The following is an 88,437-nucleotide window of genomic DNA, read 5'->3' on the forward strand; positions in this document are numbered from 1 at the left end:
TTGTTCCACTTTAGATATTTGTTTAAGATGAGATGTAACTCATTGAAATGTGTCATCATATTCGTCGTCAGAAAACAAGTATTATGCCATTATTTCAATGAGTTATCTTTTTTTGTCGTGTACAAAGTTAATTTTCACAAGATATTCATGATAGTGAGTTTTTAAAATATTAAGATCTATCTCTTTATCGAATTTTGATAATTCAGTTATAAAAAATGAACTTATGTCATCAAAAACTTGTAACCCCGATGTTTCAACACTTTGATGATCTTTGACTTTTATGGCATTTAACAAATCATTTTTATAATAAACTAATGAATAAAATCTAGAATCGAAATTAGATTTTTTTAACTCTTCCATCTGTTCTTTATGATTTGATTGAATCATCTCTAACTGTTGAATTAAAGAGAATTCACTCTATTCTAATTGCTTTCTAGTCAAATCTTTTGATTCTTTATTTGCTTTACGCTGCAAATAAGCTGAATACATAACAATAAGCAATGTAACTGACGTGAAAAGTGTATTTAAACTTCCATATATATCTCCTAAAGCTCCAAAATCCTTTAATTCAGTTTCTTTAGCCCCGATTTCCCCCATAACCCACTTGAAAAACAAAGGAAAAATACACCAGGCAATAATTAATACGACAAGAGCAACAATAATAAATACAATTTTCTGAATACCGTTCAACCCCATAATATATCCTAAAGAATAGTTTTTAATTTAAGTTATAAAAAGAATACCAATAGATATTTCTAAAAATATATTATATTAATTTTTATTAATCATCAGGCAATAAAAAACCCCAAGACTTAATATGCTTGGGGTTCTTCAAAATCTTGGTCCCGAGGGTCGGACTCGAACCGACACGTCATCTCTGACAGCGGATTTTGAGTCCGCCGCGTCTACCAATTTCACCACCTCGGGAAAGGTGCTGCAAGCTGATCAGCTTGTGGTGGCTATATTACTCTCAAACTTGGAATTGTCAATTATATAGCTTAACCGATCGCTCAATTTTAAATCAAAATCAAAAACTTTGTTTTAAAAAACATCAGATAGCATCTGTTTTGTGCATTTCCAGCCTATAATGCGGATGTTTTTCTTATTTCAATACATCGAAGATGCAACTTTCTGACTTTAACTTTGATCTCCCTGACGAGCTGATCGCCCGTTATCCACTTGAAACCCGTAGTGCTTCACGCCTTTTGCATCTTGATGCTCAAGGTCAATATCATGACCATCAATTTACAGATATTCTAAATTTACTGAATGAAGGTGATTTGCTGGTTTTAAATGATACCAAGGTCATGAAAGCACGTCTGAAAGGTAAACGTGCCACTGGGGGTGCGGTTGAAGTTTTGGTGGAACGCATGTTGGACAAGTTCATTGCGCATTGCCATATTAAAGCCAGTAACTCGCCAAAAGAAGGCGCAGAACTGTTCATTGGTCCAGATGAAGTAAAAGTCACAGTCAAAGGTCGTCATGAAAACCTGTTCATTGTCGAGTTTTCTCAGCCCATTTTAAATGTTCTAGATTTATATGGTGCTTTGCCTATTCCGCCTTATTTCAACCGTGAAGCAGAATCAATTGATACCGAGCGTTATCAAACCGTCTTTAATGATCCAAGCAAACTGGCCAGTGTCGCGGCTCCTACTGCTAGCCTGCATTTTGACGAAGCTTTGTTGAAAAAACTTGAAGAAAAAGGCATCCAGAAAACCTTTGTGACCTTACATGTCGGTGCAGGAACCTTCCTTCCGGTACGAACCATCGATATTGAAAACCATATCATGCACAGTGAATGGTGTGATGTGTCTGATGAATCTATGGCGCTGATCAAAGCCACCAAAGCGCGTGGCAATAAAGTCATTGCTGTCGGTACAACTGCAACCCGTGCCACTGAAAGCGCTGCACAGGCCAATGGCGGTGAATTAAAAGGCTGGACGGGCGATACCCAAATCTTCATTTACCCGGGTTACCAGTTTAAAGTGGTTGATCGTCTGATTACCAACTTCCATCTTCCTGAATCAACGTTATTAATGCTGGTTTCGGCATTGTCGAATCGTGATAATATTTTAGCTGCCTATCATCATGCTGTAGAAGCCAAATACCGTTTCTTCAGTTATGGCGATGCCATGCTGGTTGATAAAATTACACCTTAATTATTGTTGATAATAAGAAGTACGCTATGCCGCTCGATGCTGTTAAACATTCGATTCATATTCGACGTAAAAAAAATGAACGGGTTTTTAATAATATTGTGCGGCTTTGGGAGATTGCCCGCCAGGCTCAGACGCATCAGGATATTTTAGATGCCCTGCATCCCTGGAATGCCCCGATCGTGCTCAAGTTTGAAAATGTCCTCCCGCTACTTCTGGCAGCAGCAGGACTGTTTTTTATCCTGCTGATTTTTATCCATCCCGGTAATATCTGGATTCAGATCAGTCTGATCAGCGGTTTTTTTATGATTTTCTGGGCTTATATTAGTTATGAAGAAAGCAAGCCCGTTGATGAAGTCATCGAATATCTGGAACAGCAAAGCATTGCCAAAAAATATAATCTTGCCTTCCAGCAACAGCCACAACATTTTTCTGTTCCCCTGCAACCGGTTTTATTTATTGCCCATTTAAAGCGTTTATTTCCGGTCTTTAATCAGGGCAGCATTTCCAATGACTTTCCTTATTACGCCAGCACCCAATGGACTGATGATGAAGGCAAACAGCATCAGGTGATGGTATTTCAATATCATTATGTCAATGAAATCCGGATTCGTAATAAAGACGGCAATGAAGTACAGGTGAGTGAAGTACACAAAGATTTATGGGGTGTATTTGTTTTTGATGTGGAAGTACACGGTGTGGCAGTCACTACGGCCAACAAGGAGTTTTATTATCCTTACAGTTTTCCGTGGCATACCAGTGATATTCAAGTCAACCAGAAACTGAATATTTTTGGTAGCGATGAAATGCAGATGGCAAAACTGCTCACGCCTGCATTTGTGTTGAGGCTCGATGAATTTTTTGCCCAGCGTCAAGGCGATTTAATTTTCCATCCTGATAGCCATATCTTATGTTTTTTAGGACCGGCCGATTTATTTCATATTTCAAGCCGGGCAAAAAATATTCACGATATTTCTGCATTACGTGGACACTTGCGTACTTTTAAACTACCGTATCTGGAAAGTTTACAGCGTGATTTAACGCAGTTTTTAAAATAACAATCTTGTAAATATTTGGGGACAAATAAATGGGGTTATTGATTTTTTTATTGTTGATTATTGCCGTGATTGTAGCCTGTATCATGATTCGCAATAATATTGTGCGTCATCACAATGCTTCTATTCGTTCTTGGTCAGATGTGGCAACTTATGAGCGTCAGAAGATTAAAGTTCTGGATGGCTTGCAACCTTTGGTTGAACAATATTCCAATTTTGAACAAGGCACTTTGGAAAAAGTGACCGAACTGCGGCAGAATATTTTAAATCTCAATTTAAACAATGCCGATGTTGCCCAGTTGCAACGCGTTGAAAGCCTGAATAAGGAATTAATGCAGAGTCTCAATGTCGTGGTAGAGAACTATCCTGAGCTGAAAGCCAATGAAATTTATCTAAAAATGATGAATGAAATTGAAGAACAGAATGAAAATGTCGGGGCAGCGATTACCATTTTTAACCGCAATGTTGAACTGTTTAATAACAATATTCAGATTTTTCCCAATAACATCGTCAATACCCTGTCACTCGGTAAAAAAGCCATTCGCCCCTTCCGCGATCTGGCAGCTACACAGAGTTTTGACTATCGACCGAATTTTTAAGTCGTTAATATTAGAATAAATGAAAACATCGGCATGCAGAAAAGCATCATTTCTACATGCCCATCCGCAAGGCAAGCACAGCCTCACTTGTAGCTTATTTTCTTCAGCAAAAAAGAATCGCGTTAAAATTCGACAACACTGGCGTTTATGTGCGTAATCAAGGAAAATAGCGAACTTTTGGCGGCGAACTGTTTTTTCGCTCTTGCACTGCAACCAAAGCAGTGCTTTGCTCTCGTCCAGGATATTTTATGAAGTTTGAAAAATTAGGTCAGTCGGGCCGTGCCCGTCGTGGTCGTTTAACGCTGGAACACGGCGTGGTGGAAACCCCAGTGTTTATGCCTGTCGGTACCTACGGTACAGTCAAAGGCATGCTCCCACGTGATGTAGAAGATATTAAAGCCCAGATTATTTTAGGTAACACCTTCCATCTCTATTTACGTCCCGGCCTGGACGTGATTCGTGAACATGGCGGTTTGCACGAGTTCATGAAATGGAACAAACCGATTTTAACCGATTCAGGCGGCTTCCAGGTGTTCAGCCTGGGTGCGATGCGTAAGATTAAAGAAGAAGGTGTAACCTTCCGTTCACCAATTGATGGTTCAAAAGTCTTTTTATCACCTGAAATTTCAATGGATATTCAACATACCTTGAATTCAGACATCGTGATGATTTTTGACGAATGTACGCCTTATCCGGCGACGCGTGAAGAAGCACAAAAGTCGTTGCAGCTTTCACTGCGCTGGGCAAAACGCTGTAAAACCCATCACCATGATGTGTTAAAAAATAAAAATGCCCTGTTCGGTATTATTCAGGGCGGTATGTATGAAGACCTGCGTGATGAATCGCTGGCAGGCTTAAAAGAAATCGACTTTGATGGCTTTGCTATTGGCGGTCTTTCTGTCGGTGAACCGAAAGAAGAAATGATAAAGATTCTGGATCATCTTCCACCGAAAATGCCGGAAGACAAGCCACGTTACCTGATGGGTGTCGGCAAGCCTGAAGATATCGTGGAAGGCATCCGCCGTGGTGTGGATATGTTTGACTGTGTCATGCCAACCCGTAATGCACGTAATGGTCATTATTTTGTGACAGACGGTCTGGTGCGGATTCGTAATGCCAAATATCGTCATGACCAAAGTCCACTCGATCCAGACTGTGACTGCTATACCTGCCAAAACTTCACCCGTGCTTATCTGTTCCATCTAGAAAAATGCGGTGAAATGCTGGGTTCCATGCTGGGTACTATTCATAACCTGCGTTATTACCAAAGGTTTACACAAGACATCCGTGATGCATTAGATAATGGTACTTTTGATGAATATGTACAGGATTTTTATGCGCGTCGTGGTCTAGAAGTCCCACCTTGTCCTGAAGATTAATCTTTCAGTATTTGCGCTGAAGAAAAAGACAAGGTAAATTGCTGAACAAGTTATCTTATTTATCATCATATTGTTGATATACATTTTTTAGTTTAGGAAATTGAAATGAGCCTTTTTATTTCTACTGCTCACGCAGCAGGTGAAGCTGCACAACAACCAAGTTTGGTAACCAACCTTTTGATGATTGCGGTATTTGTCGCAATTTTCTATTTCCTGATCTGGCGTCCTCAAGCGAAACGCGCGAAAGAACACCGTACCCTGGTTGAAAGTCTGGGTGTAGGTAGCGAAGTAGTTTTTGCAGGCGGCCTGATGGGCAAAATCACTAAAATTGAGGGCGATTTTGCAGTGGTTGAACTCAGCCGTGGCGTAGAAGTAAAAATTCAGCGCGCAAGTGTGATTTCAGTTCTTCCTGAAGGCACATTAAATAATCTCTAATCAAAATTAGTCGTGCCCTAGCACGACTTTTTCATTTTAAGAAGAAAACAGATGCGTTACCCAGCATGGAAATATCTGCTGATCCTTGTGGTTTTGGTGATCAGCACATTATACGCGCTGCCTAGTTTGTACCCCGATGAACCTGCTGTTCAAATTTCCGGTGCCAAAGCCGGCACCCAAATTGACCAGAGCATCGTACAAAAAGCAGAGCAATTATTACAAAGTGAAAAAATTTCAAGCCATGACAACAGCTTTAGCAATAATGCTGCCCTTTTACGCCTCGACTCCTCTGAAGCACAGTTAAAAGCCAAAGAAGTATTGCGTCGCGGATTGGGTGATAATTATGTTGTTGCCTTGAACCTTGCCCCAACCACACCTGAATGGCTGCAAAAAATTGGTGCCAAGCCAATGAAACTGGGTCTGGATTTACGTGGTGGTGTGCACTTCCTGCTTGAAGTGGATATGGACAAGGCCATCAGTCAGCGTATGGAAACATCGGCGACTGATCTGCGTCGTCAATTGCGTGACAACAAGCTGAAATTCAACAGCCTGTCACTAAATAACAATACCATTACCGTTCAGTTTGCCAATAACGGTGACCGTGAAGCCGTGATGGATTTCTTGCGTCGTAATGGCAATGAATTCAACCAGCAGGCAATTGCCTCTGAGTCCGGTTCAACTTTACGTCTGAACTATACCGACGTGCGCAAGCAGGAAATTCAGTCTTATGCCGTTAACCAGAACTTAACCACTTTACGTAACCGTATTAACGAGTTAGGTGTAGCGGAAGCATTGGTTCAAACTCAAGGCAGCAACCGTATTGTGGTTGAACTTCCGGGTGTTCAGGATACTGCTGAAGCGAAACGCGTCTTGGGCCGTACAGCCAACCTGGAATTCCGTCTTGTTTCCGATTTGAATGACCAGTACATCGATCCGTATACCGGCAAGTCTACAGCTCAGGCCCTACCTCCGGGTACTGAAGCTTTTGCTTATGAATCGTTGGATAGCGGTCGTGAATTATTACTGAACCGTAACCGCATTCTGACCGGTGAACGTGTACAAAATGCATCAAGTGGCTTTAGCCAAGATACTGGCGGTGCTGAAGTAAACATTACTTTGGACAGCGCTGGCGGTAAGCTGATGGCAGATGCCACCCGTAATGCGGTTGGTAAACGCATGGCGGTATTGTTCATCGAGAACAAGCAGAAGATCAGCTATGTGCCTGATCCGGTGACGGGTGCGCAAACCGAAGTTCGTACCCCTTATGCTGAATCTGTGATTATCAATGCTGCAACCATTCAGGCGGTATTGGGTTCCCAGTTCCGTATTACCGGTCTGGATTCACCACAGGAAGCGGCTGAACTTGCCTTGATGCTTCGTGCCGGTGCACTGGCTGCGCCGATGTATTTCGTTGAAGAACGTGTGGTTGGTCCGAGCCTGGGGCAGGAAAATATTGACAAAGGTGTGTTATCGACTCAAATCGGCTTCCTTCTGGTTGCGATCTGGATGGTGGTGTTCTTCCGTCTGTTCGGTGTGATTGCCAACTTTGCACTGGTATTTAACCTGGCTATGATCCTGACCGTCATGTCATGGATTGGTGCTTCCCTCACCCTTCCGGGTATTGCCGGTATCGTAATCACCATTGGTATGGCGGTCGATGCCAACGTACTGATCTGTGAGCGAATACGGGAAGAAATGAAATGGGGGGCCTCGCCCAAACAGGCGATTGTCGCCGGTTATGATCGGGCCTATAACACCATTTTTGACTCGAACTTAACTACCTTCCTGGTTGCGTTCATTCTGTTTGCCATCGGTACAGGTCCGATCAAGGGCTTCGCTGTGACATTAATGATCGGTATTGTCTGCTCGATGTTTACAGCCATTACTGTAACACGTGCCATCGTACAGCTTATTTATGGCAAAAAACGTAACTTGAAAAAGTTGAGCATTTAGGAGATCGAAGATGACTGATATGACTCAACCGAAAAAGAAATACGGTCGCCCGGATGATGAGCGCATCATTGACTTTATGAAGATTGCCAAACCTGCGGCAATCATCTCTATTCTTTTAACTTTGGCCAGTATTTTCTTTATTGCCACCAAAGGTCTAAACCTCGGTCTGGACTTTACTGGCGGTGTTTCTGCCGAGCTGAACTATAAACAACCGGCCAATCAGGTCGAAGTTATTCAGGCTTTGAACCAGGCAGGCTTTAAGGATGCGGTGGTACAAACTCTCGGCAGTAACAAAGACCTCTTGGTTCGTATGCCTGTTCAGAACATTGAAGTAGAAGATCTGAATAACGCCATCACCAAAGCAGCACAATTACCGAATAACCCTGCTGAGGTCCACAAAGTGGATTCTGTCGGTGGACAGGTCGGTAACGAGCTGTATATTCGTTCGGCAGGTGCTGTAGCCTTGGCATTACTGCTCATGCTGGTTTACGTGACCATTCGTTTTGAATTCAAGCTGGCGGTAGGTGCGGTGCTTTCGTTATTCCATGACATCATTGTCACCATTGGTATTTTTGCCATGATGCAATGGCCGTTTGATTTAACCGTACTGGCAGCTATTCTTGCGCTGTTAGGTTTCTCGTTAAACGATAACATTGTGGTATCCGACCGTATCCGTGAAAATTTCCGCAAGATTCGCGGTGCCTCGCCAGTTGAAATCGTCAATATCGCGTTGACTGAAACCTTACGTCGGACCATCCACACCTCCATGACCTTATTGCTGGTCGTTGTCGCAATGATGTTCCTGGGCGGTGAAGGTCTGCACTGGTTCTCGATTGCAATGTTTATTGGTGTATTTGTCGGTACCTATTCTTCAATTTATATTGGTACTGCATTTGCCTTATGGCGTGGCCTGAACCGTCAGGACTTTATTGTACAGGTGAAACCTGAATTTGATGAAGAACAGGAAATTCCAAAGTAATTTCTGTGCTTTCTTTAAATTCGATAAAAAAGCCCATCATCTGATGGGCTTTTTTATGCAGGTCAAAAATATAAAATGCTGTACAAGATCTGAAATTTTATCCGTGTGAATGTACAAGCTTATAGTTTTGCAAGATCCCCTTTTAAGGCTACACCGGCAACCGCAGTTCCTTTGGCACATTGGTAAGTGGTGGTACTGCGGGTTTCGTTTGCTTTATAGTAGCTCACAATATTGGTCACAGCATTGGCACCCTTTGCCTTGGCAGTGTTCTGGAACTGGATTAAAGCAGAACGTAAAACATGATCGCATGAGCTTTCAGCAGACTTGGCAAAGCCATTGGTTTTTTTATTGCTCACCAAACCTTTTTGAATGACTTTTCCACCCGCACGTGTACCCGCCAAGTAAAACTTAACCGAACCGTCCAGTGTACCGTCAGCAACTGCGCGACTCACCGCTTCCTGGAAGTTGAAGTCATGCATTTGATCTGCAGCTTGAGCTGAAACGATTCCACCCAAACACAATGCAGCTGTAAGTGTTAATTTCTTCATCAACATAATGTACCCTCTAGTTGTTGTTAGACACGTTTAAAAATCAGGGAGGTATTAATTCCTCCAAAAGCAAAATTGTTAGTCATAACTATGTCGGCATGCATATTTCTTGACTGTTTGACAATGTAATCCAGATCGCCACAGGCCGCATCAATTTCATCCAGATTTAATGTTGGTATAAACTGGCTACGCTGCATCATCTCGATACTGAGCCATGCTTCAATTGCCCCACATGCGCCCAGCGTATGCCCGAAATAGCTTTTTAAAGAGCTGATTGGCTTTTTGCCCAGTACGCGAGCAGTGGCTTTCGTTTCGGCAATATCACCCTGATCGGTGGAGGTTCCATGTGCATTGACATAGTCTACCTGGTCTGCTGCAATTTGCGCATCTGACAGAGCCAGCTGGATACAGCGTCCCATCATTTCAGCATCTGGACGGGTGACATGCTGACCATCGGTGTTGCTACCGTAACCGATGATTTCTGCATAAATTTTGGCACCACGTGCTTGAGCATGTTCATATTCTTCCAGAATTAAACAGCCAGCGCCTTCCCCCACCACCAGACCATCACGCTTGCTATCGAATGGACGCGGCGTTTTTTCCGGATGTTCATTTTGGCTACTGGTGGCCATCAGCACATCAAACACCGCGGAACCTGCGGCACTGAGTTCCTCGGCACCCCCTGCTAGCATTACAGTCTGCTTGCCATATTTAATGGCTTCATAGGCCTGACCAATCGCCATGGAACCTGAGGTACAGGCACTGGATGTCGGTAAAGTTAAACCTTTCAAGCCAAAATAAACAGTCATGTTGACGGCACTGGTATGCGACATCATGCGGATATACGTGGTGGCATTCAGCTTGTTCATGTTGTTATCAATCAACATGCTGCCAAACTCGCCAATTGCATCGACACTGCCAGCAGATGAACCGAAGGCCACACCAGTTTGACCACTGCTTAAAATCGGGTTATTTAACAGACCTGAATCTTCCAAGGCTTTTTCAGCACAGACCGTTGACATCAGGGCCACCCGCCCCATGCCGCGTGTCACTTTACGGTTAAAATGCTTGGGAATGGTATAGGATTCGACCGGACCACCCAGTTTGCTGCGCAAGTCGGTATACACTTCCCAGTCCGGCATATAGCGAATACCGCTTTTGCCCTGTTCAAATTGACTAAAAATCTGATCTGCCGTTTCACCTAAAGAGGTGATTCCGGCCATGCCCGTCACTACCACACGTTTCATCAAATCAAACCCCCATTGACCGAAATCACCTGTCGGGTGATATAGCTGGCATCATCACTGCATAAAAATTTCACCACTTTGGCGACTTCATCAACCTGCCCCATACGTTGTAAGGGAATCATTTTCAGGGCATGTTCTTTCACTTCTTCAGTGACCATTTCGGTTTCAATCAAGCCCGGTGCTACACAGTTCACGGTAATTTTGCGTTTTGCCAGTTCCAGTGCCAAAGCTTTGGTGGCACCAATCAGTCCCGCTTTTGCTGCACTGTAATTGACCTGTCCCCGATTGCCCATCAAACCTGAAACCGAAGATAAAGTCACAATGCGGCCGCCTTGTTTCAAACGAATCATCGGCATCACCAGAGGTTTGAGTACATTGTAGAAACCATCCAGTGAGGTCGAAACCACCTCATCCCAGTCACTGTCGGTTAAGGCCGGAAATGCCGCGTCACGGGTTAAACCGGCGTTGAGAACAACACCATAGAATGCGCCATGCTCGGCAACATCCTGCTCCAGCAATTGCAGTACTTTTTCACGTTCATTTACATCAAATAACAGTGCATGGCTGGCTTGGCCTAAAGCACGGATTTCTTCAACCACCTGTTCGGCTTCTTGTTGTCTGGAGCGCGCATGGACGGTGACATCAAATCCAGCCTGTGCCAGTTGCAAGGCAATGGCTTTACCAATTCCACGGCTTGAGCCTGTTACTAAAATTCGTCTACTCACACTGTATCCTTAAGTTTTTCTTTCATTTCTGGCGGCTCAAATACACTCAACATGGCACTAAAGCGATGTTCCCGGTATTCAATTTCACATTGAAACTGCCCCAGCCCCTCATGTAAATAACCTTGTTCCACTTTAATCCGTACGGTTTCCCCTAAAGCAAAATAAGGCACAGGCAATTGCATTTTACGCGTGCCCAATAAAAAACCAATTTTAGGCGGCAAACCTGACATTTTCCCTTTATGTCCTGCATAAGCACTAATGGTCTGTGCCATCAGTTCAATACTGCTCCAGGTCGGCAAGCCTTCCGCTTCACAAAACATCAATTCGGGACGAATCACCAGTTCGGCAATGGCAAAATTGTCACTGGCTTCAATCAGATGATCGATAAACACCATCGGCTGTTCATGCGGGATAAACTGTACTGCATCCATCATTTCAGTTTTGTTCCAAAAATTAGGCTGATATTGCTGCCGCCAAAGGCAAAAGAATTACTCATGACATATTCTATCGGTTGTTGCAACTGCGCATTCAGCACATAGTTGGCTTCATCCAGTTCCGGATCAATACTGCCTGAATGATGCAAAGGCAGCCAGGACTGATCGGCTAACACCTGCTGGCAAATTACGGCTTCAATGGCTCCAGCGGCTCCCAAACAATGCCCGGTTTTATGTTTGCTGCTGCTGATCGGTACTTCATATTGCTGGAATACCGTCTGCACGGCTTTGATTTCCATGGCATCATTTTGCGGCGTTGCCGTTCCGTGCATATTTAAATAGCCAATCTCACTAGCGCTAATACCCGCCATATCCAGCGCCTTTTGCATGGCTTCGGCAGCCCCTTTGCCTTCCGGATGTGGTGCAGAAATATGCCAGGCATCCATCGACTCACCGGCGGACATCAGCATGACAGGGGCAGTTTCTTTGGACAATAAAAATAGTCCCGCCGCTTCGCCAATATTGATACCATCGCGCTGTGCACCACAGGGCTGACACAGATCATTGGACAGGCTTTCCAGACTATAAAAACCATTTAAGGTCAAACGGCACAAAGTATCAATACCACCGACCAGTACCGCATCCACCAGACCAGCATTAATCAATCGCTGTCCTGCCGCCATCGCTTTGGCACTGGAAGAACAAGCCGTGGAAATGGTGTATGCCGGACCTTCCCAGCCCAGATACATCCGTAGGCCTTTGGCCAGACTACCCATTTCCTGTTTATAGTGATTAATTTCAATTTTGCTGTGATGGTTAAAATACTGTTTCAGCAATATTTCATTGTCAGCAATGCCGGAGGTCGATGTGCCCAGAATAATTGCCAGACGTTTGCGATCAAACTGCGCAGTATAATCTCGGATTTCGCTTTCAATCGAACTTAACGCAGTTAAGGCAAAACGTAGATTATGCGAATCGACATCCTGCAGAAATGCGGGCACAGTTTCGATTAAAGGCTGCTGATAGGCGCCTACCCAGACCTGTTTTTCCGGAATAAATCCTGAACGAAGGCTCAAGGTATTTTGCTGCGTGGTCAGCGCCTGTCTGATCTGTTCAGCGGTATTTCCGAGTGCAGATAGACCGGCACTCAACTGAATGCCGACTGCAGGATATTGTGTGATTTTATCGCCCATGCTCATCCCCCCTTATTCAGTGCTTTGCACATCCGGGTTTTCCCCCTCTGTGCTGGTCAGGCCTTCGCTGATAGGACTGATGACCATCTGGTACGGCACCTGCAGATTGTTCAGCTCAATGGCCCCATCCTGCTGTTGAATATTCAGCACATGCTGCTGATTGATCCATACTTTTTGGGTCTGAGCCGAAGTTTCAATGTGGACATTCTGCTGCAAGCGGGCAAAATCCGGATAGGTGGCATAAAGAATATCGCGCACCACAAATTCAAATGGCAACAGCTTCATTGGTGCAATGCGCTGTTCGACATCAACCTTGCGGCCATCAAAACTGAGCTTGAATAACTGCTGCCCGGTCAGGGTCAAAGCCAACATTTCCAGCTTTTGACCTTTTTGTTGCTGATACAGTAAAAAGCTGAAACTGTGCGCTTTCCATTGAATTTCTAACTGATCCTGACGCTGGTAGTTTTGTGCAGTCCAGGCAGCCGTTGCCAGACCTGGTGCTTGAGGCAGCATGGACTGGCAGCCACTGCATAGCAGGACTGCAGCGAGCAAAATCCCCGTCCATTTCAGTTTCATTCTAGGCACCGTTCATCTCGATGTGTTGTAACTGCGGATCACGGCAATATTCCGCCAGCGTGCTTAAACGCTTTTTGGCATTTTTATAAATTGGATTGCTGCTGTCCCAGGCATAGCCGGCCAGTAAGGAAGAGACCATGCGGCGGATTTTGTCATCCTGATTTTTCGAGAACACCACATCCTGAAATTCACCGCTATACCACGACTCGACATAGGCACGGAACACCTGAATACCGGCACGTAGCGGTTTTTCATATTGCTCCGTCCAGTCGACCGGCTGTCCTTGCAGCTGCTGATCAACCAGTGGAATGGCCAGACTGGCAGATTTCAGGGCAATGGTCACACCAGAAGAAAATACCGGGTCGAGGAATTCACCGGCATTACCCAATAAAGCATAGTTACGCTGGGCCAGATGTTTGACATCGGCAGAGTAGCCCACCAGGGTACGCACCGGCGTATCAAATTTGACCTTGCGCAGCACATGCGATAGGCTTTCTTCATCTGCCAGAATTCGCTTCAACAAGTCATCCAAATTATAGTCAGCACTGCCATCAAAGCCATAGCGTTCAAAGAAATCCTGCTCGGCCACGACCCCGAAAGAGGAACGGCCATCGGCAAAGGGAATCAGCCAGTACCAGGCACGTGGGTCTTTGGCATGCACCGTAATCAGGATTTTTTCCCGGTCAAATTCCGGGTCATCCAAAATCCCATCTTCAATATGGGTAAACACGGCACGGCGTACCGGAAAATCGGATGGGCTTTCCAGATTCAGAAATTTCGGCAGGATGCGGCCAAAACCGCTGGCATCCAGTAAAAATTTGCCCTGAATCTGATACACATTTTGCTGTTCATCTTTGACCGTTAAAATCGGATGTTCGGGCTGAACATCAACATCAATCACTTCATGGCCAAAGCGAATTTCGGCACCATACTTTTCTGCCTGTTGTGCCAATAAATGGTCAAAGTTGGCACGGCGCACCTGCCAGGTGGTGCCCGGACCATCGCTAAATTTTTCGCGGAAATCATAGAAACTGCGCTGCTTGCCCTTTAAAAAGGCAGCGCCATTTTTAAACTGGAAAGCAAATTCTTCTACATGCTCTCGCACGGTGTCCAACAAGCCAGCTTCTTCCAAAAACACCATCGACTGTGGCAGTAATGATTCACCAATGGAAAAGCGTGGAAAATATTGTTTTTCGATGATCGTGACCTGATAGCCTTTCTGGCGCAGTAATGCTGCTGCCGAACTCCCCGATGGCCCTGCGCCGATAATCAATACATCTGTGTGTTGCATGGTGCTCATTGCACTGTACCTTATTCTTTCAGCTCTTTGGCTGATACTGTTGAAGCACAACATGTTTGGCATCGGATGATGTAAACAATGTTGCATAAATAAATGAAAAAATAACCCCAAGTAAAACCGTCAGACCAAAACAGTGAATGGCATAAGTCTGGCTAAAGGATAATAACCCGAAACCCAGCAAGGTCGACATCATACATAGGAATAAGGCCATCCCGACCACTTGCGGATGATCATGTCCGTGACGATAGAAAATGGCATAGTCCACGCCAATCCCGATAATCAGGAAAGTACCCATGATGCTGAATAAATTTATTTCCACACCGAGCCAGGCCTGAATCGCGAAGGTGGTCATTAAAGCCAGACTGACCGGTAGTACCAAAGGCAAAATAGAATTCAGACCATAAATGATGCCTAAGCCAATCATCAAGCAGATTAAAGCCGAAACCAGTAACCACTGTGCCTGTATACGATGCTGCTGGAATAATTCGGACAGTTGATTGACCGGACGTAATAGCTGTGCCTGCGAAGTATTGAACTGTTGCAAGGCAGCCACATCATGCACATTTTGCAGCAGCACCAGACGCTCGGTTGGGCTCATTTGTAAAAAAGCCAAAGGATGTTGGCTCATTTCAGCAGGACTGAGTAGAGGCTGCTGGGCCAGTTGCTTTTGCCAAGCCAACACCTCTGCCGGATTGAGCTGCAATGCGGCGGCATAGTCCTGTAAGGCACTGGCTGGAATGGCTTGCAGTAACTGAATATTGTGTTGTTGCTGCGCTTTGGATGGCAGCCATTGACCGAGAGCCTGAAAACTATCCAGTTTGTTTTGTGTCTGCAAAACTTGCAGTTTTTCTAACAGTTTCTGTTCATTTTGTTCCAGTTCCTGCGCCGTGTTGCCATGCACCACAAAGTATTCACTGCTTTGCTGCTGCATAAAACGTTCACGTACGTACTGATCTTCCTGCTTTAATTTTTGATCCATACTTTGCAAGTTACGGATATCATCATTGCTTTGCAGAAACATCAAACTGCTGCCGGCGACCACAGCAATTAAGGCGATCAGGCCATAACGCAGACGGTTTCTCGACTGTACAAAACCTCGTGCTTTGCCAATAAAGCTTAAATGGCGAATGGCCGGTTCAGCATTTAAAGGTGGCAATCTCGGCAACAATAAAACGCTGGTGATCCATGCCGCAGCCAACCCGACCATTGAAAAGACTGCAATCTGCTTAAAGCCCGGGAATGGGGTAAAGCTTAAGAAAATATAAGCGACCAAGGTGGTCATCAGGCCCATAAACAGGCTGGGCAATAATGGCTTTAATACCGCAAAACCGTCAATATGCCGATGCTGTGATTGCATGGCCATAAAGTAAAAAGAAAAATCGACACAGACTCCGACCAGACTGGCACCAAACACCAAAGTCATCAGGTGAATTTCCCCAAACACCGCATGGGTGATGGCAAAGGCCACCAGACAGCCGGTACCTACGGCAATCATTTCGGTCAGCATCGGACGAACCGAACGGAAACCAAACAGTACGAGCAGGAAAATACCTAGGGTCGAACCCAGGCCAATGGTGGAAATTTCTTTTTCCGCCGAGGTGGTGCCGAACTGGGCAAACAGCAAGGTGCCGGTCCAGTGCGGCTCAACCTGCATCTGTTTCAGTTTTAAATTTAACTGCGCAATCCATGCGGCAGTTTTTTCCTGATAATCAATATTGTAAGGGCTATTTTTGAGCTGCAAAACGATAAGGCGGGAAATGCCCTGCTCATCACGAATGGTGGCAAAACCATCTTCCAGGGTAATATCCGGGTTCGCCTGTAAACCGGATAAGCTGACAGCATAACGTGGAAATAATAAGAGCGGATCTTGTTGTAACAGCTCTGCTGTGACCGGCATACCCGGGCTCATGATCTGCAACAGGCCCTGTTCGTTCAGCGCGGTATAATCCTGTTGCTCCAGCAGCTTTTGATCTGTGGATGACAGCAAACCGGCACGATGCTGATACAACACTTGGGCAAACTTGTCACTGTCCAGCTGTGCATGTAACGGTTGCCATAAATCCGTTGCCGCCACGCTTTGTTTAAAAGTCGCTGTGGCTTTGTCTAAAGAGGCATCATCTTTAGCATTCAGCACAACAAAGACTTTGTCATTCAGCTGCTGACTGACATATTGCTGCGCCCGTTCCAGCCGCGGGTCATGGTGGGCTTCCGGCAATAAGGCAAAGATATTGGTTTGAATATGAATGTCTTTTTTCAGCCATGCGCTACCCAGCGCGATGGCAATCACGCTGAGTACAAGCAGCCACAGTGCGGTAAATTTATTTTGCCAGTTGGAAAAGTGCATTTTCCTCAGCCGTTAAGGTTTGGGGTTGGGTTGTTTGCTGGCTAAAGCGAATGCTGGTGCTGTTATTGGCTTTCTCGCGAATCACAATACGGTCCACATAACGCTGCCCTTGCGCATCGACCCTGACAAACAGTTTTTTAAATAAACTGCTTTTCGGGGTTAAGGCCACAGTCCACTGTGCCGGACTATAACTGGCCGAAACAATATTGAAGTTTTTGGCCAAAGCCGCTTCATTCCCCGACATCAGCTGCAAGAACATAGTCGCGACCGAACCATAAGGAGATTTATCAATTTCAATCTGGCTATAGGTCCGCTGGGTTTTTTGCACCAGTTTACGTGGGGTCACAATCAGGTCAGCCTTGACTGGATTTTGGATTTTCCAGATCACCCCTTGTGACTTGGAAAATAACACTGTGCCTTTGGAGATGAAAGTTTTGTTCATGCTCGCCAGTTTTTTTTGCTGTTCAAAATTGGCCCGCACGGTTGGTGTTTCGGAAAGTTGAGCAAAGATCTGTCTAAGCTGCGGATTTTGCGCATGTACTGCTTGTGACAGCAACGTGATCAGCGACAGCAGTCCAGCCAGGAATAATCCTACTGCTCGTGGTAGATTGAAAGATGTCATCTTGCTTTACTCCGGCTTAAATTCAGACCAGGCGTTTAAACGCTGCAATAAAACTTGCGGCGACTGGAAACACATTTCCCGACTGGCAATATCTACCGCCACTTGCGTGGTATAACCTTTAGTCAGCCTTTTACCGCTTTGGGCATCAAAAATCTGGTATTCAATTTTCAGGCGGTTTTCCCATTCTTTTAAAATGGCGCGCACCCGAATTTTCTGCTCAAACAGAATGCCATGCGCATAACGCACATGACTTTCAATCACCGGCCATGCATAGCCAGAAGCGCGCATCTGCTTATAGTTATAATCAAACTGATCCAGCAACTTGCAGCGGGCAATTTCAAAATACTTTAAATAATGCCCATGCCAGACCACGTCCATGGTATCCACATCATGAAAGGGCACTTCTATAATCACATCGGCATGCATCGTCTGTTTCCCATCACGTTTAGCGAACAAGTCCACTGTTCAATAATTGCAGATTTTCCAGTCGATCCACCAATTGCTGCAACTCATGCTGCAATGGCCGATCTTCCACCACATAGTCAAAAGTCTGCAAGACCCAAGCCTTAAATGTGGCGAGGACTTCAGACAATTTTCCATCCAGAGTTTTTAAATGAATGGCTTGCACACTGGCACAGCACAGGGCCGCAATCACCTGTTCGGTCAGTACAATCACACGGCTGGCATCGCGTGCGGCAATGGTACCCATGCTGACCTTGTCCTGGTTATGACATTCAGTCGAGCGCGAGAAAATCGAAGCAGAAAGGGTTTGTTTCAAGGCTTCCGCGGTCCATGCCGACACGCCAATCTGCACCGCCTTAAAGCCATGATTCAACGGTAAGCGCTCGTCGGTTGCCCCAGTCAGATTACGCGGTAAACCATTATTCATTTTATAGTCCACCAGTTGCGCCAATTGACGGTCCATTAAATCGGCAATATTGGCAATCATGATTTTCAGACTGTCCATGGCCTGGGCAATATGGCCACCATAGAAATGCCCGCCGTGCAATACGCGTAAATTCACCGGATCAATCAATGGATTGTCATTACTGGAATTTAATTCATTTTCAATAAACTGGCGCAGCCATACTTTAGAATCTTCAAATACGCCAATAATATGCGGGGCGCAGCGTAGCGAATAACGGTCCTGCAGGCGTGAACTTTGATGTTCAGTCTGTACTTCACTGTTCAGCCAGTCACGCAGCTGTGCGGCAATATGTTGCTGGCCCGGATGCGGTTTTTGCGCAAAAAGCACTTCATCAAAATGGCTCGGATTACCTTCTAAAGCCAATACATTCAGCGCGGTAATACAGGTACTGGCCAAGCTGATCTGTTCGGCTTTTTTATAGTTCAGGCAGGCAATTGCGGTCATCACTGCTGTACCGTTCATCAGCGCCAAGCCTTCTTTGGGACGCATCACTAGGGGTTCTAGGCCTTTTTCTGCATAGACCTGACTGACCGGAACAATCTGTCCCTGATCATACACATCGCGCTCACCGACCAATGCGCCGGCAATATAAGATAATGGCGTTAAATCGCCACTGGCCCCCACCGAACCTTCAGAGGGAATCACCGGAATCACGTTTTCATTTAACATCCACACCAGACGTTCCAGCAGTGCATGCGAAACCCCGGAATAACCGCGTGCCAGCGAACATAGACGTGTCACCACCACTGCACGTGCGCTAATTAAATCCAGATTTTGTCCCAGACCACAGCCATGGAAACGCGATAAATGCAAAGGCAGTTCATTGACCTGATGCGCAGGAATTTCCACCAGACAGGAATCGCCATAACCGGTGGTCACGCCATAAATCACGCCTTCATCCTGCAATAGTTGATCCAGAAAATCGGCACCGCGCTGAATCAAATTGTGCCACTCATTCGAGTCCGGTAAAGCCACGCGTTTTTCCTGACGCGCGACTGCCACCACATCTTCAATTGAAAGTGGATGTTCCCCAATAACTAAAACTTGCATTAATCTTTGTTCCAAAAATTATAAAAATTAAACCATTGATACGGCGCACGAATACAGTGCTGCTCAAGGAGTGATACATATTCACGGATGGTCGTTTGCATGGCTTGCAGACGGTTGTTACGCGGAAAATTCAGTTGTTCCGCAATCGAATGGATATGTACTTCAAAATGAGTACCGACCCGATAACAGAACACGGCCAGCACTGGCACTTTCAGCAAACTGGCCAAAATCCAGGCCCCTTGCGGCCAGTTCGCCTGTTCAGCTAAAAATGAAACGGATTGAACCCGGTCTGACTGCACCGGTACGCGGTCTGCTGCCACAATCACCCATTCGCCCTGATCAAGTTTTTCCTGCAAAATCAGGGCAGTTTCAATACCCAGTTCATCCACCGAGATCAAATTGACATCGGCATGATGATTGAGTTTTTTCAGGAACTGGTTAAATTTGGTGGCATGTTTTTGATAGACCAGCACATTAATTTTTTGTGGATATTCCGACTTGATCGCTCGCAGCAACTCGATATTGCCAAAATGCGACACCACAATGACAGCCCCCTTTTGATAGCGGGCACGAAAATGCTCATGACCATGCAACTGTAATTGCTGCTCGGGAATATTGCCCAGCCAGCCTTCAATTTTATCCAGAATACATTCACCAAACTGCATAAAATGCTGATAGCTATGGGTCAGACTCGGCGTATGCGGAAATGGAGAATTTTTACCTGCAAAATGGTGCAATCGGGTCAAATATTGCAGTGAAGCCTGACGTGCTGCGATCGCAAACAGCCAATACCACAAAATAATAAAATACAGCAATATACGACACAGCCATCGCCCGCCTACGCGATAGAAAGCCAACATCAAAGTCAACGGTAACATACCGCCACGTTCTTTGATGTCATTCCATTGGGTCGGGTTCAGATCAGCCACAGCATCAACCTTGCATTTTTTGTCGCAATAATTGCGGCAAACGAATCAGCATCCCACCCAGCAATTTGGCATGGGTCTGACTCATTCCCCAGTTGTCACGCCAGGCGTTGAAATGGGAAATGCCATCTTCCGGATAAATGACTTTGGTCGGCACATTGATAAAAAATACATTGGCCCACTTTAAGCGCACCAGAATCTCGCTATCAAAGCCCATACGCGGCTGAAACTTTGCCGAATCCAGCACCTGAATGGTAGGTGCTAAGGGATAGACCCGGAAACCGCACATGCTGTCCTTGATCTCCAAGGACAGGCTGTTAATCCAGACCCAGATATGCGTGGCATAACGGCCATAAAGGCGTTTTTTCGGCACTGATGCATCAAAAACCGGCTGACCGATAACCATCGCTTCCGGGTGTTGCTGGGAAATTTGCAGGAATTTTGCCACATCCTGCCAGTCATGCTGACCGTCAGAATCGAGCTGCAAAGCATGACTGAAACCGAGCTTGTGGGCATGGCGCAAACCAGTGATGACAGCCTGGCCTTTGCCCTGATTATGCGTGTGTTCAACCAGATCCACCCGGGGATGTTTCAGCGCAATATCATGTAAAAGCTGGGTACATGCGGCATTACTACCATCATTGACCAGAATGATCGGCATTTGAAACTGGTCCAGATGGGCGACCAAAGCTTCAATATAATGAGGATGGTTATACACCGGAATGACAAAACAATGCTGCATAAATCGTCCTTTTTAAGCCGGTTCGGTAGGTATATGAAACAGCAATCGACCAGAGGCCAAGGTCTGCTCTGCATGGCAAAGCTCAAAACTGACTTTGTGCAATTTTCTGCTCAGTTTCAGTTGCAACACCATATACGGTTGAATCAGGTCCTGAAATTTTAATTGCTCAAAACCGTTACACCATTCCAGCTCTGCCCAGCTCTGACGAGCAAAATGCTGGATGAAACCGATTTGTCCTACTCCCGGGAAAATAGGTTTGCCCGGGAAATGCCCTTTAAAGCATTCCAGCTCAGGTGAAAACTCCAAACGATAGCTGACCTGCTCTGACTCATGCTGCTGTTCCAGTACTATAGGCAACAACATCGGCTGAAATAAGGATTTCATGTAGTGTTTATTCAGCTTGGATTGGGCATTTTGCGGTAATTGTGTCAAAAAACGCCACTGTCTGGGAATGGCAATGCCTTCCAGCTTGGACTTTAACTGGTTTTTTAAGGCTGCCACGCATTGTGCCTTAGTACCTTGCTTTAACTGTAGTCTGGCTGAATCGGACAATACTGCCACACAGGCTAAAATCTGACGATGTTCCCGTTCCAGAATCAGCACATGACACTGTACGATGTCATCCAGCTCGATAATTTTCTGCTCGATGGCATCCAGACTTAAACGTTTTTCTTCCAGTTTGACAATCCGGTCCAAACGCCCCAACACATGAAATGGACTTTTCAAATTGCCCGGCTCAATAACTTCGACCTTATCGCCAGTGAAAATCCAGTCTGCACTAAAAGCATGATTGGTTCTAACTTGTAGTTCCTGCTGTTCACTGGCCTGAATATCCACATTGGCAAAAGGTGTCCACAAGGCATCATCCTGCTGGCGATGGGCAATGCCACCAGTTTCCGAACTGCCAAACACTTCGGTAATCGGCCGGTTCAGATATGGCCGTATTCCTGACTCTAATTTCCCACCGGATGAATAAACGGTGATGCAATCTTGTAACAGCACATCACGAGTCCAGCGCTTTAACAGGGCCGGACTGGAAATCACATAATTATCAATCTTGAAAGTACTGAGTTTTTTCTGGATGTCGGCCACATCTTCCGGAAAGGCCAACTGTGCCTGATAAAAACAGCGACCGCTTGCCAGTGGCCAGAGCAACTTAAACAGCAGGCCATAAATATGCTGATGGCTCACTGTGGCAATCGCAATCGCCTGCTCAGGCAACTGAAAACTGGCATCCAGCCCCTGTACTTCATTGAGCAACTGGCGCAAGCTGCGTGGAATTTTCTTCGGCTGCCCGGTGGAGCCTGAAGTGTAAAAATAGATTTGCGCCTGATTTAAAAAGGCATCATCCAGATTGAGTTGAATCGGCTGGTTGTGGGAAACAGCTACAGGCTGACGCTGTAAAAAATAAATGTTCTGTTCAGCCAGTTCTTTTTCTAAGTCACTGACCCGGTGCGGAGGTAGTAATACCTGTTTTTTGGCCAGCAGTGCCGCAAACAGCAGTACTAAAAACTGGTAACTGTCAGGTTCCCAAAGCGCCCAGCTGTCCTGTACAAGTGACTCAATGGCCTGGCTTTGTTGTATCACATCCTGCCAGAAATCCTGAAAGCGGATTTGGCTTAAATCAGGCTGAATGCACAGTGCTTTCTGTGAATGAAGATGACTTTGAAAATGACACAACATAATATTCTATTTTTATTCCTGAATTTGATTTAAGCGCTGTTGCCGCTTACGCAAGATAAATTCGCCCAGTAATAGTAGCCCCATCAACACATAGGAAATAAAGCCGTTATATAGCACCCAAGTCTGCATGGAAGCAAACAAGACTGTCGCCAAGGCAATCAAGGCATTCAATACAAAAAAACCGCACCACATCATGGTGACTTTACGGGTCCAGATCACACCTGCTTCGGGTAAATCCGGTTCTGCCAACCGGGCAAAACGCTCAATCATGGAAGGTGGTCGAATTAACGTCGAGGCAAAAATCATACATGCCCCGACACTCATTAACACCGGATACAGTTTCAGCCAGGCATGATCTTTTAAAATCAGGCTCAAGCTACCACACAAAATGGCAAAGCCGGTTAAAGGCCACAGCAAGGCATTGCCCTTACTGAACAGGCGCAAGAGTCCCAAAACAATCAGCAGGCTGCTGACCCAGACATATTGTCCATGGGCCAGGCTATAACCCACTAAAAAGGGATAAAGAAGCAAGCCAATTGCCACTATCCCTTTCAAGAGCCATTTCATGCAGCAGACATGTTCTGAATTACGGTTACCACATCCTGCACCGTACGGACATTTTTAAAATCTTCAGGATTGACCTGCTTGCCGGTCAGTTCCTTGATTTTGACCACCAGATCAATTGCATCAATACTGTCGACATCCAGATCATTCGCCAAATTGGCATCCAGCTGCACATCTTCAGGGCTAATTTCAAACAGATCTTCCATCCATTCTCTAAGTTTTTCCAGTACTTGTTCCTGAGTTAGCATGACTACCTCTTATACCTGTTGCTGTGCTTCAACCAAAGCAACCAGACTTTGAATTGATTTAAAATGTTGTTTGGTTTCTGCCGATTCAGCATTCAAATGAATGTTGTAACGCTTTTTCAAAGCCAGGCCAAGTTCCAGGGCATCAATAGAATCCAGACCCAAACCATCGCCAAATAAAGGGGCATCGGTGTCAATATCTTCTATGCTGATGTCCTCAAGGGCTAGAACATCAATAATCATTTGCTTTAATTCATCAGCAAGATTGCTCATTTTTTAGATAACTCTTGGTTAAAAAATTGGTGTAATTGATGATTGAGCTGACGCACATTTTTTGGATTTACGCTGGCATCTTCCAAAAGATCATCGACTTGAATGGCATCCAGTACCTTCACCTGAATATGAAAGGGCTGTGAAGGAATGTGATACCACTTTTCATTCTTGGTTAAGGTTGAAGGGGTACAGCTAATCAGCACCGGACGAATCGGCACATTGGCGCGAATGGCAATATTGGCCGCCCCACGCTGAAACTCATTCAGCAACTCCCCTTTGGCGGTCCGTGTTCCTTCCGGAAAAATCAGCAGCGATGCCGCCTGGTCCTGCCGGAGCTTTTCCACGCAGTCATGAATAAATTGCTCAGAACCGGCATTTAAAATATAACCGGCACTCTGTACCGGACCTTTGGTAAAGGGATTCGACCACAGTGCTTGCTTGACCACACAGTTGGCCTGCTCCATCAGCCCGATCAGCACCACCACATCCACCAGTGTCGGATGATTGGCAATCACCAGTTCCTGCTGACTGTGCTGTAATTTTTCCAGCCCCTCGATGTCATAGGTCATAATTCCCAGCTTGACCATCATTTCGGTAAAGCCCTTGAAACTATGCTTAATCACCTTTTGCGCACGCTGCTGACGCAAGTCCGGATTGCGGGTCGATAAATTTACCAAAGGGGCAACCAGTCCGCCAATGGCCACACCGCCAATACCAAAACTGGCAAAACTAAACCCGGTTGCGCCCACACGCCACAGGTAGTTGGCTTTTTGTTTAAGTTGATCTGGTTTTAACATGTTTGCCACGCCTGAATATGCAGGGGAACTTGATTCTGTGCAGATTGCTGCCAGAAATCATGAAAATTGTGTGCATCTTTATATTTATGGCAATGATTGCCTAGTGCTTGCATATCCAGTTGCAGGTTGGGTACGTCAAGGCCAACAATTGCCGACATGGCAAAGGCTGTAAAAGGCTCAGCTTCCTGATAAAGTGCCGGTAATGCCTCGTCATAATACACCACCAGAACGCGTGGATTTGGTTGCGTTGTGGTTTTTAACCAGGCATAGGCTTCAATCAGCGCTTCACTCCACGAAGCCGCCAGACTGGTCGACGGGGTCGCATCCTGACACAAAATCGAATACAACCCGGCAATCGCATTATGCACCGAAGTGGAAAACTGGGTGGGTGATGGCGTCTGATCTTGCAGCACATCGGCCAGAATGTTTAAAGTTTTATGTTCATCGCCATATTGCGAAGCCCAAACAATATAATCTGCCCGTTCAGCATTCAGCGATTGAATGGCACTGCTTAAAGCGAGTTTGGCAATCCCTGACAAACGTCTGCGCTGCATGGCTGGAATTTGTTCTAAGGCGGCAACGGTTTCATCGGCACGACTTATGCACAGTTGTGACACATTGATTTGAAGCATTGCCCTAATTTTCCATACCCAAAAATATTTTAGCTCGAGGCTATTTTAATTGGCGGGATTATAGCATTTGTAATAAAAATTACACAAAACGTATCTTGTATAAGATCAATTATTTAAATTTATATTTTTGATTTCATTGTTTATTTTATTTGAAAACCCTTAAAAAATTGATCAAACATAAAAAAACCAGCAACAGGTGTTGCTGGTTTTTATTGCATCAGTGCAATGTTGAATTAATTTCCTTGTACCAAACGGCGCGCACTGATAATGCCTGGCTGTTGTTCCAAACGTGCCAAAAGACGTGATAACTGGGCCAAACCTTTAACCTCAATCAACAGTTTCATATTGGCAATACCATCCGCTTCAGAAATGGTATTTACCTGACGAATATTGATCTGATCCGAGAAAATCACTTGAGTCAGATCCTTGAGCAGACCGCGACGGTCATAGGCTTCCACCACAATCTGTACACTCTGGCCACGGGTCGGCTGCATTTCCCAATCCGCTTCGACGGCACGTTCAGGTTCCTGAGAAATCATGCGTACATAATCCGGACAGGCCACCTTGTGAATACTGACGCCACGATTCAGGGTAATATAACCGCCAATCGATTCGCCATGCACCGGCTGACAACATTGGGCAATATGCAGTTCCACATTGTCCAAACCATCAATTAAAATGCCGTGTGCCGACAAGGTATGACTGGCACGCGGATTCAAGGTCGGTTTGAGTACCAGTTCAGGCTCGTCCTGACCGATATGCATATGACGGTTAACCTGATTGATCAAGGAATGCAGGCTGATATCGCCATTCACCAGACCAATCAGAATGTCTTCACCCAACTTAACATTGAAGTGATTGCAATAGTCACTTAAATCAATACTTTTCGGGTGAATCGCCAGACGTGAAAGCTCTTTATTGAGAATTTCACGGCCTACTTCCAGATTTTTACTGCGGTCTTGCTGCCTGAACCAGTGACGTAACTTATCCCGTGCCCGGGCGGTTTTAATGTAGCCTAGTGAATTGACCAACCAGTCCCGATTCGGCTCGCGATCTTTTTTGGTTAAGATTTCAACCTGCTCACCGGTTTTCAGAGTATAGGTCAGCGGCACATAGCGCTGGTTCACCCGTGCGGCATAACATTTGTTACCCACTTCGGTATGCACGTGATAGGCAAAATCCAAAACAGTCGAACCACGCGGTAACTCTTTAATATCGCCATCACGGCTAAACACATAAATTTTTTCAAAGCCTTCAAAATCTTGAATTTGTTCAAAATTTTCCGGTTCATCCTCTACTTTATGTGCACTGGCATCATTACGTTCCTGATAATGTTCCAGTACGGCACGCAATGAATGTAAACGATGATTGAAGGAATGGTCGGTATTTTTAGCACCTTCTTTATAGTTGAAGTGCGAACATACCCCAAGCTCGGCTTCTTCATGCATATCCTTGGTCCGGATTTGCACTTCAAGCGACTTATTCTCGGCAATCACAGCAGTATGCAATGAACGGTAGCCATTAGCCTTCGGGTTGGTAATGTAGTCATCAAACTGATGCGGAATATGACGCCAGATTTGATGCACAATACCCAAGGAGTGATAACACTCAGGTACAGTTTTAACCAAAACCCGCACTGCACGAATATCATAGAGCTGGTCAAAGCTTAAGTTTTTGCTTTTCATTTTTCGATAAATCGAATAAATGTGCTTCACCCGACCGCTAATCTCGGCTTCAATGCCATGGCTGGCCAGTTCAGTTTTCAGTTTATCAATCACAAACTGAATGTACTGCTCACGCTCTAGGCGCTTCTCATTCAGCAATGAGGCAATTTCTTTATAGCGCTCTGGGGCCAGATAACGGAAAGCAAGATCTTCCAGCTCCCATTTAAGCTGGGCAATTCCCAGACGGTGTGCCAAAGGCGAGTAAATGGTCAGAATTTCACGTGCCACCCGCTCCTGACGTTCTCGAGAAGCTTGAGTCAGTTCACGCAAGGCATAGGTACGTTCGGCCAGCTTGATCAGCACCACACGAACATCTTCGGTCACGGCAATCAGCATTTTATAAATGCCGCTTAAATGTTCGCGCTGGTTGTTATTAAAATGATCTTCCAGACGCTTGTTCTTTTCAATCAGCTCGGACAGCTTACCCATCGCCAGTGTCCCTTGCACCAGACTATAGACTTGCTCACCAAAATGTTGCTGTACTTCTTCCAGCGTCATCACGCCTTCACGAACGCTACGATACAGCATTGCGGCAGACAAGGTCGCTTCATCGACATGCAGATGCGCCAGAATATCAGCCATTTCAATGCCGGTATAAAAGGTATTGGAACGATGGTTGACCGTACTTTGCAGTTCTTTCTGCAAGGTTAAATGCGCTACATCTTCGAGTTGTTTTAGCGCCGTATCATCTAATATGCCACGAACCCGATTTAACCATTCAGCCAAATCTTGTCGAGCTTGTTCGGCATGTTCTACAGTCGCTTCCTCCGACAACTCATTGAGACGTCCAGGAAGCTGCTCACGTACTGTGACCATACCCTACTCCTACTTTTTTACACTTCATATTATAAATCGTTTATTTCGTTGTATTTTTCGAATAAGGCAATAGATTCAACATGTCCCGTATGGGTAAACATATCCATTACCCCAGCCTTTCTTAATCGATAACCATGTTTCACCAGCACACCCGCGTCTCGCGCCAATGTGGCAGGATTACATGATACATAAACGATTCTTTTCGCACCAAATTTGGGCACATAATACATTATTTCCTCCGCCCCTGAGCGTGGAGGATCAATCAATAATGCATCAAATCCCTGATTTGCCCAAGAATGATGCGAAAAATCTTTTGTTAAATCTTGTGAATAAAATTTTACGTGATGCATACCGTTTTTCTTGGCATTTTCTGCACCGCGTCGAACCATTTCTTCACTTCCCTCCACAGCAACCACTTTTCCGGTTTCACCGACACAACGAGCCAAGGGTAAGGAAAAGTTTCCTAAACCACAAAACAGGTCGAGTACGCGTTCACCTTGCTGTAATTGAAGCAAATCACATGCCAGCTTCACCATCTGAGGATTAATGGTGGAGTTAACCTGAGTAAAATCAAGCGGATTAAAGCCAAATTTCACCTCAAATTCATCTAAAGCATAATGCAAACGCATGTCAGCTGTCGGATCATCGACACGATGCAAACTGTCGCCACCAGCAGGCTGTAAATACAGTTGCCACTGTCTGTTTAACGCAAACTGTTTTAATCGGTTGACATCATCGGATGACAATTTTTCAGTATGGCGAACCAACAGTGCAATATCCTCATCACCCATGGCCAATTCTACATGACCAATCGCTGCTTTGCCCTTTAGACTTTCGAGTAACTCTCTCAAAACCTGAATAGAACCGAACTCACGATCTAACACTATGCAATGCTCAATCGGCGTCAGTTTATTGCTCTGACGTTCACGGAAACCCACCACCAACTGATCTTTAGCTGGAATATAACGCACGCCGATACGTGCTTTACGACGGTAGTCTTCACGTTGTGAACGTAACGGCGTGAGCCATTGCTCAGGCTGGATGCCGGCAAAATGTTCCAGATGCGACTTCAACACGTCCTGTTTAAGCCGGATCTGCTCATCTTCTTGGATGTGCTGCATATTACAACCACCACAGACACCAAAATGCGGGCATTGCGGCTGAACACGCAAATGCGAAGGCTCACTCAGAACCTCCACACAATCGGCTTCTTCTAAACGTTTCACCACATGGGTAATTTGCGCTCTAACCGTCTCCCCCGGCAAGGCATAGGCAATAAAAACTTTTTTACCGCACTTGTCACTCGGATGATCGGGATGCGATCCATAGTGCGCGATTCCCCGTCCTTCATGTGAAAGAGACTCAACCTGAAACGTGTAAATCGGATGCTGAGCTGGACGTGGCTTGGTTCTATGTTTCATGAATACCTAGGGTGTGGGAGAGATAAAATCTGTGGCGGTAAATTCGGTATGTTGTGAAGTTTCACGCCATACCTGAAGAAAATCTGCATGTTGCGGTTGATGCTGTAAATACTGGATAGTGCTTTGAACCCAATAACGGTGATCGTCACTAAGTAACTGCCCCTTGAGCAATAACCAGCGCAAGTAGATCAGCCAGGTATTCAGCACATCACCTTCACAGTAGCTGGTCAATTTTAACCACTGCTGCTCACGGACATATTCTGGAACATGGTAAGCACCATCACCGCGCTTGCCCGGGAAACCAAGTAAGTGGGCCACATCATCCAGTTTCTGGAAATGACGGCCATTGAACATGGCCATGACATCCATCAAATCGACATGGCGCTGATGGTAACGGTTCTGGTAATTATTATAACGCTTTTGCTGGTCAATTTCGCCCTGATCAAACAAACTCGGTGCCGACAGACCGTGATACATGGCACGGAACAGGATCACCGGCAAATCAAATTGTGAACCATTCCAGCTCACCAGGGTCGGATGGCGCTTGTCAAAAATGGACAGGAATTTTTTTAAAATCTCTGCTTCGCCGTATTGCTCACGGCTAAATGAAAACAGTTTCATCGCCCCATTTTCATCAATCCACAGTCCGGAAATACAGACAATTTCATGCAGCGGCAAACGCTGGAAATCCGTACCTGATTCCTGCCGGCGCAATTTCATTAACGCCTGCTCAAGATCCGCTTCGGGCAAATCCAGATGATATAAATGCGCACCTGACTTTAAATCGGTCAGGGTTTCGATATCAAAAATCAAGACAGGTAAGCGCATTTCATCTCACAGTTTTTAATTATTCAGGGTCGACTACAGAGAATAAACCTGTAGACAGGTAGCGGTCACCACGGTCACAAACGATGCAGACAATTACAGCGCCCGGATTTTCTTCCGCCAGTTTAATGGAAGCCCACACGGCACCGCCTGATGATGTTCCGGCACTGATGCCTTCTTTGCGCGCCAGTTGACGTGCAGTTTTTTCCGCTTCAATTTGCGGAATATCGATAATGCGGTCAACACGTTTCGGATCAAAAATGGTAGGCAGATATTCTTGTGGCCAGCGACGGATACCGGCAATATTGGAACCTTCCGAAGGTTGCAAACCGACAATCTGAATATCCGGATTCTGTTCTTTTAAGTATTTTGAAATCCCCATAATCGTACCTGTGGTTCCCATGGAACTGACGAAATGGGTAATTTTACCGCCGGTTTGTTGCCAAATTTCCGGACCAGTCGTCCGGTAATGGGCATCCACATTGTCCGGGTTGCCAAACTGGTTCAACACCAGTCCTTTCCCCTCTTTTTGCATTTGCAGTGCCATATCACGCGCCTGTTCCATATTCTCAGACTCGATCAGCTCGGCGCCATAAGCACGCATCGCATCTTTGCGTTCCTGACTTGAACCTGCAGGCATAATGAGTTTCATTTTATAGCCACGCATGGCAGCCACCATGGCCAAGGCAATTCCCGTATTTCCACTGGTCGCTTCAATCAATGTATCGCCTGGCTTGATTTGACCACGTTTTTCAGCTTGCATAATCATATTATACGCTGGGCGATCTTTTACCGAACCTGCAGGATTGTTTCCTTCAAGTTTAGCCAATACTGTTGCTTGAGTATGACTTGCCAAACGTTGTAAACGCACCAGAGGAGTTTTTCCTACATAGTGGTCCAGTAAAAATTCGTCAGCTTGGAAATCAGGGGTAGTATTACTCATTATTTGCACCTATATCGAGGTGCGCCTATTGTATGAAAAAATGCTTCCTCCTGCACCCATTTAGCAGGCTTTTTATTGAAAGTGATTAAAGCACAGCCAGTTTTAAATAAAGCGTGCTAATATGCAAAACATAGGGAATCAACTGCTTTAACCATGTCAAATATCAATAAAAAGTTATTTAAGCGTCTACACTTAAATCATGCTTATGGACAACTCATCGCCATGATTTTTGTCCCCATTATGGTTTTGGCATGTGTGGGGGCATTGCTGGTTTTATCCGAAACATCCAATGCCTCACGGGCGCAGCAACGTCAGATGGCCATTGCGATTGTGACCCGCTATCAGCTGACCGCCGAAGCTGCATTCGATCTACTCAACCGCTATCCCTGGCAATATGATCAGGCTCGTAATACCCTGCAAGTGATGCTGGATGAAAAACATCTCATTCGTGCCGCAATTATCGATCCCCAAGGCAGAAACCGTTTAAGTATTGGTTTTCAGGATCAGGAAGCTTGGCCCAAGATTGACGCTAAAGCCGATTTTGTCGGGCCTATCCTGCATAATCACAATCATATCTATGCCTTAAAAATTAATGAACATACCGATAACCCGGCCACACTGGTGATTGAGCTGGATAACCAGCCCCTGGAAATTGCCCATTACCGGGTCATGATTGTACTGATTGCCACCGGCCTGCTGACTTTATTGCTACTGTTACTGTGCCTGAATTTCTATTCACGGCGCTGGATTGCGCCGATGTACGAAATCCGGATGCAGTTACAGCGCCTGAATGCCGACACCCTTGATCAGCACATGGTGATTAACAGTACCGGTGAATTGCGCTTGTTGCAGCGTGATATTGCCAATGTGGTCAAGCGGCTGCACTTCAGCTTTCTGGAACTCAAAGAACATACCGAACAGACTGAAGATGATTTGCGTCGCACCCTGGATACCCTGGAAGTGCAAAACATTACTTACCGTCAGGCGCGTGACCAGGCCATTTCAGCCAACCAGTCCAAGTCGGTATTTCTGGCCAATATCAGTCATGAACTGCGTACTCCCTTGAACAGTATTGATGGTTTTATTCATTTATTGCTACGCCAAGGCAACCTAAGCAACGAGCAGAACCTGTATCTGCAAACCATTCGTAAATCATCTGCCCATCTGCTGGCACTGATTAATGATGTACTGGATTTCTCCAAGATTGATGCCGGCAAACTGGAACTGGAAACAGCCCCCTTTGATCTGGAAGAAGCCATTTTTGACGTGATGGATATGCTCTCGCCATTGGCAGCACAGAAGCATATCGATATGGCCTTTTATTATGCCGATAATGTGCCTACGCAAGTGATTGGCGATGCCTTACGCTTCAAGCAGATTCTGACCAACCTGATCTCCAATGCCATCAAGTTCACTCCCGATGGCGAAATTATTGTCCGTGCCCGCATGGAACATGATGATATCGGGCAATGTTTATTACACTTTAGCGTGCAGGACAGCGGCATTGGTCTGAGCGGTACGGACCGGAAAAAACTGTTTGAATCCTTCTCGCAAGGCGATGCTTCAGTGACCCGTCAATTTGGCGGCACAGGACTTGGTCTGGCCATTTCCAAACAGCTGGTACATTTGATGCAGGGGCAAATTGGCTTTGAAGACAACCAGGAACGCGCGCCGACTGAAAAAGGCTCAACCTTCTGGTTTACCGCCATGTTTGTGGTGGATGAAGAGATTGAAATTGTGCATCCGCACTTTGAACAGATGCAGGTGGTTTCCTATTTGGCCCATCCTGCAACAGCCAACATTCTGCGCCATTATCTGGAAAATTATGGGGTGCATCATGTCGAAACCAGCTCGATTCTGGACCTGTTCAGCCAGCTGAATAAATTCTCAAATAACGATGAAAATACCTGGCTGATTGTCGACCATAGCGGCGATGGCGAAGCCCTGCTGAAAGAAATCCGTCAACGCTACCATGGCAATATTGCCGTGTATGGCTATCAGATGGCACTCGATCCAAGCATGCTGAATGAATACAGGGCCCGTCCACTATATCAACCACTCAGTCGTAGTGCCTTGATTCAACTGCTCAGCAATCAGCCTGTTTTCGAACAGGATGTACATGAAGAATTTAATGGACAAGGTCTGCATGTCCTGGCTGTGGATGACCATTTACCGAACCTGATTGTTCTGGAAGCACTACTTGCAGAATTAAATGTCACCACCACCAAAGCCTTAAGCGGCCAGGAAGCCATTGAAATTATTCAGCAGCGCATTGAACAGGAATTACCTGCATTTGATGTGGTGTTTATGGATATCCAAATGCCGGTGATGTCCGGGATTGATACCACCCGTGCCATTCGCTCGCTAGAGTCGACCTTGGAAAATCATAAACGTCTGCCGATTATTGCCCTGACCGCACATGCCCTTGCTGATGAAAAACAAAAACTGTTGCAGGTCGGTATGGATGATTACGTGACCAAACCGATTCAGATGGAACAGATTATTCAGATTCTGACCCACTGGACTTCGGAAAGCTTTAAAAAGGCTAAAAGTATAGAGAAGTCTATTCTGATTGAAGCGCTGGATCCCAATATTCTGGATTGGCAACAAAGCCTGCAACTGGCAGCCAATAAAGAAGATCTGGCCATCGATTTACTGAAAATGCTCATCGACAGTTTCCCGACAGAACTGGATGAAATGCAACAGTTGATTGAAATGGAAGATTTCCCGCAACTGGAACATGTGCTGCACCGCTTATATGGGGCAACCCGTTATGTGGGTGTTCCTCGCCTTCAGGAAGTCACCGGTGGATTCGAACAGTTTGTTTCTGCTTTACGTAAAGAACGCCGCAAGGCGGATGAAGCCTTTATTCAGGAAACCCTGAAACGCTTTGATGAATTACAGTCGGTCATTCAGCAGGTTGAACAGGCCTCCCAGCAAATTTTAAACAGACCAGGGATCTGATCAGGAGTTATCTGAATGTTGAAAGTCACGTCTATCTTTAGATGTGACTGTGCTGTCATGTATCGCGGCATGTATCAGAGAAATACCCATGTTATGCTCAAAACAATAGAAAAATACAGGTCTCTACAATGGCGTTACTTCGCATAGAAAAAAATAATGGCATCGCAACCGTTTGCTTAAACCGTCCAGAAAAGCGTAATGCCATGAGCTTTGCTTTATTACGCGAACTGGTCAATGCTGCCAAACAAATTAAAAAAGACCGCTCCATCCGCTGTGTCATTTTAACCGGTGAAGCACATGTATTTAGTGCCGGCATTGATCTGGCCGATTTAAACGCGCCGAAAAATACCGCTTACGCCGCTTGGGAACTGCTAAAACCGGGACAAAGCCTGTTTCAGAAAGCATTTCTGATCTGGCAGGAACTGCCTGTTCCTGTTATTGCTGCGATTGAAGGCTATTGTCTGGGTGCCGGTATGCAACTGGCTTTGGCTGCGGATATTCGTATTGCCCATCCGGACACCAAAATGTCGATTATGGAAAGTCGCTGGGGATTGGTGCCGGACATGGGACTCACCCGTTCCCTTAAAGGCATTATCGGTCTTGATCTGGCCAAAGAACTGACCTTAACAGGACGTATTTTTGATGCCAATTATGCCAAAGGGATTGGTCTGGTGACGCATCTGGATGAATCACCCATCAGCAAAGCCCAAGCGATTGCAGAGGAAATGTTGCAACGTTCACCCGATGCACTTGCTGCTGCCAAACATGTACTGGATGCCATGGAACATGAACCGAAGAAATCGTTACGTCTGGAGAAAATCTGGCAATTAAAATTACTGTTAGGCAAAAACAGTAAATTGGCGCGTAAAAAAGACAAGAACCCGGAAGTTCAGTTTTTACCGCGCCAATATAAGTAAAATAGTGAAATAACAGCATTGTCCAGAGAAAAACACATGGGTTTTGACCGTAATACAAAAATTGCATTCTTAGGCATGGGTCTGATGGGCAGCCGCATGGCGACCCGGCTGATTCAAGCCGGTTTTGAAGTGGCTGTATGGAACAGAACGGCATCCGCCTGTGACGTGCTGATTGATATGGGTGCTACTGGCCTAGACTTGCAAGAGATTGGGCAATATCCGGTGATTCTGACCTGTCTGGCCGATGATGCTGCCGTACAGGCAGTATTTGATCAAATCCAGAATCAACTCACTGCTGGTCAAGTGATTGTGGATTTTTCCAGTTTATCTGTGGATAAAACCAAAGCGCTGGCACAGCAGGCACAAAACCAACAAGTGCAATGGATTGACTCGCCTGTTTCGGGTGGCACGGCAGGTGCCGAACAGGGCACCTTAGTGATTTTCGCCGGTGGCGATATCAACACCATTCAAAATTTATCGCTGATTTATAATGTGCTTTCACAACGCGTGACGCGTATGGGCGAAACAGGTACCGGACAAGCGACCAAAATTTGCAACCAACTTATTGTGGCCGCCAACAGCACCTTGATTGCCGAAGCAGTGGCCTTAGCTGGACAAGCCGGTGTAGATACCACCTTGCTTGCTCCTGCTCTTGCCGGTGGTTTTGCTGACTCGAAACCTTTCCAGATTTTAGCTCCGCGTATGGCGACGCATACTTTTGAGCCGGTGCAATGGAAAGTGCAAACCCTGTCCAAAGACTTAAATAATGCCGTGCAGCTGGCCAAGCAGTTCAATTTAGATATTCCTGTGGCAAAACAGGCGCTTTCGCAATTGAAAACCCATCAAGATAAAGGCTATGCTGAAGCAGATCTGGCAACTGTCATTCAACTGGTTGAACATTGAGCAGGCCATTTCCTTTAACGAGCAAGGAGTAAAGGCATGATTAAGCTGGCGGTCAATTTATCCATGATTTTTACTGAAGTGCCTCTGATTGAGCGCTTTGCTCTGGCGCAGGCTCATGGTTTTCAGCATGTAGAAATCCAGTTTCCCTATGAACTCAGCATCGAACAGATTCAGACCCAACTGACCCTGCATGATCTGAGCCTGTGTCTGATTAATGTCCCTGCAGGTGACCTGATGCAAGGCGGAAATGGTCTGACTGGCGTACCGGGTCAAGAAATTGAGTTTTATCGTGCCCTGGAACAGGCAATTCAATACGCCACTGCGCTCAATGTACCCAGTGTGAATATCTTGGCTGGCAAGCAGCCGCTCGATTCAGACTTATTGCCCTGCTTAAATACACTGGCCAAAAATCTGAAACTGGCCTGTTCAATGTTTGCTGTACACAACATCCAGCCAGTGTTTGAAATGATTAATGGCACCGACATGCCACGCTTTCTGGTGCAGAATATTGCCCAGGCCCAGGAAATGCTGGAAGCAGTACAACACCCTGCGCTGAAAATGCAATATGACTGCTATCACATGGCGATGATGGGTGAAGATGTACTACAGGGCTTAAAGGAAAATATTCAGGATATTGGACACATTCAGTTTGCAGACTGTCCGGGACGTCATCAGCCTGATACTGCACAAATTCCCTATGCAGAAATTTTTCAGTGGTTAAACCAAAGTACCTATACAGGTTTCACTGCAGCAGAATACAAGCCACAAGCGCATTCCAGCCATTCTTTTGCCTGGAAAGATAAATATTTTGCAAAACATCCACAAAGTTAAATTATGAACAGATTTGAAATTCAGCCCCAAAACCGCTATATTACACAGTGAGATATTGTCCGGAAATTAAACCTTTTATGAATTTAGAACCATCGCCCAGCGCTTCTAATTCTCTCGAACACGCAATGAATGCTCATGCTAAAGATGTACAAGCTTGCTTGAAAGTTGTACATGAAGCCCTATTAGATGTAAAAGCAAAAGATATTCTAGAACTTGATGTCAGCTCAATCAGCAATGTGGCAGATGCCATGGTCATTGCCAGCGGTACATCAACCCGTCACATTAAAGCCCTTGCAGACAATGTTGCTGAAGAAGCACGTAAAGCGGGTTTCCGCCCTCTCGGCGTTGAAGGTGAACGTGATGCCGAATGGATCCTGATCGATCTTGGGTTTGTTGTAGTTCACGTCATGCTTCCAACAGCACGTAAATTTTACGATCTGGAAAGCTTATGGCGCGCAACTCCAGAATCAGTAGCCTAAATAAACTAAAAAAGCGACCTTCAGGTCGCTTTTTTAGTGCTGCTGTTTTTAGGATGCCCAGCCTGAACTTAAGACTGAACATGCATTCAATCAAGATTGCTGCCAATTATAATAAATGATGTAAATCCACGGACGGATATTTGCTCTTGATGTCCATTTTCACCCGTGCATAGACCTGATCGGCTTTACTTGGGCCATAAAATTCGCAATAGCATTCATATGATGCAGTAATCACCTGAGCATAACTGGTGAGCGGTAAACATTCTGCAAAAGCAGCATCATTCAGATTTGCAGATTTCTCAATCGCAATGCCCAGGGCTTGGACGTGATTTTTAACTTCCGCATTAAAATCATTCAGATCAGCTCTGGCTACTGTCTGTAGCACACCATTAATCAAATCAAAAAAAGCATCGGCAAAATCGGCTGAAATTGGCACCTCCGTTTGCACTTTCGGCTGGGTATCCAGTAGTACCTGTTTTTCAACCGCCGACATCTCACATAACACCTGTTTCAACATTTCTTTGCGATGAACACGCAATTCATCAGTATTGCAAATGTCATTCATAAAACGATTGAGTACAAATGAAGGTTTGTCGCCATACTCCTGTTCCCAGTAACTCAATACCCGTTCCAGTACAGTTCCTTGCAAATAATGACTTAAACCGCGTTCAATCGCCTGTTTCTTTTGCATCACAGTGAGTAATTCATTTGGCATAGCTACCCCCCTTCTTGGTTTAGTGGCGTTTGGTAATATCATCTGTTTCAAAAGTCACATCACGCTGAAATTCAGGATAAGACAGCTCGGCATGTTCGGTATAATCCAAACCACGTTGTTCATGTTGCGTGCTGACACGTAAACCACCCAATATTTTCTCCAGCAGCTTAAAAGTAATCAGCGCGATTCCGAATCCCCAGGCAAATGCTGCCAGCACACCTAAAATCTGAATAGACACAATTTGTGAGTTAAACATATCGGCCTCAAAAAACAGGCCTGCAGCCACGGTTCCCCACGCCCCACAAAAACCATGAACAGTAACTGCATCCACCACATCATCCAGTTTTAATTTTTCCATGACGCTTGGCATGACGCTGACAATGAGCCCGGCAATGAGTCCAGTAATCACGGCAAATAAAGGCGACATGGTGGCACAACCCGCCGTAATCCCCACTAAACCGCCCAATGAAGCATTAATTGTGGTCTGCATTAGAATTGCCTTACCACGAATTAAGGCATACAGCATATAAGCCACTGCAGCAGCACAGGCCGCCAGATGGGTATTTAAAGCAATACGACCGATACTGACACTGGCATTCACGGTTGATGCAGCATTAAAACCAAACCATGCCAGCCAGAGAATAAAACCACCCAAAGCCACCAAAGGCAGGTTATGCCCTGCCAGATGGTGAGTTTGTCCATTACGCCCGAAACGTCCCAAGCGCGGACCTAATACAATAATACCGGCCAGAGCGACCCAACCACCGATTGAATGCACCACGGTTGAACCGGCAAAGTCAATAAAACCCATTGCTTTTAACCAGCCTGAACCCTCAAAAATACTGCCCCACGCCCAACTTCCAAAGACAGGATAAATAAGGCCACTGACCACAGCAGCCCCTACAATATAAGCAACAAAGTGAATACGCTCTGCCATGGCACCACTGGCAATTGTGGTTGCAGTAGCGGCAAACATCATTTGAAAGAACAACAGATTCCAATGCCAGTCATCCAAGTCATTGGGCGCAAAATGACTGGTGCCCATCCAACCTGAAGCGTTGACCCCAAACATTAAACCAAAACCGACTAACCAGAAGACCAATCCCCCCAGACAAGCATCCATATAATTTTTCATGAGTACATTGACGGTATTTTTACTACGTACAGAGCCACTTTCCACCAGTGCAAACCCGGCCTGCATAAAGAACACCAATATACCGCCCATCACCACCCAGACACTGTCGAGCGATAAACGTATTTCCTGAATATTCGCTGTGTTTGTCGCAGCTTCACTTGCAAATGCAGGTAGTGAACATACACATAACAGCAATGCTAGATACTTTATTATTTTCATGAACAGTCCCCCTAAAACTGAATCACAAAAATGCAAAAGAAATGCCAGATTATCGAAATTTATCTTTTTATTTAAAAAGACAGGCAAATGCCAGTTTTAACACAACTTAATTTCTAAAAATATCCCTCATCGGCAATACCTATTTAGAAATAAACAGTTAATTGCCATTTTATAAAGCATTTTTGCAATATCGCTTGATCAGGCAGCACCAAATAAAACAAGAAACCATAGCCTGATAAAAGTGTGCTCTGCACTATTCTTCAATTTAATTGTTGAAAAGTCATATATTCTAGAATTAAAAAACCACCAGAAGGTGGTTTTAATCTCCCTAAATCCCTCTTTATGAAAGAGGGACTTTTGAAGCGTGGATTTAGTGACCGCCGCCGTTAATAGCTTTAGTCATGTCTTCTACGACTTTCTTGGCATCGCCGAAAATCATCATGGTTTTTTCATTATAGAACAAGTCGTTGTCCAGACCCGCATAACCGGTTGCCATAGAACGCTTGATCACCATAATAGTACGTGCTTTATGCGCTTCCAGAATCGGCATGCCGTAAATTGGTGAACTTGGATCATCTTTCGCTGCCGGGTTAACGACATCGTTTGCACCAATGACTAACACAACATCAGTTGCCGGGAAGTCCGAGTTGATTTCATCCATTTCCAGAATGTCTTCATACGCCACGTCTGCTTCAGCAAGTAATACGTTCATGTGACCTGGCATACGACCTGCTACCGGGTGAATCGCAAAACGTACTTTTACGCCCTGCTCTTTCAAAATCTCACACAATTCTTTTACCGCATTCTGTGCACGACCTTGCGCCATACCATAACCCGGTACAATCACCACGCTATCCGCATTTGACATCAGGAAGCCTGCGTCATCTGCTGAACCAGAACGGTGGTTACGTTGAACTTGCTCACCTTTATCTGCTGATGCAACTGCTGCACCGCCCATCGCACCACCAAACAAGACGTTGATGATTGAACGGTTCATGGCTTTACACATGATGTAAGACAGAATTGCACCTGAAGAACCCACCAGTGAACCCGCAACAATCAACATATTGTTTTCTAAAGTGAAACCAATACCTGCCGCAGCCCAGCCAGAGAATGAGTTCAACAGCGATACCACCACTGGCATATCGCCGCCACCGACCGGTGCAATCCATACCCAACCGAAGGCAAGTGCCAGAGCTGTCATCGCCCAGAAAGCCTGCATATTGCCAGTTGAGAAGAACACAAAACCACAACCAAGCATCGCCAGGAAAATAATCGCCTGTAGCGGTTTAACCCAGCCACCCGAAATGGTTTTCGCCCATTTTTTCGCAGCCAACTTACCGTAAGCAAATACTGAAGCGGTAAAGGTAATCGCACCAACGAAACAACCCACAAATAATTCAAAAAGATGAACTTTGCTCATGTGGGCATGTTCAACACCCGCAGCTGTTAATGCCGCTTCATTTTGTGCAAATAGTGCCGTTAACTGGTTGTTATGCAGAATCGCAGCAATCGCAATCAGCACTGCAGCCAAACCCACTAATGAGTGCATCAATGCAACGGTTTCCGGCATTTGCGTCATCGGAACGGTACGTGCACGGGCAATACCTACGATCGCACCTAACACCATTGCGCCGCCAATCATCCAGACCACAGGATGATCAGCAACAAAGAAGGTGGTGATCACGGCAATGGCCATTGCAATCATACCGTAACGGTTACCGGCAATTGCTGTTTTAGGACCAGACAAACCACGTAAAGTTAAGATAAAAAGAACGGCACCCACCAGGTAGAACCAATCCGCATAGTCTCGAATGAATTCCATGTTTTAGCCCTCTTTTTTCTTTTGCTTTGGCTTGAACATTTCAAGCATACGTGCAGTTACGGCGAAGCCACCAAAAATGTTGATACTTGCCAGAAATACTGCCACTGCACCCAAAATACTGACCACGTTGATGCTCTGGAATTGCACATTGGCTTCAACCAAACCCGGAATGCCAACCGTCTGCAACATCGCACCCACCACAATAATCGATGACAAGGCGTTGGTTACCGCCATCAATGGCGTATGTAATGCAGGTGTCACGCCCCAAACCACGTAGTAACCTACGAAAATGGCAAGGACGAAAATTGTAATCGTTTCAACCATGATGACTCTCCTTAACCACGCTTCAGCAGCACTTGACCGCCATGAGTTACTAGCAGGGCTTTTTGAATTTCTTCTTCCGGATTGATGGCAAATTTTTTCTCTGCATCAAAAAGGGTATCGAGGAAATTAAAGACATTACGTGCATACAGTGCTGAGGCTTCGGTCGCAACTGTAGATGGGATATTCGGAATACCCAAAATGGTCACGCCATTATCCGTCACGACATTTTCACCGCACTTGGAACCTTCCACGTTACCGCCTGATTCAACCGCCATATCCAGAATGATTGAACCCGGTTTCATTTTGGCCACCGTTTCAGCACGAATTAAACGCGGTGCATCACGGCCGGGTAACAGTGCAGTGGTAATCACGATATCGGCATTAGAAACAGCTTTATCGACAATGGCCGCCTGGTCTTTGATATATTGCTCACCTGGCATCCAGCCATAACCATTTTTAGCAGCGTCCGCAGCTTTTTGCTTTTCTTCATCCGACATTGGTACGTCTAGCCATTTACCGCCAAGTGATTCGACCTGATCACGTGCAGTTGGACGTAAATCGGTGGCTTCAACCACAGCACCTAAACGTTTAGCAGTCGCAATGGCTTGCAGGCCGGCAACCCCAACCCCCATGATGACCACACGGGCCGGTTTTACCGTACCCGCAGCCGTCATGAGCATTGGGAACATGCGTTGATATTCTGCTGCCGCCAAAAGTACCGATTTATAACCGGCCAAGTTGGCTTGAGAAGACAGCACGTCCATGTTTTGTGCACGGGACAACGTACGTGGTAAAAGTTCCAGTGCAAATGCAGAAACCTGCTTTGCTGCAAACTGATCAAGTTCAGTGTTGCGATACGGGTCAAACATTGCAATCACTGCGGTGTTTGCTGCAAGTTTTTGAATTTCATCACCTTGAGGGGCACGAACTTTCAAAATAATCTGACTGCCGGTATAGGCATCATCGGTAATTTTGGCGCCGACCTGTTCATAGGCACTGTCAATATAAGCAGCTTTTACCCCTGCTCTACGTTCAATGACTACAGTATGACCAGCACTGATCAACTTCTTTACTGTTTCTGGCGTTGCAGCCACACGATTTTCACCGACCACAGTTTCGGTTGGGATTCCAATCTGCATGAGCGTTCCTCAAGCTAATTTTTCTTCAGTAAACATCGCGGTGAGCAATGTTTCCCCCAGGATGCGTTTTTGTTGAATTTTTGGATTCTAATTGAACTTTTTTAAATTACTACCCAATATTTATTTAATAAATACCCATATTTTGAACTGATGATTCATAAAAATAATAGTTTCATATAGGATTCGTCGGTTTTACTTTAATTTTAGCTCGTCTTCATGACTTTAAATGCCAGCCTGAAAAAGCTATAAATCCTTATCTTGACCTTTCCGTTCACCATTTCCAGCCGGCTTGTCCCACAAAATTGATCTTTCTGACATTCTTCCTTTAATCAGAATTTAAATAAATACCTAGAAAGTTGCTTGATTTAGTTATCGACTGAGTAAATTTAAATAATTTTCTCCCCCTTTATTGGCCAGAATGACATCTTGAATGGACTTGTTCCCTTAAAAAATAAGCGATTGCCTATCTGGTTTTGCCTAAATCAAGTCTGGAGCTGCATATCAGAAAAAATGCTGATTTTGCTTATTTTTATGTTTTTTTGTTATTTAATGCTTATTCGCCCTAAGTCTAAGGTAATTCAAAAAATTAATTAAAAAAAATTTTACAGCCATTTCGCTTGATGATGTTTTACACTGTATTTGTCTCAATTCAACATTTTATGCACAAATTTAGTGCAAAAATTTATTTTTGATACTCATCTTCTTGTTTTTATTACTTTTAAAAGAGTAGGCATAGCGATATAACGCTTCTAAACAAACGTGCTTGAATAAAATTCAGACAAAAACAAAACTCACTTTCCAGAGAAGCCAAGCCAGTTGTCAGTAACCTCTAGAAAATGGCTCTAAGCATCAATCATTCCTAATTGGAATTATAATTCGCATCTTTTTGCATTTAACCTCGAGGCTTAAAAACTTTATAATTCAACTTTGTCTCGATCTTCTTCGGATCAGAAGCCCTAATCAAGCAGGTAAAATGAAACCGACTCTAAGCCAAACACAATTAGGTTCATTATTTGCGATTGGTGCTGCTTTCCTGTTTAGTACCAAAGCCATTTTTATCAAGCAAACCTATGCCTTGTCGCCTTTGGTCGATGGCACGGTACTGATGGCTTTGCGTATGGCAAGTGCCTTACCGTTTTTTTTGCTGCTGTGCTGGTTTAACCGTCATCATAATAAAGAACTGGCAGCGAAAGACTGGGGTTTGTTGATTGTTGCAGGGCTCATGGGTTACTACTTTTCAAGCTGGCTGGATTTTGTTGGTCTGATGTATATCAGTGCCTCACTGGAACGGATTATTTTATTTCTCTATCCCACCCTGACGGTTCTGGCTTCCAGTGCCATTTATAAGCAGAAACTTAGCCTAAAAAGTATGCTGGCCATCGCCTTAAGTTACGGCGGTACGGTCATTGTGATGTTGCAGGAACAAAGCAACGTCGCACATGAAGGTCATTTCTGGCTTGGAAGCAGTCTGGTCTTTGCCAGTGCGGTATGTTTTGCCGGGTACTTATTGCTTACTCCACGACTGATTCAACGTTTTGGTTCATGGAATTTTACCGGTTTGGCACTGAGTATTCCCTAACCCATTACATGATTGCCACGCCGCAGCCTTTGCATTTATTCACCCAGCTACCTGTCAGTGTAATTGGGTACGGTATTGCCTTAGGCCTGCTGGTCACAGTTTTACCGACGGTACTGATGGCACAGAGTATTGTCCGCTTAGGTGCTGCACAGTCTGCCATGATTGCTTCAATTGGCCCGATTCTGACCATTATCTTGGCCACTATTTTTTTAGGTGAACATTTAAATGCCATTCAATGGCTAGGCTGTATGCTCAATATCATTGGCGTCATGATGATTACTCTGGCTAAAAAGAAATTCTCACATTAATTTTTGTCTGGTCTAATCAAAGTCTGCCGCAAGCTAAAAAATACGGCTTTTAAAATAGTCACAGAACACCGAATAGAGATTGCTTTTCCCCTATATTGGTAAGTCCAGACTGATAGGGCTGCTATACTCTACATGTACATACAATACCGGCAAACTTTGCCTACCTGAAACAAAACAAGGATGGTTATGAAAACTTCTCTCGACATCAGCCAGGATAAATCTTTACTCTGGCTCATGGCCATAGCCTGTGGTCTGTGTGCGGGAGCCAACTATTATTGCCAGCCTTTAATCCATTCCATCCAGCAATATTTTCATGTTCCTGAATCACAAGTCGCCTTAACCGTGACATTTGCCCAGGTATCATATGCACTGGGCCTGTTGTTTATTGTTCCAATGGGTGACATTGTCAATAAAACCAAATTTATTCCTTTACTGATGGTCATGACTGCCATCGGTTTATTTCTATGTGCTTTTGCCGTCAACTTACCCATGCTTTGGCTGGGAACCATAATTACAGGGCTATTTTCGGTCGCAGCACAGGTCCTGATTCCTCTAGCCACCATGGCCTTCAAACCTGAAAAAACTGGTGAAGTGGTCGGCTTCCTGATGAGTGGACTTCTGGTCGGACTACTGCTATCCACCAGTCTTGCGGGTTTAATGTCCAACCTGTTCAACTGGAAACTGATCTATATGCTCAGTGCCATATTGATGCTGATGTTAGCCTTTCTACTCAAAACCAAACTGCCCCACATCACCATACTAAAAATGAGCTATACACAAATTTTTAAATCCATGGCGATTTTACTGAAACAGGAACCGCGTTTAGGATTTCGTTCATTGATTGGTGGTTTTGTATTTGCTTCCATGAGTACCCTGTTTTCGACCATTGCCATTTTACTGACCTCATCCCCGTTTCATCTTTCCGATGTATTGGTGGGTGTTGTAACGCTGGCGGGAGTGTTTGGTGCATTGTCTACAACGAAAATTGGCAAAATTGCCGATCAGGGCCATACCCAGTCACTGACCTGGATCGGCCTGTTAACGCTGATTGTGAGCTGGTTTTTTCTTTATTTCGGTGGGCAGTCTTTGCTGAGTTATATGATTGGCTACGGCATAATCAGTCTGGGCCTGACCATTGTGCACACCAGTAATCAAAATATTATTTTCCGTCTACGTCCAGATGCCAAATCGCGGATTAATTCTATTTATATGACTTCTTACTTTATTGGTGGAGCCTGTGGTTCTGCACTCGGAGTCTATGCATGGCATCATGGCGGCTGGAAGATGACCTGTATTGCAGGAGTGAGTTTGGTACTCTGCGCTGCTTTTTTTGCATTTCTGGATATGCGTTATCACGCTCGCAGCATGCCTCTTTCAAAATAAAATTGCAAATGAAACAGTTTTTGATCTTGCTGTCTATTTCAAATCATTCACCTCAGGATACTTGCACCACGGGATAAAATGGCTGATTGAACTCTATATTTTCGACATTTTCCAATAAAATTTGGATAAAGCTCGGTACCAATACAGATAAAATACTCCAAGCATTGGCTAATTGTTTCCGGTTAATAGCACTATTGTAGGTCGCTCCGCCTCGACTTAACTGTTGATATAAAGTCGTCAAGCGACTAAACAGGGATACCAACAGGCTGACTGAATCATGGTTTTGCAAGATGTGCTGGAGCTGTTGTTGTTCTGTGGCAAAAGCTGAGCGCCATGTTGCCTCACTGATTTTCTGATTACGCCAGTCCCAAAAGCTCTGATACAGATATGGATTACTCAGGAGTAATCGAATGGTTGACTGTTGTTTTTCCCAGAGGATGTGAAATATTTTTTGATTAACATCTTTATGGCACATCGAGCTGAGGAAATGTCTTAAGGTGTACTGCTCCTGATCAGCAGCTTGCTCCTGTGCATACAATGCATTAAATGCCACCCATACCGTAATAAACTGTAGATCAAGATCATCATGAAGTATCAGGGCTTTTTTAAACCAGCTTAAACTGCGCTGGATACGTAAATTAAAAGGCGTAGAATATTCATTTTTTTTACTCCTATACATTTCTTCTAGAACCAACATGTTATTTTCCCTGTTGTGGTCATATCTCCAACATACTAAAAAGTTAAATTACATACAAATTCTAAGCTGACTGCACAGTTGATTTTAAGACTTTAATAAAGGCAATGATCGCTGCAAGCAACTGTCGATTTTTCATCAAACCCCGTATAATCCGCGCTTCGGTTTTTCATTATTTCAGGTTTATGCCATGACTGCTCTGCAATCTTTACAGCCTCGCATTTCGGTTGCCCCGATGATGGATTGGACGAATAATTTTTAATTATATATATTTATCAAAAACTTAAATTAACAGTAAAAATAGAATGGCGTAAATTTGGAGTAATTTATAATTTTTTAAGTAACAGTAAGCAAGAATCTTAAAGCTCTGCTATTTCTTTTGATCATAGTTCATTGGTTGATGCACCTTATCTCCTATATAGTAAAGAGTAATGCAGAGAATGAAAAACATCTGAAATACGAATATAAAATATAAAAAACTTAATATTAAATAAGCATATTTGTAAATTTCTGAACCAAAATTCAATACTTTTGCGCTATAACAATAATTTATAAAAATCGTCACAAAGAGTAAAAATAAACTTAAAAACGTTAGGTAAGAAAAAGCATTTGCCAAATACCTACGCCTAGAAATTTCATGTCCGTCACCGTTAATAGGCGGATTTACCTTAGCTGTAATATCTAACTCTTTATTACCAAACGATACAACTGCTGTTAAAGCTGCGAACAAGAAACCAGGTAAAGCCAATATAAAATTTCCAAGCACTTCAAATCCCTTAGATTCAAAAAATATTTTGAATTGAGAAAGAGATTCTGAATAAGTGAAATAGAAAAAAATGGTCACTAAAGACGAACACACAATTGGTAAGTACCAATCAAAGATCGGCTTTCTATTTTTCCCATTTAGATCATCGATAGCCCATTCAATGTATAAATATTCTAGCGGTTTAAGGAGTAGATCCTTCATTGTTTGAACTCTCCGATCTAACATGTGCAGCCAATAGCGCAATCATTTTATCAAATAATTGCTCATCCATTTTCACATCTTGCGTCACAGTCTGACGTTCAAATTGTTCAATAAAATCTATTTTGACACCAAAATCTGACTCCTTATAGTCACCTTTAATGTCTACACTCATCATGCGCGATTTTTCTTTACATCGAATTCTATAAAAAAAATCCTCGCCTAATGATGCATCTTTTTTAATTTTCGATAAGACAGAATTCATTGCTTGTTGAAGAAGACCTCTTTCAAGAATTTGCCCATTTTGATCCAAAAAAACTGTTTGTTGCGGAATATACTTGAACTCTTTCTTAGCAATGACCAACATTGGATCACTTTCAATTCTGCTTTTTTTTGTTTCCTCGATAGCACTTATACTGAGTAAATTGCCTTCCGCAGCACGATCGAGCAAAGATATGCCTGCAACATTATCAACATTCGCTTTAATTCTGAACTCTACTAATCTAGGTGTACCATCTTCATTTAATCCACCACCTTCATAAGGGACTTTAAAAAAGTCTGGTTGAATATGATTAGTATTAAAATCATGTAGTATCTTTGTCAGTATGTACGCAAAAGTATAGCCTGTTCCGCCTGCATACTGTTCGACCAAAATACTCGAAGAGAAAGGAGCTTGAGCATCCAAATTAACGACCACGTGAAAAAATCGTTGTAATTCATCACCATCTTCAAATGGAACTAATTTAGTTTGATCGCTTGGACGATTGTAAATTCGTACATCTTCATGCTCTTTATCAGATCTCTCAATCAACAATAAAAGATTATTACCTTTTTTCTTAACCTCTTTTATTGAGAATACATAGCGACCTTTGAGAGAAGTAACTACTAAATCTTTATGATTATTTTGTGCTATGAAATCAAAAACATCACTAATTTTCAAATAATGAGAAAATTTACCCCTTGGTTGATTAGGCTTTTTCTCACACTTAAAATTTAATTTATAATACGCACATGCAATATCATGAGTTACTTTTCTGCTAGAAGTAGTCATTATCCCTCTCTATTCATTTATTTAAATTGGTCAGTGTATATTTATCTTACTTAGTCCAAGAATTCGACAATGTTTCAGCCTGCTTCATCACCAACTCAATCGCTTCAGCCGCTTTATCTGGTGGGTACTTCCAACGCTGCAAGGTACGACGAACCAGAATCTTAAGCTGAGCACGGACACTATCCCGAACTTGCCAATCCACTGTCGTTGATTTCCTAAGCTTCTCGGTAATCTCTCTTGCGATCTGTTTCAGCGTATCGTCTCCAAGCTCTCTGACAGCACTTTCATTATTCGCCAAGGCATCGTAGAAAGCGATTTCATCTGGATTCAAACCAAGTGCAGCTTCACGCTGCATTTCTGCCTGAAATTCTTTTGCCATTTGAATGAGTTCTTCAATGACCTGAGAAGTTTCAATCGCTCGGTTATTGTATTTCCTCAAGGTTTCCTGCAAACGGTCAGAGAAGCGTTTTTCCTGCACCACATTGTTTCGTGTCTTTGCTTTAATGCCGTCATTCAACAACTTTTCCAGAAGTTCAACTGCCAAATTACGATATGGCATCTGCCGTACATCTTCTAAGAACTCATCTGAAAGCAAGCCAATATTAGGTTTATCTAAACCACACATTGCAAAGACATCTGTTACACCATCAGCAATGACAGCATTATCCAGAATCTGTTTTAGCGTACTGTCCTTTTCCGCTTGCGACAGTTTACGATCTACAGAGGTATGCTTGCTAATGACCGCTTTAATGGCTGAGTAAAAGGCAATTTCTTTGTGCAGATTCTTCGCTTCATCCAAGGTGCTGCATAAAGAGAAGGCTTTATTGATTGCCAGAACTAAATCAAGAAAACGCTTTTTACCATCCTTCAAGCTCAGCACATAGTTGGCTGCGGGGATAATCAGTCGATGTGCCTGAGTTTCGTAAGCACTCAAATCCATACCTGCCTGTTCGTTGGTTTTGGCGAACATTCCTCGTATTGCATCCATCTTTTCAGCAAGCACTGCATAGGCTTCTTCTGCACGTAAAGTCGGCTCACCTTTCCCTTTGGCATCGGTATAGGTTTTTAAGGCCTGCTTCAATTCATTAGCAATGCCGATATAGTCAACAACTAGTCCACCCTGCTTATCTTTAAAGACACGGTTCACACGTGCAATTGCCTGCATGAGGTTATGGCCTTTCATTGGCTTATCTATATACATGGTGTGCGTACACGGTGCATCAAAACCTGTAAGCCACATATCGCGTACAATCACCAGTTGTAAAGGATCGTTTACGTCCTTAAAGCGTTTCTCAAGGCGTTTTTTAGTTTGCTTATTGTAGATATGCGGCTGTAATAATGGTTTATCTGAAGCTGAACCCGTCATCACAATTTTGATTTTTCCTTTTTCAGGATCAGGGTCATGCCAATCTGGACGTAAGGCAATAATCTCATTGTAAAGGTGGACACAGATCTCGCGGCTCATGGTCACAATCATGCCTTTACCCGCCGTGGCTTCTGTACGGGCTTCAAAGTGTGCGACTAAATCCGCAGCAATCTGTTTCAGCCGTGGTGTGGCACCCACCAGCTTTTCTAGTCGGCTCCACTCACTTTTAGTCTTTTCTCGGTTACCAACATCTTCTTCATCTTCTACAACCTCATCGACTTGATCAGATAGCTCTTCGATTTCAGCCTGATTAATATCTAGCTTTGCCAAGCGTGACTCGTAGTAGATTGGGACGGTTGCACCATCATCGACGGCATCCTGAATATCATAGATGGAGACATAGTCGCCAAAGACAGCTCGGGTATCTTTATCCTCACTCGAAATAGGGGTTCCAGTAAAGCCAATAAAAGCAGCATTCTTTAAAGCATCGCGCATGTGCTTGGCATAGCCGAACTTGTATGTGCCATCATTACCTAGTTTTGCTTTCAAACCATATTGGCTACGATGTGCTTCATCTGACATCACCACAATATTGTGGCGTCCATTCAGCAATGGATGCTCACTCTCACCTTCCAGTAATGCAAACTTTTGTACCGTGGTAAAGATAATGCCACCAGACTCACGCTCAGCTAAAAACTTTCTCAGCTCATCACGGTTATTGGCTTGTACTGGCGTTTGTTTTAATAATTCTTGAGCATTGCTAAAGGTTTCAAAGAGCTGTCCATCTAAGTCATTACGGTCAGTCACGATTAACAAGGTTGGGTTGTGCATAGCGGGCTGCTGTAAAAGCTTGCCTGCATAGCAACACATGGAAATACTTTTACCCGAACCTTGGGTATGCCAAACGACGCCTGCTTTTTTGTCCCCATTCGGATTGGCTGCTGCAATGGTCGCATGTACCGCTTCCCGAACCGCATGGAATTGATGATAGCCTGCAATTTTCTTAATGGTCTTTTCGCCATCTGTTTCAAACAACACAAAGAATCGAATGTAATCTAGGAACAATTCTCGATCAAAGAAGCCTCGAATAACTGTCTCTAACTCCCATTCTAAAACGGGTTTATCATCTTCATTCTTGATCGTACGCCACGGTAAAAAGCGTTCCTGATTCGCCGTCAGTGAACCGACACGTGCTGTTACACCATCACTGACTACCAAAGCTTCATTAAATACAAACAGATCCGAGATTTCTTCTTTGTAAGTTTGCAACTGGTTAAAGGCATCCCAGATATCTGCATTTTCATCGGTTGGGCTTTTTAGCTCCAATACGGCAAACGGAATACCATTGATAAAACAGATGATGTCAGGGCGTCGAGGTTGTTTAGTGCCTAGAATCGTAAATTGATTGACCGCAACAAAACGGTTTTGATGCACATGATTAAAGTCCACTAAGAAGGCATGGTCATGTACCCAATCATCTTGCTTCTTATACGTGACAGGTACACCTTCCAACAACATACGATGGAAAGCGCGATTATTGGTGACAATATCTAAACTTTCAGGTTGATTCAGCTTTTGTAAGACTTGTTCAAAACAATTTATGGGAAGATGCGGATTTAATCGTTCAAATGCAGCATGTAAGTCTGATTCAATTAAGACTTGTTTATAGTCTTTGCGTAGGGGATTACTGCTGTCGGGCGCAATATCAATACCATAAACGACCTCCCAACCATTCTCTAAGAACCAATCGAGGCATAAGTTTTCGAGTTGTGTTTCGTTCATGATTGAACTTCCTGTTTCATAAGAAAACCTAAAATATTGTAAATAACTGATTCTCTATTATTTTCTGGGTATTCTAGTTTTCGCAAAACTATTCTAAGCTTTGCCTTCAACTCTAAGGCAAGATCATTTCTTTCTTCAAAATCGACTTTTTTATAATCTGTAAGAATTTTCGCAATTTCGTAGGCGACCCTATCTAATAAATCTTTCTCTACAACTTCATCTTGAGACAAAGATCCATGTAATAATTTAACAATAGATGTAATATCCTGCGATTCTATAGTTGGACTAGGTATAAAAATCTCAGCATGAATGCCTGGTGGAGCAATAACAATTGGCTCTGGCTTCAAAAGAACGGCTTTTTTATCTTGTCTATGTTGCTCCCACTCTTCAATTAATATGTTGGAATAGTCCGCTGCGCCAATAAGATCTGGGAATAAACTCGCATGGTGAACATTCATGCGACGCAAAAATTTCAAACATTCTTTCTGCTGCTCATTCTTAACAAAAACTTTACAGATATATTTAGCCAAAATAGCTGGCTCTTCTTCTGCTTTCTGCGAAGCATTTTTTAATTCATCATCTGGATAATCTTCACTGCCAAGAACTTCGATCAATTTATTTTCAATCGTGAGGCCATAAGGTGAAAAAGTAAAAAGTCCCGCTTGATTGACCAAACGTCCATGATCATCTTTTCGAGGTTCTAGCACTCGAATATCATTAAAGTACTCATCATCTGAGATAGCCGTTTTGTTTAGAATATAAATGGCTCTATAGGGATTATCTGTTTCCTCAGCTTCATCTGCCTTAGCAAAAGCAAAAAATAAAGCGACGTAAGGTGAATATGTCCAATCTAACAATGGCGTCTTCAATCCATAATGTTGACCAATTGCCCACAACTCATCATCCTCTCGCTTATCACCACTATTAAACAAAGAGTGATCAGAAATTCTGCCACGTATAGCTTTACGAAAAAGTTTCAACTGCGCCTCAGCCAACTCTTCATCAATTGTATTTTGTTCATTAAACCGAGCTAAAGTTGGTGTTAGCCCCCAGTCATAACGCCTATGTCCACGAAAAACCAAATCCACCCTTTTACGATTACAAAATTCTGATTCCAAAAATGAAGTAAATTGATTCCAATGCTCTAATTTTGTAACAGGAATACGGCCATTAATCTGATCATTCATTAAAATAAAACTGTCTTTTAGGTTGTCCTTATTCCAAACAGGAATTCGATCCCAATCATATTGCTGATATTGATCCATGGCTTATCCATGCTCTCCATTTAATACAGAGGCATCAATTTCACCAGACAATAATTTTGGTAGTAAATTATCTCGTAAAGTAACCAACCCCTCACACTGCATAGAATTCAACTTTATTTTTTGTAAAAGAGGATTAGCCATTAATTCAAATTTATTCAATAAATTTATAATTGGATGAACGATTAAAATTTTTCTTAGATCGGAAACATTCAAATAAGGTAAGGCAGTACCTGACACTAATGTATTAAAATCTATAGTTTTCAATAATAAATACAAATAGTAAGGAGTTGATAATCCTTTCAAAGGAGAAGCTGACATCATGTTATTATCAATAATAGTAGGCATCGTTAACACTCTTCTTCTGTTAGAAATAAGTGCCACACCAATCTTTGCAAATACTGTCGCGCCCTCTTCATGAAGTTTAAATTTCCTTTCTTTTTGAAGGCTACTATCAATATAGTTGTTTGCTTTAACAATAAAAATCTCATTACCATTGAGATTCATATCACTAACTTTGATAAAAGGAATCTCTCCTTGGGTTTGCCCTTGATATTCAGGTTTAAATGCTGAACCAGGAGTAAAATTACATATATTTCCTAAGCTATTTACTTCCCACCCCTTCGGCACTTCACCTAATTCACTCTCCACCAACTCATCAGGAAACAATGAAGCAGTTTCTTGTAACTCAGCCAAATCATCTTCAGCCATTTGCTTCAGTTCAGCTTCGCTCTTACCACTAATAGCACACATGGCAGCAAGTTCAGTGTCTTTGCCTTCCTGCTTAGCTGCAATTTTGGCGCGTACAGGCTCAAAGTCGATAAACCAACTTTTAAAAATGGCTTGAGCCATAGATTCTAAATTTTGGTTAATTTGGTTATTTAATTCAATTTTACAATCTAGTGAATCTAATACTTGAACAATATTATCTTGATCAACTTTATCAGGTAATTCAATTACAACTTTACTAAAGTGCCCCTTATTTAAGATAGGAGTTGCTGAGCCACCTGCAATACTCTTCAATTCCTCCTGTTTTAGACTTAAAACATAATAAATGTATTTAGGATTATGTTTACTAGCATCAACAATAATAGTATTTATTTGTTGATTAGTTACAGAATCCTTTTTTAAAAGTATAGCTTTTCCCATATCTGAACCAATACACGAAACAGCTACACTATCTTTAGGAACAAGATAGTTTTTTAATGATTGCCTTCCTGCTTCAGATAGATAACGCTCAGTGGTTTCTATCCACCTTCTACCATCCATGTCTTTAGGTGTTACAAATGGAATTCCAGATGAACTAAATGCTCCGATAACATTAGAAGATGGCGTTTTACCTGTCACTATTTGACCAATTTCTTCCAACATGATTTTTTGGAAAATTATACTCACACATCACCCCCAAATTCTTTCTTAATCATCCAATAGCCACGAGTTCCACCCATACGCTCAAGCCAACCTGCATCTTTTAAATGATTCAGATGCTTTTTCACTGCTGACTCATTAATAGCAAGTTGCTCCGCCATAGCACGATAGGAAATTTTCGGGTTCTGCTGAATTAAATCTAAAATCTCTTTTTGCCGATCTGTCAGCATATCTTCTTGGATTGAGCCACCTATTGAGCCACCTATTGAGCCACCTAATTGCTCAATCGAAGGACGGTAAAATTCCCAATCGACAAAATCACCTTGTGCTTTCAATTGAGGTTCGGCATTACCTGCCTCCAAACATAGATCTTTAATACGGGCAATCCCACTGCCCCACTGCTCGATATAACCCAATTCTTTAAACACACGAGCCAAGACACGGTTACGTATCTCTGAACGACCTTGCGCTAAATCTTCTTCAGTGAGTCCATTTGGTAATCCACCTGGCGATACGATATTCAAAATGTCATCATAAATGCCAACCTTAATATCACGCCCTGCATTGCTATAGTCACGGTGCAGCACTGCATTCACCAAGGCTTCACGAATAGCAGGGATTGGAATTTCAAAACTTTCTGTGCGCTGTAAACCTAAAATTTCTGCTCGTAGATGCAGATGGTTTTTGATGAATTGCTCTGTTTGCTTCAACTGACTAAATAAGTCGCCACGGTATTCTTTTTTATCCAAAAATACTGTCATGGTCGTGCCTTTAAAGCGGCTGCATTTAATCTCAACCTGCTCATAAAGCCCCAACAAAATGAGCAGCCCATGACTTGGGTAGTCCTGTCCATTCTGCTGAATGATCAATTTGAGATTCCGCATCTTCTGCAAAGACAGCTCTTTACCCACCTCAGCAAAGGCTTGCTTTAAAGGCTGTAAATCTATGTCATCTAAACTGTATTGCGGATTCGGCTGTTCATCAAAGGTCTGGTTCAGACGCTGCAATTCAAGTTGCTGGATATACTCAGACGATGCTACACGATTACTTGCACCTAGACGGATATAGGTCCCCTGTGCCTTGCCTTGCGGCTTGAGATAATAAGGCAATAATGAACCACGGCTGACTTCAATCACCAGCAACTCAATGCCTTGGATATTCTCGATATAGATATACGGCAGAATATTGGGCGCACACAGTTCATTGATCATCGAAGTGATCTGATCTTGTAACTCAAAAATATCATCTTGAATACCTACGAGTTGGCGATCATCACTTACACCAACTACCAGCTTACCACCACTGGTATTGGCAAAAGCAATCAGGGTCTTTGCCACCTGTTGCCCTTTCGGTAACTGCTCTTTAAATTCAAGAGTTTGACTTTCACCCTTCTGAATTTCTTGCAATAAAGGATGATCAGAACTCATAGCCCAAGCCCTTTAGATTCTTTTTAATCTCACTTTCCAAGACCGCACTTTCAGCAAATTGCTCTTTGAGCTGAGCAGTCAAACGTAACATTTTCTCAGCGAATGGCTCGCCATCATCTTCCTGCTCGACTGCACCCACATAACGTCCCGGAGTCAGTACGTAGTCATGCTTCTGAATATCTTTTAACTCAGCAGAGAAGCAGAAACCTTTCTCATCCTGATACTTTTCACCCTCAAAGTTCTCGCCCTGCTGCCATGCGTGCAAGGTCTGGGTGATTTTGGCAATATCGGCATCGGTAAAGTCACGCAGTACACGATCTTTCATATAGCCTAGATTACGGGCATCGATGAACAGGGTCTTGCCTTCACGGTTAGCTTTCTTTTTATCTAAAGACAAGCCATTCTTTTTATCTTTGGTCAAGAACCAAATACAAGCTGGAATTTGCGTGTTGGTGAACAGTTGTCCTGGTAATGCAACAATACATTCCACCAGATCGGCTTCGATCAAGTTTTTACGGATCTCACCTTCATTGTTGGTATTGGAACTCATTGAACCATTGGCAAGTAACAATGCCATACTGCCTGTAGGTGACAGATGGTGCAGCATGTGCTGCATCCAAGCAAAGTTAGCATTGCCTTGTGGCGGTGTGCCGTATTTCCAGCGCACATCACTTTCTAAAGAAGCATGCCACCAATCTTTGATGTTAAAAGGTGGGTTAGCCATGACAAAATCGGCACGCAAGTCTGGATGCTGATCATCTAGAAAGCTGTCAGCATTTTTCTTACCGAAATTAAAATCAATCCCGCGAATCGCCATGTTCATGGCGGCCAGTTTCCATGTGGTCGGGTTGCTTTCCTGCCCATAAATAGAAATATGCTTTTTCTGTTCGGAGGCTTTGTAATGCTTTTCCTGAGCATGTTGTTCAATAAACTTTTCACTGGATACAAAGAATCCGCCTGAACCCATTGCAGGGTCATACACACGACCTTTATAAGGCTGCAACATTTCAACAATTAAGGTGACGATACTTTTAGGCGTGTAGTACTGCCCACCTTGCTTCCCTTCAGCCAAGGCAAACTGTCCCAAAAAGTATTCGTAGACATGCCCGAGGATATCTTTACTGTGCAGACTGAGTTGCTCACCGTTATATTCTGGATTAGTAAAACTGGTGTCAGAAAAAGTATTGATCAGATCAAGTAACTTGTCATTGTCCAGCTGGTACTGTCCAATACGATTCAGAATACCCTTAAGCTTTGGATTGGCTTTTTCAATTTCATCAAAGGCATTGTCAATCAGCCAGGATACAGAGCGTAGTTTGACATCTTGCCCTTGTTCATCCTGCCAAATGATAGAGCCAATCGCTTGTGCTGCTGCATTACGGATACTTAACCAACGTGCTGCTTTTGGCACCCAAAATACGTTTTTTTCTTGGTAGTAATCCAGTATTTCTAGTTCATCAGCAATAGCCTGTTGGTATTCTTCTTCGCTGTCGTACTGATCACGCGGCATGTAATAGATGTTGTGATCGTCTTTTTGTGCAAACAATTCTTTGAGTTCAGATTGCCGTTCATCAAAAGCATCTGATACGTACTTTAAGAAAATCAGTCCTAAAACAATATGCTTGTAGTTAGCGGCATCCAGACTGCTGCGTAATTTATCGGCGGCTTTCCAAAGCTTGTCATCTAAGTCATTTAGAAATTTTTGTTCCAATGAATGCATTTTATTTCCTCAATCCAAGATCAACCGCTTTGGTTTTATACTTAATGTTAAACAATGTTGCTAAGTTAGCATATCTACGACCTATTAAAAGTCATGCACTTAACAAAAAAAATAGAGACTAATTAAGTCTTGTTATTTTAACGGGATAACTATAGCTAAAATAGTACTTTGACGACTCCCACGACTAATACTGTCGTAAAAAAGAGCAAACTAGAAAGCTGCTCTTTTCCAACCAACCGATTAGTTGACGGGTCTGACTGATTGCTGCAACCCCTGCTGAATATTCTGCACAAACCCTTCATGCGAAGCTTGTTGCTCCACCGTACGGTTTTGTTCTTGTTCAGGGTAGTATTCCTCCAGCACCTCTAACCCTTCCTCTATATCCGTTTCAAACCGTGCATTGGCAAAACCCTTCCTTGCGGTAAAGTCTAAAGCTTCCTGATAAAACCCCGCCTGCTTGCTCTGTTCATCAATTTGCTTCGCCTGAATAATCGCCTCATTCAAGCTAATCCCTTCTCTTAAAGTCAGATCCACGTAATAGACTGGCTGACGATAGCTCTGTGTCGTACTCTTACCACGCAATATCAACTGCAATGGGAGGCAAGATAACAAACCATTAGACGCTGCATGGTAATAACTCAGTCGCGCAGCCAAAGTCCGAATACTGTTAAAGCCTGTGGTTCTAAAAATAAAGGTGCCAAATTCATCAGAATCATCCAAATTCACATGCAGGCGACCGTAGGGCTTGCAGTTCCCTCCTTGAGCCAATGGGCATAAATCAGGGGATGGACAGGAATGTTGCTCTACGCCTTGATTGGTTAAACGCTGGCATGTTTCACCGTTACCGACACAGACTGGCCGTCCAGTCTGACGGTCAAATAGGCTGTATTCTGCACGTAGGTTTAAGTCAGGATCATTGAAGATCATTCTGACCGGGATTGAGCGTAACTTTTGATTGAGAATATTCGCTCGAAGCTGATCATCCAGTGGATGTTTTATCCAACCACTCTCTTTGCTTTGGATTTGGCTGGTAATGGTGAATTGGTCATCCTTTTCAGGGATGCGTTTCCCGTTCTTTTCGACAACCTTGCCGATACTGATCCGCCCAAGAATTGGCGGTGTAATGGCTAGACCTTTAATCATGTTGAAATTCCTCTGTCGTTGATATGTTTAGATGTGTTGCACTGTTTGCTTAAATTAAAATCGGCATAAAAAAATCCCATGCAGGGCTACACGGGATTTCAAATTGCTTCTTGCTGAGTGATTAACTCTAAACTTTGAGCTAATCGTGATAAATGTTGAAACGACGGCTGCCTGCTTTCTGCAATGGGTATTGTTGGATGAGTTCAGGTTGGTGCTGAAGTAAGGACTTGGTATCTAGGCTGATACTGTCCTTGCTCTTCTTCCATGTCACTGAACCTTGCTGAAATACAGCACGCTCATGCTCCTGCATCAGTGCTTGAACACGGTGTTTGAGTAGGTCAAACTGACTTTGGTGCTGTTCAATCTGCTGTTTTTCCTTTATCAGCTGATCAAACAGTTCATTAGCAAGTTTCACCTCCGTTAGATCAACACAGCTCAGTGGGGTATGTTCAGGATAGAGCTGCTGTAAAGCTTTGGCTGCCGATTCACTGGCATCCACTGCTGGTGGAACGTCATTTTCAACACATTCCCAAAATAATCGTTCTGCCTGAATGATCTGTTCAATCAGGGCTTCGTTACGACTGACTTTGTAGATTTTGGTTTCCTGCCCACACAGCAAGACACAAATATGTGCCGCTTGTTTACCTGTCACCGCCAGTTGGTGTTGTACCTGACACAACACGTATAACGGCACACCATCTCGCCACAGTTTAGCGCCATATTCTCCTGCGGTTTTGCATTCCAGTATTTGCACGTCTTCATTGCCCACCACGGCATAATCCAAGTTCGCCAACATAAAGGCTTTATCAGGATCAGGATGCTGTAACACCGCATTGACCCGACGGACTTTATTATTGGTGTGCATGCTGTAGTATTCTGCGACCAAGGGTTCTAACTGTTTACCCCAATATAAAGGTGCATGCCCTGAGCTTTCATCTTCGATGTTTTGCTGTACCCGTCCTGTTTTAATCATCCACAGTTCTAGCATCGACATATAGGGATTCAAGCCACAGGCAGCTGCGGCATCACTGCTGCCTATTCCCTGTTTACGCACTTCCAGCCATGCCTGATAGTCCAATTGTTTGGTGTTGATCAGACGTTTGGCATTTAAACTACGTTTTGAACCTGATTGACTTTGTTTAAGCTTGTCATTGGCTACAGTTGGTAAATACTGAGATTGAGACGTTACTGTTGGGTTTATAATCTGATTCATGGGTTTATCCTTCTATCATTGATTTTAAAACGGCATAAAAAAAGCCACATCCGAAGATGTGGCAAAGAGGGATCGTTAATGAGGAGGACACATGATCGTGCTGATCAGATGCTCTAATGATAAAGTCTAAAGATTAAATCAAGCTTAAGCGGCTAAATGTAAAGCCTGCTCCAATCCCCGTTGTTTCAATGCTGCCCCTGCACCAAACCAAGCAGAATCAAGGCGGTGATCGGTACTCATCGCACGACGTTCATGATCCACAAATTCTGTAATTGCACAAAGTAGTCCATAGGCGGTGTCTTTGGCTGAAGATAAGTCTGCTCCACGTCCCTGCCCATTAAACATATTCATGACTTTGGTCATGGCACGTCCATTCGGTTCAGTTTTATTGGGTTGTGGATTGGCTTGGGATGCAACATTACGGTAGTACTGAATAATGTTATCCTCCTGTTCCATCGCACTTAGGCTATTATTGTTAAATACCGCATCAAAATAAGCCGCTGCTTCTTTCTGGGTGACTTTACGTTGGGTGAGTTGTTTCATTTCATACATATGGTCGTACCATGTTTTCACTGAAATACCGAGTTGATCTTTGACTTTATCAGCATCAAACTTGGTGCTGTGCGGTACTTTGACCACGCCTGTATTGGAACTCTGTCCACGCAAGGCAATGGCTAAAGTGTTGTTACACACCACACGGATATTGGTGAATTGTGCGGTGGTGGCTAAAGTGCCATCACATGCGGTTGCCAGCAGAATATAGCCATTGCTGACATCTCCACCTTTCAATTCTGCAGTTTGTCCTGTACGTGCCAAAGCCCAGAACTTTTTCCCACCTTTTAAGACACCCGCAGTTTCCAACTCAAACCCCGATTGTTCGGTCAGGTCACGGTAGAACTCCAGAATTTCCATCGGTTGGACTTCTTGATAACGCTGACTCACCACCGATAAAGGCGCATGAGTATCTGAACGGTACAATACCCGCTGTTCCTCATAGGGCATAATGATGCTTTGTCCACGTGAGTTTTGAGCCATGTAGCTGACATTGGATGATTCAATACGCCAATCCATACCTGCTTGCTTGGCCCAGACTTCAATCGGTTGGTTTTGGCTAAGTTGATTGCCTAGACCATGCCATGGGGTTTGACCGACATACGCCATTTGTTCAATTTGATGTGCCATTTTGATTATTCCTTAAATAAAAGTGAAAGATGTAACCGTGTAAAGTTAGAGATGCGATTACGGCACCCATGCAAACGCTTGTTGGCAATCCAGACAGAGATACTGCTCGGCATTGCTGTAGTATTTTTCAAAGGCATACTGACTCACCACCACCAGTACGCCACCTACCACTACCCCAACAGCTGCACCGAAGAGCGGTGAAAAGCCTGACTTGCGAGCGACCTGCATGCCAAACATCGCCATCTGTGTTGGTGAGATACAACGTTGTAGTTGCTCAAAATAATTGGCATGCGCATTGCCTGAATCGGTTTGTCTGACCTGGGTAGACTGACAGTAGGGACATCGAATAAAAGACATGGGTATTCCTTGCGAAATGAATTCAGTACAAAGTGCTGAATGAAGGGCATAAAAAAACCGTGCCCATTGAGGACACGGTTTGATTTAAATTTTGCTTTGTCGAGGAGAGTCGCTATTGAAAGCTATAGCTTGCAGTGCCTTTATCTGTTTCGACATCAACCTGCACCACATTACTGTAGCTACAGTCTGTTAATTTTAGTCTTAAACGTTGCCCCATCTTAAAATGCTGCGGATATTCCAATGATCGACGATAGCCTTCATAACGACATTGTCCATGATTGACAGAAACATGGCTGACATCAATAGGCTCTGCAATATTGGAACGGATGGTCAATACCGTAGCGGATTGATTTTGGGCATACCAGTTACTGGTATCAATTACATCGAGTTCGACCGTAAATGTGTTTGGATCAAGACCTGCATTACACCCACTCAACATGATGCCTGTCGTTGTAGTCACTGCGAAGAGTAAGGGTTTTAAAAGTTGCTTCATCTAGTTCATCCTTAGCAGTAGTTATAGCTCACGCCATAATCGCCTGTATTTAAATCAATGCTGGCCAAATGGATTTCACAGTCTGTGCCGTTATCAAATTTATAAACGTAGTAGCGATTACCCGCTTGCTCCGATTCCAGTGCGCCATGTTCTTGCAAGCTAAAGTCTTGCACTGATTTGCCTGTATCTTTTGCGGCTTTGGCAAAGATATAGCGTTGATACTTGTCTATATTGTCCTGCTCAGATTCAGGCAGTTCATCATAAGGCAGCATCGACAGTAAGGTATCCGCCGCCTTAAGGTTTTGATCAAACTCAAAATTCAGCAATTCAGGTTCATGATCTGATGGACTCAGACTTTTGCTTCCCGTGGTCAATTCTTTGACATCGATCCCATCCACTTCTGCTGCTGCAATCTCAGTGGATACTGCTTCTGAATTGGCAGATTCTAAAGGTTGTGCAGAGCTGACCTCAGAAGTACTGGCTGGAACCGTTTTTTCAGTTGCGTGTTTAGGGCTAAAGAAGTAGAAGCCTGCGATGCTGATCAAGGTCAGGGCTAAGATTGCCGCCAAGCCCAATATCGTTTTTTGGGTCATTTGAATGTTCCCCTCATTTAGTTGGGCACAGTGACTTGACCATTCTGCGCATTAAAGTGAACAAAACGTGGACAACCACCTTGAAAGTTCACCGTGAAATTACGCCAACCACGGTTGCCAGGATTGGTTTTATAAAGACATTGATAAACCCCACCGCCTGTAAGACGTGCTTGAACAAGGTAGGATTCACTGGCTTGTGCAAACCAGCCTGCCTGCGCCAATGATGCGCCTGCAAGTAGTGATGAAATCAGGGTCGTTTTTAGGAAAGTTTTAAACATCATCATTTTCTCTTTTTTATAGGCATCACTGGTCTTGGTCTTAATCAGACGCAGCGTTCCCCATGTCATAAATGTTGGAATGAATATCTATGTTTTTTTTGAAGTGTTATAGACGATAAAGCACACAAACCTATGCCCCTCAAAAACAGCATGAGAGATTCATCTTCATATCGGTAATATGTACTTGAAAAAGTTTTATTCTTAGAAAGTAATCGACACAGCAATGCATGAAATACACAGCATCAGGTCACATTACCCCTGTGGTGTAGATCGGGCACACATAAAAAAGAGAAATATAAAAGACGGTCTTGATGTAAGCGCATGGCGTACTCCTAGATGATTTAGAAGTTCTACCAAAATCACTGTCAAATAATGGTGGTAGAACGAGAAAGGGTTGACAGACCAGTCATCTAGGAACCGGCACGCACAAGGCGTCCCTCCCTCGCCCTACCGCAACGAAGGGGGACGAACGAGTTCGCCACCAAAAAATTACTTTTTTGATGTGCTAGATGATAACGGTCTGTCAAAACCGACTGACGATGTAGGTCAGCAGGCTAAGGATAATCTGCACGCTGTAGAGCGTCAAGCAAGTGCAGGACTCTGATATAAATTTTCAGCGCCGTACAGGTGCTCCATCAAACCATTTAAACCTTTTGGGGTAGATGCAGATTCTATTCGCAAGTCCACCCATTCCTGTTTGATTTTCCGGCATGCTATTTAATGCACCCAAAGGACAGCCCGCTTCTTCTTGCATAATCCGATCAATCCTCAGCGCTTTTTGTGCATCAGCATCGGAAAGCTGATGATGCATTTCTGGATAAACGCATGTGCCCAGATATCCAGTCGCTCTCATCCAGTGCTCTCTGATATCATTGCAATATCCCAAAGGATCAGAATAGAGTGATCGGTTAAAGCTCAGATAAAAGTGGATCACATAACGCTGCTGAACATCATCCCGTACAATTTGATAAAAGCGGTAAATGGCTTGTGTTCCATACCAATACTCAGCCGCTAGACTTTTTTGGAAATTTGATAAAAATCGCTCTAACTGTCGCAAATCGATAATTTCATTTCCACCCTCATTTAGACTTAGTTCCAGTTTTAAATCCGCTGCATCAGGATAGATCTGGCTTGTATTACGGTAGGATTCTCTCAACTTTTCAATCCGCTTTTCGTAGCGCTCATTCAGCTTATGCATTTCTTCAGTTAAGCTGGTGCTTTCAAACAGCACTCTCAGCCGCTTTACGATCTTATCGATATAAAAACCAGCGTTTCTTTGCGCCGTGACCTCAAAGAACCGAATCTGCTCTTCCTGTAATACACTGCAGTAAGCCTGAAAGAACTTGTCTGCCCAAAAGGAAAAAGACAAATGCTCATGAATGCCAACGGCCATCATTCTGCGCCATGCTGAAAAATAACCAGACAGTTTCCGCTTGAACTCCTGATCTATATTTTTTTGATGAGCTTCGTAATCAGTACCTTCTGGAATTGGAGCAAAGCGAATCGTTTGGTAATGCTCTAAAACGTCTTGTTCTAATCGGGGTGCTGTAACAAACTCTAACTCTGAATGGCTCATGTGTTGTCCTATGAATGAATTGATTTCATAGAACTGGCATGTTCATAATTTTTTAAACCAAATCTCCTCTTCCAGCTTTGCTAAAGCGGTCTGCGCATCCCATTCTTTGATTCTTCTATTTTCTTCTGTATCAGGTATTGGGCGACCATGATGCTGATAATCCCCCTTATAAAACGTTTTACGCCCTCGTGGTTTAACCAATAACGTCTGCTCGTATTTATCAGGGTCACTGAGATAAGCAACTGCACCCAAAGCATTGTTGCCTTGTTCGGGTGTCGTTCGACGAATATCTCCAATACCTAAACGACCTTGCTTCTCGTAGTTGTCTTTATTCGCTGTCGTGTTGATGTTCCGCCCAAAACCCTTATCGAATGTGATTTCCTTCCACTTATCGATCACTCCCTCAGCAATTTTATAATCACTCTGATGCTTCGATCTATTAATCACCAATGTTAAATGAGCATGAAAGCCTTTGGTTATACCCTGCTCCAGTGCGATCGCATAGGTCAAAAGTGCATCAAAATATCCATTCTTATCAGTGATCAAATCACGTAGTTTTCCAATATGCTGATAGAAGTCATTTACTGTAATTTCACTCATGCTGTCCTTGCTATAGCTCAAATCCACTCTGATCACTAGAACCGAATAATACCCCTTGATTGCACCTTCGAACTCCTCAAGTAATGCCACTCGATTCAATTCTTTCTGTCTCGCAAAGCTTTTGATCTCATCACGTATCAACCCTCGATACGCATTCAGGATTCGTCTTAATGCCTTAATTTCACCTATAGACAACCCTGATAGATATTCACCAAAGCTAAGCATGCCACGCTGGCTATTGACGTGCTCAGTGACTGCAATAAATGCCCGAATCGATGCTGCATACTCAAGCCCTTCTTGTTTAAACGCTTCAAATGCGCAATACAAGCGTTCTAAGTTGAAAATGAATGCTTCGTCTGAAATATCAAAATTAAGACATACATCTATAAAGCGATGAATGGTATACATCACCCCTGCCTGATCATCTAGATCCAATCGAAACACGTTGAACTTCCTTAACTATGATTCACGTCATAGTTAAGCAATCGACTTATTTTTTTAAATGGAGTCCTTATCTAGAGTAAGGACAAGTCATCCACAATCCGCATATATCGAATAGTGCTCTCATCCTGCATGAACTATTGATCCATAGCATCATCCATATTGGGATATGTATGACATGTCCAACTGTTCTTGTTATCTGTATGAGTAATTGTAATTGTATTGATATATCTAGTATTTATAGTTCTATACGCTATAGTCATTAATCTATTATTAGTATTAATCTCTATATATTAATAATATATAAAACCGTCTTAGCGCAAAAGCAATAACCATAGCCCAGCCGATCAGCAGAATTTCCAAACCTTCGGCTAAGCTCGGCTTTTTATATATCTTAGCGTTACGATAGTTAAGTCAGAAAAATGGTTTTTTCAAAAAAAACTTAGCGCAAAAAAACTATTCGAATAATGACAAACAGTGATGATGCAGCAGTCCGTAATCTTTAAGTTCTGCCAGTGTTGGTGAAATTTCTGTTATTTGCTGTGTAGGAAAATCAAAGCGAGTTCCATCCTGAAAGGGTTCTTGAAACGCCAATTCACTTAAGACATACCTGTTAGCTTCCGCATGCTGATCAGGGACAAAGCAACAGCTGTATGTGTTCTGTATAAATGACCGAGGTAAAATCCTAAAAGGCGTCACTATTTCAGTTGCATTTACCAATGCCCTTCCCAAACTACTTTTAGTTGCACTGAGCTTTTGGTCAATATCAGAATGTTTCCGCATACATTGCTGAAAAAAATAAATTTGGTTATATGCAATCAGATCCATAAGGGCCATTAAAAACTGATGAATTCTGGACTGCTCAGCATTTAACTTGAAGGTGATCATTGATTCAATTTTATCAGACTCATTTTTTAGCGTCATATCCTCTTTGATTGTTTTGATTTGAGTGGCTTGCAATGAATACGGATAGAGAAAGTCTGTGCACCCTAAACGCTCAAAGCTTTCATCATCGATTACTACTGGGTTAGCTTCTTTCAGCATTTTAAAAAGCGATTTATTCTGACAGTATATTTGGCAGCACCACTGCTCAAGCAAGCTTTGAAAAAGACCTAAGCGGTTGTTCATCCCGCTGAGTTTAGTATGCTGGATAGATGCTAAATGATCCAAAACCGCCTCATCCTTCAAAATATTTTCATGCGGCTTTAAATTAAAAGTAGTGGATAATGGGTTTTCTGGACGCAGCTGCTTTAACTCTAAATAATGATCAAAGAATTTCATGACTTCCGCTCTTTGTATTACATCAAAATCATTATTCTTTTTGTATAGAATGGGCTTCATCCAACACAAAGGATCGTGCAGCAAATAGTTATTTTTATATTTCAATACCTCCAAACCAGTTTTTGAGTTGTCTTTTCCATCGTTTAGGAGCAAGTCACTCTTTTGATCAAGCACGGTAAAAATAGAGGCCACTTTCTGAACTTCAAAAACATGCGGCTGGGGGTACTTCAAAATATAAAATTTGCCGTAGATCGCAGCATCCCCCCAAAACCGATGCGAAAGGTTTAAAGCGTATATTGGAGACTCTGTTTGAATAAAACTATTTCGAATTGCGCCATCCGCTTGGCAGCGGATAAATCCGTTTTTTTTAAGCTGCTGTATAGCGCGATAAATAGATTGTTTGCTTAAACCCGTGGCTCGCTCAATTTCACCAATTCCACACCCTATAATAATCCCAAACGAGTCTGCACCGTAAAGCAACCGTAATAAAACAAGATAACTTCGATAATCAAGATAGCAGTCGATCTCTATTTTTTTAGGTAAATTGTTAATACTTATGCCATCACTCTTTATCAATAAAGTCTGAATTAATTTTAATAAAGGGATCAGCCTAACCATACGCTTATTACTATTTTCTAACCATTCAATAGACGTGGCTGAATCAAGCCTTATATAAGTAAGATTAAGTTGTAAATGACGAACTCTAGACCTTTTTCCAGTTTCAGGAAAATCTATTTTTAATATTTCCTGTTGTTCCAACTCATTCAATACACCCCGTAATTTTTTAACCTGTATGCCGATCACTTTTGATAATTCACCGAGTGGCAATGATGTACTTCCGACTCCAAAATTTCTGATAAACGTGATTAATGCCCAAAAGGCATAGGCTGAAATTTGCCCCTCCACCCTCTGATAGAAAGCCATAAATAGTGCCAAAAATCGCTGTTCAGAATCCTGAATACTCATACTAAAAATTCCCACTCACCAAGTTCTCCTTTGGGTATATGTATTTTACAGTAATAATGATAGGCATGAAATGATAATTTAAATTTGATTTTTTAACAGTTTTTATATAATTAACATTTACTTAATATTTAATTATTGATATATAAATGTTAAGTAAATATTTATGAATTTTAAAATGGCACGACCACATTTAACCTTAGATAAATGGATATCAACTGACACGGACTTAAAAAAAGATTTCTTGGATCAAGAGAGCTACATGAAGGAAAGTCTATTAACTAAGCAGGATAAACCTGGCCAAAAGATTTTTTACATATCTACAAATCACCCCCAACCTAGATCAAATGAGAATTTAATATCAGATTCTGTACAAAACCTGACTACGACATCCCACATAAACGAAATATTTATAAACCCCCTCATATGTGAGACAAAAAATTTTATTATTAAAACTAATGATGAGCATTTTGCAATTTTAAAAAAGAAATTCCTTTTATTTAAATACCACTCTGAGAAAAAAAAATCCAACCGCATCACTAAACAAATCACAATGGACGAAAATATATTAAAACAACTTGAGAAAATTAAAAAAAATTGTAAGTTTAAAAGTCTAGATAACTGCTTAGAATTTTTAATTGATGCACATAATTTTAAATTAAGTGAAAAAGATAAAATAATATCAAGACTCAAAAAAGAGCAAACTTTAAATCATGATTCTAATTTAAAGCAAGAATTGAAATTAAAGGATGAAAAAATTACAGAACTCGAAAAAGAGCTCGTGCACCAAAAAAATTTCATCCACGAAAACATGAGCAAATCTGCAAAAGAGTTTGAGGAATATCTAATTCAATTGGCTACAAATCAAACCATTGAATTAGAGAAAATTAAAGCTTTTTTAGGCGAGATTAACGAAGCAGATCAACAAAGCATTAACCAAACTCTTGCACCCGAAGCACTTAGCGAAATTGAAGCTCAATTGAGAAATGAATGCGCAAAACAAAAGCAATTTTTAACAATCAAAAATCAACCAAATACCAATTATGCTTTAGGGTTTGATCAGCATCATCAATATGGCAATACCGTACAAAATGACGATGAAGTTGTACCAGCTCAAACCTGAGCTAACAGTTACTCATTTCTAGGAGCAAGCAGCAATAGTGCACACTTGCTGCCTAAGAACGAGCCCCCTCATCACCTCAATGATATTCATAATGGAACTTGGATAATCTCTTTCAATAAATCAAGACGACGCCTTAAGTGATTGACCAGCACTTCATCGCAATATGCTGTATTAAATGGGAGTTGCTTTTGCTGTGGAAAATACCGCTCTGGATGCTGTAGAAACTGTTCCCATTTTTTATTTTCATTCTGTAATTCCCTGATCTGGTTTAGATAGGTTCTATCCTGAATTTTAAATGACACACCACAATCATCATCTTCGCAGGTGTCTTTATTTTCGTTATTTTTTCTGGCTTCTGTTAAATCTAAAATTTTCTGTTTATTTGTCTCTAATCTGCTTTGAACCCATTGCAAATCAAACTCTCTAAACTTGATTTGCAGCGTGGGTAAAATCAGTTGTACTGCCTGCGAAGCATTTTTAAATCTGCCATTTTTTTGAGCATAACCAGTTAATTCTGAATAGAATATTTCAAGCTTTTTATGCAACAGCGGTGCATATCGTTTTCTTATATTCAAAATTCCATTGATTCTACGCTTCAAACTCGGGTTATAGGTGTAGACTCTCCCGCCTTCATCAACAACCAACTCAATATATTTATTTAATATTTCAGAATATTTCTCATTAATCTGCTGCTGTCTATAATCACGAATCCCCTCTATTACCGTATTAATTTGACCAAGCAAATTCAGCAAGTCCTGTACCGAATACGTTTCACCAAAGAACTGCATTTGACTATGCTCTACCATCAGTTCAACCAAAAATTCGCGTTCTGACGCTTCAAACTCACTCTTTGGGTCAGTATCGCTTATTATTTTATGTTCTCTTAAAAAACGTCCAGCATGATCCAAAAAGCAATTCAGAATTTCATCCTTCAATTGCTCAAAATCAAGAAGTGTGCAATTTTTCATTTATGAATCTAAATAATAGTTTTCAATATTTTATACCACAACTCTAGTAAAATATTATTTCTAATTATTAGTATTACATAAAGACCTACATCAAAAAAATAAGATTAAGACATAGGGATGGTCAGCCTTACTTCAAAGGTGACCCATTCAAATTAAAAAAGTTTTATGTATGGAATACCCACTTCATGAATTGCTTTCAAATTAATACTACCGAACTACTTTTTATAAAGTATCGTTCTATGACCGTTGAACTAATGACAGTAGTTTCTGACTATTACCCCCACCTCAGCAAAGCCGAAGCACTGAGAAAAGCGAATAATCAACAATTCCCTTTCTCAGTATTCAAAATAGATAAAAGTAAACGTGCACCCTTTCTAGTACACGTTAAAGATCTGGCAGATGTTCTAGACAAAAAGTATTCCGAAGCTTCCAAAGACTATGCTACGTTTCATCAATGAGGCGTAGCACCTCTTCAAACTGTATAACATTCCTTCTCGCCTTCACTGATACATATCGCTGTAAACTCCCCCAAGAATCGTGCAAACTTACTTTCTGAATTTCAGGAATAGTAAAACTCTGTTCAGCTAATCGAGTACAGCCTTCATGTCTCAAGTCATGAAATCGTAAATCTTCAATCCCCAAAATTTTACAAGCTTCTCTAAACTCTTTACCCAAACTTTTGGGATTCAAAGGCAATAACAAATTTTCATTATGTCCAAGCTTTAGCATCCGTTCTCGAACTTCTGAATGTTTCAGTCTTTTGATCAGCTCCTTACAAGGATCAAGTACATCAAATGACTTATGATTACCTTTAGAACCATTAGGATTCTTTAAATCATGCACTTTCCACGTTGAATGATGTGGGTCATAATCTCGAAGATACAATCGTGTTAATTCAGCTTCACGTCTGCATGAGAAAATTGCAAACCACATAATCAAATGCATTGGGTATTTAGAGCCATAACGATTTAGCTTCCATCGTTCTGCAAAATACTTCGTCAATGCAATCAATTCATCTCTCGAAGGCAGTCGGTCTCTTTTTTGACTGGAGGATATTTGACGTGTTTTTCTTAACTGAGCAGTAGCCTTATCAAAGCTATTTAAATCAATATCCATTTCCCACATAACAGCAGCATGAGAAAGAACACCTCTGATATGTAAAAGCTCATGTTGCAGTGTACTAGTCGAAATAGGTTCAAGATCGAGGTACGGAATTCCACCCTTCCTTAAAGCCACATGCTCAGCCAAATGTACTGATTTTATTTTTGTGATAATATTGCGCGCAATTGGTAGCTTCTTAATTAAGAGCAGAGAATAGCGTTTCGTCCTTCCGTACTCGCTCCCGACTTCATCCAAATATTTATCTATGGCATCTGATAAGGTCAGATCAATCAACTTTTCTTTGCCAAGCAAAATATCAGGATTTTCTTGAATTTCGACTTCTCGTTTCTTAATCCAGTTTTCAGCTAATTTCTTTGAGTGAAATGTTTTACTTTCAGAAAAAGCAGGAAAGCCCTTTCGAGTGATTCGAATCGCAGCACGATAGTTAACTTTACCATCTGCACCTTTCCTTGCTGTAATTGAACCCATAATTTACACCAAAAGCTATTTTTTTTATTATGGTGTAAAATTTGGTGTAAATGCAAACGGATTCACCCACCTAAACACAGGTTCAAACAAATTCTCGCAGGTTGCAGAATATAGATTAAAGGTATGATTTTTAATGACTATTAACAAAAACATTGAAAACACTCAATCTCCGAGAATCAGTGTTGCACCGATGATGGATTGGACCACACGTGACTACCGTTTTTTTGCCCGCCTGTTTAATCCGAATATCATTCTGTACACCGAAATGGTGACGACTGGTGCCATTCTATTTGGTGGTGCAGAACGTCATTTGGACTACAACCACGAAGAACATCCAATCGTGTTACAGCTTGGCGGTTCAAATCCAAAAGACTTGGCAACCTGTACTAAAATGGCTCAAGACTGGGGATATGATGAAGTCAACCTGAATGTCGGCTGCCCGAGCGACCGCGTACAAAACAATAAAATTGGCGCGTGCTTAATGGCAGAACCTGACCTGGTTGCTGAATGTATTGCTGAAATGCGTAATGCCGTGGATATTCCTGTCACTGTCAAACACCGTATTGGGATTGACGACATGCAGTCTTATGAAGAAATGCTGCATTTTGTCGATACTGTAGCTAAAACCGGTTGTGACAATTTTATTATACATGCCCGGATTGCCCTGCTTCAGGGCTTGTCACCTAAAGAAAATCGTGATGTTCCGCCTTTACGTTATGAAGATGTGTACCGTTTAAAACAAGACCGTCCAAATCTGCTGATTGAAATTAACGGTGGGGTCAAAACCTTTGCCGAAACTCAAGCGCATTTAAAGCATGTCGATGGGGTGATGATTGGTCGCGAGGCTTATCACAATCCATATTTATTGGCTGAACTAGGACAATTATGGAACCTAGAAGCGCCTGACCGTTTTGATATTATGGCGCAAATGATGCCGTATATTGCTAAACGTATGGAAGAAGGTGCTCCACTTTCGATTATCACCCGTCATATTCTCGGGTTGTTCCAGAATTTGCCGGGTGCACGCAAATGGCGTCAGGCTTTAAGTGGCGGCAATGCCAAAACCCTAAAAGATGTAGAAACAGCCTTGATTAATATTCAGGAAGCCATGCAACGTACTGAAGAGTATGTCAGAGAAAATCAGGCACATCTAGCATCAAGTTGATTGCAACTATCCTGATAAAAAGTAATGCCAGCCTATTGCTGAATGGGCTGGCATTTTTTATTTAAATTATGCATGAGGCTTGCTGAAGCAAGATTTATACAGTTCATCTGACAATTAAGAGATAAAACGATGCGCTTAATCTAGCTTCCCCCTTCCAAACCTTAAACGATAAATGTATATCAAATCAGTGATGATTATAAATCGCATGCGCCTGATCTTTGACCAGAGCAATTTTTTTGCCTTCTACTTTGGCTTGGTCCAATTTACCACTTTGAACCAATAATCTGGTTTTTTCAATCTCCACCAGCAATTGACTGTATAAAGCATCTGAGCTTGGTGCTTTTACATCATGAGCTTTTAACTTCACTTTTTTTGCATCTAAAGCAGCAGCCTTCATATTATCCAGTGCTTTTAGTGCATCCTTCTGATTATCAGCCTTGTTAAACATTTTAAAGTTTTTTCCAAGCGTCATCATATTTTGTTCAAGTGCACCAGCAAAACTCAGGCTACTGAACGACAAAGCAGCAGAAAGCATCACTGTGGCTACAGTTTTTTTCATCATGTTGATGTCCTTGTAAAGATCCGTTTCAAAAAATAAGAAGCTTATTGTTACAGTTAAATTGTTCTGAACATTTGCGCTTTAAGCATTAAACATAGTGTAGATGCCATAAAAAATGCAACGGAAAGGTTGCATTTTATTCAATGGTCTCGCTTTTTTTAAACAGGCTGCATTTCATGATGCAATGCGTCATGAATCGCTTCCACCAGCTGCTGGGCAATTTCCTGTTTCGATGCTTTTTCCAGATCTCGCTGCTGCATTTGATACTGCTCAGCAAAGAACACAATCATGGCATTTTCATCAGAGGCAAAACCGATGTCAGGACGTGAAACATCATTACAGGCAATCATATCCAGTTTTTTCGCCACCAGCTTACCAGCTGCATATTCTTCAACATTGCGGGTTTCAGCAGCAAATCCCACCATAAATGGACGTTTTTGTTGCTGGGCAATGGTTGCCACAATATCCGGATTTTTAATTAAAGCCACATTCAGTTCATCACCGGCTTTCTTGATTTTATGCTCGGCAACTTCTGCCACGCGGTAATCCGCCACCGCCGCCGTGGCAATAAAGATGTCACAACCTTTATCCAGCTGATCCATACTATGTTCCAGCATCTGCATTGCAGACTGTACATTAATACGGCGCACACCATTTGGGGTATCCAGACTGACCGGTCCTGCAATCAAAGTGACTTTAGCACCAGCTGCATAACAGGCCGCTGCCAGGGCAAAGCCCATCTTGCCGGTACTATGGTTAGAAATATAACGGACTGGATCAATCGCTTCACGTGTAGGTCCTGCTGTGATCACTACATGTTTACCGGCCAGCATGCCAAACTTTTCTGCAATCGCACGCTGCGCCTTGTGGAAGTATTCGGTGACTTGTCGCGCTAAATCTTCCGGTGCAGGCATACGTCCCAAACCGACATCGCCACAGGCCTGTGATCCGGCATCCGGCATAATCACATGCACGCCATCTTCCACCAGGGTATTTAAATTACGCTGTGTGGCTTTGGCTGCCCACATTTGCTGATTCATTGCCGGGGCTACCCAAACCGGTACTTTGGTTGCCAGATATAAAGTACTGAGTAAATCATCAGCCAAACCTATCGCAAACTTTGCCAACGTGTCACAAGTTGCCGGGGCAACCAGCAGTAAGTCAGCCCAACGCGCCAATTCGATATGGCCCATGCCGGCTTCGGCTTCAGGATTGAGTAATTCAGTATGTACCGGATTTCCAGACAAGGCCTGGAATGTTAACGGAGTAATAAAAGCTTGCGCCCCCTGCGTCATCACCACACGGACATTAAAGCCCGCCTCTTTTAAACGACGGACCAAAATGGCACTTTTATATGCCGCAATACCACCAGTTACCGCTAAAACAATGTTTTTATTTGGAATCACACTCAAATCGAAGCTCACGAACAGGCTACCTTTCTGTTGCAGTGGCGCTCACAATAGCATTAAATAAAGTCATCCCCAAGTCGGCAACTTGGTTAATAATCATTACTAATAACAAAAAAGTCTAAAAACAATGAATTTATCGATTAAACACTGGCCTGAACAGGAACGTCCACGTGAAAGGCTGATTCAACAAGGTGCTGCCAGTCTGTCAGATGCAGAACTGCTGGCCATCTTTTTACGCTCCGGTTCCAAGCAACATTCTGCCGTGGAACTATCCCGCCTGTTATTGCAGCATTTTGGTGGGCTGAACTCTATTTTGGATGCCGAGCTTCAGGATTTAAGCCAGTTTCATGGTATCGGGGTAAGCAAATATGCCCAACTGATTGCAGTGAAGGAATTGGGACGACGCTATATTTCCACCCATTTACAGCAGGAAAAAATAGAATTAAGCAATTCAAAAATACTCCTGGATTTTTTGAAATTCGAATTACTGGGTGAAATGCAGGAAGTTTTTGCGGTACTTTGCCTTGATGCGCATTTAAGAAAAATTAGCTTTAAAAAAATGTTCTACGGTTCGCTTAATTCGTGTGAAATTTCTACAAATCAATTGCTGCGCTATGCGATCCATCAACATGCCAGTAGCATCGTGATTGCACACAATCATCCTTTGGGAATAGCTCAGCCCTCCCATGCCGACATTGAGCTTACCCGGCGTATTCTAACGGCCTGTCAATTATTGGAAATCAAGCTGATTGACCATTGTATCGTGTCACCAGAAGGAACCTGCTCATTGGCTGAACTGGGGCTGATTTAAACGCAACAATTATGCTGACAAATATTGACAAAAGACCTGCTAACACTGAAGATCAACAAAAAATTTTGCTGATACTAATAACATGATTGTTCGTGATCAACCTAGTGTATTCAAGCTGCTCTTTTCCTGGCGCGGAACCATCCTGCCCAAGGTTTTGCCGCCTTTAGGTGTGGTCATGCTGATCTCCTCAGTGATTGGCGGTCTGTCCTATATTGGTTACTTTCATTTTCCGGAACTTCCACTGGTAGGCTTTACCTTAATTGGGGTGGTGCTATCGATTTTTCTCGGCTTTAAAAACACCGCCTGTTATGACCGCTGGTGGGAGGCCCGTAAACTTTGGGGTATGTTGATTGCCAATGCCCGGCATTTTGACCGTGATTGTCGCATGCTCAGCCAAGGACGTCGTGAACGCATTATTCAGCACGTGATTGTGTTTGCCAATGTACTGCGTGACCGTTTGCGTCACCAGACAGCTAATCCTAAGGCACTAGTAGAAACCAGTGGCATGAGCCAACAGGCTATAACCCAGCTTTACCAGCAGGCCAATGCACCGCAATACACCTTGAGCCTGATTCAATGGGAATTGATGCAGGCGCTGAAAGAAGGTGAAATTTCCGACATTATTTATACTCAAATGAACCAGCATGTGGCTGAACTGAGTCGGGTTCAAACCGGTTGTGACCGTATTGCCACCACCCCTTTACCTTTTGCCTATTCGGTGCTGCTGAATCGTACCGTGTATTTTTTCTGTTTTATGCTACCGTTTAGCCTGGGTTCAACCTTGGGTTTGGCGACGCCTTTAATGGTCGGTATTTTGGCCTACACTTTTCTGGGTCTGGATGCTTTAAGTTCAGAAATCGAAGAACCGTTTGGTACCCAAAGCAATGACCTGCCCTTAGATTCATTGGTACGCACCATCGAAATTGAATTATTGAGCACCTTAGGTAAGCCAACCCCGCCACCTATTCAGGCACAAGATAATAATCTGCTTTAATTTATGACCTCTCCTTTACGAAGCTGTGCTTCTCATCTCCTTAAAGGAGAGGGAACTCCTTTTCCCTTTGGGATGAGGAACATTGTTCTGCAAGGGAATGAGGACATAACTAAACATAACTAAACAAAACTCTCCCAAACCCCTACCTGTCCTTCCTTAACGCGCGGAATATTGCCCAGCTTGATCCACGGCATATTGTCACCATGAAAATCACTGCCCACAGAGACCTTAAGCCCAAACTGTTCAATCATCCGATCGACCATCTGCCGGGTTGAAGCCGGCTCAATCGCAGGTGGAAGCTCCACGGCATCCCCACCAAACTTTGAAAAAATTTCAATCAGATAACGGATATTAGTTGCTGATAAATCATATTTTGTCGGATGCGCCAGCACAGCGAAACCTTGACTCTCATGAATCACCTGAATAGTTTCTTCTAAGCCCAAGCCATCAAATTTCACATAGGCCTTTTTGCCTTCTTTAATATATTTATCAAAGGCCTGTTGGGGTCGACTCACATAACCTTTTTCTACCAAAGTTTTCGCAATATGCGTTCGGGTAATCCGGTCTGCAACACCCTCCACTTTGGCAATCACCTCGGCATAAATATCCTCACCAATCAACGGAACCAGCAAATCACAAATCTGTTTGGCACGAATTGCACGAATCTGTTTTTGCTGCTCCAGTAAGGCAAGTAACGGTTCTGGGTTTTGCATATTCAATGCAACCACATGTACAGCATAGTTTTTTTTCGTTGCCGGACGCGACCATTGGCTGGAAATTTCCACACCGGAAATAATGTTCAATGGTAAATCCTGTGCAATATTTTCAGCTAATTTTAAGCCATCCATGCTATCGTGGTCCGTCAGCGCAAGGGTATGAATGCCTTTTTCCACGGCTGCATGCACAAGTTGTTCTGGAGACAAAGTTCCATCAGAAATATTACTATGTGTATGTAAATCTACGCCTTGCATCACTTATACTATGTCATTTATTTGATCAGATTTAGATACTCTAACATGAAAGCACTTTTAGACTTTGTGCCACTCATTATTTTCTTTTATTTATATAAAACTGTTGATCCAAAAGATACCGAGCATCCGCTATTACATTTGATCGGCTCAGCGGGAGGTATTGATAATAATAACATTTTGGTGGCTACCGCAGGTCTGATCATCTCAATGCTGGTGGTGTATGGCATCTTATTTGTCAGCCAGAAATTCCGCCTGGATAAACAGCAATGGATTGTGCTGTTTATGACGGTCATTTTTGGTGGTATCACCTTAATGCTGAGCGATGATTTTTATATCCGTTTGAAAGCAGCGCTTTTAAATATCGTTTTTGCGGGTGCCTTCCTGCTTTCACCTTATTTTACCAAAGATAAGAAACCTTTGATTCAGCGTTTATTTGGTCCCATCTTTAATTTAACCGCCCAAGGCTGGAAAAATTTAAACTTTGCCTGGGCCGGCATGTTCGCGTTCATGTCATTCCTGCATGTTTTTTTCGCTTTTCTATTTGCGGGCGGAAAATATTGGGGCGAATTTACCGCATTTGGTGACATGATTGTGATGTTTTCCTTTATCATTGTTCAGTTTATTGTCTTGCGCAAATATTTTAAGTCGCCTGAAGCATAATTCAGGTCAACTGATCGAGAAAGAATATGCCTTTATTCGTCGTAACGTGTACCGATAACGAGGGTACAGTCGAAAAACGTCTAGCTACACGTCCAAAACATTTGGAACGTCTGCAAAAATTAAATGATGAGGGTCGTTTAATTGTGGCAGGTGCCATGCCTAAAGATCCCGGCAATCCACAGGCAGGTTTTTATGGCAGCACGATTATTGTTGACTTTGAAAACCGCGAATCCCTGGATGCATGGCTACAAGATGAACCTTTCTTAAAAGAAGGCGTCTATGCTCATATTGATGTGAAACTTTTTAATAAAGCTTTCCCTCAAGGATAAAATCATGCGTGTTGTAGTTTCAAGCTTATTGGGTTTCTCTTTAATCTGTTCAACAGCTTGGGCGGTGGAATCTGCTCCTGCTCCGACACCTGCTGTAGCCCCTGCTGCTCAAGCAACGACTGCAACACCTCCACCACAAACTTTAGCTGCAAATAAGCCGGGTACTGTTCCTGCTACTAAGCTGGATGCCAATGGTTTACCTTTGGAGGCCAAACCTCTGACTGCAGAACAAATTGCCAAGAATAAAGCAGTGCAAGATGCCAAAGTGAAGGCACTGGTTAAAGATCAGGCCACTCGCTTACAGCAATTGGAAAAAGCCAATTTAGATGCCTTGTCACAAAACCAGGAACTGCAATTGAAAAACGATAGTTTGGGCGTTCAGGTGCAGGTGTTGCAAAGCGAACGTAGTGCCCAGATGTTTTTATATGGTGCAGCGACGATTGCCGTCGGCGTGTTGCTGGGCTTCCTGATTGCCAGTTATGTCTATACCAAACGTCGTCGTCAGTGGTAATGACGATGTTTACTGCTTCATTTAGTTTTACAGCTTGATTTAAAGGTTATTTAGGTTTGTCTCATCCTATTCAAACTGCCGATCTGGATTGGCAACACGTCGATGGAATTGATGTTCCCGTTTCCAAACAATTTGGCGATGTCTATTTCTCTAAAGATAATGGCCTGCTTGAAACACGGCATGTGTTTTTAAATGGCAATGATTTATCGACCCGCCTGGCCAAGCTGAATGACTTCGAATATTTCTGTGTCGGTGAAACCGGGTTTGGCACCGGTTTAAATATTCTGGCCTTATGGCAACTCTGGCAACAGGTTCGCCCGGATAATCAAAGCCATCTGCATGCCATATCTGTAGAAAAATTTCCACTCACCAAAGCTGACCTGATTCGTGCCTTAAATGCATGGCCGGAACTGAAACCTTTAGCTGATCAACTGATTGCACAGTACCCAATGCCGATAGCAGGCTGTCATCGTTTATCCTTTCCAGATGAGCGTTTTAGCCTAGATTTATGGCTAGGCGATGCCCATGATGTCTTTCCCGTGATGGAGAAAACAGCAACAGTCAACGCATGGTTTCTGGATGGCTTTGCCCCATCTTGCAATCCGGATATGTGGGAAGAAAATGTTCTCAACAACATCGTGCGTTTATCCGGTTTCGGCAGCACTTTTGCTTCGTTCAGTGTGGCTGGTGTACTGAAACGTGGCTTAAAAAATCACGGTATTTCCATTACACGTCCGCGTGGTTTTGGACATAAACGTGAGATGCTCAAAGCCATCTGGAATGCACCTGAACAACAATCTGAATCTTGCAATGATTTAAATTCCACTGAAAAACAAACTGAACTAAGCACTGCGATTTTTAAACAGCGCCAGATTGCGATTATTGGCGCAGGAATCGCAGGTTTAAGCTGTGCCTGGGCATTTGCTCAGCGTGGCCATCAAGTTACGATTTACGATCAGACATCACCCCTTTCTGGTGGGTCTGGCAATCCTTTGGCCTTGCTCAATCCGAAACTATGCCCGATTGAACAAACATCAGATCATTTAATGACTTTAGCCTGGCAGCATGCATTAAATCATTATGTGAAGTTTAAAGCATTCCGCCCGATGCGGGTCAGCCAGTTAGCATTGAAAAATGCCGATGAGTTACTGGGACTGGCAGAACAATATCCAAAAGGGATTGTTGCGACACAAGCAGCCGATCAACAAGAGATTGAAACTGATTTTCCAAGCTTAAACTTACTCGAAGCAGGTGCTGTTTCACCGCATCAACTGCGTGCTGAAATTTTGACACATGCTCAAATTGATTATCAGCAAGCCAAAATCACGAGCATCCAACAACATGACAAAGTTAAACTCTTTGCCGAAGAAAATTTATTAGGTGAGTTTGATCATGTAATTGTGTGTACTGCACGTGAAACAGCACAATTCTTTGAAAATTTTCCAATGCTTAAACCGATTCGCGGACAAGTCAGTTGGGTAAACAATAAAAATCATCCCCTTAGCCAAGACACAGCATACAGCTACGGTGGTTACTGTATGCAGCTCGATGATGAGCATTTAATTCTCGGTGCATCCTTCTATCCAAACCGTGATGATGCTGAAATTCTGTTAGAAGATCATGTGCATAACTACGATCTTATCCACAGTGTTTTTCCAACTTATGCACAATCATTAAACGATGTGCATACTTGGCAAGGTCGTGCTTCAGTACGTGCTCAGAGCCAAGACTATTTTCCATTACTGGGAAAAATGAAAGCGAATGAGGAAATTTATAGCTTTGCCGGCCTAGGTTCGAAAGGCTTTTTATTTGCGCCACTGTGCAGTGAAATATTAGCAGCGCAAATCTTAGGGGAAGCCTGCCCTGTGCCTGCAAACTTGGTCAAAAAATTGAACGCGACACGTTTTCAGAAGAAAGTGAAAGCAAAGAAGCCTTATTTTAAGCCACAAAATTAAAGTTCGATTTATAAATAATGGTTCTTTTCCCTCTCCTCTTAGGAGATGAGTAACACTATTGCGTAAGGGGAGAGGATAATTTTAAGACTATATGAAGACCCTCATCCTCACGCTCCCTTTGAGAGAGGGAATATTATTGCCAATAAAAAAGCGCCTTTCGGCGCTTCTTTTTTTGCAGCTGCAAATTTATGCACCCTGCTCCAGTGCTAAGCCAGCATCGCGTGCTGCACGCGTACCACCCATTAACACCACATATTCACGTGAGCTATCCAAGCTTTCCAACTTTTCAGCCGCACGTGGCGCTTTACTGCCACCACCGCATAAAATGTAAATAGGCTGATCCGACTCCACCTGAGTTAAGCTGTCTGCACTTAAGCCATTAATGGGCTGGTTAACAGCACCTTTCACATGACCTTCAGCAAAGGCTTTTGTATCACGAACATCCCAGATAATTGCATTTTCTGGGAACTCAAATGTTGTAATTTCTTGTTTACGGATCATTGCGCACTCCTTTGATGTAAAACAACACTTGGCAAATGAAGAAAACATCCCTAGCATCTCAGATATTCTTTCCCTTTGTAAAGGTCTAAACCATGCCTTCTTTCGATATTGTATCTGAATTAGAAATTTTTGAAGTAAATCATGCTGTTCAAAACACGCAAAAAGAGATTGCAACCCGTTTTGACTTCCGCGGACAAGACGTTTCTATTGAACTGAATGAAAAAAACAAGGAAATCAAGATTTCGACTGAAAGCGATTTCCAATGTGAACAAGTCTACAGCATGCTGGAAAATCATTTCTTCAAACGTAAAGTGGATATTCAGGCGCTTGATCCGCAAAAAATGACCGCTTCTGGCAAAAACGTGATTCAGGTAATCAAGCTTAAAGATGGACTTGACTCTGATACCGCAAAAAAAATTAATAAAGCCATTAAAGAAAGTGGCATCAAAGTGCAATCATCCATTCAAGGTGACAAAATTCGTGTAACGGATAAAAAACGCGATACTTTGCAACAAGTGATGGCATTTTTAAAAGAACAACAATTTGGTGTGCCTTTGCAGTTTAACAACTTTAAAGACTAAGGCATTGCTGCCATAACACGTCGAGGACTTCCATGACACCGACCAATCGCTTATCGAAACTGGTAAAAGCTACTGCTAAATTACCTAAAGCTATCCGCAATAGACTGTGGAGCAAAGTGTTTGGTCGGGTCGTGCCGATGGTGGGTAGTGCGCAAATCCACTACCTTGAAGTCAGCCACAGCAAAGTGGTGGTCAAGATTGAAAACCACCGTGCCATGCAAAACCATATTGGTCAGGTTCATGCCTGTGCCATGGCACTGATTGCGGAAACTGCCACAGGTTTTGTCACCGGGATGAATGTTCCGGACTCCTGCATTGTACTGATCAAAAGCTTAAAAATTGATTTTAAACGTCCAACCCAAGGTGCAATGATTGCCACCGCAACCTTGACGGATGAGCAGCAGAAATTAATGCAAGGCTCTGAAAAAGGCGAAACGCTGGTTAGTGTTCAGGTAACGGATGAATCCGGTGAAGAGCCGATTAAATGTGAAATGCTCTGGGCCTGGGTATCAAAGTCGCAGTTAAAGAACTAATGTCATTTCCATCCTGATCGCATATCTGAAAATGAATCATTTTAAATGCCATGAAAGGCTCTGATAAAAATTAAACTGATAAAAAAAACCCAATCTTGATTGGGTTTTTTTACGGTTGGAATTATTTATCTTGCTGGGAAGCTAAATATTTTTGTTTGACCTCATCCGGAATCTGACGCTTGGCCCCTTTTACATCCACAGCGACAAAAGTAAATACGCCTTCGGTTACACGAGTAGGTTCACGGGAACTGTCATGACTGTCCCATACTTCAATTTGCATTTGAATTGAGGTATTACCCACTTTTAAAATTTTGGTATAACAGCTAATCACATCACCGACTTTGACTGGAACCAAAAAAGTCATCTGATTAATTGAAATGGTTGCACAGCGTCCTTTACTAAAACGCTCTGCATGAATTGCACCTGCCAAGTCCATTTGTGAAACGATCCACCCACCAAAGACATCACCACTCCAGTTGGTATCTGCCGGCATTGCAATTGTTTGAAGGGAAAGCGTTCCTTCCGGTTTTACATGAGTATCTGACACGTTAACTCCCAGTATTGGCATTTAAATGTTGATCCAGCCACTGTTGTAGCTCTGTAGATCGTAGCGCGCCGCTTATTCTACCAATTTCATTAGTTTTATTCATCAAAACCAATGTAGGAATACTACGCACATTAAATGCACCACTGAGTCGAGGTGATTCTTCAGTATTAATTTTAGCAAAAATCACTCGCGGATTTTGTTTTGCCACCTGTTCAAAATGAGGTGCCATCATCTTGCAAGGACCACACCATTCCGCCCACAAGTCAATCAGCACAGGTAGTTCACTATGGGTAATAAAGTTACTGAAATTGTGCTCATTCAACTCTATTGGAGCCAGAGGAATAAGCGCATGTTGACACTGACCACAGATTGGATGTGCTTCCAGTTTATCTTCTGGTACTCGGTTTCTGGCACCACATGCAGGACATACAATAATCATTTAGCTCACTCCAATATGTTGGTGTAAAAATTCTAATTGAGTTGATATGGCTTTTTCAAACCATTGACCATGATAGATATCAAAGTGTTGCATATCCCATTCATGGTATTGTACATAAGGTGCGATATTGGTCGCTGTTTCACGGCTAGATTCAATTGGAATCAGGCTATCCTGTTTAGAGGCAATAAATAAAACGGGTACACTGATTTTACGCACATACTGAATAGGACGATAACGGATCAGGTTGAAAAAGACTCGGGCAGGAATCTCGCCACTCCAATAATAATCTGGATGAACAATAGATAGATATCCCTCATAACTATCTGCTGTAGGCATAAAGCATAAACCTTTTTTACTCACAACAGGCAATGTTTTCGGAGACATACCCACTTTCGCCCCCATATAGTCCTGGCTGGATATTTTCAGGGCTGTCGGCAATTGTTGTAACGGATAAAGCTTGGCACTTTCTGTACCATCGACAAATGGCACTTGCACCATTATTGCCTGAACATTTTTTAATTGTGCCGCCAAATCTAGAACATAACCACCACTTAAAGACGTTCCCCAAAGTACAATGCGCCTGGAATCAATCGATTTTCGCTCTATGACATGGGCAATCATGGTGCGCCAATCTTCTAACTGGGATTGAATCGAGACCAGCTCACGTGGACGGCCGGTGCTTCCGCCCCAATAACGATAATCAAACATTACTACGGCATAACCAGCTTCGGCAAAACGCTTGGCATATTGCACCAGTTTAAATTGACGTAAAGCAGCCAAACCATGCGCCATAATGATGACAGCAGGTTTATGTTCAGTTTTGGGACGATAAAAATCCGCAGCAATGACCTCGTGCCCACTATTTACATAGAGTGGTTCAACCGTATAGGAATGCATACGCGCTCCGGTGCGTTATTTTATGATTGTAATCGCTTATAAAAATTTCAACAGATTAAGCTCTAGTTTCAGCTTAATGCTATCATAATAGCATATATCTATTGAGCACATTATGGAGTGAAAAAATGAGCGAAAATGTTGGCTTTGCGGGTCAAATTAGCCCAGAACAGGTAACGCAAATTGTTGAAAAAGGGTTTAAATCAATTATCAACAATCGCCCAGATATGGAAGGTGGTCCAGAACAACCTACTAGCGCGCAAATTGAAGAAGCTGCACGCAATGCAGGTTTAGACTACGTGTTCCAACCCGTAGTTGCAGGTCAGATTACTGAAGTTGATGTGCGTACATTTGCCAATCACTTTAATGAGCTGCCAAAACCGGTATTGATGTTCTGCCGTACTGGCAATCGCTCAAATAACTTATACCAGCTGGCAAAACAGATGGATTTATTGGATGATTAAGCACGTTACTGATCGTGCTTTTTTAATTTCATTTTGACCTTTAATACCGAGTTGTTTATATAACCTATTGATTCAATCTGTAGGTTAAACTTTCTGTCCGTATTAAAGGTCAAATGACAACCGATAAATTTAAATTATTTTAAAATTTTGAGTCTACCATCACTTACCTCGTTCTAATTAGTGACGAGGCTATTTGGCTTAATTCAATCCACTCAGACATATTACTGAACAATAGCTTAGCAGTGTTATTCCCCCATTACTGATAGTAAAATTTTTAAAACAGACCAGGTGGAGTTTATAGAATATGATAATAAACTTCTAAAACCTATATGAATGATAGGTCGAAATAGCTATACCTTCTCATATTATGAATGAAACAAAAATTAGGATTGTTCTATGAATAAAATAATTGTTCTATTTCTTATTTCATGTGTCATTGTGGGATGTAGCTCAATAAATGTTAGACCGACTGTGGGTGTGAGTGTCGGAACTTCTATTTAAAGCTCTCAATAAAAAACAGCGCCGAAGCGCTGTTTTTATTTTGAAATCAATTTCCATCATTACAATTAAGAGAAGTACCATAAGGGCTAATTAAATTAGGAGCAATACCATTTGCTACATCTACATCACTGCTTAAATAATTCAAACCAAGACTAGTAGAACCACTGATTTGTTTACTACTTACAATCGAATCTGCAAGAAGTTGAATATTCAAATAACCAGCATATATTTTAGGATATTGAATTTTCAAATCAAAACGCCCATTTGCATCTGTTGTATACTTATTATCTGTCGCAGGCACATTTTCATTGTTAATAAAAGATACTACTTGAACTGTCTGACCTGACTTAACTGGCGCTAATTGGTCTATTTCTGTTCCATTAGTATTTACCTTAACTGTCGGTGAAAAACACTGTGTGATTACATCAGGTAAATATTTATCAACTTTACCATCTGGTGGAAGATCGGTATCAAAGAAACCAAACTTCCCTTTATTATAAGTTAGAGCATTAACACCCATAACAACATCTTGGTTTGGAATAGGTTTACCATCAACATCAACTACTTGTACAGAAACATTTTGATAATAAAATACTTTATTAGTCGAACTTTCAATACTGGTTGGATTATAAGCCACAGTAATCGCACCAACTGGTTGTGGTACAGCAGAATTTACAATATCTAATTTATAAGTATAAACTTGAGTAGATTGTCCAAAATTTGCTTCAAGTACTAAATCATCTAAGACAAATTGTGCTGCACTATACGTCGATGTTCTTTGTGACTCATTAAAAGATAATGTATACGTAATTTGCCCATTACTGTCTGTCTGAGTTGCATTTGGAGTAAATTTAACTCCATTTAAAGCTGAGTTCTTAACTTTCAATGAAATAGCCTGGTTTGCCAAAGTTGCACCATTTGCATCTACAGCAGTTAAAGTAACTGTTGTTTGGTCACCACGCACATTTAATGTAGTTTTAGTTGCATCAAATAGAACAATACTCGTAGTATCAGAACCATTATTGGTATCAGCACCAGTTACAGAAACAGTTTGTTCTTGACTTAATTGACCATTATTAGTTTTAGCAATAATTTTAAAGCCATTTTTTATTAGGTCTGATAATGTAGTTGAAGTACTAGGGGTAGTTAACACATAAACTGCATTTCCAGATGCATCAGTTGTTTGCTTCGCAATACTTGAGTTACTTACATTATTCGTTGGATCAACAATCATTAAAGTAATATCTACATTTGCAACCCCCCCTTTATTTTCATCTAAAGCCCGAACTGTAACGGTAAGCTTTCCATTCGTTGCAGCCATAGAGAGCTTGTCTAATTCAATTTTTAATGCAGAAGCTGTTGCAGATGTCCCTGTATTCCCACCATTATTAGTATTTCCAGAATTAGAAGAAGAATCTTGCTTATTAAAATACCCCTCACTACCACCGCCACCACAACTTGCAAGTAAAACAGCCAAAGCAACTGTAGATAATTTTAAACTAATATTTTTACTCATGAATATCCCCGGAACCCTCAAAATTTTAGAGCTTGTTCTTAATTAATATTGCGTGATATGTAATCATAGTTAGTACTTTATGTAAACAAAAGCATGATAAATGTTTTACCGTGTTAACCTAAAAATATGATAAAAAAGTGAGCCATTTCACAATGTATGACCTAATTATTATCGGTGCTGGCACTGCCGGAATCGCGGCTTATCAAGAAGCCATTAAATACACTCAAAATATTCTTATTGTTAATGATGGATCATGGGCTACCACCTGTGCCCGCGTCGGTTGTATGCCTAGTAAAGTTCTTATCTCCGCTGCAAATCGTATGAATGATATCCAAACTGCGGAGAAAGTAGGTCTATCTGTCACCTCAAAAATTGATACATCTCAAGTCATGCAACATGTTCGAATGCTTAGAGATCATTTTACAAATGCGATACTCAAAGATGTAAATAGCTGGACAGCAAAACATAAAATATCAGGACAGGCACAGTTCATTAATCAAAATACAATTACTGTGAATGGTCAGAAATATCAGGCTAAAAGTTTTATTATCTCTGTAGGTTCTACTCCAACCTTTGATCCTCAATGGAAAGAACAGCTCGGTGAACGACTCATCACTTCGGATCAGATTTTTGAATTAGAAAAATTACCTCAGTCATTGGCCGTGATCGGTAGTGGAGTCATCGCTATCGAACTTGCACAAGCCATGCAAAGATTAGGGGTCAAGACCACTGTTTTTGCACGTAGCCGTAAAGTTGGCTCCCTAAGTAGCCCAGCTTTGCAGAAATTAGCACAAGATGAAATCAGTAAAAATTTAAATATTAAATTCGAAACATTACCGACTACAGTTCAGCTTAATACGCAAGGAGTTACAATTAACTTCAATGAAAATAATCAAGCTCAACAACTTGATGTGGAATATTTCCTTGTTGCAACAGGCCGAAGAAGTTATTTAGATACTCTCCTATTAAATAATATCGATCACTCATATACCGATCTTAGAAAACTTCCTGTCAACGATAAAACCAAACAGCTTGGTGATTATCCCATTTTCATTGTCGGTGATGCACATAGCAACACCCCTATTCAACATGAAGCAGCACATGAGGGACGTCAAGCTGTACATAACTGTTTAAACTATCCTGAAATTAGAAACTTAAAGACACTTACACCTTTAGCAATCGTATTTAGCGCTCCAGAAATGGCAACCGTAGGACAAAGTTTCAAACAACTCAGCGATGCAAAAATTGAATTTATTACAGGTATGGTTTCTTATGAAAAACAAGGCCGTGCTTTAGCACTCGCTAAAAACAGTGGTGCGATCGAAGTGTATATTCATCAATCTTCACGCAAGATATTAGGGGCAGAATTATTTGTAGAAGCTGCAGAACATATAGCTCATTTACTGGCATGGATGATTTCTGAGAATTTAACTGTGGATGAAATTTTAGATAAGCCATTCTATCATCCAACTATAGAAGAAGGACTAAGAAGCGCTTTAAAACATGCTCGAAGACGATTAAGGCGATTATAAAAGTTTAATATTCAGTAAATACCTTTAATAATTTTTTGATAAGACTATCAATCGATCCTGCTTACAATTCACTGCAAAAAGCTTTAGGCTTTTTGCAGCATTAATATTACCTAAATCTTTCCCAGCAAAAAAAAGCCCCCTCGTTTGAGGGGGCTTTTTAAGGAATAATGAGCTGGCGATGACTTACTCTCACATGGGTAATCCCACACTACCATCAGCGCTAAGAGGTTTCACTTCTGAGTTCGGGAAGGGATCAGGTGGTTCACTCTTGCTATGGTCGCCAGCACAACTGTTT

General features: G+C 42.8%; 84 protein-coding genes, 1 tRNA gene, 1 rRNA gene and 1 pseudogene. 27 read left to right on the plus strand and 60 right to left on the minus strand.

Annotation, left to right across the window (positions count from 1 at the left end; all coding sequences use genetic code 11):
* Window positions 1–102 precede the first annotated feature (102 nt).
* The 3 genes from FTU91_RS02115 to FTU91_RS02125 form a co-directional block, all read right to left on the minus strand.
* A complete protein-coding gene (locus FTU91_RS02115; RefSeq protein ID WP_180080683.1) occupies window positions 103–387 on the minus strand; it encodes a hypothetical protein in 285 nt (94 codons plus the stop codon).
* A gap of 30 nt (window positions 388–417) precedes the next feature.
* Window positions 418–696: a hypothetical protein gene (locus FTU91_RS02120; protein ID WP_180080685.1), complete on the minus strand. Its 279-nt coding sequence runs from the start codon at window positions 694–696 to the stop codon at window positions 418–420.
* A 144-nt stretch (window positions 697–840) separates the two neighbouring features.
* Window positions 841–927 (minus strand) — tRNA-Leu (locus tag FTU91_RS02125).
* Between the two features lie 194 nt (window positions 928–1,121).
* Here FTU91_RS02125 and queA point away from each other — a divergent pair.
* The 7 genes from queA to secF all read left to right on the plus strand — a co-directional run bounded on the left by queA (window position 1,122) and on the right by secF (window position 8,556).
* Window positions 1,122–2,159, plus strand: a complete 1,038-nt coding sequence (gene queA, locus FTU91_RS02130) for a tRNA preQ1(34) S-adenosylmethionine ribosyltransferase-isomerase QueA (RefSeq protein WP_180080687.1) — start codon at window positions 1,122–1,124, stop codon at window positions 2,157–2,159.
* A 26-nt stretch (window positions 2,160–2,185) separates the two neighbouring features.
* A complete protein-coding gene (locus FTU91_RS02135; protein ID WP_180080689.1) occupies window positions 2,186–3,214 on the plus strand; it encodes a hypothetical protein in 1,029 nt (342 codons plus the stop codon).
* Between the two features lie 29 nt (window positions 3,215–3,243).
* Entirely contained in the window at window positions 3,244–3,810 is a 567-nt protein-coding gene (locus tag FTU91_RS02140) for a LemA family protein (RefSeq protein WP_086195835.1), read from the plus strand.
* 248 nt (window positions 3,811–4,058) lie between these two features.
* Window positions 4,059–5,189 carry a tRNA guanosine(34) transglycosylase Tgt gene (gene tgt, locus FTU91_RS02145; RefSeq protein WP_180042750.1) on the plus strand — a complete coding sequence of 377 codons (1,131 nt, stop codon included), beginning with the start codon at window positions 4,059–4,061 and terminating at the stop codon, window positions 5,187–5,189.
* A 105-nt stretch (window positions 5,190–5,294) separates the two neighbouring features.
* Complete coding sequence (gene yajC, locus FTU91_RS02150) at window positions 5,295–5,624, plus strand: preprotein translocase subunit YajC (protein WP_086195837.1); 330 nt, start codon at window positions 5,295–5,297, stop codon at window positions 5,622–5,624.
* Between the two features lie 51 nt (window positions 5,625–5,675).
* Window positions 5,676–7,577 (plus strand): protein translocase subunit SecD, encoded by a 1,902-nt coding sequence (secD, locus tag FTU91_RS02155; protein WP_166171341.1) that lies wholly within the window; start codon window positions 5,676–5,678, stop codon window positions 7,575–7,577.
* 10 nt (window positions 7,578–7,587) lie between these two features.
* Window positions 7,588–8,556 carry a protein translocase subunit SecF gene (secF, locus tag FTU91_RS02160; protein WP_086195839.1) on the plus strand — a complete coding sequence of 323 codons (969 nt, stop codon included), beginning with the start codon at window positions 7,588–7,590 and terminating at the stop codon, window positions 8,554–8,556.
* 119 nt (window positions 8,557–8,675) lie between these two features.
* Here the strand turns inward: secF and FTU91_RS02165 are convergent, their stop codons facing one another.
* The 23 genes from FTU91_RS02165 to cysM form a co-directional block, all read right to left on the minus strand.
* Complete coding sequence (locus FTU91_RS02165) at window positions 8,676–9,110, minus strand: excinuclease (RefSeq protein WP_180042754.1); 435 nt, start codon at window positions 9,108–9,110, stop codon at window positions 8,676–8,678.
* Between the two features lie 20 nt (window positions 9,111–9,130).
* Window positions 9,131–10,351: a beta-ketoacyl-ACP synthase gene (locus tag FTU91_RS02170; protein ID WP_180080691.1), complete on the minus strand. Its 1,221-nt coding sequence runs from the start codon at window positions 10,349–10,351 to the stop codon at window positions 9,131–9,133.
* On the minus strand, window positions 10,351–11,076 hold the full coding sequence (locus tag FTU91_RS02175) for a 3-ketoacyl-ACP reductase FabG2 (protein WP_086195841.1): 726 nt from the start codon (window positions 11,074–11,076) through the stop codon (window positions 10,351–10,353). The genes FTU91_RS02170 and FTU91_RS02175 overlap by 1 nt, the downstream gene beginning before the upstream one ends.
* Window positions 11,073–11,510: a 3-hydroxylacyl-ACP dehydratase gene (locus FTU91_RS02180; RefSeq protein WP_180080692.1), complete on the minus strand. Its 438-nt coding sequence runs from the start codon at window positions 11,508–11,510 to the stop codon at window positions 11,073–11,075. Before FTU91_RS02180 ends, FTU91_RS02175 begins: the two co-directional genes overlap by 4 nt.
* Window positions 11,507–12,703, minus strand: a complete 1,197-nt coding sequence (locus FTU91_RS02185; protein WP_180080694.1) for a beta-ketoacyl-[acyl-carrier-protein] synthase family protein — start codon at window positions 12,701–12,703, stop codon at window positions 11,507–11,509. Before FTU91_RS02185 ends, FTU91_RS02180 begins: the two co-directional genes overlap by 4 nt.
* Window positions 12,704–12,715: 12 nt before the next feature.
* Window positions 12,716–13,279: a DUF3261 domain-containing protein gene (locus FTU91_RS02190; RefSeq protein ID WP_180080696.1), complete on the minus strand. Its 564-nt coding sequence runs from the start codon at window positions 13,277–13,279 to the stop codon at window positions 12,716–12,718.
* A 1-nt stretch (window position 13,280) separates the two neighbouring features.
* Window positions 13,281–14,579, minus strand: a complete 1,299-nt coding sequence (locus FTU91_RS02195) for an NAD(P)/FAD-dependent oxidoreductase (RefSeq protein ID WP_180080699.1) — start codon at window positions 14,577–14,579, stop codon at window positions 13,281–13,283.
* 19 nt (window positions 14,580–14,598) lie between these two features.
* Window positions 14,599–16,923 (minus strand): MMPL family transporter, encoded by a 2,325-nt coding sequence (locus tag FTU91_RS02200; protein ID WP_180080701.1) that lies wholly within the window; start codon window positions 16,921–16,923, stop codon window positions 14,599–14,601.
* The gene (locus FTU91_RS02205) at window positions 16,898–17,545 is read right to left on the minus strand and encodes an outer membrane lipoprotein carrier protein LolA (RefSeq protein WP_180080703.1); all 648 of its coding nucleotides are present in this window, start codon (window positions 17,543–17,545) and stop codon (window positions 16,898–16,900) included. Before FTU91_RS02205 ends, FTU91_RS02200 begins: the two co-directional genes overlap by 26 nt.
* A 6-nt stretch (window positions 17,546–17,551) precedes the next feature.
* Entirely contained in the window at window positions 17,552–17,971 is a 420-nt protein-coding gene (locus tag FTU91_RS02210; RefSeq protein ID WP_180080779.1) for a thioesterase family protein, read from the minus strand.
* Between the two features lie 19 nt (window positions 17,972–17,990).
* The gene (gene hutH, locus FTU91_RS02215; RefSeq protein WP_180080707.1) at window positions 17,991–19,523 is read right to left on the minus strand and encodes a histidine ammonia-lyase; all 1,533 of its coding nucleotides are present in this window, start codon (window positions 19,521–19,523) and stop codon (window positions 17,991–17,993) included.
* Entirely contained in the window at window positions 19,523–20,401 is an 879-nt protein-coding gene (locus FTU91_RS02220) for an acyltransferase (RefSeq protein ID WP_166171438.1), read from the minus strand. Before FTU91_RS02220 ends, hutH begins: the two co-directional genes overlap by 1 nt.
* A gap of 55 nt (window positions 20,402–20,456) precedes the next feature.
* Window positions 20,457–21,191 (minus strand): glycosyltransferase family 2 protein, encoded by a 735-nt coding sequence (locus tag FTU91_RS02225; protein ID WP_180080709.1) that lies wholly within the window; start codon window positions 21,189–21,191, stop codon window positions 20,457–20,459.
* A gap of 12 nt (window positions 21,192–21,203) precedes the next feature.
* Complete coding sequence (locus tag FTU91_RS02230) at window positions 21,204–22,874, minus strand: AMP-binding protein (RefSeq protein WP_180080711.1); 1,671 nt, start codon at window positions 22,872–22,874, stop codon at window positions 21,204–21,206.
* Window positions 22,875–22,886: 12 nt separating this feature from the next.
* A complete protein-coding gene (locus tag FTU91_RS02235; protein WP_180042768.1) occupies window positions 22,887–23,441 on the minus strand; it encodes a septation protein IspZ in 555 nt (184 codons plus the stop codon).
* Window positions 23,438–23,686: an acyl carrier protein gene (locus FTU91_RS02240; RefSeq protein WP_180042769.1), complete on the minus strand. Its 249-nt coding sequence runs from the start codon at window positions 23,684–23,686 to the stop codon at window positions 23,438–23,440. The genes FTU91_RS02235 and FTU91_RS02240 overlap by 4 nt, the downstream gene beginning before the upstream one ends.
* Before the next feature lie 9 nt (window positions 23,687–23,695).
* Window positions 23,696–23,956 (minus strand): phosphopantetheine-binding protein, encoded by a 261-nt coding sequence (locus tag FTU91_RS02245; RefSeq protein WP_086195854.1) that lies wholly within the window; start codon window positions 23,954–23,956, stop codon window positions 23,696–23,698.
* Window positions 23,953–24,753: a 1-acyl-sn-glycerol-3-phosphate acyltransferase gene (locus tag FTU91_RS02250; protein WP_180080713.1), complete on the minus strand. Its 801-nt coding sequence runs from the start codon at window positions 24,751–24,753 to the stop codon at window positions 23,953–23,955. Before FTU91_RS02250 ends, FTU91_RS02245 begins: the two co-directional genes overlap by 4 nt.
* Window positions 24,747–25,385, minus strand: a complete 639-nt coding sequence (locus tag FTU91_RS02255) for a beta-ketoacyl synthase chain length factor (RefSeq protein WP_180080714.1) — start codon at window positions 25,383–25,385, stop codon at window positions 24,747–24,749. The genes FTU91_RS02250 and FTU91_RS02255 overlap by 7 nt, the downstream gene beginning before the upstream one ends.
* Before the next feature lie 233 nt (window positions 25,386–25,618).
* On the minus strand, window positions 25,619–27,925 hold the full coding sequence (locus FTU91_RS02260) for a bifunctional (p)ppGpp synthetase/guanosine-3',5'-bis(diphosphate) 3'-pyrophosphohydrolase (protein WP_086195857.1): 2,307 nt from the start codon (window positions 27,923–27,925) through the stop codon (window positions 25,619–25,621).
* A gap of 29 nt (window positions 27,926–27,954) precedes the next feature.
* The gene (gene rlmD, locus FTU91_RS02265; protein WP_180080724.1) at window positions 27,955–29,346 is read right to left on the minus strand and encodes a 23S rRNA (uracil(1939)-C(5))-methyltransferase RlmD; all 1,392 of its coding nucleotides are present in this window, start codon (window positions 29,344–29,346) and stop codon (window positions 27,955–27,957) included.
* Window positions 29,347–29,352: 6 nt separating this feature from the next.
* The gene (locus FTU91_RS02270) at window positions 29,353–30,174 is read right to left on the minus strand and encodes a 3'-5' exonuclease (protein WP_180080726.1); all 822 of its coding nucleotides are present in this window, start codon (window positions 30,172–30,174) and stop codon (window positions 29,353–29,355) included.
* Window positions 30,175–30,193: 19 nt separating this feature from the next.
* Entirely contained in the window at window positions 30,194–31,114 is a 921-nt protein-coding gene (gene cysM / locus FTU91_RS02275; protein WP_086195860.1) for a cysteine synthase CysM, read from the minus strand.
* Between the two features lie 153 nt (window positions 31,115–31,267).
* Between cysM and FTU91_RS02280 the strand changes: the two genes are divergently transcribed.
* From FTU91_RS02280 to rsfS, 5 genes are all read left to right on the plus strand, one after another.
* Window positions 31,268–34,078 (plus strand): response regulator, encoded by a 2,811-nt coding sequence (locus FTU91_RS02280; RefSeq protein WP_180080728.1) that lies wholly within the window; start codon window positions 31,268–31,270, stop codon window positions 34,076–34,078.
* Between the two features lie 128 nt (window positions 34,079–34,206).
* The gene (locus tag FTU91_RS02285) at window positions 34,207–34,995 is read left to right on the plus strand and encodes a crotonase/enoyl-CoA hydratase family protein (protein WP_180080730.1); all 789 of its coding nucleotides are present in this window, start codon (window positions 34,207–34,209) and stop codon (window positions 34,993–34,995) included.
* Between the two features lie 36 nt (window positions 34,996–35,031).
* Window positions 35,032–35,898, plus strand: a complete 867-nt coding sequence (locus FTU91_RS02290; protein WP_180080732.1) for an NAD(P)-dependent oxidoreductase — start codon at window positions 35,032–35,034, stop codon at window positions 35,896–35,898.
* A 36-nt stretch (window positions 35,899–35,934) separates the two neighbouring features.
* A complete protein-coding gene (locus FTU91_RS02295; RefSeq protein WP_180042777.1) occupies window positions 35,935–36,729 on the plus strand; it encodes a hydroxypyruvate isomerase family protein in 795 nt (264 codons plus the stop codon).
* 77 nt (window positions 36,730–36,806) lie between these two features.
* Window positions 36,807–37,208: a ribosome silencing factor gene (gene rsfS, locus FTU91_RS02300; protein WP_092820286.1), complete on the plus strand. Its 402-nt coding sequence runs from the start codon at window positions 36,807–36,809 to the stop codon at window positions 37,206–37,208.
* A 106-nt stretch (window positions 37,209–37,314) separates the two neighbouring features.
* Here rsfS and FTU91_RS02305 read toward each other — a convergent pair whose 3' ends face one another.
* The 5 genes from FTU91_RS02305 to FTU91_RS02325 form a co-directional block, all read right to left on the minus strand.
* A complete protein-coding gene (locus tag FTU91_RS02305) occupies window positions 37,315–37,923 on the minus strand; it encodes a hypothetical protein (protein ID WP_180042778.1) in 609 nt (202 codons plus the stop codon).
* Between the two features lie 19 nt (window positions 37,924–37,942).
* Window positions 37,943–39,277 carry an ammonium transporter gene (locus FTU91_RS02310; RefSeq protein WP_180080734.1) on the minus strand — a complete coding sequence of 445 codons (1,335 nt, stop codon included), beginning with the start codon at window positions 39,275–39,277 and terminating at the stop codon, window positions 37,943–37,945.
* Between the two features lie 370 nt (window positions 39,278–39,647).
* Window positions 39,648–41,102, minus strand: a complete 1,455-nt coding sequence (locus FTU91_RS02315) for an NAD(P)(+) transhydrogenase (Re/Si-specific) subunit beta (protein ID WP_180080736.1) — start codon at window positions 41,100–41,102, stop codon at window positions 39,648–39,650.
* Between the two features lie 3 nt (window positions 41,103–41,105).
* A complete protein-coding gene (locus FTU91_RS02320) occupies window positions 41,106–41,426 on the minus strand; it encodes a proton-translocating transhydrogenase family protein (RefSeq protein ID WP_086195869.1) in 321 nt (106 codons plus the stop codon).
* Window positions 41,427–41,437: 11 nt separating this feature from the next.
* Entirely contained in the window at window positions 41,438–42,565 is a 1,128-nt protein-coding gene (locus tag FTU91_RS02325; RefSeq protein WP_086195870.1) for a Re/Si-specific NAD(P)(+) transhydrogenase subunit alpha, read from the minus strand.
* A gap of 973 nt (window positions 42,566–43,538) precedes the next feature.
* Between FTU91_RS02325 and FTU91_RS02330 the strand changes: the two are divergent.
* Both FTU91_RS02330 and FTU91_RS02335 read left to right on the plus strand, forming a co-directional pair.
* Window positions 43,539–44,452 (plus strand): annotated as a pseudogene (locus FTU91_RS02330) (DMT family transporter).
* Window positions 44,453–44,638: 186 nt separating this feature from the next.
* Window positions 44,639–45,835, plus strand: a complete 1,197-nt coding sequence (locus FTU91_RS02335) for an MFS transporter (RefSeq protein ID WP_180080739.1) — start codon at window positions 44,639–44,641, stop codon at window positions 45,833–45,835.
* 52 nt (window positions 45,836–45,887) lie between these two features.
* Here FTU91_RS02335 and FTU91_RS02340 read toward each other — a convergent pair whose 3' ends face one another.
* From FTU91_RS02340 to FTU91_RS02425, 18 genes are all read right to left on the minus strand, one after another.
* Window positions 45,888–46,532: a HEPN domain-containing protein gene (locus FTU91_RS02340; protein ID WP_086195873.1), complete on the minus strand. Its 645-nt coding sequence runs from the start codon at window positions 46,530–46,532 to the stop codon at window positions 45,888–45,890.
* 367 nt (window positions 46,533–46,899) lie between these two features.
* A complete protein-coding gene (locus tag FTU91_RS02345; protein WP_180080741.1) occupies window positions 46,900–47,496 on the minus strand; it encodes a hypothetical protein in 597 nt (198 codons plus the stop codon).
* Window positions 47,477–48,544 (minus strand): hypothetical protein, encoded by a 1,068-nt coding sequence (locus FTU91_RS02350; protein WP_180080743.1) that lies wholly within the window; start codon window positions 48,542–48,544, stop codon window positions 47,477–47,479. The genes FTU91_RS02345 and FTU91_RS02350 overlap by 20 nt, the downstream gene beginning before the upstream one ends.
* Window positions 48,545–48,590: 46 nt before the next feature.
* Complete coding sequence (locus FTU91_RS02355; protein WP_180080744.1) at window positions 48,591–51,692, minus strand: type I restriction endonuclease subunit R; 3,102 nt, start codon at window positions 51,690–51,692, stop codon at window positions 48,591–48,593.
* Entirely contained in the window at window positions 51,689–52,957 is a 1,269-nt protein-coding gene (locus FTU91_RS02360; RefSeq protein WP_180080746.1) for an FRG domain-containing protein, read from the minus strand. Before FTU91_RS02360 ends, FTU91_RS02355 begins: the two co-directional genes overlap by 4 nt.
* 3 nt (window positions 52,958–52,960) lie before the next feature.
* A complete protein-coding gene (locus tag FTU91_RS02365) occupies window positions 52,961–54,349 on the minus strand; it encodes a restriction endonuclease subunit S (protein ID WP_368856198.1) in 1,389 nt (462 codons plus the stop codon).
* Entirely contained in the window at window positions 54,346–55,749 is a 1,404-nt protein-coding gene (locus tag FTU91_RS02370; protein ID WP_180080748.1) for a helix-turn-helix domain-containing protein, read from the minus strand. Before FTU91_RS02370 ends, FTU91_RS02365 begins: the two co-directional genes overlap by 4 nt.
* Window positions 55,739–57,469 carry a class I SAM-dependent DNA methyltransferase gene (locus tag FTU91_RS02375; RefSeq protein ID WP_180080750.1) on the minus strand — a complete coding sequence of 577 codons (1,731 nt, stop codon included), beginning with the start codon at window positions 57,467–57,469 and terminating at the stop codon, window positions 55,739–55,741. Before FTU91_RS02375 ends, FTU91_RS02370 begins: the two co-directional genes overlap by 11 nt.
* Window positions 57,470–57,709: 240 nt before the next feature.
* Complete coding sequence (locus FTU91_RS02380) at window positions 57,710–58,612, minus strand: hydrolase or metal-binding protein (protein WP_180080751.1); 903 nt, start codon at window positions 58,610–58,612, stop codon at window positions 57,710–57,712.
* 139 nt (window positions 58,613–58,751) lie between these two features.
* Entirely contained in the window at window positions 58,752–59,825 is a 1,074-nt protein-coding gene (locus FTU91_RS02385; RefSeq protein WP_180080753.1) for a YqaJ viral recombinase family protein, read from the minus strand.
* A gap of 144 nt (window positions 59,826–59,969) precedes the next feature.
* A complete protein-coding gene (locus FTU91_RS02390; protein ID WP_180080755.1) occupies window positions 59,970–61,007 on the minus strand; it encodes a DUF932 domain-containing protein in 1,038 nt (345 codons plus the stop codon).
* Between the two features lie 57 nt (window positions 61,008–61,064).
* Window positions 61,065–61,364, minus strand: a complete 300-nt coding sequence (locus tag FTU91_RS02395) for a hypothetical protein (RefSeq protein WP_002126054.1) — start codon at window positions 61,362–61,364, stop codon at window positions 61,065–61,067.
* A 112-nt stretch (window positions 61,365–61,476) separates the two neighbouring features.
* A complete protein-coding gene (locus FTU91_RS02400; protein ID WP_002058070.1) occupies window positions 61,477–61,857 on the minus strand; it encodes a hypothetical protein in 381 nt (126 codons plus the stop codon).
* Between the two features lie 11 nt (window positions 61,858–61,868).
* Window positions 61,869–62,450, minus strand: a complete 582-nt coding sequence (locus FTU91_RS02405; RefSeq protein WP_180080756.1) for a hypothetical protein — start codon at window positions 62,448–62,450, stop codon at window positions 61,869–61,871.
* Between the two features lie 17 nt (window positions 62,451–62,467).
* The gene (locus tag FTU91_RS02410; protein WP_180080783.1) at window positions 62,468–62,728 is read right to left on the minus strand and encodes a hypothetical protein; all 261 of its coding nucleotides are present in this window, start codon (window positions 62,726–62,728) and stop codon (window positions 62,468–62,470) included.
* Window positions 62,729–63,341: 613 nt separating this feature from the next.
* On the minus strand, window positions 63,342–64,304 hold the full coding sequence (locus FTU91_RS02415; protein WP_180080759.1) for a hypothetical protein: 963 nt from the start codon (window positions 64,302–64,304) through the stop codon (window positions 63,342–63,344).
* Window positions 64,305–64,346: 42 nt separating this feature from the next.
* Window positions 64,347–65,348: an inovirus-type Gp2 protein gene (locus FTU91_RS02420; protein ID WP_180080761.1), complete on the minus strand. Its 1,002-nt coding sequence runs from the start codon at window positions 65,346–65,348 to the stop codon at window positions 64,347–64,349.
* Between the two features lie 453 nt (window positions 65,349–65,801).
* Window positions 65,802–67,592, minus strand: coding sequence for a hypothetical protein (locus tag FTU91_RS02425; RefSeq protein WP_114182716.1), 1,791 nt, complete (start codon window positions 67,590–67,592; stop codon window positions 65,802–65,804).
* A gap of 175 nt (window positions 67,593–67,767) precedes the next feature.
* On the opposite strand from FTU91_RS02425, the gene FTU91_RS02430 reads away from it, so the two are divergent.
* Complete coding sequence (locus tag FTU91_RS02430; protein WP_180080763.1) at window positions 67,768–68,712, plus strand: hypothetical protein; 945 nt, start codon at window positions 67,768–67,770, stop codon at window positions 68,710–68,712.
* An 86-nt stretch (window positions 68,713–68,798) separates the two neighbouring features.
* On the opposite strand, the gene FTU91_RS02435 is transcribed toward FTU91_RS02430, so the two are convergent.
* A complete protein-coding gene (locus tag FTU91_RS02435; RefSeq protein WP_114182714.1) occupies window positions 68,799–69,680 on the minus strand; it encodes a hypothetical protein in 882 nt (293 codons plus the stop codon).
* A 185-nt stretch (window positions 69,681–69,865) separates the two neighbouring features.
* Here FTU91_RS02435 and FTU91_RS02440 point away from each other — a divergent pair, with 185 nt between their 5' ends.
* On the plus strand, window positions 69,866–70,138 hold the full coding sequence (locus FTU91_RS02440; protein ID WP_114182713.1) for a pyocin activator PrtN family protein: 273 nt from the start codon (window positions 69,866–69,868) through the stop codon (window positions 70,136–70,138).
* Here FTU91_RS02440 and xerC read toward each other — a convergent pair.
* Window positions 70,122–71,270: a tyrosine recombinase XerC gene (gene xerC, locus FTU91_RS02445; RefSeq protein WP_114182712.1), complete on the minus strand. Its 1,149-nt coding sequence runs from the start codon at window positions 71,268–71,270 to the stop codon at window positions 70,122–70,124. The two genes, FTU91_RS02440 and xerC, sit on opposite strands and share 17 nt — an antisense overlap.
* 151 nt (window positions 71,271–71,421) lie before the next feature.
* On the opposite strand from xerC, the gene dusA reads away from it, so the two are divergent.
* Entirely contained in the window at window positions 71,422–72,435 is a 1,014-nt protein-coding gene (gene dusA / locus FTU91_RS02450; RefSeq protein ID WP_180080785.1) for a tRNA dihydrouridine(20/20a) synthase DusA, read from the plus strand.
* A 184-nt stretch (window positions 72,436–72,619) separates the two neighbouring features.
* Here the strand turns inward: dusA and FTU91_RS02455 are convergent, their stop codons facing one another.
* Both FTU91_RS02455 and coaBC read right to left on the minus strand, forming a co-directional pair.
* Window positions 72,620–72,997 (minus strand): cytochrome b562, encoded by a 378-nt coding sequence (locus FTU91_RS02455; RefSeq protein ID WP_086195893.1) that lies wholly within the window; start codon window positions 72,995–72,997, stop codon window positions 72,620–72,622.
* A 155-nt stretch (window positions 72,998–73,152) separates the two neighbouring features.
* Window positions 73,153–74,418: a bifunctional phosphopantothenoylcysteine decarboxylase/phosphopantothenate--cysteine ligase CoaBC gene (gene coaBC, locus FTU91_RS02460; protein ID WP_086195894.1), complete on the minus strand. Its 1,266-nt coding sequence runs from the start codon at window positions 74,416–74,418 to the stop codon at window positions 73,153–73,155.
* A gap of 112 nt (window positions 74,419–74,530) precedes the next feature.
* Between coaBC and radC the strand changes: the two genes are divergently transcribed.
* Together radC and FTU91_RS02470 are read left to right on the plus strand one after the other, a co-directional pair.
* Window positions 74,531–75,214 (plus strand): DNA repair protein RadC, encoded by a 684-nt coding sequence (radC, locus tag FTU91_RS02465; protein ID WP_086195895.1) that lies wholly within the window; start codon window positions 74,531–74,533, stop codon window positions 75,212–75,214.
* Window positions 75,215–75,296: 82 nt separating this feature from the next.
* Window positions 75,297–76,208 (plus strand): bestrophin family protein, encoded by a 912-nt coding sequence (locus FTU91_RS02470; protein ID WP_086195896.1) that lies wholly within the window; start codon window positions 75,297–75,299, stop codon window positions 76,206–76,208.
* 119 nt (window positions 76,209–76,327) lie between these two features.
* Here the strand turns inward: FTU91_RS02470 and FTU91_RS02475 are convergent, their stop codons facing one another.
* The gene (locus tag FTU91_RS02475) at window positions 76,328–77,179 is read right to left on the minus strand and encodes a PHP domain-containing protein (RefSeq protein ID WP_180080787.1); all 852 of its coding nucleotides are present in this window, start codon (window positions 77,177–77,179) and stop codon (window positions 76,328–76,330) included.
* Window positions 77,180–77,224: 45 nt separating this feature from the next.
* Here FTU91_RS02475 and FTU91_RS02480 point away from each other — a divergent pair, with 45 nt between their 5' ends.
* From FTU91_RS02480 to mnmC, 4 genes are read left to right on the plus strand one after another with little or no spacing between them, the layout of a single operon-like run.
* Complete coding sequence (locus FTU91_RS02480) at window positions 77,225–77,839, plus strand: inner membrane-spanning protein YciB (RefSeq protein ID WP_086195898.1); 615 nt, start codon at window positions 77,225–77,227, stop codon at window positions 77,837–77,839.
* Window positions 77,840–77,865: 26 nt separating this feature from the next.
* Window positions 77,866–78,168 carry a YciI family protein gene (locus FTU91_RS02485; RefSeq protein WP_180080765.1) on the plus strand — a complete coding sequence of 101 codons (303 nt, stop codon included), beginning with the start codon at window positions 77,866–77,868 and terminating at the stop codon, window positions 78,166–78,168.
* Window positions 78,169–78,172: 4 nt separating this feature from the next.
* Window positions 78,173–78,679 (plus strand): hypothetical protein, encoded by a 507-nt coding sequence (locus FTU91_RS02490; protein WP_180044335.1) that lies wholly within the window; start codon window positions 78,173–78,175, stop codon window positions 78,677–78,679.
* A gap of 56 nt (window positions 78,680–78,735) precedes the next feature.
* On the plus strand, window positions 78,736–80,634 hold the full coding sequence (mnmC, locus tag FTU91_RS02495) for an FAD-dependent 5-carboxymethylaminomethyl-2-thiouridine(34) oxidoreductase MnmC (RefSeq protein ID WP_180080767.1): 1,899 nt from the start codon (window positions 78,736–78,738) through the stop codon (window positions 80,632–80,634).
* 186 nt (window positions 80,635–80,820) lie between these two features.
* Here the strand turns inward: mnmC and FTU91_RS02500 are convergent, their stop codons facing one another.
* On the minus strand, window positions 80,821–81,135 hold the full coding sequence (locus FTU91_RS02500) for a rhodanese-like domain-containing protein (protein WP_166171421.1): 315 nt from the start codon (window positions 81,133–81,135) through the stop codon (window positions 80,821–80,823).
* 92 nt (window positions 81,136–81,227) lie between these two features.
* Between FTU91_RS02500 and FTU91_RS02505 the strand changes: the two genes are divergently transcribed.
* Both FTU91_RS02505 and FTU91_RS02510 read left to right on the plus strand, forming a co-directional pair.
* On the plus strand, window positions 81,228–81,716 hold the full coding sequence (locus FTU91_RS02505; RefSeq protein ID WP_086195903.1) for a YajQ family cyclic di-GMP-binding protein: 489 nt from the start codon (window positions 81,228–81,230) through the stop codon (window positions 81,714–81,716).
* Between the two features lie 32 nt (window positions 81,717–81,748).
* Window positions 81,749–82,249, plus strand: coding sequence for a DUF4442 domain-containing protein (locus FTU91_RS02510; protein WP_180080769.1), 501 nt, complete (start codon window positions 81,749–81,751; stop codon window positions 82,247–82,249).
* 121 nt (window positions 82,250–82,370) lie between these two features.
* Here the strand turns inward: FTU91_RS02510 and FTU91_RS02515 are convergent, their stop codons facing one another.
* The 3 genes from FTU91_RS02515 to FTU91_RS02525 are packed head-to-tail and all read right to left on the minus strand — an operon-like array spanning window position 82,371 to window position 84,132.
* Window positions 82,371–82,796: an acyl-CoA thioesterase gene (locus tag FTU91_RS02515; protein WP_086195905.1), complete on the minus strand. Its 426-nt coding sequence runs from the start codon at window positions 82,794–82,796 to the stop codon at window positions 82,371–82,373.
* Between the two features lies 1 nt (window position 82,797).
* Window positions 82,798–83,235 (minus strand): thioredoxin TrxC, encoded by a 438-nt coding sequence (gene trxC, locus FTU91_RS02520; protein WP_180080771.1) that lies wholly within the window; start codon window positions 83,233–83,235, stop codon window positions 82,798–82,800.
* Entirely contained in the window at window positions 83,236–84,132 is an 897-nt protein-coding gene (locus FTU91_RS02525; RefSeq protein WP_180080773.1) for an alpha/beta hydrolase, read from the minus strand.
* Window positions 84,133–84,257: 125 nt separating this feature from the next.
* On the opposite strand from FTU91_RS02525, the gene FTU91_RS02530 reads away from it, so the two are divergent.
* Window positions 84,258–84,593, plus strand: coding sequence for a TIGR01244 family sulfur transferase (locus FTU91_RS02530; protein ID WP_086195908.1), 336 nt, complete (start codon window positions 84,258–84,260; stop codon window positions 84,591–84,593).
* Window positions 84,594–85,140: 547 nt separating this feature from the next.
* Here FTU91_RS02530 and FTU91_RS02535 read toward each other — a convergent pair.
* Window positions 85,141–86,610, minus strand: coding sequence for an Ig-like domain-containing protein (locus FTU91_RS02535; protein WP_180080775.1), 1,470 nt, complete (start codon window positions 86,608–86,610; stop codon window positions 85,141–85,143).
* 152 nt (window positions 86,611–86,762) lie between these two features.
* Between FTU91_RS02535 and FTU91_RS02540 the strand changes: the two genes are divergently transcribed.
* Entirely contained in the window at window positions 86,763–88,142 is a 1,380-nt protein-coding gene (locus FTU91_RS02540; protein ID WP_180080777.1) for a dihydrolipoyl dehydrogenase, read from the plus strand.
* Window positions 88,143–88,312: 170 nt separating this feature from the next.
* Here the strand turns inward: FTU91_RS02540 and rrf are convergent.
* A 5S ribosomal RNA gene (gene rrf, locus FTU91_RS02545) occupies window positions 88,313–88,427 on the minus strand.
* Window positions 88,428–88,437 lie beyond the last annotated feature (10 nt).

This window comes from Acinetobacter sp. YH12201 (genome assembly GCF_013418145.1).
In the GTDB taxonomy this organism is placed as follows: domain Bacteria; phylum Pseudomonadota; class Gammaproteobacteria; order Pseudomonadales; family Moraxellaceae; genus Acinetobacter.

Excerpts from the sequence above, each read along its gene's own strand:
- FTU91_RS02490 (WP_180044335.1), top strand. The coding sequence starts at position 78,173 with ATGCGTGTTGTAGTTTCAAGCTTATTGGGTTTCTCTTTAATCTGTTCA.
- secF (WP_086195839.1), top strand. The coding sequence starts at position 7,588 with ATGACTGATATGACTCAACCGAAAAAGAAATACGGTCGCCCGGATGAT.
- FTU91_RS02370 (WP_180080748.1), bottom strand. The coding sequence starts at position 55,749 with ATGAGTTCTGATCATCCTTTATTGCAAGAAATTCAGAAGGGTGAAAGT.
- FTU91_RS02480 (WP_086195898.1), top strand. The coding sequence starts at position 77,225 with ATGAAAGCACTTTTAGACTTTGTGCCACTCATTATTTTCTTTTATTTA.
- FTU91_RS02360 (WP_180080746.1), bottom strand. The coding sequence starts at position 52,957 with ATGGATCAATATCAGCAATATGATTGGGATCGAATTCCTGTTTGGAAT.
- FTU91_RS02345 (WP_180080741.1), bottom strand. The coding sequence starts at position 47,496 with ATGAAGGATCTACTCCTTAAACCGCTAGAATATTTATACATTGAATGG.
- FTU91_RS02325 (WP_086195870.1), bottom strand. The coding sequence starts at position 42,565 with ATGCAGATTGGAATCCCAACCGAAACTGTGGTCGGTGAAAATCGTGTG.
- FTU91_RS02530 (WP_086195908.1), top strand. The coding sequence starts at position 84,258 with ATGAGCGAAAATGTTGGCTTTGCGGGTCAAATTAGCCCAGAACAGGTA.
- FTU91_RS02400 (WP_002058070.1), bottom strand. The coding sequence starts at position 61,857 with ATGAAGCAACTTTTAAAACCCTTACTCTTCGCAGTGACTACAACGACA.
- FTU91_RS02425 (WP_114182716.1), bottom strand. The coding sequence starts at position 67,592 with ATGAGTATTCAGGATTCTGAACAGCGATTTTTGGCACTATTTATGGCT.
- FTU91_RS02260 (WP_086195857.1), bottom strand. The coding sequence starts at position 27,925 with ATGGTCACAGTACGTGAGCAGCTTCCTGGACGTCTCAATGAGTTGTCG.
- FTU91_RS02355 (WP_180080744.1), bottom strand. The coding sequence starts at position 51,692 with ATGAACGAAACACAACTCGAAAACTTATGCCTCGATTGGTTCTTAGAG.
- FTU91_RS02295 (WP_180042777.1), top strand. The coding sequence starts at position 35,935 with ATGATTAAGCTGGCGGTCAATTTATCCATGATTTTTACTGAAGTGCCT.
- FTU91_RS02380 (WP_180080751.1), bottom strand. The coding sequence starts at position 58,612 with ATGATTAAAGGTCTAGCCATTACACCGCCAATTCTTGGGCGGATCAGT.
- FTU91_RS02210 (WP_180080779.1), bottom strand. The coding sequence starts at position 17,971 with ATGCATGCCGATGTGATTATAGAAGTGCCCTTTCATGATGTGGATACC.
- FTU91_RS02225 (WP_180080709.1), bottom strand. The coding sequence starts at position 21,191 with ATGCAGCATTGTTTTGTCATTCCGGTGTATAACCATCCTCATTATATT.
- FTU91_RS02505 (WP_086195903.1), top strand. The coding sequence starts at position 81,228 with ATGCCTTCTTTCGATATTGTATCTGAATTAGAAATTTTTGAAGTAAAT.
- FTU91_RS02335 (WP_180080739.1), top strand. The coding sequence starts at position 44,639 with ATGAAAACTTCTCTCGACATCAGCCAGGATAAATCTTTACTCTGGCTC.
- FTU91_RS02170 (WP_180080691.1), bottom strand. The coding sequence starts at position 10,351 with ATGAAACGTGTGGTAGTGACGGGCATGGCCGGAATCACCTCTTTAGGT.
- FTU91_RS02475 (WP_180080787.1), bottom strand. The coding sequence starts at position 77,179 with ATGCAAGGCGTAGATTTACATACACATAGTAATATTTCTGATGGAACT.
- FTU91_RS02485 (WP_180080765.1), top strand. The coding sequence starts at position 77,866 with ATGCCTTTATTCGTCGTAACGTGTACCGATAACGAGGGTACAGTCGAA.
- FTU91_RS02405 (WP_180080756.1), bottom strand. The coding sequence starts at position 62,450 with ATGACCCAAAAAACGATATTGGGCTTGGCGGCAATCTTAGCCCTGACC.
- FTU91_RS02255 (WP_180080714.1), bottom strand. The coding sequence starts at position 25,385 with ATGCTTCAAATCAATGTGTCACAACTGTGCATAAGTCGTGCCGATGAA.
- trxC (WP_180080771.1), bottom strand. The coding sequence starts at position 83,235 with ATGATTATTGTATGTCCTGCATGTGGTGCCAGAAACCGAGTACCAGAA.
- FTU91_RS02470 (WP_086195896.1), top strand. The coding sequence starts at position 75,297 with ATGATTGTTCGTGATCAACCTAGTGTATTCAAGCTGCTCTTTTCCTGG.
- FTU91_RS02285 (WP_180080730.1), top strand. The coding sequence starts at position 34,207 with ATGGCGTTACTTCGCATAGAAAAAAATAATGGCATCGCAACCGTTTGC.
- FTU91_RS02135 (WP_180080689.1), top strand. The coding sequence starts at position 2,186 with ATGCCGCTCGATGCTGTTAAACATTCGATTCATATTCGACGTAAAAAA.
- FTU91_RS02315 (WP_180080736.1), bottom strand. The coding sequence starts at position 41,102 with ATGGAATTCATTCGAGACTATGCGGATTGGTTCTACCTGGTGGGTGCC.
- hutH (WP_180080707.1), bottom strand. The coding sequence starts at position 19,523 with ATGCAAGTTTTAGTTATTGGGGAACATCCACTTTCAATTGAAGATGTG.
- FTU91_RS02440 (WP_114182713.1), top strand. The coding sequence starts at position 69,866 with ATGAATTGCTTTCAAATTAATACTACCGAACTACTTTTTATAAAGTAT.
- FTU91_RS02120 (WP_180080685.1), bottom strand. The coding sequence starts at position 696 with ATGGGGTTGAACGGTATTCAGAAAATTGTATTTATTATTGTTGCTCTT.
- FTU91_RS02305 (WP_180042778.1), bottom strand. The coding sequence starts at position 37,923 with ATGCCAAATGAATTACTCACTGTGATGCAAAAGAAACAGGCGATTGAA.
- FTU91_RS02385 (WP_180080753.1), bottom strand. The coding sequence starts at position 59,825 with ATGAATCAGATTATAAACCCAACAGTAACGTCTCAATCTCAGTATTTA.
- radC (WP_086195895.1), top strand. The coding sequence starts at position 74,531 with ATGAATTTATCGATTAAACACTGGCCTGAACAGGAACGTCCACGTGAA.
- FTU91_RS02280 (WP_180080728.1), top strand. The coding sequence starts at position 31,268 with ATGTCAAATATCAATAAAAAGTTATTTAAGCGTCTACACTTAAATCAT.
- FTU91_RS02200 (WP_180080701.1), bottom strand. The coding sequence starts at position 16,923 with ATGCACTTTTCCAACTGGCAAAATAAATTTACCGCACTGTGGCTGCTT.
- FTU91_RS02535 (WP_180080775.1), bottom strand. The coding sequence starts at position 86,610 with ATGAGTAAAAATATTAGTTTAAAATTATCTACAGTTGCTTTGGCTGTT.
- FTU91_RS02290 (WP_180080732.1), top strand. The coding sequence starts at position 35,032 with ATGGGTTTTGACCGTAATACAAAAATTGCATTCTTAGGCATGGGTCTG.
- FTU91_RS02140 (WP_086195835.1), top strand. The coding sequence starts at position 3,244 with ATGGGGTTATTGATTTTTTTATTGTTGATTATTGCCGTGATTGTAGCC.
- FTU91_RS02455 (WP_086195893.1), bottom strand. The coding sequence starts at position 72,997 with ATGATGAAAAAAACTGTAGCCACAGTGATGCTTTCTGCTGCTTTGTCG.
- FTU91_RS02500 (WP_166171421.1), bottom strand. The coding sequence starts at position 81,135 with ATGATCCGTAAACAAGAAATTACAACATTTGAGTTCCCAGAAAATGCA.
- FTU91_RS02375 (WP_180080750.1), bottom strand. The coding sequence starts at position 57,469 with ATGCATTCATTGGAACAAAAATTTCTAAATGACTTAGATGACAAGCTT.
- FTU91_RS02310 (WP_180080734.1), bottom strand. The coding sequence starts at position 39,277 with ATGAAAATAATAAAGTATCTAGCATTGCTGTTATGTGTATGTTCACTA.
- rlmD (WP_180080724.1), bottom strand. The coding sequence starts at position 29,346 with ATGAAACATAGAACCAAGCCACGTCCAGCTCAGCATCCGATTTACACG.
- FTU91_RS02190 (WP_180080696.1), bottom strand. The coding sequence starts at position 13,279 with ATGAAACTGAAATGGACGGGGATTTTGCTCGCTGCAGTCCTGCTATGC.
- FTU91_RS02115 (WP_180080683.1), bottom strand. The coding sequence starts at position 387 with ATGATTCAATCAAATCATAAAGAACAGATGGAAGAGTTAAAAAAATCT.
- FTU91_RS02340 (WP_086195873.1), bottom strand. The coding sequence starts at position 46,532 with ATGTTGGTTCTAGAAGAAATGTATAGGAGTAAAAAAAATGAATATTCT.
- FTU91_RS02240 (WP_180042769.1), bottom strand. The coding sequence starts at position 23,686 with ATGCTAACTCAGGAACAAGTACTGGAAAAACTTAGAGAATGGATGGAA.
- rsfS (WP_092820286.1), top strand. The coding sequence starts at position 36,807 with ATGAATTTAGAACCATCGCCCAGCGCTTCTAATTCTCTCGAACACGCA.
- secD (WP_166171341.1), top strand. The coding sequence starts at position 5,676 with ATGCGTTACCCAGCATGGAAATATCTGCTGATCCTTGTGGTTTTGGTG.
- FTU91_RS02350 (WP_180080743.1), bottom strand. The coding sequence starts at position 48,544 with ATGACTACTTCTAGCAGAAAAGTAACTCATGATATTGCATGTGCGTAT.
- FTU91_RS02165 (WP_180042754.1), bottom strand. The coding sequence starts at position 9,110 with ATGTTGATGAAGAAATTAACACTTACAGCTGCATTGTGTTTGGGTGGA.
- FTU91_RS02245 (WP_086195854.1), bottom strand. The coding sequence starts at position 23,956 with ATGAGCAATCTTGCTGATGAATTAAAGCAAATGATTATTGATGTTCTA.
- FTU91_RS02540 (WP_180080777.1), top strand. The coding sequence starts at position 86,763 with ATGTATGACCTAATTATTATCGGTGCTGGCACTGCCGGAATCGCGGCT.
- FTU91_RS02390 (WP_180080755.1), bottom strand. The coding sequence starts at position 61,007 with ATGGCACATCAAATTGAACAAATGGCGTATGTCGGTCAAACCCCATGG.
- tgt (WP_180042750.1), top strand. The coding sequence starts at position 4,059 with ATGAAGTTTGAAAAATTAGGTCAGTCGGGCCGTGCCCGTCGTGGTCGT.
- FTU91_RS02395 (WP_002126054.1), bottom strand. The coding sequence starts at position 61,364 with ATGTCTTTTATTCGATGTCCCTACTGTCAGTCTACCCAGGTCAGACAA.
- FTU91_RS02510 (WP_180080769.1), top strand. The coding sequence starts at position 81,749 with ATGACACCGACCAATCGCTTATCGAAACTGGTAAAAGCTACTGCTAAA.
- FTU91_RS02410 (WP_180080783.1), bottom strand. The coding sequence starts at position 62,728 with ATGTTTAAAACTTTCCTAAAAACGACCCTGATTTCATCACTACTTGCA.
- queA (WP_180080687.1), top strand. The coding sequence starts at position 1,122 with ATGCAACTTTCTGACTTTAACTTTGATCTCCCTGACGAGCTGATCGCC.
- FTU91_RS02415 (WP_180080759.1), bottom strand. The coding sequence starts at position 64,304 with ATGAGCCATTCAGAGTTAGAGTTTGTTACAGCACCCCGATTAGAACAA.
- FTU91_RS02230 (WP_180080711.1), bottom strand. The coding sequence starts at position 22,874 with ATGTTGTGTCATTTTCAAAGTCATCTTCATTCACAGAAAGCACTGTGC.
- FTU91_RS02220 (WP_166171438.1), bottom strand. The coding sequence starts at position 20,401 with ATGTTACCGTTGACTTTGATGTTGGCTTTCTATCGCGTAGGCGGGCGA.
- FTU91_RS02270 (WP_180080726.1), bottom strand. The coding sequence starts at position 30,174 with ATGCGCTTACCTGTCTTGATTTTTGATATCGAAACCCTGACCGATTTA.
- FTU91_RS02185 (WP_180080694.1), bottom strand. The coding sequence starts at position 12,703 with ATGGGCGATAAAATCACACAATATCCTGCAGTCGGCATTCAGTTGAGT.
- FTU91_RS02435 (WP_114182714.1), bottom strand. The coding sequence starts at position 69,680 with ATGAAAAATTGCACACTTCTTGATTTTGAGCAATTGAAGGATGAAATT.
- FTU91_RS02180 (WP_180080692.1), bottom strand. The coding sequence starts at position 11,510 with ATGATGGATGCAGTACAGTTTATCCCGCATGAACAGCCGATGGTGTTT.
- FTU91_RS02525 (WP_180080773.1), bottom strand. The coding sequence starts at position 84,132 with ATGCATTCCTATACGGTTGAACCACTCTATGTAAATAGTGGGCACGAG.
- FTU91_RS02235 (WP_180042768.1), bottom strand. The coding sequence starts at position 23,441 with ATGAAATGGCTCTTGAAAGGGATAGTGGCAATTGGCTTGCTTCTTTAT.
- xerC (WP_114182712.1), bottom strand. The coding sequence starts at position 71,270 with ATGGGTTCAATTACAGCAAGGAAAGGTGCAGATGGTAAAGTTAACTAT.
- FTU91_RS02430 (WP_180080763.1), top strand. The coding sequence starts at position 67,768 with ATGGCACGACCACATTTAACCTTAGATAAATGGATATCAACTGACACG.
- FTU91_RS02205 (WP_180080703.1), bottom strand. The coding sequence starts at position 17,545 with ATGACATCTTTCAATCTACCACGAGCAGTAGGATTATTCCTGGCTGGA.
- cysM (WP_086195860.1), bottom strand. The coding sequence starts at position 31,114 with ATGAGTAATACTACCCCTGATTTCCAAGCTGACGAATTTTTACTGGAC.
- FTU91_RS02250 (WP_180080713.1), bottom strand. The coding sequence starts at position 24,753 with ATGTTAAAACCAGATCAACTTAAACAAAAAGCCAACTACCTGTGGCGT.
- yajC (WP_086195837.1), top strand. The coding sequence starts at position 5,295 with ATGAGCCTTTTTATTTCTACTGCTCACGCAGCAGGTGAAGCTGCACAA.
- FTU91_RS02195 (WP_180080699.1), bottom strand. The coding sequence starts at position 14,579 with ATGAGCACCATGCAACACACAGATGTATTGATTATCGGCGCAGGGCCA.
- FTU91_RS02320 (WP_086195869.1), bottom strand. The coding sequence starts at position 41,426 with ATGGTTGAAACGATTACAATTTTCGTCCTTGCCATTTTCGTAGGTTAC.